Annotated in this window: 93 protein-coding genes, 2 tRNA genes, 1 other RNA gene and 1 riboswitch; of the genes, 61 read left to right on the top strand and 35 right to left on the bottom strand. The window is 66.3% G+C overall.

Annotated features, from left to right (window positions below; translation table 11 throughout):
- Window positions 1-478: 478 nt before the first annotated feature.
- From KBZ12_RS12210 to gmhB, 10 genes are all read left to right on the top strand, one after another.
- Window positions 479-1,534, top strand: a complete 1,056-nt coding sequence (locus KBZ12_RS12210; protein WP_254958244.1) for a radical SAM/SPASM domain-containing protein — start codon at window positions 479-481, stop codon at window positions 1,532-1,534.
- Window positions 1,535-1,539: 5 nt separating this feature from the next.
- The gene (locus KBZ12_RS12205; protein WP_254958243.1) at window positions 1,540-2,220 is read left to right on the top strand and encodes a methyltransferase domain-containing protein; all 681 of its coding nucleotides are present in this window, start codon (window positions 1,540-1,542) and stop codon (window positions 2,218-2,220) included.
- Window positions 2,221-2,234: 14 nt separating this feature from the next.
- The gene (locus KBZ12_RS12200; RefSeq protein WP_254958242.1) at window positions 2,235-3,545 is read left to right on the top strand and encodes a polysaccharide pyruvyl transferase family protein; all 1,311 of its coding nucleotides are present in this window, start codon (window positions 2,235-2,237) and stop codon (window positions 3,543-3,545) included.
- Window positions 3,542-4,264 carry a methyltransferase domain-containing protein gene (locus KBZ12_RS12195; protein WP_254958240.1) on the top strand — a complete coding sequence of 241 codons (723 nt, stop codon included), beginning with the start codon at window positions 3,542-3,544 and terminating at the stop codon, window positions 4,262-4,264. The genes KBZ12_RS12200 and KBZ12_RS12195 overlap by 4 nt, the downstream gene beginning before the upstream one ends.
- A 282-nt stretch (window positions 4,265-4,546) precedes the next feature.
- Window positions 4,547-5,089, top strand: coding sequence for a methyltransferase domain-containing protein (locus tag KBZ12_RS12190; protein ID WP_396101147.1), 543 nt, complete (start codon window positions 4,547-4,549; stop codon window positions 5,087-5,089).
- The gene (locus KBZ12_RS12185; protein WP_254958238.1) at window positions 5,089-6,096 is read left to right on the top strand and encodes a polysaccharide deacetylase family protein; all 1,008 of its coding nucleotides are present in this window, start codon (window positions 5,089-5,091) and stop codon (window positions 6,094-6,096) included. The genes KBZ12_RS12190 and KBZ12_RS12185 overlap by 1 nt, the downstream gene beginning before the upstream one ends.
- Window positions 6,097-6,260: 164 nt before the next feature.
- Entirely contained in the window at window positions 6,261-7,490 is a 1,230-nt protein-coding gene (locus tag KBZ12_RS12180) for a glycosyltransferase (protein ID WP_396101145.1), read from the top strand.
- On the top strand, window positions 7,490-8,365 hold the full coding sequence (locus tag KBZ12_RS12175; protein WP_254958235.1) for a glycosyltransferase family 2 protein: 876 nt from the start codon (window positions 7,490-7,492) through the stop codon (window positions 8,363-8,365). The genes KBZ12_RS12180 and KBZ12_RS12175 overlap by 1 nt, the downstream gene beginning before the upstream one ends.
- A 73-nt stretch (window positions 8,366-8,438) precedes the next feature.
- Window positions 8,439-9,233 carry a DUF268 domain-containing protein gene (locus KBZ12_RS12170; RefSeq protein WP_254958234.1) on the top strand — a complete coding sequence of 265 codons (795 nt, stop codon included), beginning with the start codon at window positions 8,439-8,441 and terminating at the stop codon, window positions 9,231-9,233.
- Window positions 9,234-9,600: 367 nt separating this feature from the next.
- Entirely contained in the window at window positions 9,601-10,170 is a 570-nt protein-coding gene (gene gmhB / locus KBZ12_RS12165; RefSeq protein ID WP_254958233.1) for a D-glycero-beta-D-manno-heptose 1,7-bisphosphate 7-phosphatase, read from the top strand.
- A gap of 414 nt (window positions 10,171-10,584) precedes the next feature.
- Here gmhB and KBZ12_RS12160 read toward each other — a convergent pair whose 3' ends face one another.
- Entirely contained in the window at window positions 10,585-10,716 is a 132-nt protein-coding gene (locus KBZ12_RS12160; RefSeq protein WP_254958232.1) for a hypothetical protein, read from the bottom strand.
- Window positions 10,717-11,271: 555 nt separating this feature from the next.
- Between KBZ12_RS12160 and KBZ12_RS12155 the strand changes: the two genes are divergently transcribed.
- The 7 genes from KBZ12_RS12155 to KBZ12_RS12125 are packed head-to-tail and all read left to right on the top strand — an operon-like array spanning window position 11,272 to window position 17,924.
- Window positions 11,272-12,162 (top strand): class I SAM-dependent methyltransferase, encoded by an 891-nt coding sequence (locus tag KBZ12_RS12155; protein ID WP_254958231.1) that lies wholly within the window; start codon window positions 11,272-11,274, stop codon window positions 12,160-12,162.
- Complete coding sequence (locus KBZ12_RS12150; RefSeq protein WP_254958230.1) at window positions 12,163-13,179, top strand: glycosyltransferase family 2 protein; 1,017 nt, start codon at window positions 12,163-12,165, stop codon at window positions 13,177-13,179.
- On the top strand, window positions 13,176-14,111 hold the full coding sequence (locus KBZ12_RS12145) for an NAD-dependent epimerase/dehydratase family protein (protein WP_254958229.1): 936 nt from the start codon (window positions 13,176-13,178) through the stop codon (window positions 14,109-14,111). Before KBZ12_RS12150 ends, KBZ12_RS12145 begins: the two co-directional genes overlap by 4 nt.
- 30 nt (window positions 14,112-14,141) lie before the next feature.
- Complete coding sequence (locus KBZ12_RS12140; protein ID WP_254958228.1) at window positions 14,142-14,888, top strand: CmcI family methyltransferase; 747 nt, start codon at window positions 14,142-14,144, stop codon at window positions 14,886-14,888.
- Window positions 14,889-14,911: 23 nt separating this feature from the next.
- Window positions 14,912-16,207: a glycosyltransferase family 4 protein gene (locus tag KBZ12_RS12135; RefSeq protein ID WP_254958227.1), complete on the top strand. Its 1,296-nt coding sequence runs from the start codon at window positions 14,912-14,914 to the stop codon at window positions 16,205-16,207.
- Window positions 16,207-17,109: a hypothetical protein gene (locus KBZ12_RS12130; RefSeq protein WP_254958226.1), complete on the top strand. Its 903-nt coding sequence runs from the start codon at window positions 16,207-16,209 to the stop codon at window positions 17,107-17,109. Before KBZ12_RS12135 ends, KBZ12_RS12130 begins: the two co-directional genes overlap by 1 nt.
- 26 nt (window positions 17,110-17,135) lie before the next feature.
- Window positions 17,136-17,924 (top strand): glycosyltransferase, encoded by a 789-nt coding sequence (locus tag KBZ12_RS12125; protein ID WP_254958225.1) that lies wholly within the window; start codon window positions 17,136-17,138, stop codon window positions 17,922-17,924.
- On the opposite strand, the gene galE is transcribed toward KBZ12_RS12125, so the two are convergent.
- Both galE and KBZ12_RS12115 read right to left on the bottom strand, forming a co-directional pair.
- Window positions 17,906-19,003: a UDP-glucose 4-epimerase GalE gene (galE, locus tag KBZ12_RS12120; protein ID WP_254958224.1), complete on the bottom strand. Its 1,098-nt coding sequence runs from the start codon at window positions 19,001-19,003 to the stop codon at window positions 17,906-17,908. The two genes, KBZ12_RS12125 and galE, sit on opposite strands and share 19 nt — an antisense overlap.
- 33 nt (window positions 19,004-19,036) lie before the next feature.
- On the bottom strand, window positions 19,037-20,434 hold the full coding sequence (locus KBZ12_RS12115) for an exopolysaccharide biosynthesis polyprenyl glycosylphosphotransferase (RefSeq protein WP_254958222.1): 1,398 nt from the start codon (window positions 20,432-20,434) through the stop codon (window positions 19,037-19,039).
- A gap of 187 nt (window positions 20,435-20,621) precedes the next feature.
- Between KBZ12_RS12115 and KBZ12_RS12110 the strand changes: the two genes are divergently transcribed.
- A tRNA-Gly gene (locus KBZ12_RS12110) sits at window positions 20,622-20,693 on the top strand.
- Here KBZ12_RS12110 and KBZ12_RS12105 read toward each other — a convergent pair.
- Window positions 20,685-21,149, bottom strand: a complete 465-nt coding sequence (locus KBZ12_RS12105) for a GNAT family N-acetyltransferase (protein WP_396101135.1) — start codon at window positions 21,147-21,149, stop codon at window positions 20,685-20,687. The two genes, KBZ12_RS12110 and KBZ12_RS12105, sit on opposite strands and share 9 nt — an antisense overlap.
- A gap of 176 nt (window positions 21,150-21,325) precedes the next feature.
- On the opposite strand from KBZ12_RS12105, the gene secA reads away from it, so the two are divergent.
- Window positions 21,326-24,160 carry a preprotein translocase subunit SecA gene (gene secA / locus KBZ12_RS12100; RefSeq protein WP_254958220.1) on the top strand — a complete coding sequence of 945 codons (2,835 nt, stop codon included), beginning with the start codon at window positions 21,326-21,328 and terminating at the stop codon, window positions 24,158-24,160.
- Here secA and cysE read toward each other — a convergent pair.
- From cysE to KBZ12_RS12080, 4 genes are all read right to left on the bottom strand, one after another.
- Window positions 24,150-24,914, bottom strand: a complete 765-nt coding sequence (gene cysE, locus KBZ12_RS12095; protein WP_254958219.1) for a serine O-acetyltransferase — start codon at window positions 24,912-24,914, stop codon at window positions 24,150-24,152. The two genes, secA and cysE, sit on opposite strands and share 11 nt — an antisense overlap.
- 11 nt (window positions 24,915-24,925) lie before the next feature.
- Complete coding sequence (locus KBZ12_RS12090; protein WP_254958218.1) at window positions 24,926-25,339, bottom strand: type II toxin-antitoxin system VapC family toxin; 414 nt, start codon at window positions 25,337-25,339, stop codon at window positions 24,926-24,928.
- Window positions 25,340-25,603, bottom strand: a complete 264-nt coding sequence (locus KBZ12_RS12085; RefSeq protein WP_254958217.1) for a type II toxin-antitoxin system VapB family antitoxin — start codon at window positions 25,601-25,603, stop codon at window positions 25,340-25,342.
- Between the two features lie 86 nt (window positions 25,604-25,689).
- Complete coding sequence (locus KBZ12_RS12080) at window positions 25,690-26,679, bottom strand: GntR family transcriptional regulator (RefSeq protein ID WP_254958216.1); 990 nt, start codon at window positions 26,677-26,679, stop codon at window positions 25,690-25,692.
- 102 nt (window positions 26,680-26,781) lie between these two features.
- Between KBZ12_RS12080 and KBZ12_RS12075 the strand changes: the two genes are divergently transcribed.
- Complete coding sequence (locus KBZ12_RS12075) at window positions 26,782-27,585, top strand: dienelactone hydrolase family protein (RefSeq protein ID WP_254958215.1); 804 nt, start codon at window positions 26,782-26,784, stop codon at window positions 27,583-27,585.
- Between the two features lie 8 nt (window positions 27,586-27,593).
- Here KBZ12_RS12075 and infC read toward each other — a convergent pair whose 3' ends face one another.
- Both infC and miaA read right to left on the bottom strand, forming a co-directional pair.
- On the bottom strand, window positions 27,594-28,175 hold the full coding sequence (gene infC, locus KBZ12_RS12070; RefSeq protein WP_159817654.1) for a translation initiation factor IF-3: 582 nt from the start codon (window positions 28,173-28,175) through the stop codon (window positions 27,594-27,596).
- Window positions 28,176-28,195: 20 nt separating this feature from the next.
- On the bottom strand, window positions 28,196-29,131 hold the full coding sequence (gene miaA / locus KBZ12_RS12065; RefSeq protein WP_254958214.1) for a tRNA (adenosine(37)-N6)-dimethylallyltransferase MiaA: 936 nt from the start codon (window positions 29,129-29,131) through the stop codon (window positions 28,196-28,198).
- Between the two features lie 249 nt (window positions 29,132-29,380).
- Between miaA and gyrB the strand changes: the two genes are divergently transcribed.
- Together gyrB and KBZ12_RS12055 are read left to right on the top strand one after the other, a co-directional pair.
- A complete protein-coding gene (gyrB, locus tag KBZ12_RS12060; protein WP_254958213.1) occupies window positions 29,381-31,339 on the top strand; it encodes a DNA topoisomerase (ATP-hydrolyzing) subunit B in 1,959 nt (652 codons plus the stop codon).
- Window positions 31,339-31,674 carry an SH3 domain-containing protein gene (locus KBZ12_RS12055; protein ID WP_254958212.1) on the top strand — a complete coding sequence of 112 codons (336 nt, stop codon included), beginning with the start codon at window positions 31,339-31,341 and terminating at the stop codon, window positions 31,672-31,674. Before gyrB ends, KBZ12_RS12055 begins: the two co-directional genes overlap by 1 nt.
- Window positions 31,675-31,710: 36 nt before the next feature.
- Here KBZ12_RS12055 and KBZ12_RS12050 read toward each other — a convergent pair whose 3' ends face one another.
- Window positions 31,711-32,190, bottom strand: coding sequence for a glutathione peroxidase (locus KBZ12_RS12050; RefSeq protein WP_254958211.1), 480 nt, complete (start codon window positions 32,188-32,190; stop codon window positions 31,711-31,713).
- A gap of 79 nt (window positions 32,191-32,269) precedes the next feature.
- Between KBZ12_RS12050 and mgtE the strand changes: the two genes are divergently transcribed.
- From mgtE to mutT, 4 genes are all read left to right on the top strand, one after another.
- A complete protein-coding gene (gene mgtE / locus KBZ12_RS12045) occupies window positions 32,270-33,646 on the top strand; it encodes a magnesium transporter (RefSeq protein WP_254944470.1) in 1,377 nt (458 codons plus the stop codon).
- Window positions 33,647-33,819: 173 nt separating this feature from the next.
- The gene (locus KBZ12_RS12040; RefSeq protein WP_254958255.1) at window positions 33,820-34,773 is read left to right on the top strand and encodes an RpoD/SigA family RNA polymerase sigma factor; all 954 of its coding nucleotides are present in this window, start codon (window positions 33,820-33,822) and stop codon (window positions 34,771-34,773) included.
- A 46-nt stretch (window positions 34,774-34,819) separates the two neighbouring features.
- Window positions 34,820-35,569 (top strand): putative 2OG-Fe(II) oxygenase, encoded by a 750-nt coding sequence (locus tag KBZ12_RS12035; protein ID WP_254958210.1) that lies wholly within the window; start codon window positions 34,820-34,822, stop codon window positions 35,567-35,569.
- Between the two features lie 8 nt (window positions 35,570-35,577).
- A complete protein-coding gene (gene mutT, locus KBZ12_RS12030; RefSeq protein WP_396101129.1) occupies window positions 35,578-36,699 on the top strand; it encodes an 8-oxo-dGTP diphosphatase MutT in 1,122 nt (373 codons plus the stop codon).
- Here mutT and tsaE read toward each other — a convergent pair.
- Window positions 36,662-37,180 carry a tRNA (adenosine(37)-N6)-threonylcarbamoyltransferase complex ATPase subunit type 1 TsaE gene (gene tsaE / locus KBZ12_RS12025; RefSeq protein ID WP_254958208.1) on the bottom strand — a complete coding sequence of 173 codons (519 nt, stop codon included), beginning with the start codon at window positions 37,178-37,180 and terminating at the stop codon, window positions 36,662-36,664. The two genes, mutT and tsaE, sit on opposite strands and share 38 nt — an antisense overlap.
- Before the next feature lie 91 nt (window positions 37,181-37,271).
- Between tsaE and ahcY the strand changes: the two genes are divergently transcribed.
- The gene (ahcY, locus tag KBZ12_RS12020; protein ID WP_254958207.1) at window positions 37,272-38,714 is read left to right on the top strand and encodes an adenosylhomocysteinase; all 1,443 of its coding nucleotides are present in this window, start codon (window positions 37,272-37,274) and stop codon (window positions 38,712-38,714) included.
- Window positions 38,715-38,788: 74 nt separating this feature from the next.
- Window positions 38,789-39,445, top strand: coding sequence for a DedA family protein (locus KBZ12_RS12015; RefSeq protein WP_254958206.1), 657 nt, complete (start codon window positions 38,789-38,791; stop codon window positions 39,443-39,445).
- A 105-nt stretch (window positions 39,446-39,550) separates the two neighbouring features.
- Here KBZ12_RS12015 and KBZ12_RS12010 read toward each other — a convergent pair whose 3' ends face one another.
- Window positions 39,551-39,946 (bottom strand): single-stranded DNA-binding protein, encoded by a 396-nt coding sequence (locus tag KBZ12_RS12010; protein WP_216920242.1) that lies wholly within the window; start codon window positions 39,944-39,946, stop codon window positions 39,551-39,553.
- Between the two features lie 159 nt (window positions 39,947-40,105).
- Here KBZ12_RS12010 and KBZ12_RS12005 point away from each other — a divergent pair, with 159 nt between their 5' ends.
- The 7 genes from KBZ12_RS12005 (at window position 40,106) to KBZ12_RS11975 (ending at window position 46,698) form a co-directional block, all read left to right on the top strand.
- Window positions 40,106-41,152 carry a rod shape-determining protein gene (locus KBZ12_RS12005; protein WP_254958251.1) on the top strand — a complete coding sequence of 349 codons (1,047 nt, stop codon included), beginning with the start codon at window positions 40,106-40,108 and terminating at the stop codon, window positions 41,150-41,152.
- A 5-nt stretch (window positions 41,153-41,157) separates the two neighbouring features.
- Window positions 41,158-41,898 carry a rod shape-determining protein MreC gene (gene mreC, locus KBZ12_RS12000; RefSeq protein ID WP_254958205.1) on the top strand — a complete coding sequence of 247 codons (741 nt, stop codon included), beginning with the start codon at window positions 41,158-41,160 and terminating at the stop codon, window positions 41,896-41,898.
- Window positions 41,898-42,509, top strand: coding sequence for a rod shape-determining protein MreD (locus KBZ12_RS11995; protein ID WP_254958203.1), 612 nt, complete (start codon window positions 41,898-41,900; stop codon window positions 42,507-42,509). The genes mreC and KBZ12_RS11995 overlap by 1 nt, the downstream gene beginning before the upstream one ends.
- 3 nt (window positions 42,510-42,512) lie before the next feature.
- Entirely contained in the window at window positions 42,513-43,826 is a 1,314-nt protein-coding gene (locus KBZ12_RS11990; protein ID WP_254958202.1) for a sugar ABC transporter substrate-binding protein, read from the top strand.
- A gap of 146 nt (window positions 43,827-43,972) precedes the next feature.
- Window positions 43,973-44,833, top strand: coding sequence for a response regulator transcription factor RpaB (gene rpaB, locus KBZ12_RS11985; protein ID WP_254958201.1), 861 nt, complete (start codon window positions 43,973-43,975; stop codon window positions 44,831-44,833).
- A 43-nt stretch (window positions 44,834-44,876) separates the two neighbouring features.
- Window positions 44,877-46,397, top strand: coding sequence for a lysine--tRNA ligase (lysS, locus tag KBZ12_RS11980; RefSeq protein ID WP_254958200.1), 1,521 nt, complete (start codon window positions 44,877-44,879; stop codon window positions 46,395-46,397).
- A 37-nt stretch (window positions 46,398-46,434) separates the two neighbouring features.
- Complete coding sequence (locus KBZ12_RS11975; RefSeq protein WP_015109772.1) at window positions 46,435-46,698, top strand: hypothetical protein; 264 nt, start codon at window positions 46,435-46,437, stop codon at window positions 46,696-46,698.
- A 28-nt stretch (window positions 46,699-46,726) separates the two neighbouring features.
- Here the strand turns inward: KBZ12_RS11975 and KBZ12_RS11970 are convergent, their stop codons facing one another.
- Genes KBZ12_RS11970 through egtB form a run of 5 tightly spaced genes read right to left on the bottom strand, consistent with a single transcriptional unit; the run spans window position 46,727 to window position 50,456 of the window.
- Entirely contained in the window at window positions 46,727-47,527 is an 801-nt protein-coding gene (locus tag KBZ12_RS11970) for a YdcF family protein (RefSeq protein WP_254958199.1), read from the bottom strand.
- Between the two features lie 13 nt (window positions 47,528-47,540).
- Window positions 47,541-48,023 carry a hercynine metabolism protein gene (locus KBZ12_RS11965; protein WP_254958198.1) on the bottom strand — a complete coding sequence of 161 codons (483 nt, stop codon included), beginning with the start codon at window positions 48,021-48,023 and terminating at the stop codon, window positions 47,541-47,543.
- Window positions 48,020-48,256: a hercynine metabolism small protein gene (locus tag KBZ12_RS11960; protein ID WP_254958197.1), complete on the bottom strand. Its 237-nt coding sequence runs from the start codon at window positions 48,254-48,256 to the stop codon at window positions 48,020-48,022. The genes KBZ12_RS11965 and KBZ12_RS11960 overlap by 4 nt, the downstream gene beginning before the upstream one ends.
- Complete coding sequence (gene egtD / locus KBZ12_RS11955) at window positions 48,253-49,224, bottom strand: L-histidine N(alpha)-methyltransferase (protein WP_254958196.1); 972 nt, start codon at window positions 49,222-49,224, stop codon at window positions 48,253-48,255. Before egtD ends, KBZ12_RS11960 begins: the two co-directional genes overlap by 4 nt.
- A complete protein-coding gene (egtB, locus tag KBZ12_RS11950) occupies window positions 49,218-50,456 on the bottom strand; it encodes an ergothioneine biosynthesis protein EgtB (protein WP_254958194.1) in 1,239 nt (412 codons plus the stop codon). Before egtB ends, egtD begins: the two co-directional genes overlap by 7 nt.
- A gap of 60 nt (window positions 50,457-50,516) precedes the next feature.
- Here egtB and KBZ12_RS11945 point away from each other — a divergent pair, with 60 nt between their 5' ends.
- Window positions 50,517-51,563 (top strand): cysteine synthase A, encoded by a 1,047-nt coding sequence (locus KBZ12_RS11945; RefSeq protein WP_396101122.1) that lies wholly within the window; start codon window positions 50,517-50,519, stop codon window positions 51,561-51,563.
- Complete coding sequence (locus KBZ12_RS11940) at window positions 51,560-53,641, top strand: protein kinase domain-containing protein (RefSeq protein ID WP_254958193.1); 2,082 nt, start codon at window positions 51,560-51,562, stop codon at window positions 53,639-53,641. Before KBZ12_RS11945 ends, KBZ12_RS11940 begins: the two co-directional genes overlap by 4 nt.
- A gap of 9 nt (window positions 53,642-53,650) precedes the next feature.
- Here the strand turns inward: KBZ12_RS11940 and smpB are convergent, their stop codons facing one another.
- Both smpB and KBZ12_RS11930 read right to left on the bottom strand, forming a co-directional pair.
- Window positions 53,651-54,151 carry an SsrA-binding protein SmpB gene (gene smpB, locus KBZ12_RS11935; protein WP_254958192.1) on the bottom strand — a complete coding sequence of 167 codons (501 nt, stop codon included), beginning with the start codon at window positions 54,149-54,151 and terminating at the stop codon, window positions 53,651-53,653.
- Between the two features lie 77 nt (window positions 54,152-54,228).
- Complete coding sequence (locus KBZ12_RS11930) at window positions 54,229-55,494, bottom strand: hypothetical protein (RefSeq protein ID WP_254958191.1); 1,266 nt, start codon at window positions 55,492-55,494, stop codon at window positions 54,229-54,231.
- A 178-nt stretch (window positions 55,495-55,672) separates the two neighbouring features.
- On the opposite strand from KBZ12_RS11930, the gene ruvB reads away from it, so the two are divergent.
- From ruvB to KBZ12_RS11895, 7 genes are all read left to right on the top strand, one after another.
- Entirely contained in the window at window positions 55,673-56,794 is a 1,122-nt protein-coding gene (gene ruvB / locus KBZ12_RS11925) for a Holliday junction branch migration DNA helicase RuvB (protein WP_254958190.1), read from the top strand.
- Window positions 56,795-56,865: 71 nt separating this feature from the next.
- On the top strand, window positions 56,866-57,603 hold the full coding sequence (locus tag KBZ12_RS11920; RefSeq protein ID WP_254958248.1) for a tetratricopeptide repeat protein: 738 nt from the start codon (window positions 56,866-56,868) through the stop codon (window positions 57,601-57,603).
- Window positions 57,604-57,640: 37 nt separating this feature from the next.
- Window positions 57,641-58,837, top strand: coding sequence for an amidohydrolase (locus tag KBZ12_RS11915; protein ID WP_254958189.1), 1,197 nt, complete (start codon window positions 57,641-57,643; stop codon window positions 58,835-58,837).
- The gene (locus KBZ12_RS11910; protein ID WP_254958188.1) at window positions 58,834-59,061 is read left to right on the top strand and encodes a DUF3188 domain-containing protein; all 228 of its coding nucleotides are present in this window, start codon (window positions 58,834-58,836) and stop codon (window positions 59,059-59,061) included. Before KBZ12_RS11915 ends, KBZ12_RS11910 begins: the two co-directional genes overlap by 4 nt.
- A gap of 41 nt (window positions 59,062-59,102) precedes the next feature.
- Window positions 59,103-59,702: a HEAT repeat domain-containing protein gene (locus tag KBZ12_RS11905; protein WP_396101118.1), complete on the top strand. Its 600-nt coding sequence runs from the start codon at window positions 59,103-59,105 to the stop codon at window positions 59,700-59,702.
- Between the two features lie 115 nt (window positions 59,703-59,817).
- A riboswitch (TPP riboswitch) is annotated at window positions 59,818-59,934 on the top strand.
- A 44-nt stretch (window positions 59,935-59,978) separates the two neighbouring features.
- On the top strand, window positions 59,979-61,367 hold the full coding sequence (gene thiC, locus KBZ12_RS11900) for a phosphomethylpyrimidine synthase ThiC (protein WP_254958187.1): 1,389 nt from the start codon (window positions 59,979-59,981) through the stop codon (window positions 61,365-61,367).
- Window positions 61,368-61,552: 185 nt separating this feature from the next.
- Window positions 61,553-62,668, top strand: a complete 1,116-nt coding sequence (locus tag KBZ12_RS11895; RefSeq protein ID WP_254958186.1) for a rhodanese-like domain-containing protein — start codon at window positions 61,553-61,555, stop codon at window positions 62,666-62,668.
- Window positions 62,669-63,431: 763 nt separating this feature from the next.
- On the opposite strand, the gene KBZ12_RS11890 is transcribed toward KBZ12_RS11895, so the two are convergent.
- The gene (locus tag KBZ12_RS11890) at window positions 63,432-63,848 is read right to left on the bottom strand and encodes a hypothetical protein (protein ID WP_254958185.1); all 417 of its coding nucleotides are present in this window, start codon (window positions 63,846-63,848) and stop codon (window positions 63,432-63,434) included.
- Between the two features lie 193 nt (window positions 63,849-64,041).
- Here KBZ12_RS11890 and rfbF point away from each other — a divergent pair, with 193 nt between their 5' ends.
- Genes rfbF through KBZ12_RS11860 form a run of 6 tightly spaced genes read left to right on the top strand, consistent with a single transcriptional unit; the run spans window position 64,042 to window position 70,811 of the window.
- Window positions 64,042-64,815: a glucose-1-phosphate cytidylyltransferase gene (gene rfbF, locus KBZ12_RS11885; RefSeq protein ID WP_254958184.1), complete on the top strand. Its 774-nt coding sequence runs from the start codon at window positions 64,042-64,044 to the stop codon at window positions 64,813-64,815.
- Between the two features lie 2 nt (window positions 64,816-64,817).
- Window positions 64,818-65,951, top strand: coding sequence for a CDP-glucose 4,6-dehydratase (rfbG, locus tag KBZ12_RS11880; RefSeq protein ID WP_254958183.1), 1,134 nt, complete (start codon window positions 64,818-64,820; stop codon window positions 65,949-65,951).
- Entirely contained in the window at window positions 65,948-67,438 is a 1,491-nt protein-coding gene (gene rfbH / locus KBZ12_RS11875; RefSeq protein ID WP_254958181.1) for a lipopolysaccharide biosynthesis protein RfbH, read from the top strand. The genes rfbG and rfbH overlap by 4 nt, the downstream gene beginning before the upstream one ends.
- Window positions 67,438-68,304 carry an NAD(P)-dependent oxidoreductase gene (locus tag KBZ12_RS11870; RefSeq protein WP_254958179.1) on the top strand — a complete coding sequence of 289 codons (867 nt, stop codon included), beginning with the start codon at window positions 67,438-67,440 and terminating at the stop codon, window positions 68,302-68,304. The genes rfbH and KBZ12_RS11870 overlap by 1 nt, the downstream gene beginning before the upstream one ends.
- Before the next feature lie 5 nt (window positions 68,305-68,309).
- A complete protein-coding gene (locus tag KBZ12_RS11865; RefSeq protein WP_254958178.1) occupies window positions 68,310-69,368 on the top strand; it encodes an SDR family NAD(P)-dependent oxidoreductase in 1,059 nt (352 codons plus the stop codon).
- A gap of 21 nt (window positions 69,369-69,389) precedes the next feature.
- A complete protein-coding gene (locus KBZ12_RS11860; RefSeq protein ID WP_254958177.1) occupies window positions 69,390-70,811 on the top strand; it encodes a hypothetical protein in 1,422 nt (473 codons plus the stop codon).
- Here the strand turns inward: KBZ12_RS11860 and KBZ12_RS11855 are convergent.
- On the bottom strand, window positions 70,808-71,074 hold the full coding sequence (locus tag KBZ12_RS11855; protein ID WP_254958176.1) for a hypothetical protein: 267 nt from the start codon (window positions 71,072-71,074) through the stop codon (window positions 70,808-70,810). The genes KBZ12_RS11860 and KBZ12_RS11855 overlap by 4 nt on opposite strands.
- 6 nt (window positions 71,075-71,080) lie before the next feature.
- On the opposite strand from KBZ12_RS11855, the gene KBZ12_RS11850 reads away from it, so the two are divergent.
- Window positions 71,081-72,124, top strand: a complete 1,044-nt coding sequence (locus KBZ12_RS11850) for a glycosyltransferase family 2 protein (protein WP_254958175.1) — start codon at window positions 71,081-71,083, stop codon at window positions 72,122-72,124.
- Between the two features lie 95 nt (window positions 72,125-72,219).
- On the opposite strand, the gene tkt is transcribed toward KBZ12_RS11850, so the two are convergent.
- The 3 genes from tkt to acpP form a co-directional block, all read right to left on the bottom strand.
- Window positions 72,220-74,238, bottom strand: a complete 2,019-nt coding sequence (gene tkt, locus KBZ12_RS11845; protein WP_254958174.1) for a transketolase — start codon at window positions 74,236-74,238, stop codon at window positions 72,220-72,222.
- Window positions 74,239-74,313: 75 nt separating this feature from the next.
- Complete coding sequence (gene fabF / locus KBZ12_RS11840; protein WP_254958173.1) at window positions 74,314-75,561, bottom strand: beta-ketoacyl-ACP synthase II; 1,248 nt, start codon at window positions 75,559-75,561, stop codon at window positions 74,314-74,316.
- A gap of 7 nt (window positions 75,562-75,568) precedes the next feature.
- Complete coding sequence (gene acpP, locus KBZ12_RS11835) at window positions 75,569-75,811, bottom strand: acyl carrier protein (RefSeq protein ID WP_035833476.1); 243 nt, start codon at window positions 75,809-75,811, stop codon at window positions 75,569-75,571.
- 149 nt (window positions 75,812-75,960) lie between these two features.
- Between acpP and psaC the strand changes: the two genes are divergently transcribed.
- Together psaC and glmS are read left to right on the top strand one after the other, a co-directional pair.
- A complete protein-coding gene (gene psaC, locus KBZ12_RS11830; protein WP_011377242.1) occupies window positions 75,961-76,206 on the top strand; it encodes a photosystem I iron-sulfur center protein PsaC in 246 nt (81 codons plus the stop codon).
- A gap of 133 nt (window positions 76,207-76,339) precedes the next feature.
- The gene (gene glmS, locus KBZ12_RS11825; protein ID WP_254958172.1) at window positions 76,340-78,241 is read left to right on the top strand and encodes a glutamine--fructose-6-phosphate transaminase (isomerizing); all 1,902 of its coding nucleotides are present in this window, start codon (window positions 76,340-76,342) and stop codon (window positions 78,239-78,241) included.
- Between the two features lie 224 nt (window positions 78,242-78,465).
- On the opposite strand, the gene KBZ12_RS11820 is transcribed toward glmS, so the two are convergent.
- Window positions 78,466-79,920, bottom strand: coding sequence for a mannose-1-phosphate guanylyltransferase/mannose-6-phosphate isomerase (locus tag KBZ12_RS11820; RefSeq protein WP_254958171.1), 1,455 nt, complete (start codon window positions 79,918-79,920; stop codon window positions 78,466-78,468).
- 91 nt (window positions 79,921-80,011) lie between these two features.
- The gene (gene rimM, locus KBZ12_RS11815) at window positions 80,012-80,527 is read right to left on the bottom strand and encodes a ribosome maturation factor RimM (RefSeq protein ID WP_254958245.1); all 516 of its coding nucleotides are present in this window, start codon (window positions 80,525-80,527) and stop codon (window positions 80,012-80,014) included.
- A gap of 173 nt (window positions 80,528-80,700) precedes the next feature.
- Here rimM and KBZ12_RS11810 point away from each other — a divergent pair, with 173 nt between their 5' ends.
- On the top strand, window positions 80,701-80,880 hold the full coding sequence (locus tag KBZ12_RS11810) for an NAD(P)H dehydrogenase subunit NdhS (RefSeq protein WP_254958170.1): 180 nt from the start codon (window positions 80,701-80,703) through the stop codon (window positions 80,878-80,880).
- Here the strand turns inward: KBZ12_RS11810 and rnc are convergent.
- A complete protein-coding gene (rnc, locus tag KBZ12_RS11805; protein ID WP_254958169.1) occupies window positions 80,858-81,613 on the bottom strand; it encodes a ribonuclease III in 756 nt (251 codons plus the stop codon). The genes KBZ12_RS11810 and rnc overlap by 23 nt on opposite strands.
- A gap of 11 nt (window positions 81,614-81,624) precedes the next feature.
- An RNA gene (gene rnpB / locus KBZ12_RS11800) (RNase P RNA component class A) lies at window positions 81,625-82,046 on the bottom strand.
- A 110-nt stretch (window positions 82,047-82,156) separates the two neighbouring features.
- Here rnpB and KBZ12_RS11795 point away from each other — a divergent pair.
- Window positions 82,157-82,230, top strand: a tRNA-Arg gene (locus KBZ12_RS11795).
- Window positions 82,231-82,256: 26 nt separating this feature from the next.
- Here the strand turns inward: KBZ12_RS11795 and KBZ12_RS11790 are convergent.
- From KBZ12_RS11790 to KBZ12_RS11775, 4 genes are all read right to left on the bottom strand, one after another.
- Window positions 82,257-82,844, bottom strand: coding sequence for a hypothetical protein (locus tag KBZ12_RS11790; RefSeq protein WP_254958168.1), 588 nt, complete (start codon window positions 82,842-82,844; stop codon window positions 82,257-82,259).
- Between the two features lie 350 nt (window positions 82,845-83,194).
- On the bottom strand, window positions 83,195-83,356 hold the full coding sequence (locus tag KBZ12_RS11785; RefSeq protein ID WP_254958167.1) for a hypothetical protein: 162 nt from the start codon (window positions 83,354-83,356) through the stop codon (window positions 83,195-83,197).
- Window positions 83,357-83,424: 68 nt separating this feature from the next.
- The gene (locus tag KBZ12_RS11780; protein WP_254958166.1) at window positions 83,425-83,622 is read right to left on the bottom strand and encodes a hypothetical protein; all 198 of its coding nucleotides are present in this window, start codon (window positions 83,620-83,622) and stop codon (window positions 83,425-83,427) included.
- Window positions 83,623-83,637: 15 nt separating this feature from the next.
- A complete protein-coding gene (locus KBZ12_RS11775) occupies window positions 83,638-83,886 on the bottom strand; it encodes a hypothetical protein (RefSeq protein WP_254958165.1) in 249 nt (82 codons plus the stop codon).
- 431 nt (window positions 83,887-84,317) lie between these two features.
- Between KBZ12_RS11775 and KBZ12_RS11770 the strand changes: the two genes are divergently transcribed.
- The 3 genes from KBZ12_RS11770 to KBZ12_RS11760 all read left to right on the top strand — a co-directional run bounded on the left by KBZ12_RS11770 (window position 84,318) and on the right by KBZ12_RS11760 (window position 85,492).
- Window positions 84,318-84,518: a hypothetical protein gene (locus tag KBZ12_RS11770; protein WP_254958164.1), complete on the top strand. Its 201-nt coding sequence runs from the start codon at window positions 84,318-84,320 to the stop codon at window positions 84,516-84,518.
- A gap of 138 nt (window positions 84,519-84,656) precedes the next feature.
- Window positions 84,657-84,974, top strand: coding sequence for a hypothetical protein (locus KBZ12_RS11765; protein WP_254958163.1), 318 nt, complete (start codon window positions 84,657-84,659; stop codon window positions 84,972-84,974).
- Window positions 84,975-85,012: 38 nt separating this feature from the next.
- Window positions 85,013-85,492, top strand: coding sequence for a hypothetical protein (locus tag KBZ12_RS11760; RefSeq protein ID WP_254958162.1), 480 nt, complete (start codon window positions 85,013-85,015; stop codon window positions 85,490-85,492).
- Window positions 85,493-85,521: 29 nt separating this feature from the next.
- Here the strand turns inward: KBZ12_RS11760 and KBZ12_RS11755 are convergent, their stop codons facing one another.
- Entirely contained in the window at window positions 85,522-88,083 is a 2,562-nt protein-coding gene (locus KBZ12_RS11755; RefSeq protein ID WP_254958161.1) for a glycogen/starch/alpha-glucan phosphorylase, read from the bottom strand.
- A gap of 161 nt (window positions 88,084-88,244) precedes the next feature.
- Here KBZ12_RS11755 and KBZ12_RS11750 point away from each other — a divergent pair, with 161 nt between their 5' ends.
- The gene (locus tag KBZ12_RS11750) at window positions 88,245-89,594 is read left to right on the top strand and encodes a cation:proton antiporter (RefSeq protein ID WP_254958160.1); all 1,350 of its coding nucleotides are present in this window, start codon (window positions 88,245-88,247) and stop codon (window positions 89,592-89,594) included.
- 30 nt (window positions 89,595-89,624) lie between these two features.
- On the opposite strand, the gene KBZ12_RS11745 is transcribed toward KBZ12_RS11750, so the two are convergent.
- Complete coding sequence (locus tag KBZ12_RS11745) at window positions 89,625-89,945, bottom strand: hypothetical protein (protein WP_254958159.1); 321 nt, start codon at window positions 89,943-89,945, stop codon at window positions 89,625-89,627.
- A 78-nt stretch (window positions 89,946-90,023) separates the two neighbouring features.
- On the opposite strand from KBZ12_RS11745, the gene KBZ12_RS11740 reads away from it, so the two are divergent.
- Both KBZ12_RS11740 and KBZ12_RS11735 read left to right on the top strand, forming a co-directional pair.
- Entirely contained in the window at window positions 90,024-90,929 is a 906-nt protein-coding gene (locus tag KBZ12_RS11740; protein WP_254958158.1) for an alpha/beta fold hydrolase, read from the top strand.
- Between the two features lie 52 nt (window positions 90,930-90,981).
- The coding region (locus tag KBZ12_RS11735) for an acyltransferase (RefSeq protein WP_254958157.1) at window positions 90,982-91,474 on the top strand (493 nt) is incomplete at its 3' end.

Below are 91,474 nucleotides of genomic sequence, written 5' to 3'. Positions count from 1 at the left end.
ATGGCAGAGGACCGGGCCAGGGTGGCTCACTTTTCGCTGTCGCCTCCCCCTGCCATGGCAGGGGGAGGCCCCGGGGTAACCCGCCTACGTAATTGACGCGACCCGCCTACGTAGTTGACACCGGGCACTGATCTGGTGGGTGAAAGCCAGGCCCATCGCTGGAGGGTGGTTTCGAGAAATTCCGTGAGCTGCGGCCAATCCGCTCTCACGGGCTGGCCAGCTCGTGAGGCAGGGCGGTGAGCTGGCCGTACTGCTGCGCGCTCTCCTGCTGCTGAGACAGCATGAAGGATCTGAGGCCAGGGGGAGTCTCCAGGCATTCCGCTACTGAAATCCCAGTCGGAGCGGAGTCCACCACAAGCAGTCCCTGCCTGAGATACAAATAGGATTCAGGCCGCCGTCAGGGGCTCAGCAGACATGAAGTTCGCGGCGGGCTGTCTTGCCCCCTGAACAGGTAAACTCATCAAGCTTGAGGATGTAGATGACTGCTTCCAATCTGCCGATTTCTGATCGGCTTCTCGATTTCTTCTCGTTTATTCCAGCAGCCAGTGAGAAGCGATTGCGTCGACGGATTCATCGCGAATACCAAAAATCGCAAGCGCACGGTGTTCTGCCCCGTCAATTGGCAATCGAGACGGTAAATCATTGCAATGCAGCTTGTGTCATGTGCCCTTACCCAACATTGGAGCGACACAAGGGATTCATGTCGCCGGAGGCCCACAAGGTGATCGTCGACAAGGTTGCCGAATGGGGTGCCCCCATCGAGCTGATCTCCCACGCTGGGATGGGAGAGCCGCTCTTGGACAAGACTCTCACCGATAAGATTGTCTATGAAAAGTCAGTCTTTCCTAAGGCTCGCGTAGCCGTTTATTCGAACGTCAGCGCCCTCGACGAGAAGCGCGCAAATCAATTGTTTGATTCTGGTCTGGATATTCTTTCGGTAAGCCTCAATGCTATGGACAAGGGTACCTATGAAACGGTGATGAAGTTGCCTTATGAGCGTACTCAAAAAAACCTTCACCGTTTCGTTGAAATGAACGCTGCGCGTGGCAAGCCCATAGAGATCCATGTCTCCTTAATACCAACAGAACACCATACTGCTGATGAGATTGAGCGCTTCCGGGCCTATTGGGGGCCTCTTGTCAACAACGTCATCGTGCCGCCGTTAATCGGCTGGGGTGGCCATTTCAAGGTTGGCACTACTAAAAAACAGTACTCATGTCGCTACATCTGGCAGGTTCTTCAAGTTGACTGGGACGGGACGGTGGCGATGTGTTGCGAGGATTATGAGACACATTACCCGCTAGGCAACCTGCTTAGCCAGTCTCCTGATGAGGTGTACAACTCACCTATGTTCCAGGCGCAGAGAATGCGTCAAATCGCAGGTGACTTTGCAATGCCGGAGGCATGCGTCAATTGTGTCGAAAGCCATGAAGTCGCGCGCGACTTCTGGCAGACCGCAGAGATCATTCCGGCACCGGCCAGCAACGGTAACCGTAGGGTGATCCCTATTCAACCTCTCGACAAGCCTACTTGAGTCCCATGCGTTCACTGAATAGTGGTTTTCACCCCGCTGCGACGTTGTATAGCTATGCCCTAGGGCGTCTTCTTGGCTGGGGGCGTTATGTCAATCGCTTCCAGTATCCATCCGGCCACTCGCCGGTGCCGACGCCAGCGCGCCATTACATCAATCTATTTCTAGATCGCTATGACCGCGAGGTACGCGGACGCTGCTTGGAGTTCGCGCCACCCTACTATCGCGAGCGCTACATCTCCCGTCCCGAGGTTGTCAGCTACGATGTCTGGGATGTGGTTGAAAGCCAGGGAACGACGCTGGTCGGGGATCTGCAGGACGCATCCGGAGTTGCATCCGAGAGTTTCGACTGCATCATCATGACCCACGTTCTTTGCAATGTCGAGCGACCTTGGCTGGCGGTCAACGAGGCCAAGCGCCTGCTTAGTCCAGGCGGCCTGATTCTATGCTCGGCGCCGATGGTGCTTCAGGGTTATGCACCCCATCCGCATGACTATTGGCGTTTCACGCCGGACGCTATGCGATCCTTGTTCGCGGACTTTTCACGTCTTGAAGTGCACTCTTACGGCAACGCGGCCACCGCCTCGGGGTCACCGCAATACCTTATGTGCGAGCATTTTTCCTCTGCAACCCTGAACTTTCATGATCCGGCCTGCCCGAGCATCGTGGCGTGCGCAGCATGGAAGTGAAGGCTACGCTCCCCATGCGTCGGGTGTTCGTCGATCATGGCGAGGCCTACGGCAACCTTGGTGACGAAGCGATGCTGCTCAACGCGCTGCGCCGACTGACGAGCAGCCTTGGGCCCTGCCACTTTGTCATTCCTCGCGAGAGTTCGCGGCCGCTGCCTCAGCTCGACGATTTCGTCGTCGAACATGTACCGTCGCCATTCTTGTTCTTTGAAAGGACGGCGGGCATCCTGGACCGCTACCGCGGTCTTCTTGCGCGGACACGCCTGCCGGTTCCGGACGGGGGTTTGCGTGCCAAAGTGGCGTTTGCCAGGCTCGCGTGGCGAGGTGTGCGGCTCGGCACATGGCGTGATGACTACGGGCTTCGAGAGGCAATGCGGGCGATTCGCCAATGCGATGTCTTTTATGGTGTGGGGGCGGCAGACTTTAATGACTTCAATGCTTTTGGCGCGGCGTACAAATGCTGGCTGTATCGGATGGTGCGCCCGTTCGTGCCAATCGTGGCCGTGTCGGCACAGGGGTTCGGACCGCTCCAAAATGCGGAATTGAAGGTGCTGATGGCCGGCGCCTTCGACGACGTCGATCTGCTGGGTTTTCGTGATCATGCGTTCAGTGAGCAGTTCACCCGTGGGCTTGGCCCCCTCCAGTGCCGAACACGGATTACGGGAGACGAGGCCTTTTCGCTTGACCCTGCTGGGCAGGTCGCTCGCGATGCCTATCTCGCAGAGACCGGATTAGCTCCGGGAGAGTCCTTCATCGCAGTTCATTGGCGATCGACCGACTACACTCAGGATACCGACCATCTGTTTCCCCGCGTTGCCAAGTTGTGGGACATGGCAGCTCAGCGCAGTGGCCTGCGGTTGGTATTCTTCCCAATGAGTTACGATATCCATTCTCGTCATGACGATGCTTGCTGCCAGGCAATAGGTAGCATAATGAAGTTGCCAGATCGGTTGTTGATGGCTCCCATTTCTCACGATGTGGGTCTGATCAAAGCGGCCATTGGCGCCAGTCGCTTCACCTTCGGTTTAAGTTATCACGTCCATGTATTCGGCTTGTCGCAGGGCATTCCGGCGTTGATTCTGTTCAGTGGCGACTATTATCGGTTCAAGTCGGATGGGTTGGTTGCGTTCTATGGAGGCGTCAACCGGGCCGTGAACATCGGGTCACCCGCAGGTGTTGAAGACGCCCGTGCCGCCATCGAGGCCATGCTTGCCCAAGAGTCGGGCGCACGCGCGGCCATTGGCACGACAAACAAGGAACTGGCGCAAGACAACGATTGGATTCTAGGTGAGATATCGGCGCGTCTCGGCGGAGTCAGGCGATGAAAGCTCTTCTTGGTCGTTTGCTTGGTCGTCGCTCCGGAACCTTCGATCTGGGAGATCTGCGCTCGCTACAGCCCGTTAGTGACAGTTTCGGACAGGATCGCGGCACGCCGATTCGTAGATACTATATCCAGCGTTTTTTTGAGCAACAACGATATCGGCTGAAGGGAAACGTTCTCGAGGTTGGCGACGCCCGTTACGCCACCATGTTTGCCGAGCGTGGTGCCATGATCGATGTCTTGGATCCCGATCCAGCCTGTCCCACAGCGACCATCACCGGCAATCTGCTGACTGGCGAAGGGGTTCCAAGGGGACGCTTCGACGCCATCATCCTGACACAGGTGTTGCATGTTCTCCCGGACATGCAAGCGGCACTATCGGTTGCCGAGGCTGCCTTGGCGCCTGGTGGGTGCATCCTGGCGACTCTGCCCTGTATCACCCAGGTCAGCCGTTTCGATATGGATCGATGGGGGGACTACTGGCGGGTTACTGATCGTGGCGCAAGAACGCTTTTTGAGGCGGCCTTCCCAGTATCTGCAATTGAAACTGCCGTTTATGGTAATGTCCTGACAGCAATCACATCGTTGACAGGCCTGGCGGCGGAGGAACTCAGTTCCAAGGACTTAGATTTCTATGATCCCAATTATCAGGTGCTCGTTGGCGTAGTGGCTACGAAACCAACAATATCACTTACATCTAAGGAGCTCCAGAACCATGCCTAGCCACTCTATTATTCATCGCCTATTGGGGCGTTCCAAGCGGACACCCCCAGCAGTTCCCCTTTTGTATGACAAGGCCGCAGCAAAATTCGAACCTTCTGAGCAGCAGTCCGTTTGGGACCATTCCGCATGGTTGGAGACATCTACTCGTTATGTTGAGCGGCTGCGCCGTGAGGCCACTGAGGATTGCCTAGCACCCGAGGCCTATCTGGCACCCATCGCGCTCTTGGCATCTCAAGTGGCCAAGAGGCAGGGCTGGATAAAAATCCTTGATTTGGGGGGGGTATAGGACCGTGTGTCGATGCAATTATACGGGGACTTCTTGGAGCGAAATACGTTGTGGTCGATGGTGCGGCCAGCTGCGCGCACGGCCGTTTAATCTTCGCAGATGATCATCGTATAAGCTTTGCTGAAACGTTGCCGAATGATGGCGAGACGTACGATATTGTGATGTTTAGCAGTGCGCTGCAGTACATCGATGGCTGGCGACAAGCACTTGCTGAGCTCGCAAACCGTGTTGCAGAGAACGGAACCTTGGTGATTAATCGCATTCCTGTTTCCTCCAATGAGACGATAGCGCTTAGGCAAAATCTCTCGCTCGGCCACCCGCAAGCTTTCATTGGATCTGTATGGCATTGGGTGTTTTCACGGGATGAGTTGATTCATGAAGCACATCAACTCGGATTCCATTTGGTGTATGACCAGTTCATTCGCGAGGTTGGGAGCGAAATGGCTACAGCTGAAGCACTTGGGCGCGTAGATTTGCGGCTATTGATGTTTTCAAAGGATTCTTTTCACTCAATCCCAGCTACTAAAACACCTGAATGATGTTTTCACGCCTCAAAGAATTGGTATGTTCCCTCAAGCCCTGCGGGCAGGTCTTGCTTTACCACCGTGTAGCACCGACTCTGTCGGATCCACAATTGCTGGCAGTATCGCCCCTCTGCTTTGCGGAGCAGATGGCTTATATCAGGCGGAACGCTGTACCAATGGCGTTGACAGACATGGTGAGGGCTGCAAACGAAGGTACGCTGCCTCGCCGTGCCGTCGCGGTTACCTTCGACGATGGTTACGCGGACAATTACCACTACGCGAAACCAGTTCTGGAGAGCGCGGGTGTTCCTGCGACCGTCTTTGCGGTCAGCAGTGCGGTCAGCGCACAGACAGAGTTTTGGTGGGATGCCATTGAGCGGGCGCTTCTTGGCCAGAATGGTTCCTTGACACTACGACTTGATCTTGCCGGAGAATCGAGAACTTGGGCGCTTAGCGGGGACCCCGGTGCTTTTCAGGACTGGACAGTTTTGGACCCTTTCGACCCGACGCCGCGGCACACGGCCTATCGGGAGATCATGCCGCTCGTCAAGCCATTGACCCCCAGCGAGCGTTCAACCGTGTTGACGAGCATACAGAATCAGACAGGCGTCGACACTGGCCCTACAGATGACCGGCGTCCCATGACAGAGCGCGAACTACGTAGTCTCGTGGAGAATGGGCTGATCGATGTTGGTGCCCATACTGTCTCCCATCCCCAGCTTTCGGGGCTCACGATGGAGGAGCAATCAGTACAGGTTTCGGCCAGCCGACGGGACCTGGAGACACTTCTCGGTCGGCAAGTCACGACATTCGCCTATCCTTATGGGACGAAGGTCGACTACACGGCGAAGTCCGTCGACTTAGTCAGGCATGCTGGGTTCACTCTGGCCTGCTCTAACTTTCCTGGACAAGTGTTGAATAGGCGGGTCGATGCGTTTGAGGTACCGCGTTATCTTGTTCGAGAGAGTCCTCTGTCTACTTTCCGTGCAAACTTTGAGGCGCGGATGCATGGTGCTAAGTGACTGAGATAACGCAGCCGTTGCGGGTATTGCTTGTCGACTCTGTCTTTGGGCGGGGAGGGGCTGCAGCCATCACTTCTAGTTTACGTCTTGGACTCAGCTTGCGCGGACACACAGTCGCGCATGCTGTCGGGCATTGCACCGATCCTGCGGCTCCTGTTTTGACGATGCCGCGCTACTCTGGGCCCCTTGCGCAAGCCCTTGGATACGGTTCCGCAAGGCTTCCGGGCCTTCTGGGTCATCTAACTTCTCGACTTGCGTCGCGCCTACAGTGCCAAAAGGCCACCTCTCCGGGACTGGAAAACTATAACTATCCAGGTTCGCGGGATTTGCTGCGTCTGATGTCACCAAGACCCGATGTCGTTCACTGCCACAATCTGCACGGCGATTATTTTGACCTCCGTTATCTTCCCAAGTTGAGTGCGCGCGTGCCAACGCTACTGACTCTGCACGACGCTTGGCTGCTTGGAGGACATTGCGCGCACTCGTTCGGTTGCGATCGCTGGACCACCGGCTGCGGAAGTTGCCCCGACTTGACAATCCCACCAGCCATTCCGGTGGATCGGACTGCAGAGAACTGGCGACGAAAGCGTGACATCTTCAGCCGTAGCCGACTTTTCATTACGACGCCTTCACGTTGGATGATGGAGAAGGTTGGCCGTTCAATCCTGTCGATGGGATTGGTTGACTCACACGTCATTCCAAATGGCGTTGATCTCGAGACTTACCACCCGGCCGAGGGGCGCCTGGCAGCCCGCCGTGAGCTGGGTCTCGGTTTGGACGACTTTGTCGTTGTATTTGCAGCCAATGGAGTTCGCGACAATGTCTGGAAGGATATGGCGACTCTGCGGCGTGCCCTGGATTTTGCGAGCCGTGCGCTGAGTGGTCAGGTTCGGGTTCGTTTCTTGGCCCTTGGTGAATCGGCGCCGGCCGAGCGAGTTGGCGAGGCAACCCTTGAGTTTGTCCCTTATGTCAGCGATTCAGCCCAAGTGGCGCGCTATTTTCGTGCTGCAAGCGTCTACGCTCACGCCGCGAAAGCCGATACGTTTCCAACCACGATTCTCGAAGCATTGGCTTGCGGCACACCGATCATAGCGACTGCTGTCGGCGGAATTCCGGAACAGGTCCGATCGCTTTCACTTCCAGCCATTTCGGTGGGAACACCCAGCTATCCGATAGATGATGCAACGGGCATCCTGACTGCGCCGGGAGATGCCGACGGCCTCGCTGCAGCGATGGCCTACTTGGCGCGCGACGTTGCCTTGGTCGAAAGGCTCGGGCATAATGCTCGGCTGGATGCAGAGCGCCGTTTCGACGTGAGGCGGCAAGTCGATACCTATGTTGAGTGGTATCGGCACATGCTTGAACGTTCGTCTCCCACTCCTAAGTTCGCTTGATGAAGCACCCCAGCGTCTCCGTTGTTCTTGGCTCCTTCAATCGCAGCGATTTCCTTAAGCTCACTCTTGGAAGCGTTCGGCAAGAGCTTGCAGGCCTTGACGGAGAGATCATCGTTGTTGACGGGGGGTCAACCGATGGCTCGCTCCAGTGGCTGATGCGTCAGAAGGATGTACTGACCATCCTTCAGCACAATCATGGCACCTGGAATGGTGTTCCGGTACCTCGGCGTTCCTGGGGATACTTCATGAACCTCGGATTTCGCACCGCCAGTGGTGACTATGTTTGTATGCTGAGCGACGACTGCCTTTTGGTACCCGGAGCAATCCGAAATGGTATGAAAGCGGCAGAGCGATCGATTGCCGCAGGTACTAAAGTGGGAGGGGTGGCGTTCTATTGGCGAAACTGGCCAGAGCAAAATGATTATCGGGTTGGCTTGACATTATTCGGGAGAATGTTCGTCAATCATGGGCTCTTTCGGAAATGCGCCGTGGATGAGGTTGGCTTCGCAGACGAGGAGACTTACTCTTTCTATCACGCCGACGGTGATCTGGGCTTGAAAATGTGGGAGGCTGGATACGTATGCATTGACTCTCCAGACTCCTTCGTCGAGCATTATTCACATGCCAATTTGCAGGTGCGCACGTCGAACTTAGTCCGACAGAAGGAGGACTGGGACAACTATCTCTCAAAGTGGCAGCAGATATCTGGGGTTGAAGATGTGCTCGCCGGCCAAGGCTGGGTGATGCGTTCTTACGACGATCCGGAGAACACAGCGAATCAGTTCCTGAAGGTCAAAGACGTCGCCAATGGCGTATTCATGGGCAGGGCGCTGGCGGCCCTTAAGGCTGTATCCCGCCGACTAAAGAGATATTAAATGTCCCGATCGACGACGCTAATCAATGATGAGCATCCAATGCCAGAGTCAGCACTAGTAGCAGGAGCAAGTTATGCTTGACGACATGACTCTTCGTACAAAAGCACTGGTCATTAGATGGTACACATCATGGTCTAGCGTATTCAACAGGCTGATTTCAGCCAACCAGTCTCGTTCGAAGTATGCAGAGCAGTTTTCTACTTTTTCAAAGCTTCATCATGCCGCAGGCCGAACTGAAGCCGTGGATTGGATTGACCGATATCCTTGTCTTGGCGATGCGACAGATTCAACGGGTTTTGACAGGCACTATATCTACCATCCTGCCTGGGCTGCACAGATCCTGTCTCGGACTCGTCCGATGGAGCATACTGACATTTCTTCCACCTTAACCTTTAGCACCCTTCTTTCTGCCTTTATCCCGACCCGATTCTTTGATTACCGGCCGGCGCCCATCGTTCTTGACGGTCTGCAGGTCGGCACCACCGACCTCGTGAAACTCCACTTTGAGGATGAGTCCATCGACTCATTGTCGTGCATGCATGTCATTGAGCACATTGGGCTCGGTCGATACGGGGATCCGCTCGATCCGATGGCTGATCGTAAAGCCGCAGGAGAACTGCAGCGCGTCCTGAAAAGAGGGGGCAACCTGCTTGTCGTTGTACCTGTAGGTCGCCCGCGAGTCCAGTTTAATGCTCATCGCATCTATGATTATCGGGACTTCAGGAATTGGTTCGGTGAACTCGAACTGGCCGAGTTCTCTCTTGTCCCTGACGGTGCCGCCCCTGATGGACTCATCGTTAATCCACCATCAAGTCTTGTTGATGAACAAGAGTATGGCTGTGGCTGCTATTGGCTTAGAAAGCCATAATCCCGAATAGCTCCAGATGCACACATACTCAACGAAACGATAGACACCCCGGCGTATCTGTGTTTACCCAGGCTCGCAGAGCACTTGCTTCTCCCATAGTGAAGGCCAATACGAGTACATCCTCTTGCATTTAGCTTTCGTCTAGCAAGGGATGGCTCATGCCACCTTCTCCAGCTGCACCAAGTGATTCTCCCCACGAGATGGCATTCAATGTCTGAAACGACTCTATAAAGGGGCAAGGACCTGTTGCATTTCGACAGCGTTAATGCCTTGGCCTTTAGACGGAAGTAACTACTATGATCATCGGCCATAGGGTCAACTCATGTAGTCGAACCATTCAGGAACTGAGGGCTTAATGTCTCAATTGATGAAAGCAGCTATCTTCCTTGATCGCGACGGCACTCTCAATGTTGAGAAGGGACACCTCTATCGGTATGAGGACTGGGAATGGATCCCGGGGGCTGTCGAGGCAATCACTAGAATCAACCGAATGGACTTCATTGTAATAGTGATAACAAACCAGGCTGGAGTTGCCAGGGGGTATTACGACGAAGCGGCTATACAAACCCTGCATAGCAAAGTCAACTGTTTGCTCGCGCAGCACGGCGCAAAGATCGATGCGTTTTATTACTGCCCTCATCATCCTCAGTATGGTGCCATGGTTAACTGCAGTTGTAGAAAGCCTGAACCCGGTCTGTTACTGCAGGCACAAGCAGATCATGGCATCGACATGAAGCGTTCTTGGTTCATTGGCGACAAGCTTTCTGACATAGAAGCAGGCTTCCGAGCAGGCACCAAGCCTATTCTGGTGCGAACTGGGTATGGAGAGATGCAGAATGCGCTTGGTGCTCCAGGCTTACATACTGAATCCGATGTTCTGTCGGCAGTCAACTTCATTGAGCGTTCAGAGCAACAACGACTTCAGCAACCATCTTGACTTCCATATTTCGAATGAGGGGCAAGCCCTGAGAGGGCACTGCGCCGTTCTTCAATGGCTACTGCACGCTCGCCCCTCACATCTGGTGCTTTCGGGCCATGGTTTTGATCATCGTCTGAGCTGAGCAGCCAACCGAGCTGTTTTCAGGGTGTGAGGCCCCCCTAGGGTCATGTGTCACCAGCGGCGGTAATGCATCCGCAGGTCGGTTGGTTTTCGAGCGTTCCAGGTGGCCGTGGTGACGTAGGGCATCACCTAGGCCCACTCCTTCATCAAAGTCTTCATGCTTCGCTCGGCGTTGCCGTTTGCTCCCGGGGTGTTTGGCTTTGTCTTCTTCATTTTCAGCCCCACGGCATGGCTGGCTTTCCGCCAGCCATGAGACTTGTCTTCAGACCGGTTGTCGCTGAGCACCTGACGTCACTCGATCCCCTGCACGTCGACCCAAACCACCGCAAGGCGTAGAAGGCCCATCGTGGTTGGCCCCTTCTCGTCGGCCTGAACCTCGACGCAGGACAAAGGGGCGGCGTCGTCGACCGTGACGTTGACCATTTCGAAGCCAACCCCAGGTGCCTTATTGTCCGGGCCAGGGTGCTGATTGCCCTCAGCAGCATCCGGGCAATCCCCCGGAGGGTGCAGCGCTGGTGCCTGAGCTCCTTGGCCTGCTGCAGATGCTTCGGATCGAGCCTGCGCCACTGGCCCACCTGAACACAATCATGCCAGCTTCTTACGGGCGGTTCGCGCACTGATGCCGTTCTCGGCAGCCAGCCCAGCCAGGCAACGACCTTGGTCGAGTTGCTGACGGATCAGGCGTACCCGGCCAATGGGTCCCAGGCGGGCGTTAGGGTATGTATGCATGAGAAGTGAGGTCTTGGGCTGGTGGGTCGCATCACAACCCTTTCGATCTCACACGCCTTTGTCAGCCGGAACAACCGGGTGGCACTACACAACTAAGCTCACATCACGCTCACGATGAGTCTTGCAGGTGTAACCTGGCTCGGCATAGCCAGCAGGCAAGTGGTAGTTCTCCCCTCGTGGTCTCAGTGTTCGATTGGAACTGGGCATCGCCCAATCCGTTACTCTTCGTCTTGACGCCTGCGCAGATACTTGAGTATTTCCATTCTTTTCCCTTACCCTGTGATGCGACTCTTGCGGCCGATAGTCCAAGCTAAAAGGGTTATTCATCGCCAGCTTTCTGCTTGTAATCAATCTAGAAGGAAGCTGCAGTCGTCGATTTGGGACTGCTTCTCAATCACTTCCCGTCTTCAGGACCCAGCCCTTATTGTCGGGACGACCAACTCAAGTCTGCGTGACCAGTGGGTTGAGTCAGTCCTGACGAAAATCCCCCCGAGCGCACGGTTGCTAGATGCCGGTTCTGGCGAGCAGAAGTATCGACGCTTCTGCTCGCATCTTCACTATGTGTCGCAAGACAACGCTGCTTACGATGGGAAGGGTGATGGACTAGGTGGTCATGTTGAGAACTGGATGTATGGTGCCACTGACTATGTCTGCGATATCGTCGACATTCCGGTCCCTAGTGATTCTTTCGATGTCGTCTTGTGTACTGAGGTCCTAGAACACCTGCCCGACCCTTTGGCGGCGATTGGAGAGCTTGCGCGGGTCTTGCGACCTGGAGGTCTGCTTCTGCTGACGGCTCCATTCTGCAGCTTCACACACTTCTCGCCTTATTTCTTTTCAACTGGTTTTTCTAGTAACTGGTATTCCAGGCATTTAGAGGATCTTGGTTTTGGCTCCGTGGAGATGGAGCCGAATGGAAACTACTTTGAGTATCTTGCCCAGGAAATCAGGAGGCTCCCGCAGATGTCCAGCGCCTACTCCCTTACTAAGGACTCGTGGCGGGTTCGATTGGCGATGCTTGTTATTCTGAGATTTTTGCAGATCTGTTCATCTCTTGATCGAGGTTCTTCCGACTACAGCTGTTTTGGCTGGCATGTCAAAGCGACCAAGGGCCTCCACTCCTCGGAACATGCTGGGTAGATGACTTTTCAATCTCCACGTGTTTCGGTTGTCTTGCCCGTATACAACGGTCTACCCTATCTGCATGCGGCCATCTCCAGCATTCTTTCTCAGTCGTTCGAGGACTTTGAGCTGATCGTTATTGACGATGGTTCTGTCGATGGGTCGGCTTCTGTCCTTGACGACTTTGACGATCAGCGCATCCGCTTTTTCCAGCAAGCCAACCAGGGTCTAGCCCGTACCCTCAACCATGGCATCTCCCTCGCCTGTGGAACCTATGTGGCTCGGCAGGATCAGGACGATCTTTCCCATCCCGATCGCCTCGCCTTGCAGGTGGCTTATATGGAAGCACACCAAGACTGTGTACTAGTGGGTTCATGGGCCCAGATCATGGAGGTTGATCGCCTCGTGGAACGGTTTCACCGCCATCCAGTCGATGAGCCAACCCTGCGCTATCAATTGTTGTTCAACAACCCGTTTGTCCACAGTTCTGTCCTACTTTTACGTGCCGCGCTTCAGCAGGTTGGCGGCTACACCACAGACCCTGAGCGCCAACCGCCGGAAGACTATGAATTGTGGTCGCGTCTCTCTCGTATCGGTTCCGTGGCGAACGTTGGCCAGGTTTTACTCGTTTATCGAGAGATCCCCGGCAGCATGTCCCGTGTCGGTCCGTCTCCATTCCGTAATCGCCTGATCACGATCAGCGCGGAAAACATCGCTGCTGCAGCCGGCTTGCCCAGTGATGATCCGTGTGTGCATGCCATCGCTGCGCTCACCCATGGTGACGCTTCCTCACTGCAGCCCCCACTCGACTTTGCCCGGATGCAGGAGGTCCTGCTCCAGGCCATCCAGAGCCTCGCTACGGGACATGCCCTGTCACCCCTAAGGCAAGACGCTCTGGCCCGCGTCCAGGCCATGAAGGGAGCATGGATGGTCCGTGCGTCCCCCGCCTACGACCTCCTGCATAACGCGGGTCCCTTCCGGAATCTCGCCAAGCGCATCTGGCGCGTGGCGCAACGGTTCAGGAGGCCGCAATGAAGACCATCGTCATCGGCGGAGCCGGTTTCATCGGCTCCCTGGTCAGCCAGGAGCTGGTCGCTTCCGGCCGTGAGGTGACTGTTGTGGGACGGCGTCCCCCCGGAGCCCACACTTCCACCCTGCCGTTCGCCTATCGCAGCGCCGATCTCGGCAATCGCGCCCAGATGCGGGAGATCCTCGAGCCGGGCTGCGAGGTGATCGACCTGGCCTACGCCACCGTCCCCAAGACCAGTTACGGCGACCCCGTCTTCGACCTGCTCGCCAATCTGCCCGGGAGCGTCGGATTGCTTGAGGAGGCGATGGCCGTCGGGGTTCGCCGTCTGCTGCTTGTTTCCTCCGGAGGCACGGTCTACGGCCCGCCCTGCACTCTGCCTATGGCCGAATCCCACCCGACAGCCCCCATCAGCCCCTACGGCATCACCAAGCTCACGATCGACAATTACGCCCTAATGTTTCATCACACCCGTGACTTGCCGGTGGTGGTGGTGCGGCCAGCCAACGCCTACGGCGTCCAGCAGCGTTCTCGGACCGGCCAGGGTTTCCTCGCCGCTGCCATCGACGCCACCCTTTCGGCCCGTGAGATCGAGGTCTATGGCGACGTGGGTACCATCCGCGATTACATCCATGTCAGTGATGTGGCCAGTGGCATCCTTGCGGCCTTGGACTTCGGCCGAGATGGTGAAATCTATAATCTTGGCACCGGAATCGGGGCCAGCAACCTCGATGTGATCGCCATGCTGCGTCCGTTGGCCGAGGCTACAGGGCACACCATTAAGGTGCGCCATCTTCCCTCACGGCGTTTCGATGTTGAGGCCAATGTGCTCGACGCCCAGAAGCTTCGTTCTGCCTGTGGATGGCGTCCGGATGTATCTCTCCAGCGTGGTCTCACAGAGATGTGGGATCATGCCCTAACGACGTCCTCCACCCCCTGAGGACGCCCTCTGCCCGCCCGATTCACAACCATGGGACTCCTTACTCGGCTGCTGGATCTTCGTGGGTCCTCCGCCGAACGTTCGAAATCCCTGAATCCTTTCCTCAGCACGGCCAACCCATCCCGCAATCCCGCCTGCGGGGAGTTTGAAGTGGACGGCTGGGTCACCTCAGCATTCGTGGCCCGCACCCTGGTTCCCGTGGTCGGCGTCCATCCCTTCCCCCTCCAGGAGCTGATGCTGATGACGGCGACGGTCTGTCGCTTCGAGCCATCGCTGATCTTCGAGTGGGGCACCAACATCGGCAAGTCGGCGAGGATCTTTCACGAAATTGCCCAGTACTTCCACATCCCCACCACCATCCATTCCTGCGATCTCCCCGACGATGTCGACCATGTGGAACATCCCCATGCCCAGCGGGGCGCGATGGTACGGGGCCTCGAGGGTGTGCAGCTGCACCAGGGCGACGGCCTGACCACCTCCCTCGTCCTCTGGGAGCGGGCGGGACGTCCCCCTTCCCCCCTGTTCTTCCTCGACGGTGACCACTCCCATGCCAGCGTCAGGCGTGAGATCGACGGGATCCTGGCTGCCGTCCCAGACCCGCTGCTGCTGCTACACGACACCTTCCTCCAGTCCTCGGAATCCGGTTACAACATCGGTCCCCGCCAGGCTGTCGAGGAGACCCTCGCGGCCTTTCCCGGACGCTTCCATGCCGTGCATTCGGGTCTCAGCCTCCCAGGCATGACCCTGGTTTATCCCGCCGCCCCGGCTGCGGCGTAGGTTCCCCCCAGCCCCCTCGACCCATGAAGATCCTCCATACGGTCGAGTCCTACCTACCAGCCCGTCACGGCATGTCTGAGGTGGTACGCCAGATCTCAGAACGCCTCGTGCAGCGAGGCCATCAAGTAACCGTCGCCACAAGCAACGACCCACGACGCCAAGTCAGTCAGATTGAAGGCGTTGATGTCCGGTCCTTTGATGTTCATGGCAAGAGCGCAATTGGCATCTGGGGCGATGTCTCTGGCTACCAAAACTTTCTGCTGGACTTTAATCCAGACATCATTGTGAACTTCGCAGCCCAGCAATGGGCTACCGACCTCACCCTACCGCTGCTCTCCCGGCTGAAAGCCCGTAAGGTGTTCGTGCCAACGGGTTTTTCTGCTCTCGAAGATCCTATTTTTCGCAACTATTTCTCCTCAATGGGGGAGTGGATGCGCAGCTACGATGCCTGTGTCTTTCTTTCCGACTCCTACCGAGATATCGACTTCGCGCGCAATGCCGGTGTTGAGTCAATCGCCATCATTCCCAATGGAGCAGCGGCCGATGAGTTTGATCGCTTCGAAGATGGTGACATACGTCAGCGTCTAGGAATTCCGACAGACCACCATCTGATCCTGCATGTAGCAGGCTATCTCTCAGTGGCCAAAGGTCAGGAAGAAGCGGTAGAGATCTTTTCCCACTCCAGCCTAAATAAAGCAACGTTGCTGCTCGTCTGCCCTGACTTCGACCGACCAGTCATAACATTAGTCAGGCCGATTCATATCCTCAAAGCTCTCTACTACATCGTTCGCCGCAAAAGTCTGCGTGGCGTTGGCTTTCCCATCTGGTTTCAACTCTTGCGCCGTCTGAGGCGGAAGCGCAACAGAGTACAAGAACGCCAGATCAAGTGTGTTTCGCTATCGCGTGAGGACACAATTAGTGCCTTTCTGGAGGCGGATCTTCTCCTGTTCCCCTCCTGGATCGAGTGTTCCCCCCTGGTGTTGTTCGAAGCCGCTGCTTCCCGCACCCCCTTCCTGGTCACGCCGGTGGGCAATGCGGCCGAGATCATCAGCTGGACAGGTGGGGGCGAGTTGTTGCCCGGTGTGCGCAGTGACGACCGGGAAGGCAGTGTGCGGGCCGATCTGGCCGCCGGGACCCAGCGGCTGGAGGCCCTGCTGGCCGACGCCCCCGCCCGCACCAGGATGGCCGCCTCCGCCCATCGGGCCTGGCGGGCCCACTTCACCTGGGAGGGCATCGCCGACCAGTACGAACGGCTGTATCGCTGCCTGCTGGAGGGGGAGGCGATCACCGACCAGTTCCCGGCCCCGCCCCAGCTCTGATGCGCACCCTCACCCTGATCTTTTCCAAGGATCGGCCCCTGCAGTTGCAGGCGACCCTGGCGTCGTTCGCCCTGCATTGCCTGGAGGCGGCGCAGTCTCCGATCACCGTGCTCTACCGGACCAGCTCAGAGGCGTTCGCCCAGGGTTATGCCCAGCTGCAGCAGGAGTTCCAGGGCCGGCTCCTGATTGACTGGGTGCAGGAGCGCTCCTTTCGCCACGATCTGCTGGCCTGTCTGCGCCAACCCCCCGCCGCCTCCCGCTGGCGCCGGATCCTGGATCGCCTGCGGCTGCGCTCCTGGCGCGCCAGCTGTGAGCAGCTGCTGTTTCTCGTTGACGACAACATCTTCGTGCGGCCCTTTTCGTTGCATGCCATCCATGGCGCCCTCGACCAGCAGCCCTCTGCCATCGGCTTCTCCCTGCGCGTCGGCCACAACACCACGCGCTGCTATTCGATGAACTGCGTGCAGCCGCTGCCGGATTTCCAGCCCGTGGACGGTGGGCTGCGGTTTCGTTGGGTGGGACAGACCGGCGACTTCGGCTATCCGATCGAGGTGTCCAGTTCCGTGTATCGCCTCGCCGATCTGCTCGGCCTGCTGCGGACGCTCCCCTACACCAACCCCAACCGTCTGGAGCAGGTGCTGTCCTCCTCCAGTTCCCTTTTCGCCTTGGTCAAGCCTGACCTGCTTTGCTTCGACCAGTCGGTGGCCTTCTGCGCACCGATCAACAAGGTGCAGACCATCCTCGACAACCGGGCCGGCGAAAGTGATGACTACTCCAGTGAGGCCCTGCTGGAGCGCTTCCTCGACGGCCAGCGGGTGGATGTTGAGGCCCTGCGGGATTTCGTTCCCCAGGCGGCCCATGTGGAAATCGATCTGCCGTTGCAAGCCACCCAGGCGCTGTGACAGCGCGCATCGCGACCCTGCTTTGCATGAAGGGGGACACACCAGCTCCCCTGGCCCTGCGGGCCATCCGCAGCACGGCCTCCAGTCTGGCCCCCGGCGACCTGCTGTACCTGCGGGTCGATGGTGGCCAGCTCACGGACCCCGACCGGTTCCGAGCCGCCGCCGCTCCCGCCACGCTGGTGCTGCGGGAGGTGGCGGAATCCCGAGGACTCGCCCACGGCCTCAACCAGCTTCTTGAGGAGGCGCTGCGGGATCCAGGTGTGGCCTTCCTGGCGCGAATGGATGCCGATGATGAATCCCTTCCCGGGCGCATGGAGCGCCAGCGCCAGTACATGATCGAGCATGCAGAGGTTGACATTCTTGGCACGGCTTGCCACGAAGTTGATGAGCACGGTGCCTATCTTCAGCTCAAGAGGATGCCCATCAGCCACGCGGCCATTGTGGCCACCTTGCCGCGCAGCAATCCCCTGAATCACCCCACGGTGATGCTGCGTCGCCGGGTTTTTGAGTCCGGTCTTCGTTACCGTGAAGATGTGAAACGCACCGAGGACTACCATCTCTGGATCTCGGCGGCGACGTCGGGCTATGTGTTCGCCAACCTGCCGGAACCGCTGCTGAACTTCCAGCGGGACGCCGCCTTCTTCCGACGCCGCGGCGGTTGGCAGCAGGCGTGGGCGGACCTCCACGTCCGGCTCAGGGCCATGCGGGAGCTTCAGCTGTCTTCACCGATGAATCTTCTCTGGGCTTTTGCCGCTTTTGGCCTTCGCATCATGCCGGCCAGCCTGCAGAGCTGGCTCTATCGCCGATTGCGGTAGCCGTTCCGGTTCCGCTGCCTCCAGGCCCAGCCATCCCGGCAGATGTCCTCAAGACTTCGCGTGGTGGACCAGCCCAGAAGATGCTTGGCGGCAGAGGGATCGGCCACACTCTCCGCCACATCGCCTGGCCTGCGCGGCGCAAACTCATAGGCCACAAGACAGCCGTTGATCCGCTCGAAGGCCTGGATCATTTCGAGCACGGAATGGCCCTGGCCACTGCCCAGGTTGAGGGTCAGGATCTGTTCGTCTGAGGCCAGGAGCACGTCCAGGGCCTGCCGATGGCCTTCGGCGAGATCCATCACATGGATGAAGTCACGGATGCCGGTGCCATCAGGTGTGGGCCAGTCGGAGCCGAAGATCTTCACATGGGGCCGGATCCCCATGGCCACCTGCGTGATCAGGGGAAACAGATTCGAGGGCACCCCATTGGGGTCTTCGCCGATGCATCCGCTGGGGTGGGCGCCGACGGGGTTGAAATAGCGCAATCGCGCCATGCGCCAGCCCGGTTCACTCTGGGCGACATCGGCCAGCAGCTGCTCGACAGCCGCTTTGGTCTGACCGTAGGGATTGGCCGGCTGAATGCAGGCACTTTCCGGGATCGGCAACGCCTCGGGGACGCCATAGAGCGCGGCGGTGCTGCTGAACACGATGGTGCGGCAGCCGTGCCGGCGCATGGCCTCCAGCAGGCAGCGCGTGCCTTCGACGTTGACGTGCCAGTAGCTGAGCGGTTGGTGGATCGAGTCCCCCACCGCTTTGAGGCCGGCGAAGTGAAGAACGGCCGTGATATCGGAGCTGTCCCCGGGGCCTCCGGATCGGAAGGCCAGATCCAGGTCAACGGGGCTTCTGATATCACCGTTGATGAAGATCAGTTGGCTTTCGCCCGAGGCCGACCTCCATTCCTGGTGGCCGCTGGCATGGTCCGGGCTGAGGCTGCAGAGCTCTGCGACACGGTGCAGTGCTTCAACGCTGCTGTTCTGCAGGTTGTCGACAACAACCACACGATGGCCCGCACCGATCAGGACGAGACAGGTGTGGCTGCCGATGAAGCCGGCTCCTCCAGTGATCAGGACAGTCGCCAAAGACCGTTGCCATTCACGGCTGATCCTACGGGGTCATGGGGCTCTACGCATGGCCTTGAAGTCGGCTCTGGATGGCAGTTGACAACTGACAGGCTGGGCCCCTCGGGCTCTTGCCAGCAGACGTATTGTCTTGATCAGAATGAGAGTGTCAAGCATCAGACTGGCATTGCGCAGATAATAAAGGTCGTAGCTGAGTTTCATCCTGCTGTCTTCAATGCTGGCGCCATAGGGGTAGCAGACCTGCGCCCACCCGCTCAGGCCTGGCCGCACCCAGTGGCGCACCCGATAATGCTGGATCTGTTGTTCGAGAGTGTCCTCAATCTCGGGCCGCTCCGGCCTTGGACCGATCAGACTCATCTCACCCTTGAGAACGGAAATCAGCTGGGGCAGTTCATCGATGCGCAGCCGTCTCAATGTGTTTCCCACCACGGTGACACGGGGGTCATTGCGGCTGGCCCAGCGGGCCCCGCGTGTCTCCGCTTCCTGGCACATGGTTCTCAGCTTCCACACTTCGATGGCCTCCCCGTAGAGGCCTGTGCGCCGCTGGCGGTAGAGGATGCCCCCCCCGTCTTCGAGGCGGATGGCGATGGCGGCGATCAGCAGGATCGGCGCCGTGACCACCAACAACAGGCTGGCGACGACCACGTCGCCAAGGCGTTTGAGCTGCCATCCCCAGCGGTTGGGTTGCAGTTCGAACCCATCCGCCTGCAGCAGCCAGCGACTGGAGAACAGCTCCGGGGGAACCCGCTGCAGGTGATGCTCGACCCAGATCACGAGGCTGCAGACGCTGGCGCCGCGTTCGCGCCGTGCCAGCAACTTCTGCAGCAGGGCATCGTTCAGTTCGGCGGCCTCACTCACTGCGATGCCATCCACCGACAGCAGGATCGTCTCGAAGTCAGGAGCGAGCGCCCGGCAGTCGCAGTAGTGGAGAGCGAGCAGTGGCTGACCTCCGTCACGCTCCAGTTCCCGTTGAACCACGTTCAGTTCCTCAGCCTCCCCCACCAGCAGCCAGGCCTGGCGCCGACTCAGCAGGCGGGTGACGACCAGCTGGGCCGTTCCGGAGGCCAGGGTGACGGCCGCTAGCAGGGGAAGGATGAAGTTGCGGAACGTTCGCGGATCTTCAACCTTCAGTCCCCAGTTGAGGACAACCACCACGACGGCCAGCACCAGCAGGGCGACCACGGCGGTGGCGCCCAGCCGCCGGCGCTGGGAATCACGCTGACCCTGGTCGGGCTTGGAATAGCGCCCCAGCAGGTAGGAGACCCCCACCCAGAGCCCGATCAGGCTTCCGATGCCCCCAGTGACGCCGGCCCAGCGGTCGAACCGTTGCAGGAACAGGCTGTTGTAAGTGCCCAACAACAGCAGGGTGTCGAACAGGGCCAGCCCCAGCAGCAGCCGCCGCTGTCTCAGCCAGGGAGTTCGCCACCACATGCCTAGCCGCCACCGCCACCTCAGGACTTTATGGGCGCTTTCGCCTGGCGCCCCCGATCCCCGGATTCGCCGTCACCGCGCCCATTTGACCAAGGGACCCCCCATGGGGCATGCTCAACTTGTCGGTGTGAGCCGGCAGGGCCGAGCCCAGCGCCGTTATCGGCACGCAAGCCTGGGTCCGATCAATGCGGATGTAGCTCAGTGGTAGAGCATCTCCTTGCCAAGGAGAGGGTCGAGAGTTCGAATCTCTTCATCCGCTTGTCTGTTTCAGCATCAGCCGCTGGCTGTCCACCCGGCTGAAGCCCAGCCGTTCGTAGAAGCCCTCGCCCGAGGTGGTCATCAGATACACCCGTTCTGCTGCGGCCACGGGAGGGCTGGCCAGCAGCTCTTCAACGACCCGCCGGCCCAGTCCCCGTCCCTGGTGGTCCGCCGCCACCACCACGTCCCAGAGCACGGCGCGGAACACCCCATCGCTGGTGGCGCGCCCGAATCCCACCAGGCGGCTCCCCTGCCAGGCGCTCACCACCACCTGGCTGCCCCTCAGCATCCGTCCCAGCTGGGAGCGCTGCCGGCCGGTGGCCCAGAAGCTGTGGCCGTCGAGCAGGGCGCCCAGGGCCGCCAACCGCCAGCGCAGGCGCAGGCACAGGCCGCCGTGGCGGATCAGCCGCACCGGGGCTGCGGCAGGGTCTCGGGGCCTGGGGATGGCGGTGCTCAACGGGCCGGCGTGAAGGGCATCAGCTGCGAATCCTGCTAGGCGGCCGGGGCCGGTGGGCACTGCAGGTGCGGATCCCCGGCGGAAGCGACGCCGAGAACCCTTGCAGCAGCACGATTCTTCGCTCTCGGCCACGGTTTTGCGATGGTAGGGTAATCAACTACGGACAGGCCATCTCCATGCTCAAGCTGCTGCTGGGTGATCCCAATGCCCGCAAGCTGAAGCGCTACCAGCCGCTGGTGTCCGACATCAACCTGCTGGAAGAGGAGATCGAGCCCCTCAGCGACGAGGAGCTGAGGGGCCTGACGGCCGAGTTCCGCCAGCAGCTGGAGAAGCCCGAGACGGCCGCAAGCCGCAAGGCCCTGCTCGACAAGCTGCTGCCCCAGGCCTTTGCGGTGGTGCGGGAGGCCGGCAAGCGGGTGCTGGGCATGCGCCACTTCGACGTGCAGCTGATCGGTGGCATGGTGCTGCACAACGCCCAGATCGCCGAGATGAAGACCGGCGAGGGCAAGACCCTGGTGGCCACCCTGCCGGCCTACCTCAACGCCCTCACCGGCCGCGGGGTCCACGTGGTCACGGTCAACGACTACCTGGCCCGCCGCGACGCCGAGTGGATGGGCCAGATCCACCGCTTCCTGGGGCTGAGCGTCGGCCTGATCCAGCAGGACATGAGCCCGCCGGAGCGGCGCCGCAACTACGCCTGCGACATCACCTACGCCACCAACTCCGAACTGGGCTTCGACTACCTGCGCGACAACATGGCGAGCGATATCGCCGAGGTGGTGCAGCGCGAATTCCAGTACTGCATCATTGACGAGGTGGATTCGATCCTCGTTGACGAGGCCCGCACCCCGCTGATCATCTCCGGGCAGATCGAGCGGCCCCAGGAGAAGTACATGCAGGCGGCCCGGATCGCCGGCGAGCTCGTGCGTGCCGCCGAGATGGGCAAGGACGGCATCGATCCCGAGGGCGACTACGAGGTCGATGAGAAGCAGCGCAACGTCACCCTCACCGACGAGGGCTACCAGAAGGCGGAGCAGCTGCTCGGCGTCCAGGACCTCTTCAACCCCCAGGACCCCTGGGCCCACTTCATCAACAACGCCCTCAAGGCCAAGGAGCTGTTCGTCAAGGACGTCAACTACATCGTGCGCGACTCCGACGCGGTGATCGTGGACGAGTTCACGGGTCGGGTGATGCCGGGGCGCCGCTGGAGCGACGGCCTGCACCAGGCGATCGAAGCGAAGGAGGTCCTGCCGATCCAGCCCGAGACCCAGACGCTGGCCAGCATCACCTACCAGAACTTCTTCCTGCTCTACCCCCGGCTGGCGGGCATGACCGGCACCGCCAAGACCGAGGAAGTGGAGTTCGAGAAGACCTACAAGCTGGAGGTGGCCGTGGTGCCCACCAACCGGACCCGCTCCCGCGCCGACTGGCCCGACCAGGTTTACAAGACCGAAACGGCGAAGTGGCAGGCCGTGGCCTCCGAGACCGCCCAGGTGCACAAGACCGGCCGTCCCGTGCTGGTGGGCACAACCAGCGTGGAGAAGTCGGAGCTGCTCTCCACCCTGCTGCAGGAGCAGTCGATCCCCCACAACCTGCTCAACGCCAAGCCGGAGAACGTGGAGCGGGAGGCCGAGATCGTCGCCCAGGCGGGCCGGGCCGGCGCCGTCACCATCGCCACCAACATGGCCGGCCGGGGTACCGACATCATCCTGGGCGGCAACAGCGACTACATGGCCCGCCTCAAGCTGCGGGAAGTGCTGCTGCCCCGGCTGGTGCGTCCTGAGGAGGGCCACCGTCCGCCGGTGCCCCTGCAGCGTTCCACCGAGGCGCCGGCCGGCTTCGGCGGCGCCGTGGCCCCCAGCTCCAGGCCCGCCACCGAGGCCCGGGCCATCGGCAACCTCTACCCCTGCAGCCTCTCCGAAGACACGGAGAAGGCGCTGTCCAGCTTCGCCCGTGAGCTGGTAGCGGCCTGGGGCGATCGCACCCTGACCGTGCTCGAACTCGAGGACCGCATCGCCCAGGCGGCGGAGAAGGCCCCCACCGACGATCCCCAGATCCAGCGCCTGCGCGAACTGATCGCCCAGGTGCGTGCCGAGTACGACGTCGTGGTCAAGCAGGAGGAGGGCCAGGTCCGCACCGCCGGGGGCCTGCACGTGATCGGCACCGAGCGCCACGAATCACGTCGCGTCGACAACCAGCTGCGCGGCCGGGCCGGCCGCCAGGGCGACCCGGGCAGCACCCGCTTCTTCCTCTCCCTTGAGGACAACCTGCTGCGCATCTTCGGCGGCGACCGGGTGGCGGGCCTGATGAACGCCTTCCGGGTGGAGGAGGACATGCCGATCGAATCGGGCATGCTCACCCGCTCCCTGGAGGGGGCCCAGAAGAAGGTGGAAACGTACTACTACGACATGCGCAAGCAGGTGTTCGAGTACGACGAGGTGATGAACAACCAACGCAAGGCGGTGTACACCGAGCGGCGTCGGGTGCTGGAGGGCAGGGAGCTCAAGCAGCAGGTGATCGGCTATGGGGAGCGCACCATCGACGACATCGTCGAGGCCTATGTGAACCCCGACCTGCCGCCCGAGGAGTGGGATCTCACCCGTCTGGTGGAGAAGGTCAAGGAGTTCATCTACCTGCTGGAGGATCTCACCCCTGATCAGGTGGGCGGCCTCTCGATGGAGGAACTCAAGGCCTTCCTGCAGGAGCAGATGCGCAATGCCTACGACATCAAGGAGGGGCAGATCGAGCAGATGCGGCCTGGCCTGATGCGGGAAGCGGAGCGTTTCTTCATCCTCCAGCAGATCGATACCCTCTGGCGTGAACACCTCCAGGCCATGGAGGCCCTGCGGGAATCGGTGGGTCTGCGGGGCTACGGCCAGAAGGATCCCCTGATCGAATACAAGAACGAGGGCTACGACATGTTCCTGGAGATGATGACCCAGATGCGGCGCAACGTGATCTACTCGATGTTCATGTTCCAGCCCCAGGTGCCCCAGGCGGTCACGGCCTGAGGGGGGTCTCCTCGCCGTTCGCGGTTTCGCCCAGGAACTCGAGGATCTCCCGATCGCGCAGGTTCTGGGCGTTGCCGCTGCAGGGCTCCTGCAACGGCCTGCCGGCGGCCACTTCCCGCAGGCAGGCCTGCAGCCGGTTGACGTCATTCTCCAGGCTGTCGATCCGCTCCATCAGGTTGCGGATCACCGAGGCCTCCGCGTCCGGCAGGGCGGAGTGGGCCAGGGGATCGATGCGGGCCCCCGCCTGGTGGATCACCCGGCCGGGAATGCCCACCACGGTGCTGTCAGCCCCCACGTTGCGCAGCAGCACCGAGCCGGCGCCGATGCGGGTGTTGGGGCCCACGGTGATCGCCCCCAGCACCTTGGCCCCCGCCCCCACCACCACGTTCTCCATCAGGGTGGGGTGGCGCTTGCCGTGCTCCTTGCCGGTGCCCCCCAGGGTCACGCCCTGGTAGAGGAGGCAGTTGTCGCCGATGACGCTGGTTTCGCCGATCACGACGCCCATGCCGTGGTCGATGAACACCCCGCGGCCGATCCGGGCGCCCGGGTGGATCTCCACGCCGGTGAGCAGGCGTCCCAGCTGGCTCAGCAGCCGGGGGATCAGGGGCAGGCCCAGCCTCCAGAGGCGGTGGCTGACGCGGTGCAGCTCGAGGGCGTGGAAGCCCGGGTAGCAGAGCAGGATCTCCAGGGTGCCCCTGGCCGCCGGATCCCGTTGCCGGATGATGGCCAGGTCGGCCCTGAGTGCATCGAGCATGGTGGGATCCTTCAGGTGCCCGGGTCGGGAGAACGCACGTCGGTGCGGTTGAAGTCATCCCCCTTGTAGAGCAGCGGCATGTTCATGGCCCTGGCCAGCCCGTAGCTGAAGCAGTCCCCCAGATTCAGGCCTGCCCGGTGGCGCCCCTTGCCGAACTCGCGCCAGCCCCTCAGCGCCCAGAGCAGATGGCTCTGATCAAACGGCACGACCTGAACGTCCAGGGCCTGGCAGAGGGCTTCGACGGCCTCGCTGGTGGCGCCGATGCGGCTTCCTTCGGCCACGAGCGAGGCCTCCAGCTTCGTCGCCGCTGACATCAGCAGCATCGGCGCCTCCGCCATCAGCACGGCAAGCGCTTCGGCCCCCTCTTCCCTGAGCAGCACCGCCAGAAAGGCGGAGGTGTCGATGACCATGGCTGGGGGAGGCATTCAGATCGGCAGGCCTTGGTGGTCGTAGAGGCTGTCCTGGAGGTCGCGAGAGGACCTCGGATCCCTGACGGGAAGCTCCGAGAAGCGCGCCTGGATCTGGCGGATGGCTTCCAGTCGGGTGGAGCGCACGTTCTCAGGCCCGGGCGCCGTTGTTCTGGTGAGCTCCGCCTCCAGGGCCTGGCGCACGGCATTCGTGACGCTGGTGCCGCGGCGCGCGGCCAGTTCCTTGGCCATGGCATGGACCTGGGGGTCCTTGATGTTCATGCCCATGGCCCAGCATGGTAGAAATCCCAGTTATTCTACCCGCCACGTCATTCTGCCTGCGTCCGGCCGCCGGCGTCAGCGAGCCGTCAGACCGCCAGGAGGCCGATCTCCTTGCGCAGTTGGTCGATCGTGGCGCTGCCGAGGTAGCTCTGGGCACAGTGCACCATGGGCAGGCGCATCAGCTGGGCGCGGTTCTGGCGCAGGGTCTGCTCCACCAGGGGCAGGCTGGGCTTGTCGCAGATCACGTGGCTCGAGGCCCGCAGCAGGGCCAGCAGGCGGCTGCTGGTGTCGGGATTGGCCGTCATCACCAGCAGTTCGTTGCCCCGCATGCTGTGCAGGATCACCTCGGCGGCCCGCAGGATCCCGGGGCTGATGCTGACCAGGCCCACGCAGCTGCCGGGGCGCAGCTCCTTGAGCATGCCCAGTTCGTGGCCGAAGTCGTTGAGGTCGACCGGCACGGCCCGCACCCCGTGCACCTTGGCGATCTGCTCCACCTCCTGGAGGAAGTAGCGGCTGGTGACCACCGTGCCCTTGCTGGAGGTTTCCAGCACCGATTCGAGCTCCTCGATCGGCACCACCTCCACCGGCACCTCCAGGCTGGGTTTGAGTTCCTCGGCGATCAGGATCGAGGCGCCGATGTCCTCGCGGGAGGTGCTCACCAGTACCCGGGCACCGCAGCGCAGCCGCCAGTCGATTTCCCGGGTGAGCAGTTCCCGCGCCTGCTGCAGGGTGCAGCCGGCATTCAGCAGCCCATCGACGCTCTGGCGCACCTCCCGGTCGATGTCCGGCAGGGCCTTGCTGCGCAGCCCCGGCGGCGGCTTGATCTCGCGCGGGTTCTGCTGGTCGCGCACATAGATCCCTGAGCCGGCCATGGCCTCCACCACGCCGTCGGTTTCGAGCTGGCGGTAGACCTTGCTGATCGTGTTGCGGTGCAGGCCGGTCTGCATGGCCAGCTGGCGCGTGCTCGGCAGCCGGTGGCCCGGTGGGTAGTGCCGGGCGGCGATGGCGAAGCAGATCTGGTTGTACAGCTGGGTCGACGCCGGGATGTCGCTCTCCTGCTGAATGTGAAAACGCACGCCAGTGTGGCCAGGGGTTCTGGCCGCCACCCTAAGGAGCTTTGGGCCCCGTGACAATTCCCTCGTTGTCATACGACCATGTGCCGGTTGCCCTGTGCCGGTTTGACCGTCCCCGATTCCGTCGCCTCCTGGCTGCAGCTCGACCCCCGGCGGCCGGACCAGGTTCCGCTGCGTTGCTGGTGGGCCCGACCGGCCGATGGAACGCTCCGGGGAGGGGTGCTGGTGCTGCCGGAGGTGTTCGGGATCAACGGCTGGATCCGCAGCGTCACGCAGCGGCTGGCCGAGGCGGGCTACGGGGCCCTGGCGGTGCCGCTCTACGCCCGCACCGCCCCTGAGCTGGAACTGGGTTACGGCCCGGAGGAGCTGGCCCTGGGCCGCAGTCACAAGGAGCGAACCCGCACCGACCAGCTGCTGAGCGATGTGGGCCTGGCCGCCGACTGGCTGCAGCAACAGTTGCCCTCCCCTGCCGCCGGCCTGGGTTGTGTGGGGTTCTGTTTCGGCGGCCATGTCGCCCTGCTGGCGGCCACCCTGCCCGCGGTGGCCGTCACGGTGGACTTCTACGGAGCCGGCGTGGCCTCAGGGCGCCCGGGCGGTGGACCCGCCAGCCTGGAGCTGGTGCCGTCGATCAGCGGCACACTGCTGTGCATCTGCGGTGATGGCGATCCCCTCATCCCCCCGGCGGATGTGGCGGAGATTGAAACGGCCCTTTCGGCCGCCAACGCCGCCCGGGTTCTGGCCGCGGTCCAGGCCCCGCCCCACCGGCTGGTGCTGCTGGAGGGGGGGCACGGCTTCATGTGTGCGGCCCGGCCCGACCATCGCCCCGAGGCGGCGGCGGCAGGCTGGTCGTTACTGCTCGACAGCTTCGAGCAGGTGCTTGGGGCGCAAGGGGGCCGGGGCTCGGCCTGAGGGCGGGCTCAGCCGGCGGCGGCGGCGGCGGTCTTGCCGGCCGCCTGCTTGCGCGGGCTCAGGAACATGATCATGTTGCGTCCTTCCCGCTTGGGGGGCTGCTGGATCTCGGCGTTTTCTTCGAGGTCCTTGGCCATGCGATACAGCAGCTGCTCGGCCAGGGCCGTGTGCTGGATCTCGCGGCCCCGAAAGATCACCGTGCATTTCACCTTGTCGCCGGATTTGAGGAAGCGCACCGCCTGACCGATGCGCACCTGGTAGTCGTGCGAGTCGATCTTGTAGCGCATCTTCACCTCCTTGACCTCGGTCTGGTGCGATTTCTTCTTGGCCTCCTTGGCCTTTTTCTCCTGCTCGAACTTGTACTTGCCGTAATCCATGATCCGGCAGACCGGCGGATCGGCCTTCTCGCTCACCAGAACCAGATCCAGTTCGCGGTCGCGGGCAACCTCGAGGGCCGCCTCTCGGGTGATGACTCCCAGTTGACTGCCGTCCGCATCCACCACACGAAGGTTGGGGTAGCTGATGCGGTCGTTGATGTTGGGCAGCTCCCGCACGGGAGCACGGCGATCAAAACGGGGACGGGGAGGCATTCACAGGGGCGGTTAGCTGTTCACCCTAAACCGCCCATGGCCGCCCCCATGGCCTGTTGAAGCACATCGGCCTCCGAAGCCCCGCCCGTGGCGGCATCCGTCAGCCAGAGGGGCTGGTGCTGGCGCCGGAACCAGGTGCGCTGCCGTTTGGCGTACTGCCGGGTCCGCCGGTCCGTCAGGGCGATGGCGGCGTCCCGCTCCAGTTCGCCCCGCAGCAGCTGCGCCGCTTCCCCATAGCCGATCGTGCTCAGCAACGGGCAGTCGGCGCCGAAGCGATCGATCAGCTGGGCCGTTTCCTCCACCAGTCCGCCGTTGTAGAGGGCGGCCGTGCGGCGCCCGATGCGCTGGTGCAGGTCGGCCGGATCCAGGCCCAGCTCCAGCACCCGCCAGGGGGGAGGGCACTGGCCCTGCTGGGCCGAGAGGGGCCGCCCGGTGGCATAGAGCACCTCCAGGGCCCGGATGGTGCGGACCGCATCCGCCGCGGCGATGCGACCGGCCGCCGCCGGATCCGCCTGGCGCAGCAGCTGGTGGCACACCGGCTGACCCAGGGCGGTGAACTGGGCCCGCAGGGCCGGCTGGGGCGGCACCGCCGGCGGCCGCAGACCCACCAGCAGTGCCTTGAGATAGAGCCCGCTGCCCCCCACCAGCAGGGCCACGCCCCGGCGCCGGTGTTCCGCCGCGATCGCGGCCCCCGCCAGGGCCGTGAACTCCTGCAGGGTGAGCGGCTGATCGGGGTCGCTCAGATCCAGCAGTTCGTGGCGCACCCGGGCCCGCTGCTCGGGGCTGGGCTTGGCCGTGCCCACATCCATATGGCGGTACATCTGGCGGGAGTCCACCGACAGCACGGCCAGATCGAGGGCCTCGGCCAGCTCGATCGCCAGGGCGGTCTTGCCGCTGGCCGTCGGGCCGAGCAGGGCGATCACCAGGGGGAGATCGGCGCCGGGGAGGGACACCACGGGGGTCGGGAGCGGCGGCCGCAGGCCGGGCGCGACAGGGGGATCGGGCCATCCTGCCGGAGGTGGGATCGTGGGGTGATTGCACCCCTGGCGCAAATCGATTCCCAGAGGCGTCTCTGGGGCTCTCCGGGGCGGCGGTGGTAGATTGACCCTTGCGCAGCGTCCTTTGGGAGCCGCTTCGCCCCATCGCCGCCCCACCGCCCCTGGGATTCGCCGCCCTTGTCAGCCCCCTGGGGAGATCTTTTCTGAATGAGCGACGCCATCAAAGTCGAAGCGGCCTACGGCGCCGAACAGATTCAGGTGCTGGAAGGCCTGGAGCCGGTGCGCAAGCGGCCGGGCATGTACATCGGCACCACCGGCCCCCGGGGTCTGCACCATCTCGTCTACGAGGTGGTCGACAACTCGGTGGACGAGGCCCTGGCCGGCCACTGCGACGCGATCGTGGTCACGCTGCACGCGGATGGCTCCGCCAGCGTCACCGATAACGGCCGCGGTATCCCCACCGACATCCACCCCCGCACCGGCCGCAGCGCCCTGGAGACGGTGCTGACCGTGCTCCACGCCGGCGGCAAGTTCGGCAGTGGCGGTTACAAGGTTTCCGGCGGTTTGCACGGCGTCGGCATCTCGGTGGTCAATGCCCTCAGCGAGTGGGTGGAGGTCACGGTTCACCGCCAGGGCCAGGTCCACCGCCAGCGGTTCGAGCGCGGCCTGCCGATCGGCACCCTCGCCTCCGAGGACGCCCCCGACGCCGGCACCGGCACCGCGGTGCGCTTCCTGCCCGACCTCGAGATCTTCAGTGGCGGGATCGCGTTCGATTACCACACCCTCTCGGCCCGTCTGCGGGAGCTGGCCTACCTGAACGGCGGGGTCCGCATCGTTTTCCGCGATGAGCGAGCCGCGGCCACCAACGCCGCCGGCGAAGCCCACGAGGAGGTCTATCACTACGAAGGCGGCATCAAGGAGTACGTCGCCTACATGAATGCGGAGAAGGACCCTCTGCATGCCGAGATCATCTATGTGAATGCCACCAAGGACGGCGTCCAGGTGGAGGCGGCCCTGCAGTGGTGCGTGGATGCCTATTCCGACAGCATCCTGGGCTTCGCCAACAACATCCGCACCGTGGATGGCGGCACCCACATCGAGGGCCTCAAGACAGTGCTCACCCGCACTCTGAACACCTTCGCCAAGAAGCGCGGCAAGCGAAAGGACGCCGACACCAACCTGGCCGGTGAGAACATCCGCGAGGGTCTCACGGCCGTGCTCTCGGTGAAAGTGCCGGAACCGGAATTCGAAGGCCAGACCAAGACCAAGCTGGGTAACACCGAGGTGCGCGGCATCGTCGACACGACGGTGGGTGAGGCCCTGGGGGAATACCTGGAATTCAACCCCCAGGTGATCGACCTGATCCTGGAGAAGGCGATCCAGGCCTTCAACGCCGCCGAAGCCGCCCGCCGGGCGAGGGAGCTGGTCAGGCGTAAGTCGGTGCTGGAGAGTTCCACCCTCCCCGGCAAGCTGGCCGACTGCAGCTCCCGCGACCCGAGCGAATCGGAGATCTACATCGTGGAGGGGGATTCGGCCGGCGGCTCCGCTAAACAGGGCCGCGACCGCCGCTTCCAGGCCATCCTGCCCCTGCGCGGCAAGATCCTCAACATCGAAAAGACCGATGACGCCAAGATCTACAAGAACACCGAGATCCAGGCCTTGATCACGGCCCTGGGCCTGGGCATCAAAGGAGAAGATTTCGAGGAGAAGAACCTTCGCTACCACCGCATCGTCATCATGACTGACGCGGACGTGGACGGCGCCCACATCCGCACCCTGCTGCTCACCTTCTTCTACCGCTATCAGAAGGCCCTGGTGGAAGGTGGCTACATCTACATCGCCTGCCCGCCGCTGTACAAGGTGGAGCGCGGCAAGAACCACAACTACTGCTACAACGAAAACGAGCTCAAGAAGGTTCTCCAAGGTTTCGGCGAGAAGGCCAACTACAACATCCAGCGCTTCAAGGGCCTGGGCGAAATGATGCCCAAGCAGCTCTGGGAAACCACCATGGACCCGGAGACCCGCATGATGAAGCGGGTGGAAATCGAGGATGCCCTCGAGGCCGACCGCATCTTCACGATCCTGATGGGCGACAAGGTGGCGCCGAGGCGGGAATTCATCGAGACCCACAGCGCCGAGCTGGATTTCGCCCAGCTCGACATTTGATGTCCCCACGCCATCCGATGCCGGTGCCGGCCTGGCGCTGGGCCGCCCTGCTCGGGTTCGCCCTGCTGGCCCCGGCGGCCCTGCCCGCCGGCGGCGGCGACCGGCGCTTGCCGGAAGTCCGTCGTCGCGAGCGCCAGGCCGAGCCCCTGCTCAGCAACGGCAGCCTCGGGCTCCACTGCGCCCCCCGCTGCCAGGCGCCCGTGCTGGCGCGTCCGGAAGCCGGGGCCCCGCTGCGGGTCCTGCGCGAGTGGATGGAGCCCGGCGGCCGCCGCTGGCTCCAGGTGGAGGCCTCCACGGCAGCCGGGCGGGCCAGCCGCGGCTGGCTGGCGGGCTGAGCTGCCGCCGGCGCTTCGGGGCCAGGCGCTGGACGCTTAGGCGGCCAGCGCTTTCTCGATCGCAGCCACCAGCTCGGCCCCGTCCGGTTCCACGGCGCTCTTGAAGCGGGCCACCACGGAGCCGTCCTTGCCGATCAGGAACTTCTCGAAGTTCCAGGCCACATCGCCGGCGGGTTCGGCCTGGGTGAGGGTGTCGTAGGGCGCTGTCTTGGAGCCGGTGGCATGCACCTTGTCGAACAGTTCGAAGCCCACGCCGTAGGTGGTGGAGCAGAACTGCTGGATCTCGTCGAGGGTCCCCGGCTCCTGGGCGCCAAAGTCGTTGCAGGGGAAGCCGAGCACGGCGAACCCCTGGGGGCCGAAGCGGTCCTGCACGGCCTGCAGGCCGGTGTACTGGCGGGTGAAGCCGCAGCGGCTGGCCACATTGACGATCAGCAGCACCTGGCCGGCCCAGGCGCCGAGCCGGCGCTCCTCGCCGGCGGCGGTGCGCACCACCACGTCGCTCACGTTCACGGCCATCGGTTCCTGGGGAGGGATGTTCGCCGCGGACCCTAGCGGCTCAGCCCATACACTCGTATCCACCGGCATGCGAGGAGCGATGGCTGAGGCCTCCGCCGTCGCCGAGGTGGTGGCCCGCCAGTTGGAGGGGCTGCTGCAGGCGGGCAATTACGACGGCGCCAAACTGCTGCTGCAGCCAGTGCAGGCGGTGGATTCCGCCGAGGCGATCGGCACCCTGCCGCGCACGCTGCAGGCTCTCGCCTTCCGGCTGCTGCCCAAGAACGAGGCGATTGAGGTCTACGAATACCTCGATGGTTCGGTGCAGCAGAGCCTGCTGGAGCGGCTGCGCTCCGGTGAGGTGCTGGAACTGGTGGAGGAGATGTCCCCGGACGACCGGGTGCGCCTCTTCGATGAACTGCCGGCCAAGGTGGTGCGGCGGCTGCTGGCGGAGCTCTCTCCGGCGGAACGTCGGGTCACGGCCCAGATGCTGGGCTACGAGGCCGAAACCGCCGGCCGCCTGATGACAACCGAGTTCATCGACCTCAAGGAATTCCACAGCGCCCAGCAGGCCCTCGACATCGTCCGCCGCCGCGCCCGCGACACGGAGACGATTTACAGCCTTTATGTGACCGACGCCTCGCGCCACCTCAGCGGCATGCTCTCGCTGCGGGATCTGGTGACGGCGGATCCGGAGGACCGGCTGGGGGATGTGATGACGCGCGAGGTGATGAGCGTCGCCACCGACACTGACCAGGAGGAGGTGGCCCGGGTGATCCAGCGCTACGACTTCCTGGCGGTGCCCGTGGTGGACCGGGAGCAGCGGCTGGTGGGGATCGTCACCGTCGACGACGTCATCGACGTCATCCAGCAGGAGGCCACCCGCGACCTCTACGCCGCCGGCGCCGTGCAGGCCGGCGACGAGGACGACTACTTCCGCAGCAACCTGTTCACCGTGGCCCGTCGCCGGGTGGTGTGGCTGCTGGTGCTGCTGGTGGCGAACACCGGGACCTCGGCCGTGATCGCCTCCGAGCAGCTGGTGCTGAAGCAGGTGGTGCTGCTGGCGGCCTTCATCCCACTGCTGATCGGCACCGGTGGCAACGTCGGGGCCCAGAGCTCCACCGTGGTCATCCGGGGCCTGAGCACCCAGCGGCTCCAATCCCTGGGGCCCTGGCGCACCATCGGCCGGGAGCTGGTCGCCGGGGCGCTGCTGGGCGGTCTGCTGGCGGTGGTGGTGGTGCCCTGGGCCTGGACCATGGGGGGCAGTGCCCTGGTGGCGACCTCGGCCGGCATCAGCCTGGTGGCGATCACCACCCTGGCCGCGACTGCGGGCGCGGCCCTGCCCCTGCTGTTCGACCGCCTCGGCCTGGATCCGGCCCTGATGTCGGCCCCGTTCATCACCACGGCCACGGATGTGGCCGGCGTTTTCATCTACCTCAAGACCGCCCAGCTGCTGCTGCCAAGGCTGGGAATGGGGTGATCCGGCGGATCGGTGCTTTCTGAGAGGAGTTCACACTTCGTGATGTTACGCTTTACAGATAGTTATGGATCGGTTCCATGGTCGTCGCCTTCGCCGCTGCCCAGCCCTCGACCTCCGACGTTGTCCGTCCCGTCACTGTCCAGTCGGCCGTCCGCGCCGTCCCGACCCGTTCCATGCCCCCGGTGGATGGCGATCTGGTCCGCTCCTACCTGCGGGACATCGGCCGGGTGCCGCTGCTGAGCCATGAGCAGGAGATCACCCTGGGCCGGCAGGTGCAGGAGCTGATGGCCCTCGAGGAGATGCGAGAAGAGCTGAAGATGCGCTCCGGCGGCAGCGATCCGAGCCAGCAGGAACTGGCGGTGGCGGTGGGCCTGCAGCCCGAGGTGCTGCGTAAGCGCCTGCACGCCGGCCGCCGCGCCAAGGAGCGGATGGTGGCGGCCAACCTGCGCCTGGTGGTGAGCGTGGCCAAGAAGTACACCAAGCGGAACATGGAGCTGCTCGACCTGATCCAGGAGGGCACGATCGGCCTGGTGCGGGGCGTCGAGAAGTTCGACCCCACCCGCGGTTACAAGTTCTCCACCTACGCCTACTGGTGGATTCGCCAGGGCATCACCCGGGCGATCGCCGAGAAGAGCCGCACGATCCGGCTGCCGATCCACATCACCGAAACGCTCAACAAGCTCAAGAAGGGCCAGCGGGAGCTGAGCCAGGAGCTGGGCCGCACCCCCACCCTGAGCGAGCTGGCGGTGGCGGTGGAACTGCCCGAAGAGGAAGTGAAGGATCTGCTCTGCCGCGCCCGCCAGCCGGTGAGCCTCGAAACAAAGGTGGGCGATGGCGAGGACACCGAACTGCTGGATCTGCTGGCCGGTGACGACTTGCTGCCGTCTGAGCTGGTGGATGGTGAGTGCCTCAAGGGGGACCTGCGGGCCCTGCTCGATCAACTGCCGGATCTGCAGGGCCGCGTGCTGAAGATGCGCTACGGCATCGACGGCGAGGAGCCGATGAGCCTCACCGGCATCGGCCGCATCCTGGGCATCAGCCGCGACCGGGTGCGCAACCTGGAGCGCGACGGCCTGGCCGGCCTGCGCCGCCTCAGCGACGCCGTCGAGGCCTACGTGGCAATCTGATCCCGCCGTTTGCGAGGCTTAGGGCCTGCACGCCCCCTCCGCTTCCATGGCCGGCCCGCCCCCGGAAGAGCTAACGATGGAGGTGGTCAGCCTCTTTCCCCGCTACCTGCTGCAGGGCCAGTTACCCCCGGCCCAGCTCGCCGATCTCCTGGCCATGGCCCGCGCCGTGCTGGCCCAGCCCGAACGCAGTCCGGATGCGTCGGTGAAGCTGGCTGGGCAGCTGGCCCAGCAGCGGGAGCTGGGGCCCGACCATCCCGCCGCTGCCGAGCTTTGCCGCTCGGTGATCCTGCCGGCCTGTGAGCGCTGGATCCGTCATGTGATCGACCAGCAGCCCCCCCAGGGCCGGGGTCCCTGGACGCCGGGCAGGTATGGCCTGCAGATGATCGACCTCTGGCTCAATGCCCAGCGCGCCGGCGACTACAACCCCACCCACACCCACGGTGGCAGTTTCTCCGGCGTGCTGTTCCTGCAGGTGCCCCCCCAGATCAATGCGGAGCGCTTCGACGGCCAGCTCTGTTTCCATGGCCCGGAGGAATGGCACATCCAGAGCTTCCGCACCGGCATGGCCCACTACGTGCTGCCGGTGCCCGGAGATTTCTACGTGTTCCCGGCCTGGCAGCCCCACTCGGTGCCCCCCTTCCGCGGTGAAGGGGAACGCTGGTCGATCGCCTTCAACGTGGTGGCCGTGCCCCAGCCGCCGCCCCGGCCGTCCCCGGCGCCTGTGTCCGTCCAGCGGGCCGTCCAGGGCAATGTGTCCCTGTCAAGCACCCGGCCCCGGCCGGGGGGATTCGTGTAGGGCGCGCCGTGCTGGCTCCGCGCCTCCTCGAGCCGCTTCGGGAGACCCTGCTCACGTGGTGGCAGAGCCACGGCCGCCACGACGTCCCCTGGAAGCGGCATCCGGATGGTTCCCGCCCCGGGCCCGGTGAGTCCCTCGACCCCTTTGGCGTGTGGGTCGCCGAGGTGATGCTGCAGCAGACCCAGCTGGCCGTGGTGCTGCCCTACTGGCACCGTTGGATGGCCGCCTTCCCCGACCTCAGAACCCTCGCCGCCGCCAGCGAGCACGACGTTCTGATGCTCTGGCAGGGCCTGGGTTACTACGCCCGCGCCCGCCGCCTGCACGGCGGGGCGCAGCGACTGGTCGCGGCGGGTGGCGATCCCTGGCCGCGCACCCTGGACGGCTGGATGGCCCTGCCCGGCATCGGCCGCAGCACCGCCGGCAGCATCCTCTCCACTGCCTTCGATCTGGCCCATCCGATCCTCGATGGCAACGTCCAGCGGGTGCTGGCCCGGCTGATCGCCCATCCGGGACCACCGAAGCGGCAGCTGGCCCACTTCTGGCGGCTGAGCGAAACCGTCCTCGACCCCCACCGGCCCCGCGCCTTCAACCAGGCCCTGATGGACCTGGGCGCCAGCCTCTGCACCCCCCGCCAGCCCTGTTGCGGCGTCTGCCCCTGGCGCGGCAGCTGCGCTGCCTACGCTGCCGGCGACCCCGGCCGCTTCCCCGTGAAGGACACCACCCCCCCCATCCCGTTCCAGGTGATCGGGGTGGGGGTGGTGCGGGACGGCGAGGGGAGGGTTCTGATCGATCAGCGGCTCCAGGAGGGCCTGCTGGGCGGCCTGTGGGAGTTTCCGGGGGGCAAGCAGGAGCCGGGCGAAGCGATCGAAGCGACGATTCAGCGGGAGCTGCGCGAGGAGCTGGCCATCGAGGTGACGGTGGGGGAGCAGCTGATCACCCTGGAGCACGCCTACAGCCACAAGCGGCTGCGCATTGTGGTCCATCTCTGCCGCTGGCTGGAGGGGGACCCGCAGCCGCTGGCCTCCCAGCAGGTGCGCTGGGTGGCGCCCCAGGAGCTCGCCAGCTACCCCTTTCCGGCCGCCAATGCCCGCATCATCGCGGCGCTGCAGGCCAGGATCGGGGCGGCGTGAAGCCCGGCGGCGTGATCCGGGCCAGACGGCCCTCGCCATCCTCCAGGTGGCTCAAAGCCACCTCCCAGGCCCCCTCCGGCTGGAAGCTGAGCCGCTCGGGCCACTCCACCGCCATCACGGCGCCGATGCGGCGGGCCTCCTCCTCCTCCTGGGCGAACAGTTCATCGGCCGCGGCAGCTTGCTCCAGCCGGTAGAGATCCAGGTGCACGAGGGCCGCGGCGCCCGCGTCGGGACCGGCGTCGGTGTCGTAGTGCTGGGCCAGGGCGAAGGTGGGGCTGCTGATCGGTTCGGCGATGCCCAGGGCGGCGGCCAGTCCCTGCACGAGCGACGTCTTGCCCGTGCCCAGGTCCCCCCGCAGCAGCAGCAGGGCGCCGTCACCGGCACCAGCGGCGATCAGCTGCGAGGCCAGCCGCCGCCCCAGGGCGTCGGTGGCGGAGGGGTCCGCCAGATGGCACACCTCGATCGCGTCATTCGTTTCCACCCTTGTAGATTGCCTGCCAGCGAGCCCGAAGCCTCGGCGTCTCTGCAGATATTTCCATTGTTTCGTCCTCCCGTCAGGGAGCTTTCCCTTCATGGTGGCAACACCTTCCAGCCCTGAGGCTGCGTTTGCTGGCGTTCAGGCCACAAGTTCCTATGTGATCGCCGATCTCGGCCTGGCCGACTGGGGCCGCAAGGAACTGGCGATCGCCGAAACCGAGATGCCCGGCCTGATGGCCCTGCGTCAGACCTACGGCACCGAGCAACCCCTCAAGGGGGCCCGGATCGCCGGCAGTCTCCACATGACGATCCAGACCGCCGTTCTGATCGAGACCCTGGTGGCCCTCGGCGCCGAAGTGCGTTGGGCGTCCTGCAACATCTTCTCCACCCAGGATCACGCCGCCGCCGCCATCGCCGCCGCCGGCATCCCGGTGTTTGCCTACAAGGGCGAAACCCTTGATGAGTACTGGGCCTTCACCCACCGCATCCTCGAGTGGGGCGATGGTGGCACCCCCAACATGATCCTCGATGACGGCGGCGATGCCACCGGCCTCGTGGTGCTCGGCAGCAAGGCCGAGAAGGATCTCTCGGTGCTCGACAGCCCTTCCAGCGAGGAGGAAGTGGCCCTGTTCAACTCCATCCGCCAGCGTCTGGCGGTGCAGCCCGGCTTCTACTCCCGCATCTACGCCAACATCCAGGGCGTGACCGAGGAGACCACCACCGGCGTGGCCCGTCTGTACCAGATGCAGAAGAGCGGTGAGCTGCCCTTCCCGGCCATCAACGTCAACGATTCGGTCACCAAGAGCAAGTTCGACAATCTCTACGGCTGCCGCGAATCGCTGGTCGACAGCATCAAGCGCGCCACCGATGTGATGGTGGCCGGCAAGGTGGCCCTGGTGCTGGGCTACGGCGACGTGGGCAAGGGTTCGGCCCAGTCCCTGCGTGGGCTCGGTGCCACGGTGATGATCGCCGAGATCGATCCGATCTGCGCCCTGCAGGCCGCCATGGAGGGCTACCGCGTCGTCCGTCTTGAGGACGTGGTGGCGGATGTGGACATCTTCGTGACCGCCACGGGGAACTACCAGGTGATCCGCCATGAGCACCTGCTCGCCATGAAGAACCAGGCGATCGTGTGCAACATCGGCCACTTCGACAACGAAATCGATGTGGCGTCCCTCAAGCAGTACGCCTGGGAGAACATCAAGCCCCAGGTGGATCACGTGATCCTGCCCAGCGGCAACCGGATCATCCTGCTGGCTGAGGGCCGGCTGGTGAACCTGGGCTGCGGCACCGGCCACCCCAGCTTCGTGATGAGCAACTCCTTCACCAACCAGGTGCTGGCCCAGATCGAGCTGTTCACCAAGGGCGATGCCTACGGCAAGGAGGTCTACGTGCTGCCCAAGCACCTCGATGAGATGGTGGCCCGCCTGCACCTCGAGCGGATCGGCGCCCGGCTCACCGAGCTCACGGCCGAGCAGGCCGCCTACATCGCTGTCCCCGTCGAAGGCCCCTACAAGCTCGACCACTACCGCTACTGAGCGGCGACGGCCCGGCACTGCTGGCAGTGTCCGGGCCGTCGTGGAAGACTGGCGCCTCTGATCCGGCTGGCCCGATGGCGATCGAACTGGTCCAGAAGCTGCCCGAGATGATCGGGTCGGCGGTGGAGGCCAACCCTGCAACGGGCTATGGCGCGATCTTCGCGGCCATGTTTCTGGAGAACCTGTTCCCCCCGATTCCCTCCGAGCTGATCATGCCGCTCGGGGGGTTTTATGTGCAGCAGGGCAAGCTCTCCCTGATTCCGGTGGTGCTGGCGGGCCTGCTGGGCACCGTTCTCGGCGCCCTTCCCTGGTACGGCATCGGCCGGTTGGTGAACGAGGAGCGCATCGAGCACTGGCTCGAGCGCCACGGACGCTGGATCGGCATCAGTCCCCAGGAACTGCACCGCAGCCGCCGCTGGTTCAGCCGCCACGGCACGGCCCTGGTGTTCTGGGGCCGGCTGGTGCCCGGCATTCGCACCCTCATCTCGGTGCCCGCCGGCATTGAAATGATGCCTCTGACGCCCTTTCTGCTCTGGACCACCGCCGGCAGCCTGATCTGGACCCTGCTGCTGACGCTGGCGGGCCTGGCCCTGGGGGAGAGCTACACCAAGGTCGAGCTCTGGATCGCGCCCGCCGCCAAGGTGGTGAAGGTTCTGCTCGTGCTGGCGGTGCTGGCCGGGGCCGTTTGGCTGGGGCTGCGCATCTGGAAGCAGAGCCGGAACCGCCCCTGACAGTAAAAAAGGCGCCCCGGGGGGCGCCTTCTCTGGCTTCGGACGCTTGATAACCCGGCTGAGTCACTGGCACAAGCCCCCAGGGCCAAATCCGTGCCCGCAGGCTCAGAACGGCACTTCCTCCTCGCTGGGTTCGCCGCCGCCGAAACCACCGCCGAAGCTGCCGCCACCGCCTCCTTCGGCGTCCCGCTTGCTGCCGAGCAGCTCCAGCCGATCGACCCGGATTACGGGCTTGCTGCGCTCCTCGCCACTGGCCCTGTCCGTCCAGCGGTCGAGCTTGAAGGAACCGATGATGCCGATCAGGGCACCCTTGCGGACGTAGTCGGCGGCCACCTGGGCCTGCTTGCCCCAGATTTCCAGGTTGAACCAGTCGGGCTCGTCGTCGCGGCTGCGGCGGTTCACCGCCAGGGTGAGGTTGGCGACCATGCTGCCGGATTCGAAGTAACGGACCTCCGGGTCGCGGCCGGCCCGGCCGACGAGGGTGATGGAATTGACGCCCATGGCGTGCTCCTGGAACGAGTGGATCAATGATGGGGCACCCCGATCGGGGGCCTCTCCCTTTCCGTTCCACCCTTCGTCCCGGTTGTCACACCCACAGCGGCTTGACCGGTCCGCCGGGATGGCCCCACCTATGATTCACCGCTGCCAGAGGCCTTGCCCGTGTTTTTCCGCCGTTTCCAGTTCTCCCGCGATATCGGCATCGATCTGGGGACGGCCAACACACTGATGTACGTCTCGGGCAAGGGGATCGTGCTGCAGGAGCCGTCCGTGGTGGCGATCGACCTGGAGCGCGGCACCCCCCTGGCGGTGGGGGAGGAGGCCAAGCTGATGCTGGGCCGCACCCCCGGCAACATCCGCGCGATCCGGCCCCTGCGCGACGGCGTCATCGCCGACTTCGATGCCGCTGAGCAGATGATCAAAAGCTTCATCCAGAAGGGCAACGAAGGCCGCGGCGTGATCGCCCCCCGCCTGGTGATCGGCATCCCCAGCGGTGTCACCGGCGTCGAGCGCCGGGCCGTGCACCAGGCTGGCCTCGCCGGGGCCCGGCAGGTGCACCTGATCGATGAGCCGGTGGCGGCCGCCATCGGCGCTGGCCTGCCGGTCACCGATCCGGTGGGCACCATGATCGTCGACATCGGCGGCGGCACCACCGAGGTGGCCGTGCTCAGCCTGGGCGGCACCGTGCTGAGCGAGTCGGTGCGGGTGGCGGGTGACGAGCTGAGCGACGCCATCAGCGTCTACCTCAAGAAGGTGCACAACCTGGTGGTGGGGGAGCGCACCGCCGAGGACATCAAGATCCGCATCGGCTCGGCGTTCCCCGACGACGGCCACGACGAGACCTCCATGGACGTGCGCGGTCTGCACCTGCTCTCCGGCCTGCCGCGCACGATCAACATCCGCGCCGGAGACATCCGTGAAGCCATGGCGGAGCCGCTCAATGTGATCGTCGAGGCGGTCAAGCGCACCCTGGAGCGCACCCCTCCCGAGCTGGCCGCCGACATCGTCGACCGGGGCATCATGCTGGCCGGCGGCGGTGCCCTGGTGCGGGGCATCTGCGACCTGATCAGCCACGAAACCGGCATCCTCACCCACGTGGCCGAAGACCCCCTGCTCTGCGTGGTCAACGGCTGCGGCATGGTCCTGGAGGACTACAGCCGGCTGGAGCGGGTGCTTGACACCCCCGAATTTCTCCGTCAGACGGCCTGATCCCCATGCCGGCATGGAGCTGGCTGCGTTTCGTCCAAGGCTCGTCCCTGCGACGGATCACCCCCTGGCTGCTGGTGCTGCTGGCCCTCGTGGCCGTGCGCCTCAGCAAGGGGGCGGTTCTCTCTGATGCCTATGCGCTCCTGAGCCGACCCTTCTGGCCCGGGACGGCCCAGGCCGAATGGCTGCAGTCAGCCCGGCGGGTGGAGGATGGGACCCGCCTGGCCCAGCTGGAGCAGGACAACCAACGGCTGCGAAGCCTCCTGGAGCTGCAGAAGCAGAATCCCAACCGGGTCACCGCTCCGGTGATCTCCCGTGATGGCTCGGGCTGGTGGCGCCAGTTGCTGCTCGGCCAGGGGGCCCTCAGCGGCATCCGCGCCGGACAGGCGGTGCTCGGTCCGGGTGGTCTGGTCGGCCTGGTGGGCAGCGTCACCCCCAGCACCGCCAGCGTCACCCTGCTCACCGACCCCCGCAGCCGGGTCGGGGTGTGGGTGGGGCGCACCCAGCACCACGGCCTGCTCACCGGCATCGGCTCCGCCCGGCCCCTGCTGCGTTTCCTGGAGAAGGATCCCCAGGCCCGCCCCGGTGATGTGGTGGTGACATCGCCCGCCAGCACCCTGGTGCCGCCGAACCTGCCGGTGGGGGTGATCCAGACCATGGATGCCAATGCCGACCCTGCACCGGAGGCGGTGGTTCAGCTGATTGCGCCGGTGTCGGCCCTCGACTGGGTGCAGGTGCAGGTGCGCTGATGGACCTGCTCATCCGGCAGCCCCTGCTCGCCGCCTCGGCCCTGCTGGTGCCGTTGCTCGTCCTGGCCTCGCCGGGCTGGCTCAGCCTCGACGGCGTCGGCCCCTGCTGGGCGGTGCTGTGGCTGTTGCCCTGGGCGCTGAGCGACGGCCCCTTCTCCGGGGCCTGCGCCGGCCTCGCCCTGGGGCTGCTGCTGGATGCGGTGTACCCCGGCGGTGTCACCCAGGCGCCCGCCCTGCTGCTGCTGGGCTGGTGGTGGGGGCGGATGGGACGCCGGGCACCGCCGATCCAGCGCAGTTTCAGCCTCGGTCTGCTGGCGTTGCTGGGCACGGCCCTGCTCGGCCTCACCCTGATCCTGCAGTGGGGGGTCCAGGACTGGGTGGGCACCCGGGAGGCGATCCAGCTGGCGGGACCGGAGCTGGGCCGCCGCCTGGAGGGTCAGGGGCTGAACCCCGCCCTGTTGGCCCTGCCGGGGTGGCGCTGGGATGATCTGGCAGGTCCCGGCCTGCGGGTCCTGCTCGCCCAGACCCTGATCACGGCCCTGCTCGCCCCGATGCTCTGTTCCCTGCAGCTGCTGCTCTGGCGCCAGGTGGGCTCCGGCTGGCGGCGCTGAGTGATGCCCAGATCCCTGCCACGACGCCAGGCCCTGCGGCTGCTGGCCGCCCCCGTCGCCCTCGCCCTGGGCGCCGGAGCCTGCGCCCGGGGGCCCAGACCCAGGGAGGGCAAGGTGCTGAACGTCTGGACCCTGGATCTGGCGCCCCGCTTCAACACCTACATGCGGCGGGTGATCGCGGCCTGGGAGCAGGTCCACCCCGGCGTGACCGTGCGCTGGACCGACGTGCCCTGGGGCTCGGTGGAACGCAAGCTGCTGGCGGCGGTGTTCGCCCGCACCGCCCCCGACCTGGTCAACCTCAACCCCAACTTCGCCGCCAACCTGGCCAGCAAGGGGGGGCTGCGGAATCTCACCCCCCTGCTCCCCCCCGACGCCGCCGATCGCTACCTGGCCGGCATCTGGACCTCGGGCCAGCAGCAGGGCGAGCAGTTCGGCATTCCCTGGTACCTGACGGCCCGGGTGACGATCGCCAACCGCCGCTTGCTGCAGCGGGCCGGCCTCACCGCCCCGCCCCGCCGCTGGGAGGAGGTGCCGGCCTACGCCGAAGCCGTCCGGCGCCGCACCGGTCGTTACGCCCTGTTCGTCACCGTCGTCCCCGACGACTCCGGTGAACTGATGGAGGCCCTGGTGCAGATGGGGGTGCAACTGCTCAACGACCGCCAGCGGGCGGCCTTCAAGAGTCCGGCCGGCCGGCGGGCCTTCGCCTTCTGGAGCGACCTCTACCGCCGCGGGCTGCTGCCGCGGGAGGTGGTCAGCCAGGGATACCGACGGGCCATTGAGCTGTTCCAGGCCGGGGATCTGGCCCAGGTGGCCAGTGGCCCCGATTTTCTGCGCAACCTCCAGACCAACGCCCCCGGCATCGCCGCCACCTCCGCCCCCTTCCCGCCCCTGACCGGAGCCAACGGGGAGGCCAACGTGGCGGTGATGAACTTGGTGGTGCCCCGCCAGAGCGCCATGGCCCCTGAGGCGGTGAGCTTCGCCCTGTTCCTGAGCGATGCGGCCAACCAGCTGGCCTTCGCTGAGGAGGCCCGGGTGCTGCCCTCCTCCAGGGGAGCGCTGGCGAGCCTGGAGCGGAAGCTGCGGGGGGCGGTTCCAGGTGATGGCCAGGAACGCCTGGTGCACAACGCCCGGCTGCTTTCGATCGAGACCCTGGCCCAAGCCAGGGTGCTGGTGCCGGCCACCCCGGGGGTGAAGCGGCTGCAGGCGATCCTTTACACCCAGCTGCAGCGCGCCATGTTGGGGCAGCTCGGCAGCGACGAAGCCCTGGCCGAAGCCGCGTTGCAGTGGAACCGCTATGCCGAGGCCCGCTGGCCCTGAGGGGAGCGGCCGGCGGCACAGGCATTCTGAAGAAATGTTGCCTTTGGCTCAGAACCCCAGTGCCGGAGCCGATTCCGTGCTCGCCGTCCCAGACGACGTCGCGTTATGGTTGCGATTCTTCATCCGAGCGGACCGGAGCGTTGCCCATGCCCACGGTTGCATCCTCCTTCACCGATGGTGCTGATCTGGAGGCATCCGGCGGCGGTGGGTCCCCCTCCCAGCAACCCTCGTCCACGCTCCCTTCCGACCAGCAGCCCTCCCAGCCAATTGCCACCCTGCTGGTCGTCGATGACGAAGCAGCAGTGCGCCGCGTGCTGCAGATGCGTCTCCAGCTGTCGGGCTACCGCGTGCTCTGTGCCGAGGACGGCGAGGAGGCCCTGGCGCTCTTCCACAAGGAGCAGCCCGACCTGGTCGTGCTCGATGTGATGCTGCCCAAGCTGGACGGCTTTGCTGTCTGCCGGCGCCTGCGGGCCGAATCCTGCGTGCCGATCATCTTTCTTTCCGCCCTCGATGCCATCGCCGAGCGGGTGGCGGGCCTGGATCTGGGGGCCGACGACTACCTGCCCAAGCCCTTCAGCCCCAAGGAACTCGAAGCTCGCATCTCCACGATCCTGCGGCGCATGGGCCGGGGGGCGGCCACCAGCGAACCGCGGGAGCTGCCCACCGGCTCCGGTGTGCTGCGGGTGGGCGATCTGGTGGTCGACACCAACCGCCGTCAGGTGACCCGGGGGGGGCAGCGCATCGCCCTCACCTATACCGAATTCAGCCTGCTGGAGCTGCTGTTCCGGGAGCCGGGCCGGGTGGTGCCGCGGGCTGAGATCCTCGAGCAGCTCTGGGGCTATCCCCCCCGCCGGGCCGCCGACCTGCGCGTGGTGGATGTCTACGTGGCCCGACTGCGCGGCAAGCTCGAGCCCGATCCCCGCAACCCCGAGCTGATCCTCACGGTGCGGGGCACGGGCTACGCCTCCCAGCGGATGGGCGAGGCCACCCTGGCTGCCGCAGGCTGATCCTGCAGGATGGCTGCGACCCTTCTCCATCGCCCTGCCTGCCTTGTCGGATCTGCGTGAGACCCGTCTGGAGAAAGCCCGCACCCTGGAGTCCCTCGGTCGGGCCCCCTATGCGCTCGGCTTCGCCCCCAGCCACCGCACCGCCGAGCTGCAGCAGGCCCATGCCGACCTGCCCAATGGCGAAGAGCGGGCGGAGGTGGTGGCGATTGCCGGCCGGGTGATGACCCGGCGGGTGATGGGCAAGCTGGCCTTCTTCACCATCGCCGACGAATCCGGCCCGATCCAGCTGTTCATCGAGAAGGCCACCCTGCTGGCGGCCCACCCGGAGGAGCCCGAAGGCTTCGCCCAGATCACTTCCCTGGTGGATGGCGGCGACTGGATCGGCGTGCACGGCAGCCTGCGCCGCACCGATCGGGGCGAACTCTCGGTCAAGGTGACCGACTGGGTGATGCTCACCAAGGCGCTCCAGCCCCTGCCCGACAAGTGGCACGGCCTGGCGGATGTGGAGAAGCGCTACCGCCAGCGCTACCTCGATCTGATCGTCTCGCCCCACACCCGTGAGACCTTCCGGCGGCGGGCGCGGCTGGTGAGCGCCATGCGCCGCTGGCTCGACGATCGCGGCTTCCTTGAGATTGAAACGCCCGTCCTGCAGACCGAAGCGGGTGGTGCCGACGCCCGCCCCTTCGCCACCCACCACAACGCCCTCGACCTGCCCCTCACCCTGCGCATCGCCACCGAGCTGCACCTCAAGCGGCTGGTGGTGGGGGGCTTCGAGCGGGTCTACGAGCTCGGCCGCATCTTCCGCAACGAGGGGATCAGCACCCGGCACAACCCCGAATTCACGTCGGTGGAGATCTACCAGGCCTTCGCCGACTACCACACGATGATGGACCTCACCGAGCAGCTGCTGGCCGCGGCCTGTCTGGAGGTCTGTGGGGACACCCGGGTCACTTACCAGGGCACGGCGATCGATCTCACCCCGCCCTGGCGCCGGGTCACCATGCACGAGCTGGTGGAGCAGGCGACTGGCCTGGATTTCCACAGCTTCAGCGAGCGCTCCCAGGCGGCCGCGGCCATGGAGGCCGCCGGCCTGGCGGTCCCCGAGGCGGCCGACAGTATGGGCCGGCTGCTGGTGGAGGCCTTCGAGCAGGCGGTGGAGACCACCCTGGTGCAGCCCACCTTCGTGATGGATTACCCGGTGGAGAACTCGCCCCTGGCCCGGGCCCATCGCAGCAAGCCGGGGCTGGTGGAGCGCTTCGAGCTGTTCATCGTCGGGCGGGAGACGGCCAACGCCTTCAGCGAGCTGATCGATCCGCTGGATCAGCGGGCCAGGCTGGAGCTGCAGCAGCTGCGCCGCCAGGCGGGCGATCCGGAAGCCCAGACGGTGGATGAGGACTTCCTGCACGCCCTGGAGGTGGGCATGCCCCCCACCGGCGGCCTCGGCATCGGCATCGACCGGCTGGCGATGCTGCTCACCGACAGCCCCTCGATCCGTGATGTGATCGCCTTCCCCCTGCTGCGCCCGGAGGCCCGCGACAAGGCCGGAACCGACGCAGTGGGATAATGGCCCCAGTAGGCCTTTTCCCCCTCGGGGCTCTGGTATGAGTGGTGAGCGCGTCGGTTTTCGCTTTCAACACGCCGATGCTGTGGTGAAGCGCAATCCCCAGGGGCGATCGCGTCGTGGCTGGGTCATGGAGCCCGTGGAGCAGACCACCAGCCGGGGGACCAAGATGCCCGCCTATCGCATCCGCTGGCGGGACAGTGAACGTCCGGAGATCGTGCTGCAGCACATGCTGATCGCCGATCCCGACCCCACTCCGCCGCCCGAAGGGGTGAGCCTGGTGCCCCCGGTGCCCAAGAAGTAGAGCTCCAACGGGCCGTGGCAGCGGCGGCTCAGATCCAGCCCCGCCAGCGGTAGGCGAGCAGGCCCAGATGCTCCCGCATGGCGGAGGTGGTCAGCACCAGTGCCTCGGCGCTGGGCAGCAGACCCATCAGGCTGCCGGCCAGGGTGGGGGTGCCGAAGGATCTTCGGTCGGCCAGCTGGAAGTCGCAGGCCACCGGGATGATCCGGAACTCGGGTGCTGCCCGGCGCAGGGTGGCCAGCGAGCGGGGCAGGTGGGTGGCGCTGGTGACCAGCAGCAGGGAGCTCCAGCCCCGCTGGCGGGCCACCCGCACCAGGGCGGCGGTCTCTTCCGCCGTGTTGCGCCCCTCTTCACTGGTGACGATCCGATCGGCCGCCACCCCCAGGCTGGTGGCCAGGGCCTTGGCCAGCCGGGCCTCGCCAGCGGCCGGATCGTTGGCCATGAAGGTGACCCTGCCGCCGGTCACCAGCAGCCAGGGGGCCTTGCCCTCGCGCATCAGGGCCACGGCGCGCAGCAGCCGGTCGCCGGCCTCGTTCACTTCCACCCCCTGGCGTGGCGGCAGGGCGGGCCGCAGCCCTCCCCCCAGCACCAGCACCGCGTCGGCCCGGGGGATCGGCGACGGCGTCAGCCGGGCGGCCCGTTCCTCCAGCCCCCACACCAGCTGGCGGCTCAGCAGGGGCGTGGCCGCCAGCCAGAGCAGCACGATCCCCACACTGGAGAGGACCGGACCGAAGCGGCGCTGGCGGTTGGCCAGGCCCGCGATCTGCAGCAGCAGGGCCAGGCCGAGGGGGTAGAGGCCGAGGGGCAGCAGTTTGGAGAGCAGAAATCCCATGGGGTGGGGTGGCTCAGCGCTGGCTGCGCCGCTTCAGCTCCTGCAGCTCCTGCTGGGCCTCGAACCGGGCCCAGTCGGCCTCCAGGTCGGGGGTGGCGGCGGGGCCGGAGCTGCGCTGGCTGGCGAGCTCGGCCAGCTCCTGCTCGACGCTGGTGAAGCGCTGGCCCAGGTCGGTGAGGGCCTGCCAGCGTTGGCGGCCCTGGTCCATCAGGCCCGCCACATGGGCTTCGGCGCGGCCGGCCAGCTCCCCGGCCCCGGCGCTCCGGGCCCGGCCGATCCGCCCCTGCCACTGGCGGATCTCCTCGGCCAGCTTCAGCAGCTGCTGCCGCTGCTCCTCGGCCTGCTGCCGCAGGCGGACCCGTTCGGCCAGCAACTGCCGCTGGCGGTCGCGGGCGGCCTGGCCCCGCAGCAGCTCTTCCTGCTGGGGATTGGTGCGCAGGAAGCTCTCCAGCTGCTGATCCAGCCGCGCCTCCAGTTCCTCCAGCCAGCTGCTCATGGCAGGGGTTCGCCGGGGGCGCGGGTGATCAGGGGCGCTTCGATCTCTTCCTGCAGGGGGGTGATGGCCGCCTCGCGGGAGCGCAGCAGCAGCTGGGTGAGCCGGGCGATGGCCCCTTCGCCCAGGTCCTGCTCGCCGATGCGGTCGAAGGCCTTGCGGTACAGGCCCTCGAGTTCCTCGATCAGCCCTTCACGCACCCCGCGCATGGACTGGCGCTGCTCCTCCCTGCTCATCGATCACTCCGGTGCTGTTCCGAGTCTGCCTGCACCAGCAGATGCAGGGCGAAATCGCCGGCCGGGTCGCTCCAGCGGCCTGCCCCCCGCCAGCCGGCCGAGGCCGCCAGGGCGAGGAAGGCCTCGGGGCTGTACTTGTAGCTGTACTCCGTGATCAGCGGCTCACCGGCCGCGAACGGCCAGCAGCGGTCCGCCAGCCGCACCTCCAGGTCCCGCTGGCTCACCAGGGCCATGGCGATGCGGCCCTGATCGGCGTCCCACCAGGCCCGGTACTGGAAGTCGGTCGCCTGGAAGTCGCCGTCCAGATCGCGGTTGAGCCGGGTGAGCAGGTTGCGGGCAAAGGCTTCCGACCAGCCGGCCGCATCGTTGTAGGCCGCCTCCAGCCGCTGCACCGCCTTGGGCTGGTCGATGCCGATCAGCACGCGGCTGCCGGCCCCCAGCAGCCGGCGGAACTGGCGCAGCAGTGCCTGGGCGCCGGCGGGATCGAAGTTACCGATCGAACTGCCCGGGTAGAAACCCAGCCGCCCATGGCCCTCCAGGGCGGGGTGACCCGGCAGCTGTTCCAGGAGGCTGTAGTCGCAGCAGATGCCCAGCACAGGCAGGTCGGGGTGGCGGCGCTGCAGGGCCCGGCAGGCGGGCGCCAGGTGGTCGGCGCTGATGTCGAGGGCCACGTAGGCCGCCGGCTGCAGGGCGCCCAGCAGCGGGCTCACCTTGCGGGCGCTGCCGGCCCCGAACTCCACCACCACCCCGGGCCCGAGGGCGGCGGCCAGCTCGGCCGCCCGTGCCTCCAGCAGGGCCGTTTCAGTGCGGGTGAGGCCGTACTCCGGCTGCTCGCAGATCGCCTCGAACAGGCGCGACCCCTCGGCGTCGTAGAGCAACCAGGCCGGTAACTGCTTCGGCTGGCGGCCCATGCCCTCGATCACCAGCCGGGCCATGTCGGCCGGCTCGGGATGGAGGTCGATCAGCATGACTCGTTGGCTCCGTCACGGGCCAGGCGCAGGCCGGCGGCCATCCAGCGGCAGTGGGGGGCAAAGAAGTTGCGGTAGGTGGCTCGGGCGTGGCCCGCCGGGGTGAGGAAGCTGCTGCCCCGGAGCACGAACTGGGAGGTCATGAACTTGCCGTTGTATTCCCCTACCGCACCGGCGGGGGGGTGGAAGCCGGGGTAGGGACGGTAGGGGCTGGCGGTCCACTGCCAGAGGGCCGCGAAGGCCTGGGGCAGGGGGCGGCCGCCGGGCTGGGCGGCCTGCGCCACCACCAGCTCCCATTCGGCCTCGCTGGGCAGCCGGCCGCCGCTCCAGCGGGCGTAGGCATCGGCCTCGAACCAGCTCAGGTGCCGCACCGGCGCCTGGGGGTGGCGTGGCCGGCGGCCCGCCAGGCCGAATTCCCACTCCCCGCGCCAGTAGCGCGGGGCGCACCAGCCACGCTCCTGCACCACCGCCCAGCCCTCGCTCATCCACAGCTCCGGCCGCCGGTAGCCCCCGTCGGTGATGAAGGCGGCGTAGTCGTGGTTGCTGACCAGCGTTTCGGCCACCAGGAACGGCTCCAGCCACTGCCGGTGGCGGGGGGCTTCGTTGTCGAAATGGAAACCGCCGCCTTCATGGCCGATCGCCACCAGGCCGCCGGGGTGGGAGCGCCAGCCGCCGGCGACCTCAGAAGCCTCTGCCCCAGGGGGCTCCTGGCCGTAGGCGGGCTCGAGCGGGTTGCGGCTGAAGCCGTCGAGCAGATCCATCAGCAGCAGCTCCTGGTGCTGCTGCTCGTGCTGCAGCCCCAGTTCCACCAGCTCCAGCAGGGGGGCGGCCGTCTCGGCGGGCTGGCGATCCAGCTCCAGCAGCAGCGTTTCCAGCCCGGCGTCGACGCGCCGGCGCCAGGCCAGCACCTCGCCGATGGCCGGGCGGGTGAGCAGACCCCGCTGGGGGCGGGGGTGGCGGCTGCCGATCGCCTCGTAATAGGAGTTGAACAGATGGCCCCAGCGGCGATCGGGCGTTTCATGGCCGCTCAGGTGGGGGTCCAGCAGGAAGGTCTCGAAGAACCAGGTGGTGTGGCCCAGGTGCCACTTGGCCGGGCTGGCATCGGCCATGCCCTGCAGGCAGAGGTCCTCTGGTTCCAGACCCTGGATCAGGCGTTCACTGTGTTGCCGGACCGCCTGGAGCCGTTGCAGGAGCCTGGTGCTGTCCGCCGGGGAGTGTGCCCTGGAGCCCATGGACCTGACCTTCTCTGGGGCCGACCTTAGGGATGTTCCCTACGATCCGCCCACGCAGCCATGGAGAAGGCCAGCCGCATGGGAGCCCACAGCGATGGCATGACGACGGGAATCAGCGAAGGTTTCAGTGGCGCGGTGGGCCGGACGCCGCTGATCCGGCTCCATGCCCTCAGCGCCCTCACCGGCTGCGAGATCCTCGGCAAGGCGGAGTTCATGAACCCCGGCGGGTCGGTGAAGGACCGGGCCGCCCTGGGCATCCTCCAGGAGGCGGAGGCCAGTGGCCAGCTGCAGCCTGGGGGCACGGTGGTGGAAGGCACCGCCGGCAACACCGGCATCGGCCTGACCCACCTCTGCAATGCCCGCGGCTACCGCTGCCTGATCGTCATCCCCGAAACCCAGTCGGCGGAGAAGATCGGCCTGCTGCGCAGCCTTGGCGCCGAGGTGCGCACGGTGCCGGCGGTGCCCTACAGCGACCCGGCCAACTACGTGCGCCTCTCCGGCCGCATTGCCGAGGAGACGCCCGGGGCCCTCTGGGCCAACCAGTTCGACAATCTCGCCAATCGGCGCGCCCACTACGGCAGCACCGGCCCGGAGATCTGGCAGCAGACCGGCGGTCGGCTGGATGCCTGGGTGGCCGCCACCGGCACCGGCGGCACCTATGCGGGGGTGGCCCTGTATCTCAAGGAGCAGGATCCGTCGATCCGCTGCGTCCTGGCCGACCCCTGCGGCAGCGCCCTCTACAGCTGGGCCACCGACGGCAGCTTGAAAAGCGAGGGGAATTCGATCACCGAAGGCATCGGCAACAGCCGCGTCACCGCCAACCTGGCGGGGGCTCCGATCGACGATGCCGTCAGGATCGATGACCCCATGGCCCTGCGCACGATCTACGGGCTGCTGTGGCAGGAGGGTCTGTTCATGGGGGGCTCAGTGGGCATCAACGTGGCGGCGGCGGTGGAAACGGCCCGGCGGCTGGGCCCCGGCCATCGCATCGTTACCGTGCTCTGCGACAGCGGTGATCGCTACCGCTCCCGCCTCTACGACCATGATTGGCTCGCGGGCCGCGGCCTGGAGCAACCCGAGCGCACCGGAGCAGCCCTGATTCCATGACATCGGCAGCTGCAGCCCAGGGTCAGGTGATCGGCGGCCGTTACCGGCTGGAGCGCTGTATCGGCACGGAGAACGCCGGGCCCCAGGGGGCGTTGTGGCTGGCCAGCGACCAGCTGGCCGCCGACGCGCCCGTGGCCCTGCGCCGCATCGGACCGGAGCAGGACCAGGCCCGGGCCCGGGACCTCTGGTCGCGGCTGCAGGGGGTGCTCCATCCCCAGGTGCCCCGCATCGGCGCCGTGATCGAGGCCGACGACCAGCTCTGGCTGGTGCGGGAGTGGCAGGCGGGCCGTACCTACCAGCAGTTGCTGGACCTGCGCTCGGAGCGTCAGCTGGTGTTCGGGGCGGGGGAGGTGCTGCTGCTGCTGCGCCAGCTGCTGCCGGTGCTCGCCGCCCTGCACAGCCAGGACCTGCTGCATGGAGATCTGAGTCCCGCCAACCTGCTGCGCCGCGACAGCGACGGCCTTCCGGTGCCCCTCGATTTCGGCCTGGTGCGGGGCAGCCCCGGCGGTAGCGCCGGGGAACGGCTGCTGGGCGCCACGCCCGGCTACGCCCCGCCGGAACTGGCCAGGGGCGAGCCCGCCCAGCCCTGGATGGATCTGCACGCCCTTGGGGTGGTGGCCCTGGTGCTGCTGAGCGGTGATGCCCCGGAGGGCCTGCTCGACCCGACCACGATGCAGTGGCGCTGGCCGGCGGCCCTGGAGGCCGAGCCGGAGCTGCGGCACCAGCTGCAGCGCCTGCTGAGCCGCCATCCCGACGAGCGTTTCGCTTCGGCCGGGCAGGCCCTGGTGGCGTTCCAGTCCCTGGCGATGCCCGACAGCACGGGCCCGGTGCCCCGGGCTGATCGCACCGTGATCCTGGTGCCCGCAGCGGCGCCGGCCCCGCCACCGCCGCCGGTCGCCGCCGCCGAGGCCCCACGCCCGCCCGAATCGCCCCGGGTGGAGCCCCAGCTGCCTCTCCGCATGGCGGTCCCACCGCCGCCGCCCACCGCCGTGGCCGCCACCGACAGCCTGCGGCGCCGCCACGAGGAACGGGAGGAGGCGGCTGAGGGGGGCTTCTGGCCGGTGCTGATCGCCCTGGTGCTGTCTGCCGTGGTCGGCACAGCGCTGGGCTGGTGGTGGCTGAGCCGCGGCAAGGTGGCCACACCGCCCCCCGGCGGGGTGCCCGAACTTCCCAGCAGCCTGCCCCCCTCGGAGGTGGATCAGCGCCAGCAGCTGCTCAACCGCCTGCGGGCCATGCAGGTCGACCGGGCCTGGTTCCTGAGCCTGGTGGATGCGGCCCTGCTGGCCCAGTACCCGGAACGCAACGGCCGGCTTCCCTCCGACACCCTCGAGGACGCCCCGCTGCGGCGGGTCTGGAACGAACTGGCCGAGGAATGGCTGGCCAGGGTGGAGCAGCTGCCCCTGCCCTTGCGCCGGCGCCTGGGCAACTTCAGCGCCAGCGACTGGGAGGCGCGCCAGGCCGGTTTCGTGCGCCAGGGCCTGAGTCCGGCGGTGCTGCGGGAGCTGGTGTCGGCGAGTGTGCAGAACCTGCTGCCGAGCCGCGCCTCCCAGGCGATGCCGCCGGAGCCCTTCCGCCAGATCTGGTACGCCGCCGCTGACCTGACCCTGGAGAACCTCAGGATCGAGCCGATCGAGGCCACCTCCGGCGCCACCCAGGTCCTGAGTGCCGAAGTGCCCGCCAGCGGCGCCCGGTTGTTCCCGATCCGGCTCCCCGCCGGCCATGGCCTGGCCCTTGGGGTCAACGGCTCCCCCCTGCTGCAGATGAGCGTCTTCTCCGCTGAGGGCACCCCGCTGGAGGCCAGGGGGCCGCTGCGGGTGGTGACCCTGGGCTCCCAGAAAGGCTCGCCGGTGCAGCTGCTGCTCACCAACGACGGCGTCGCCCCGGCCCTGATCCGGTTGTCGCTGCGGGCCGATCCGCCGGCCCCAACGCCCCCACCGGCCCCGGACGCCCCACCCGCCCCTGAGGAGAACCCCGAAACGCCGCCCGTGCCGGCACCGCCCACACCTGGCGCCGCCCAGACGCCTGCCAGCCCAGCGGCCCCCACACCGCCACCGCCGGTGGAACCCGCCAACCCCTGAGGCCGCTTCTCAGAGCCGGGCGACGGCGGCCCGTGTCTCCTTGGCGATCTGCTTGTTCTTTTCGTCCTGGCGCTTGTCGTGCAGCTTGCGGCCCTTGCCCAGGCCGATGGTGATCTTGATCCAGGAGCCCTTCAGGTGCAGGTTGAGCGGGATCAGGGTGAGGCCCTTCTGGTCGAGGGAGACGCGCAGCTTGTCGATCTCGCGCCGATGGGCCAGCAGCTTGCGCACCCGCAGCGGCTCGTGGTTGAAGAACTTGCCGGCGTGGCTGTGGGGAGAGATGTGGACGTTGTGGAGCTGCATCTCGCCGTTGCGGATCAGGCAGAAGCCGTCGCGCAGGTTCACCTGGCCGGCCCGGATCGACTTCACCTCGGTGCCGAGCAGTTCGATGCCGGTCTCGAGGCTTTCGAGAATCTCGTACTGGTGTCTGGCCAGACGGTTGTCAGCCAGCAGCCGGTTGGCCGGATCGGCGCTCTTGGCACCACCGCCCTTCCTGCCGGGCCCCTTCGCCATCGGATCCGTTCGCCCATCGAACCTTGGAGGCTACCGCTCGGGCGAGGACGGCAGTGGTGCGCTCGCGAGGGGTTCTCTCACCTGAAATGGGAGTACTGCCACATGTCCTGCAGGAACCACGCCTCCCAGAGCAAGGTGCCGAGGCCACAGGCCCAGAGGATCCGGGTGGCGAGCCTGTTGGTGGCGCTCAGCTCGATGCAGCCCCCCACGGCGATGGCCACGATGGCCGGAAACAGCTTGGCCACATAGCGGATCTTAACGAAGATGATCAGCCAGGCGGGGATGAGCGTGAAGGCGCTGGCGGCCAGAAGGATGAACAGATAGGGACGCAAGCTGGAGAGTCGCTGGTTCTGAACGATCACCAGCCCCAGCGGAATCAGCATCAGCTTTCCCGCGTGAATCAGGTTGGGCAGGCTGCGTGCCGTGGACATGCCGAGGAAGTCGGCATACAGACCGGGGTACCGGGTGATGATGTCCAACAGGTTTTTCGCTCCCGGGAACTGGGTTTCCCTCACGCTCTTCATCGTGGCGATGTCGATGGTGCCGTGGAAGCCTCCGAACTGGTGCCTACTGAAGAAATCCGTGTAGGCGGTGATGAACGCCAGCATGCTCCTGTCGGCCCCCGCTGGGCTGGCCCCCTGGAGCAGCAGGCCCGGGGCCAGAAACAGCAGCAGCCAGCCACAGGTGAACCAGGTCAGCTGGGCCGGGTGGCGGCGGCCCAGGTGATGCTCCCGGATCCCCCACAGCACCGCGATCACCACGGCCGCGGCGATCATCTCCACCTTGGTGAGGCCGAAGACGGCCAGCAGCAGGGCCGTCAGGACCGGCGGCCAGCCCCGCCGGAGCCCGATCAGGGCCAGGCTGAAGAAGGCGCCGGCGAAGAGATCACTGGAGGGCTGGAGGAACTGGAACCCGGAGATGCAGATCACCAGGTAGGCCAGAATCCGCCCCGATGCTGAGGCCACCAGGCTGCGCACCAGCCACCAGCTACTGCCCAGGTACATCACCATCGCCAGGATCCGGATGTGCCAGTTGAGGGTGGCCTTCGAGGTGGGAATGATCAGCTTGTAGACACCGGCTATCAGGGTGGAGGTGATGCCACCCGAGCTCTGCAGGGAGGGGTATTGAAAGGTCCAGTGGCCGCCTGTGTGGCGGATTGAAAGATCGGCGGCTGATGCGAAGCTCTGGTCCATCGGATGGCCGGGCACCACGCCGCTGTCGCGCAGCAGGAAGGCGGCCGAGATGATCAGCGAAGCCACCAGCAGGGCCACCAGGATCAGGGGGTAGCCATGCTCTTCCCTGGGCGCATCTCCCAGCGACGTCTCTCCCTTGTTGGAGGCCATGCCGGGATTCATGAACCTGGTCTGCGAAGGGGCTCACCTTACTGGTCTTGTCGTGGAGTGATTCTTCTCTTCGCGTCATCATTTTGATGGCCGTCGACAGGCGGCGTTGATCTTCTGGTTGATCTTCTGAAGGTCTCTCGCTTCACCATCCGGGGTCCAGGACCGGTACCCTCCACTCATGGCGATCATTTCTTCGGGAGGAGCGGATCCGTCCGGTCCCGCCGGCCGGCGCCGCCACGGTCGGCCAGATGCCGGCCCCGCCGATCCCGGCCCCGATCGCCGCTCCGATCCCAGCAATCGCCTCGTCGATCCCACGGCCAGGCCCGAGGAGGAACCGGTGGTGCGGGAGGACGGGCTGCGGCCCCGGCGCCTGGCGGATTACATCGGCCAGAGTGAGCTGAAGCAGGTGCTGGGCATCGCCGTGGAGGCCACCCGCCGCCGCCAGGAGGCCCTTGACCACGTACTGCTCTACGGCCCCCCCGGCCTCGGCAAGACCACCATGGCCCTGGTGCTGGCCGAGGAGCTGGGGGTGCGCTGCCGCATCACCAGCGCCCCGGCCCTGGAGCGTCCCCGCGACATCGTCGGTCTGCTGGTGAACCTGCAGCCCCGCGAGGTGCTGTTCATCGATGAGATTCACCGCCTCAACCGGGTGGCCGAGGAGATCCTCTACCCGGCCATGGAAGACTTCCGCCTCGATCTCACCGTGGGTAAGGGCACCACCGCCCGCACCCGCAGCCTGGACGTGGCCCCCTTCACCCTGGTGGGGGCCACCACCCGCGCCGGTTCGCTGAGTTCGCCGCTGCGGGATCGCTTCGGCCTGATCCAGCGGCTGGAGTTCTATGGCCAGGGCGACCTCGAGGCGATCGTGGTGCGGGCCGCGGGCCTGCTGCAGCTGCCCCTGCGGGCCTGCGCTGCCCAGGAGGTGGCCCGCCGTTGCCGGGGCACGCCCCGCATCGCCAACCGCTTGCTGCGACGGGTGCGGGACGTGGCGGCGGTGGGGGGGCACGGCCAGATCGATGCGGCACTGGTGGAGGAGGCCCTTTCCCTGCACCGGGTGGACGGCCGCGGCCTGGATGCCAGCGACCGTCGCCTGCTGCGCCTGATGCTGGAGGCCTACGGCGGTGGGCCGGTGGGGCTCGACACCCTGGCGGCGGGGCTGGGGGAGGATCCCGCCACCCTCGAAGCGGTGGTGGAGCCCTACCTCCTTCAACTGGGATTCCTGCAGCGCACGCCCCGGGGGCGGATCGTCACCGACGCCGGCCGTGCCCACCTCGATGGTCCTGAGGCGGTGGCGGCGTGAAGCACCGAACGGCCGCGGTTCTGTCTGTGCTGGCCTTGCTGCTGGCCGGGTTCCTGGCCTGGGCGCCGGCGGTGCGGGCCGATTCCGGCGGACAGGCCTCGTCATCGTCGTTGCCGGTGCTGTTCGATCGGGCCCTGGCCGCCAGCCGCGAGGGGCGGTTCGGCGAGGCCCTGCCCCTGTGGGACCAGGTGGTGGAACTGGCGCCCAACGATGCCTCGGCCTGGAGCAACCGGGGCAACGTGCAGCTCGCCCTGGGGGATCCGTTGGCGGCGATCGCCGACCAGGACCAAGCCATAGCGCTGGAGCCCGCCAGCGCCGACCCCCATCTCAACCGCGGCACCGCCGAGGAGGCCCTGGGCCTGTGGCCGGCGGCCGCCGCCGATTACCGCTGGATCCTGGAGCGGGATCCGGAGGATGCCTCCGCCCTCTACAACCTGGGCAATGTGGACGGCTCCCAGGACGACTGGCCGGCAGCCCGCCAATGCTTCGAGGCGGCGGCCGCCGCCCGGCCTGGCTTCGCCATGGCCCGCTCCAGCGCCGCCCTGGCCGCCTTCCAGCTGGGGGACACCACGGCGGCGGAGAAGCAGCTGCGCGGCCTGATCCGCCGCTATCCCCTGTTCGCCGATGCCCGCGCTGGCCTCACGGCGCTGCTCTGGCAACAGGGCGCCCGGGGGGAGGCGGAGAGCCACTGGGCCGCGGCCTCCGGCCTCGATCCCCGCTACCGGCAGAAAGAATGGCTGCTGCAGATACGGCGCTGGCCGCCCGTTCCCGTGCAGGCTCTGGCCCAGTTCCTGGCCCTGGCCCCCTGAAACGCACCCGCCCATGACCCCGTTGTCCTTTTCCCCCATGGCCCCGGCTGATGCCACCTGGGAGGCGCTGGGGATGGACGTGACCCTGCAGGCGGCGTTGCCGGAACTGATCCAGCTGCGGCGCCACATCCACCGCCATCCCGAGCTGAGCGGCCACGAGCAGCAGACCGCCGCCCTGGTGGCCGGTGAGCTGCGGCGCTGGGGCTGGGAGGTGCGCGAAGGGGTGGGGCGCACCGGCGTGGTGGCCGAACTGGGGCCGTTGGGGGCGCCCCTGGTGGCCCTGCGGGCCGACATGGACGCCTTGCCGATCGAGGAACGCACCCAGCTGGCCTATGCCTCCAGCCGCCAGGGCCTGATGCACGCCTGCGGCCACGACATCCACACCACCGTGGGCCTGGGGGTGGCGCGGCTGCTGGCCAGCGTGGCCGACCGGCTCACGGCCCGGGTGCGGTTGCTGTTCCAGCCGGCGGAGGAGACGGCCGAAGGGGCGGCCTGGATGCGCGCCGACGGGGCGATGGACGATGTCCAGGCCCTGTTCGGGGTGCACGTGTTCCCCAGCCTGGAGGTGGGAACCGTGGGGGTGCGCAGTGGCAGCCTCACGGCCGCGGCGGGGGAACTGGAGGTGGAGGTGCTGGGCGAAGGGGGCCATGGCGCCCGGCCGCACCAGAGCACCGATGCGATCTGGATCGCCGCCCGGGTGGTGAGCGGCCTGCAGGAGGCGATCAGCCGCCGGCTCGATCCGCTGCATCCGGTGGTGGTCAGCTTCGGGCTGATCGAAGGCGGCAAGGCCTTCAACGTCATCGCCGACCATGTGCGGCTGCTGGGCACGGTGCGCTGCCTGGATCTGGAGGTGCATGCCCAGCTGCCGGGCTGGATTGAGGACACCGTCCATGCCCTCTGCCGCGGCCATGGCGGCGAAGCGCGGGTGCACTACCGCTGCATCTCGCCGCCGGTGCACAACGATCCGGAGCTCACCCAGCTGGTGGCGGACACGGCCGTGGCCCTGCTGGGCCGCTCCCGGGTGCAGTGGCTGGAGCAGCCGTCCCTGGGGGCCGAGGACTTCGCAGAACTGCTGGCCAACACCCGCGGCACGATGTTTCGCCTGGGCGTGGCCGGGCCCGGTGGCTGCACTCCCTTGCACAGCAACAGCTTCGATCCGGACGAGGGCTGCCTGGAGGTGGGCATCAAGGTGCTGGCCCTCAGCCTGCTGCGTTGGATGGAGCAGCCGGTTTGAACGTCCGTCGGACCCCTCGCGTCCTGGCCGCCCTGCTGGCGCTCTCCGCGCCGCTGCTGATCCTGCTGGCCCTGCTGGTGCTGCTCACCCGCCAGGGGGCCGACCGGCTGCCGGCGATTCCCGCCCTGGTGATCGGCTGCGGGCTGCTGGGCACCAGCGCCCTGCGCCGCCGCCGCCGCCGGGCCGAGTTGCTGCGGGCGCTGCGCCAGGGGCCACAGGCCTGAAGCGCACTGCGCCAAGGTGAAGGATCCCCGCCCTGATCCCCGTGAGTGCATCCACCCCCGATCTGGAAGCGGCGCGGCAGGCGATCGCTTCGGGCGATCCCAGCCGGGCGATGCCCGCCTTGGCTGGGTTGCGGGCGGTGGAGGCGGAGGCGGCGATCCCGTTGCTGCTGCTGGGGCTGGAGCAGACCACCTTCGTGATCCGCTCGCTGGCCTGCGCCGGCCTGGGGGTGAAGCGCAGCGAGCTGGGCTGGGCGGCCCTGGAGCAGGCCGTGCGGCAGGACGAGGACGCCAATGTGCGCGCCGAGGCCGCCAACGCCCTGGCCAGCTTCGGCGTGGAGCGGGCCTGGCCCCAGTTGCGGGACGCCTTCGTGGCCGACGACCAGTGGCTGGTGCGCTGCAGCATCCTCTCGGCCCTGGCCGAGCAGGCGGAGATGCCGGCGGCCTGGCTGCTGGAGCTGGCGCGGCTGGCCATCGCTGATGGCGACGGCACGGTGCGGGCCGGTGGGGCCGAGATCCTGGGTCGCCTGGTGCGCGATGGTCGCGGGCCGGAGGCGGCCGAGGCCCGCGAGGCCCTGGCGGAGCTGCTGGGCGATGGCGACCACCGGGTGACGGCCGTGGCCCTCGATGGGCTGCAGGCCTGACGGTTCGTCTGCCCTGGGCAGGGTGTGGTGCGCTGAATCCTGGTTCTGTACAGGCTGTACAGAACCAGGATTCCCTGGTATGCAGCCCTACCCCCGTTCAGCCTTGCTAGCTTTCGAGCGTCACTAGGGGTGCCCGGCGCAGGATCCACCGATCGCTCCGCCCAGGGCTGAGATCACACCCTCCGAACCTGATCCGGGTCATGCCGGCGCAGGGAAGTGGAACAGGCCTGTGAAACCAGTCTCTGGCAGCGCCCCCGCCCTTTGCCGTAGCCCGTCATGCGCAGCGCCTGGATCCAGAAGCGTCGTGGTCAAGCCAACGTCACCCAGTTGCATTACGCCCGCCAGGGGGTGATTACCGAGGAGATGGCCTACGTGGCCAAGCGGGAAAACCTGCCCGAGAGCCTGGTGATGGAGGAGGTGGCCCGGGGCCGCATGATCATCCCCGCCAACATCGAGCACCCTGGCCTTGAGCCGATGGCGATCGGCATTGCCAGCAAGTGCAAGGTGAACGCCAACATCGGCGCCTCGCCCAATGCCTCCGACCTCGATGAAGAGGTGGCCAAGCTGAAGCTGGCGGTGAAGTACGGCGCCGACACCGTGATGGACCTCTCCACCGGCGGCGTGAACCTCGATGAGGTGCGCACGGCGATCATCAACGCCTCCACGGTGCCGATCGGCACCGTGCCCGTTTACCAGGCGCTGGAGAGCGTGCACGGGATGATCGAGAAGCTCGATGAGGACGACTTCCTGCATGTGATCGAGAAGCACTGCCAACAGGGCGTCGACTACCAGACGATCCATGCGGGTCTGCTGATCGAGCACCTGCCCAAGGTGAAGGGCCGCCTCACCGGGATCGTGAGCCGCGGCGGCGGCATCCTGGCCCAGTGGATGCTGTACCACCACCGCCAGAACCCGCTGTTCACCCGCTTCGACGACATCTGCGAGATCTTCAAGCGCTACGACTGCAGTTTTTCGTTGGGGGATTCGCTGCGGCCGGGCTGCCAGCACGACGCCTCCGATGCGGCCCAGCTGGCGGAACTGAAGACCCTGGGTGAGCTCACCCGCCGCGCCTGGAAGCACGACATTCAGGTGATGGTGGAGGGTCCGGGCCATGTGCCGATGGATCAGATCGAGTTCAACGTCAAGAAGCAGATGGAGGAGTGCAGCGAGGCGCCCTTCTACGTGCTCGGGCCCCTCGTTACCGACATCGCCCCCGGCTACGACCACATCACCAGCGCCATCGGCGCCGCCCTGGCCGGCTGGCACGGAACGGCGATGCTCTGCTATGTGACGCCGAAGGAACACCTGGGCTTGCCTAACGCCGAAGACGTGCGCGAGGGACTGATCGCCTACAAGATCGCCGCCCACGCCGCCGACATCGCCCGCCACCGCCCCGGCGCCCGCGACCGCGACGATGAGCTCAGCCGCGCCCGCTATGCCTTCGACTGGAACAAGCAGTTCGACCTCAGCCTGGATCCGGAGCGGGCCCGCGAGTACCACGACGAAACCCTGCCGGCCGACATCTACAAGCAGGCCGAGTTCTGCTCGATGTGCGGCCCCAAGCACTGCCCGATGCAGACCAAGATCACCGACGAAGACATCGAGGGTCTCGAGCAGGTGCTGGCCGAGCAGAAGAAGGCCCAGGGGGAACCGCTGGGGGTGTGAGTTGCCCGTCCACACCGATGTGTTGATGGTCCAACTCTCGTCGGTGACCGAATCGATTGGCTTGGCCTGATCCCATGAGGTGAAGCCGATGCTGATCGGCCTGGCCGAGATGTTCGTGGGCGCCTACCTGCAGGGCGTGCTGGCGGAAGGCCGCCCCAAGCTGAAGGGCTGACGCCCCAGACGCGATGGCTTCCAACGCTCCCTTCGCCCTGGCTGCCGCCGCCGGCGGTGCTCCGCTGCTGCTGCGGCAGCTGTTCGACGCCGAGACCAGCACCTTCACCTACCTGCTGGCGGATGTGGCCTCCCGGCAGGGGGTGCTGATCGATTCGGTGTACGAGCAGCACCCCCGTGATCTCTCCCTGATCCGGGAGCTGGGCATCCAGCTGGTCGCCAGCCTCGACACTCACGTGCATGCCGACCACGTGACCGGCAGCTGGCGACTGCACCGGGCCACCGGCTGCACCATCGCCCTGGCCGCCGTCGCCGGGGCCGAGAACGTAACCCTGCCCCTGCGCCACGGTGATCGCGTGAGTTTCGGCGGCCGCCATCTGGAGGTGCGTGCCACACCCGGCCACACCGACGGTTGCCTCAGCGTGGTGCTCGATGACCACAGCGTGGCCTTCACGGGTGATGCCCTGCTGGTGCGGGGCTGCGGCCGCTGCGACTTTCAGCAGGGGGATGTCGCCACCCTCTACCACTCGATCACCGAGCAGCTCCTCTCCCTGCCCGACCACTGCCTGCTCTACCCGGCCCACGACTACAGCGGCCGCGCGGTGAGTTCGGTGGCCGAGGAGAAGGCCTACAACGCCCGGCTCGGAGGCGAGGCCGACGAGCGCGACTTCGTGGGCTCCATGGAGAACCTGCATCTCCCCCACCCCAACCGGATCGCCGTCGCCCTGCCGGCCAACCTGCGCTCCGGCCGGCCCGCTGACAATGGCCTGGAGGAAGCGGACGACTGGGCACCGATCGAGCGCAGCTATGCCGGTCTGCCGGAACTGACGGCCGACTGGGTGGCCGACCACCGCGAGGCCCTGACGCTGGTGGACGTGCGCTCCGAAGCGGAGGTGCAGGGTCCGGACGGTCGCATCCTGGGCAGCCTGTTGATTCCCCTGCCCGAGTTGCCGACACGAGCCGACGAGATCCCCACGGATCGGCCCACGGTGGTGCTTTGCCACTCCGGCAGCCGCTCCGCCCTGGCCACCCAACAGCTGCAGAAGAAAGGGCTGACCCGGGTGGCCAACCTGCGCGGCGGCCTGCGGGCCTGGAAGGCGCAGGGGCTGCCGCTGGAGCATCCCGCTTGAATCACAGCATTGCGCTCTGTTGTAGTTGAGGGCACAAGTGGTTCACGGACCCGTTAACCACGGCTGGAGTTGGGGTTCCTTGATGGAGTGTCGTCCAGAGTTGCCGGCTTGTTCAACTTCGGATAGAGCGTGGCTGCGCACGATCTATCCATCATCGTTGGCTGAATCTCTGGGAAGGGCGCCGAACTGAGCGGAGGAACAAGATGCGTTCTGGTATGGAATATTGCTAAGGTGACATCAATAGGGAGCTCAGCATGAATTTCACTTTGGAGTGCGAACAAGAAGTCGACGGTCGATGGATCGCGGAGGTGCCGGAGCTGCCTGGAGTCCTTGCCTACGGGAGCTGCTCTGCTGATGCAATGGCAAAGGCTGAAGTCCTAGCCCTTCGTGTTATCGCTGATCGGCTTGAAAATGGTGAATCCGAGCCAGTCAACATCCGGTTTTCGCTTCCACTCTCTGCATGGGTAATTGGCCGTCAGCCAGGGCCAGGAAAGTATTGGCAGCATTGCATTCCATGATGGCGAGGAGCTTGGCCCCAGGATGCTGTCTCGAATCGCTAAGCACACAGGCCTCGAACCAGGTGATCTGTGATGCAGGCTGGAAATCGGCTAACAATGCCATACACCTGAGCCGCAACCTGATGGCAAGCGTTAAATGGCTACAGATGACTGCCATGCAGACAGAAGGGGCCATGAATAGAGTGCGGTGACTGAATGAACCTCAAACCCACCAATCAGATGCAGGTCGGGGTGATGTACCTGGATCAGCCTTCGGAACGCCTCGCGCACCTCATTGGCTGTGGCGGTCTTCGGGTCGAGGCCGAACACCACCCAGGGCCGGAAGTGCTGCACACGTCGCTGCCGTTGATCACGGTGGGTCCGTCCTCCCGGTTCCGCTCGTTGGCCGGAATGCCGATGAAGCGCCGGTAGAGCACCAGCCAGTCGTCCTTGGTCTTCAGCGCCACCTCTTCGCCCGTCATCGAGAGCTGGAAGTTCTTGTCCTTGCGCAGCTGGGTGACGGACTTGCAGGGGAAGTGGGCCAGCACCTTGTTCTTGACCTCGGTGGCTGTGGGGGGCTTCGGCGGGGGCGGATCCTTGAACGCTCCCCCATTCACCGTGCGCGCGAAGGCCAGCAGATCGGCCTCCGTCAGTGCCGGCTGTCCCAGGAGCGCCTGGGCCAACCCCCTCCGTCAGTGTCAGCTTCTTGCTTCGGGCGGCCACAGGCCAGTGGTGGAAAGGGGTTTCATGCTCGCCAGTGGCTTCCGGCGTTGCCTGGGGGCTTTGGACACTGTCGTGTTTTGTTGGCCTGGGCGGGCCGGTGCTCTGCGGCGCCTTTGCTAAGTTGCCGCCGCCTGCCTGGCCCTTTGCTTGCTGATGAAAGCCGTCATCCTGGCCGGTGGACTGGGCACCCGACTGGCGGAGGAGACCCACCTGCGGCCCAAGCCGATGGTGGAGATCGGCGGCAAGCCGATCCTGTGGCACATCCTCAAGATCTACAGCCACCACGGCATCAACGATTTCATCATCTGCTGTGGCTATAAGGGCTATGTGATCAAGGAGTACTTCGCCAACTATTTCCTGCACACCAGTGATGTCACCTTCCATATGGATCTCAACCACATGGAAGTGCACCGCCAGAAGGCGGAACCCTGGAAGATCACCCTGGTCGACACCGGCGACACCACCCTCACCGGCGGCCGTCTGGCCCGGGTGCGCAGCTACCTCCCCGACGACGAGTCCTTCTGCTTCACCTACGGCGATGGCGTCGCTGACGTGGACATCACCGCCCTGATCGCCCACCACCGCCGCGAGGGCCTGCAGGCCACCCTCACCGCCGTCCAGCCCCCCGGCCGCTACGGCGCCCTGCACCTGGACGGGGATGTGGTGACCGATTTCGAGGAGAAGCCCGACGGCGACAACGCCTGGATCAACGGTGGCTTCTTCGTGCTCGAGCCCCCCGTGATCGACCTGGTCGACGGCGACGACTGCATCTGGGAGCAGGCGCCCCTCAAGGCCCTCGCCACCCAGGGCCAACTGAACTCCTTCAAGCACCGCGGCTTCTGGCAGCCGATAGACACCCTGCGCGACCGCCAGCGGCTCGAAGACCTCTGGCAGCAGGGGCGCGCCCCCTGGAAGATCTGGAGCTGACCATGGCCAGCACCTCCCCCAGGCGGGCCTGGCAGCAGCCCGATCCCGCCTTCTGGCAGGGCAAGCGGGTGCTGCTCACCGGCCACACCGGCTTCAAGGGCAGCTGGCTGGCCCTCTGGCTCTGCGAGCTGGGGGCCAGGGTGTCCGGCTTTGCCCTGGCGCCCGACACCGAGCCTTCCCTGTTCGATCAGCTCGGCCTGGCCAGCCGCCTCGATCACCACGTGGGCGATCTGCGCGATCCGGCCGCCCTCACCGAACTGGTGGCCGCCGTGCAGCCGGAGGTGGTGCTGCACCTGGCGGCCCAGCCCCTGGTGCGGCGCAGCTACGCCGAGCCGGTGCTCACCTGGGACACCAATGTGCTGGGCACCATCCATCTCATGGAGGCCCTGCGCCCCCTGGCCCATCCCTGCGCCGCGGTGCTGATCACCACCGACAAGGTGTACCGCAACAACGAATGGCTCTACGGCTACCGGGAGAACGACCCCCTCGGCGGCCACGACCCCTACAGCAGCAGCAAGGCCGCCGCCGAGCTGGCCATCAGCTCCTGGCGCGCCAGCTACTGCGGCACCCTGCCCCACCAGTCGCCCCACCTGCGCCTGGCCAGCGCCCGGGCCGGCAACGTCATCGGCGGTGGCGACTGGGCCGCCGACCGCATCATTCCCGACACCGTCCGCTGCCTGCGCGCCGGGGAGCCCATCACCCTGCGCAACCCCGCCGCCACCCGCCCCTGGCAGCACGTGCTCGAACCCCTCGGCGGCTACCTGGCCCTGGCCGAAGCCCTCGCTGAGCCGTCCGATGGGCGCTCGATGGCCGAAGCCTTCAACTTCGGGCCCCAGCTGGAGGCCAACCGCCCCGTGCAGGAGCTGGTGGAGCAGGCCCTGCATCATTGGCCCGGTACCTGGATCGACGCCTCTGACCCCACCGCCCCCCACGAGGCGGGTCTGTTGAACTTGGTGGTGGACAAGGCCCACCACCGCCTCGGCTGGTCGCCCCGCTGGGATTTCGCCACCACCACCGCCCGCACGCTTCAGTGGTACCGCCGCGTGATCGAAGCCGGCGACGACCCCGTGTCCTGCTGCCTCGACGACCTCACCGACTATCTCGCTTCTCTCCCGCCGGGCCGATCCACCCCATGACCGCCGACCTCGACCAGCTCAAGCAGGAGATCCTCCGGCTCACCCGCGACTACGCCCGCCGGGCCCACGCCGCCTACCGCCCAGGCGACGACCCGGATCGCACCCCCCATGCCGACGGCCAGACCATCCCCTATGCCGGCCGCGTCTTTACCGAAGACGAAGTCGAGGCGGCCGTGGGCACCACCCTCGACTTCTGGCTCACCCTCGGCAGCGAGGGGGCGGCGATGGAGAGCGAGCTGGCGGCCTTCCTGGGGGTGCGCCACAGCCTGCTGGTGAATTCGGGCTCCTCCGCGAATCTGGTGGCGATCTCGGCCCTCACCTCCCACCGACTGCCCGCCGAGCGACGCCTGCGCCCCGGCGACGAGGTGATCACCGTGGCGGCCGGCTTCCCCACCACCGTGGCGCCGATCCTGCAGGTGGGTGCGGTGCCGGTGTTCATCGACGCCGATCCGGTCACCGGCAACGCCCGCTGCGACCAGTTGGAAGCCGCCTTCACACCCGGCGTCACCAAGGCCGTGATGATGGCCCACGCCCTGGGCAACCCCTTCGACCTGGCGGCCGTGCTGCGCTTCTGCCGCGCCCACGACCTCTACCTGGTGGAGGACAACTGCGACGCATTGGGGTGCTCCTATTCCATGCCCCGGGAGCTGGCCGAATCCCTCGGCTTCAGCACCAACAGCCCCGGACTCGATGAGGGCCTCGACCGCGTCATCCGCTGGACCGGCACCTGGGGCGACCTCAGCACCCAGAGCTTCTACCCGCCCCACCACCTCACCATGGGCGAGGGCGGCGCGGTGAACATCGTGCGCGACCAGAAGCTGAAGGTGGTGGCCGAGAGCTTCCGCGACTGGGGCCGCGACTGCTGGTGCCCCTCCGGCAAGGACGACACCTGCGGCAAGCGCTTCGACTGGCAGCTGGGCGAACTGCCCGCCGGCTACGACCACAAGTACATCTACAGCCACCTCGGCTTCAACCTCAAACCCCTCGATCCCCAGGCCGCCATCGGCCGGGTGCAGCTGCGCCGCCTGCCGGAGTTCATCGAGGCCCGCAAGCGCAACTGGCAGACCCTGCGCGAAGGCCTGGTGGCCACCGAGCACGTGCTGGAGTTCTCCCTGCCCACCCATGCCACCGGCTGGGATCCGGCGTCCGGCTTCTCCTGGGATGCCAGCGGCTGCCGCACCGACTGCTCCTGGTTCGGCTTCAAGGTTTCGGTCAAGCCCGACGCCCCCTTCCGGCGCACCGACCTGGCCCGGAAGCTCGATGCCCACGGCATCGGCAACCGCATGCTGTTCGGCGGCAACCTGATGCGCCAGCCGGCCTTCGTGCAGCTGCGCGCCGATCGCCCCGACGCCCTGCGGGTGGTGGGCGATCTGGCCGGCGCCGACGCGATCATGGTCGACACCCTGTTTCTGGGCACTTACCCGGGCCTCACGGGCCCGATGCTGGCCAAGGAGATCGATGTGATCCGGAAGTTCTGCAAGGCCTGATGCGGCTGTTCCTCACCGGCGGCACCGGTTTCATCGGCTCCCACGTGCTGGCGGCGGCCCTGGCAGCGGGCCACCAGGTGATGGCCCTGCGGCGCAGCCCCTCCTCGGCCCCGGTGATCCCCCTGTCGCGCCAGCCCCAGTGGTGCGAGGGCGACCTCGCCAGCCTCACTGCTGGGGATCTGGCAGGCGTCGAGGTCGTGCTGCACCTGGCCTCGGCCGGGGTGAGCCCCAAGCCCGCCAGCTGGAGCGAGCTGGTGCAGGCCAACGTGGCCTGCAGTCTGCGGCTGCTGGAACTGGCGGCGGCGGCGGGGGTGGGCCGTTGTGTCGTGGCCGGCAGCAGCCACGAGTACGGCAACGCCGCCCGCCGCTACGAGGCGATCCCTCCGGACGCCCCCCTGGAGCCCCTGAGCCCCTACGGCGCCAGCAAGGCGGCGGCCTTCCAGCTGCTGCGGGCCTTCGCCATCGCCCAGGGCCTGGAGCTCTTCTACGGCCGCATCTTCTCGGCCTATGGGGAGGGCCAGTTCGAAGGCAACTTCTGGCCGTCTCTGCGCCGGGCGGCTCTTGCCGGAGAGGATTTCCCCATGACCTCCGGCCGCCAGGTCAGCGATTTCATCCCCGTGGCCGAGTTGGCCACCCACCTGCTGGAGGCCTGTGAGCGCCCTGATGTGGCCCCGGGTCGCCCCCTGGTGGTCAACATCGGCTCGGGGACCGCCACCAGCCTGCTGGCCTTCGCGGAGGCGGAATGGGGACGCCTGGGTGCGACCGGTAGATTGCTGCCCGCCAGCCTTCCGGACCGCCCCGATCAGATCGAACGGTATGTGCCCGACCTGAGCGGGCTGCGGATTCCGGCCCCACCCCTTACCTGAATCCGATGAAGGTCCTGATCACCGGCGGTTGCGGCTTTCTCGGCTCCAACCTGGCCGCCTCCTACCTGCAGGAGGGCGCTGAGGTGATCGTGGTCGATGCCCTGTTCCGGCGTGGTTCGGCGGCCAACCTGGCCTGGCTGGAGTCCCAGGCCGCCCCCGGGCGCTTCCACTTCATCCAGGCCGATCTGGCCGAGGCCGAGGCCGTGCTGGCCGTGTTCCGCCGCCACGCCCCCTTCGATTACATCTGCCATGTGGGCGGCCAGGTGGCGATGACCACCTCCCTGACCGATCCCGCCCGCGACCTGCAGACCAACGTGCTCGGCACCTTCGCCGTGCTCGAGGCCGCCCGGGCCCTCTCCCCGGAGGCCCTGATCGCCTACAGCAGCACCAACAAGGTCTACGGCGATCTGGAGGGGCTCCGCTACGAGGAGACCGCCACCCGCTATCGCCTGAGCGACCACCCCGAAGGGCTCGACGAAGCCCTCGGCCTCGATTTCTCCACCCCCTACGGCTGCTCCAAGGGCGCCGCCGACCAGTACGTGCGCGACTGGGCCCGGGTGTACGGCCTCAAAACGGTGGTGTTCCGCCACTCTTCGATCTTCGGCGGCCGCCAGTTCGCCTCCTTCGACCAGGGCTGGGTGGGCTGGTTCTGCCAGAAGGCGATCGAGCAGAAGCGTGCCCATCTGGCGGGCGTGCCCCCCGAGCCCTTCACCATCGCCGGCACCGGCAAGCAGGTGCGAGACGTGCTCCACGCCGACGACCTGATCCGCCTCTACCGGGCCGCCTACAACCACCGCCAGCAGATGACCGGCGAGATCTTCAACATCGGTGGCGGCGCCGCCAACTCCCTCAGCCTCTTGGAGCTGTTCGCCCTGCTCGCCGAGCTACTGGCCATTCCACCACTGGTGTATGACCCCACCCCCCGCCGCGCCAGCGACCAGGACTGCTTCATCGCCGACATTGCCAAGGCCCAGCGCCTGCTGGGCTGGTCGCCGGCCATCTCCTGCCGCGACGGCGTCAGCCGCATGCTCGCTTGGACCGACACCCAGCTGATGGCGGGCTGAGCGACGCCGTTGCGCGCACCCATGACCACCCTCCTCCAGCATATCCAGCAGTTCCGCCAGGCAGCCGAGCAGCGGCTACCTCCCCGGGTCCACGGTTTTCTCGTTTCCGCCGCCCTGATCGGCCTCTGCGCCCTCGGCTATCACCTGCGGCGCCCATCCATCTCCCTGATGCCCACCCTCTATGCGGAGGATGGCTCGATCTTCCTGCAGCAGGCCATCGACCAGGGCGCCGGATCGCTGCTGCAGCTGTATGCCGGCTACAGCCATCTATTGCAGCGGATCACGGCGCTCACGGCCGTGAACCTGCTCTCGCCGTTGGACTATCCGCGCTTCTTTTTGCTGCTGGCCTGGGTCTCTTACCTGCTGCCCCTGGTCAGCGTCGAGGCCCTGATCGGTGCGGGCGTATTCGGCCGGCTGATGCGGGTGGCCTACATCCCCTACGTCTATTACCCCTACGCCGGTGAGACCTATCTGAATCTCCCCAACGCCTACATCTTCTTTCCGCTCGGCTTCATCCTGATCGCCTTTGGCGTGGTGGCGCAGCAGGGGAGCGGGCGACCGGAGGTCTTCAGAGCTCCACTTCTCAAGGCTTTGCTGCTGCTCTATGGACTGGTGGCGGCTTTCACCGGCCCCTTTCTGGCCATTTACACGATTCCGCTGCTGATCTTCTATGGCCTGCGTCGCCGCCGTCTGCCGATCCGGCCCCTGTGGCTGAGCCTGCCGGTGCTGCTGTCGTTCCTGCAGATCTACTTTTCCCAGCTGCAGACCGCCTATCCCCTGTCGACGGCCGCGGCGCTGAAGGAGTTGCTCTCCCGCCCGGCCCTGCTGCTCGACTGGTTTACGGTTCACCAGATCAGCCCTCTGCTGGGTGGGTACAAGCCGTGGTGGTTTTTCCGGAATCTGCCCGATCCCGTGCAGCTGCTGGCCGTATTGGTGGCCTTGGCCCTGGTGCTGCTGGCGCTGCGGGTGGTGGCTCGGCGCATGGGGCAGCCGGGCCTGCTCTATCTGGCGATCTTTTCCACCCTGGTGCTCTCCTTCTCCAGCCTGCTGGTGGCCACCCGCCGCGGCGTTGACCTGAAACTGGTGGTGATCGAGGATGCCGGCGGGCGTTTCTTTTACTGGAACACCGTCCTGTTCCTGTCAGTGCTGCTGATCGCGTTCGTGCTGCTGATGCAGGATCCCCGCAGCCGTCGCAGTCTTCCGGGCCGGGCCCTGGCCACCTGGCTGGTGCTCACGGTGGTCCTCTATCACAACAACGTTGTACCCAGGCCCGTCCTTGAGCTGACGCCCGATCGCCAGATCCGCCTCCTGGACTATGGGCAACAGCTCAGCGAGCAATGCAGGCGGCAGGATCCGATGCCGATCCAGATCTATGGCGGACCAACCTGGAACTTTGAGCTGAAACAGCAACAGATCGACCGCCTCTGCGCTGAACGTTCCTAACGCCCGAACATGCCCACGGCAACGATCGCATAGCCCAAGGTGATCGCCATCACGCTTGCCGGCTGCAGGACGGCCGCATCCTTCAGAGAGAAGAACACATACAGCAGCGGATATTGCAGGCTTAGCACCAGCACGGCCAGTTTCCGGTCGACCCCGGGCAACACCAGGGCCGTGATGCCGAAGGAAGCGCCATAGCAAACAAGCGAGGCTGCCAGGTAGAGCGCACCGGTGCGGACGCCTTCGGCCGGAGGACGGATCCGCAAGATGAATTGGCCCAGGCATGCCGCAAGAACGGCAGCCGAAAGATACACTGCCTGCAGCATGCTTTTTGTCAACATTGTCTTATGGGCCCTATGACGACATTGACACATCATATCGCCATTTGCATCCCATGTTACAACGAGTCGTCCAACATTGAAGCGCTCTATGTTAGGCTTGCCAAGGCTCTAGAGCAGTTTCCGGACGACGTCTTCTCGATTGTTTTTGCCGATAACTGCTCCACCGACCACACGGTCGCACTGATCGAGGCATTGGCAGCAAGTGATTCACGGGTTGGCCTGATTCGCAATGTCTCGAACTTCGGCTTTGTGCGCTCCTCCGCCAATGCCCTGCTGGTCCCTGACGCCGATGCCAATGTGTTTCTGATGTCGGACCTGCAGGATCCCCCCGAGTTGGTGGCCGATCTGATCACGGCCTGGAAGAAGGGCGACAACCAGGTGATTTTTGCTGTGCGGCGCTCGAGCCATGAAAGCCCGATCCTGTTTCTCTGCAAGAAGATCTACTACGCCACCCTGTCCTGGCTGTCTGATTATCCGATGGTGCGCGATACCACCGGCTTCGGCATCTACGACCGCTCCGTGATTCTGGCGCTGCGGCAGTCGATCGATTCCTATCCCTTCATCAAGGGTTTGGTGTGCGCCATCGGCTTCAAGTGGTCAACGATTCCCTATGTGAGCGCCGATCGCAAGGGGGGCAGCAGTTCGGCCTCCCTTTCCTTCCTGGTTGATTTCGGCGTGCTTGGCATCGTCACCTCTTCCCGCAAGCCGATGCGGCTGATCACCACCGCCGGCCTGTCACTTGGGGCCCTCTCGATCCTGCTGTCGTTCGTGGTGATGGTCAGCAAGCTGATCTTCTGGCAAAGCTTCCAGTTCGGTGTGGCCATGCTGTCGGTCACGGCGCTGTTCTTCGCCGGCGCCATGATGTTTGCCCTCGGCATCCTGGGCGAATACATCGGCTTCATCAACCAGCGCACCCTGCGTCTGCCCCTGGTGGTGGAGCGCAGTCGCCTCAACGTGCCCACCCGTCAGAGCTGAACCGCCGGCGAAGTCACGATGCTCCATGAAAAAGCCGGACCCTGACGGCCCGGCTTCGGAAGGGATCACCCCAGCTCCTGGCTGGAGAGATCGGATCAGCCCAGCGCTTTCGCGGTGGCCACCACGTTGTCTACGGTGAAGCCGAACTTCTCCAGGCAGACGTTGCCGGGGGCTGAGGCACCGAAGCTATCGATCGAGACGGTGGCGCCGTCGAAGCCGGTGTACTTGTGCCAGCCGAAGGAGCTGGAGGCTTCCACCACCACCCGCTTGCGAACGGCCGCGGGAAGCACCGACTCGCGGTAGGCGGCGTCCTGTTCCTCGAACAGCTCGACACAGGGCATTGACACCACCCGCACGGCTTTGGCTTCAGCGCTGAGCTGGGTGGCGGCCTTGACGCAGAGGTCGAGTTCGGTGCCGCTGCCGATCAGGATCAGATCCGGGGTGCCGTCGCAGTCGTTGAGGATGTAGCCGCCCTTGGCCACCTTGTCGGCGGCGGAGTTGGCCTGGTTGACCATGGCCTGGCGGCTGAGGGCCAGCACTGTGGGGCGTTTGCGGTTGGTGACGGCGACCTTGTAGGCCCCCACCGTCTCGTTGCCGTCGCCGGGGCGCATCACCAGCAGGTTGGGGATGGCGCGCAGGTTGGCGAGGGTTTCCACGGGCTGGTGGGTAGGGCCGTCTTCGCCTAGGCCGATCGAATCGTGGGTGAGCACGTAGATCACGCCCAGCTCGGAAAGGGCCGACAGCCGCATGGCGCCGATCATGTAGCCGGCGAACACCAGGAAGGTGCCGCCGTAGGGGATCAGGCCGCTGTTGTGGTACGCGATGCCGTTGAGGATCGCCGCCATGGCGTGCTCACGCACACCGAAGTGCAGGTAGCGGTTGGCTTCGTGGCCCTTCTGGAAGCTGGCCTCGCCCTTGATGTCGGTGAGGTTGGAGTGGGTGAGGTCGGCGGAGCCGCCGATCAGTTCGGGCAGGCTGGGGCCGAAGGCGTTGAGGGCGTTGTAGGAGTGCTGGCGGGTGGCCAGGCCCTTGTCCTCGGGGGTGAACACCGGCAGCGAGGCATCCCAGCCCTCGGGCAGCTCACCGCGCAGCAGCCGCTCGAACTCGGCGGCCTCAGCGGGGTAGCGGCTGCGGTAGGCGGCCAGGCTCTCGTTCCAGGAGGCTTCGGTGGCGGCACCGCGCTGAATCGCTTCGCGCCAGTGCTCGTAGGCGGGTTCGGGCACCTCGAAGGCCCCGAAGCTCCACTCCAGCTGCTGGCGGGTGAGCTCGGCCTCCTCGGCACCCAGGGCGGCGCCGTGCACGCCGGCGGTGTTGGCCTTATTGGGGGAGCCGTAGCCGATCGTGGTGGTGACCTTGATCAGGCTGGGACGGTCGGTGACCGCCTTGGCCGCCTCGATCGCCCGGGTGATGGCGGCCACGTCGGTGTTGCCATCCTCGACGTGCTGCACATGCCAGCCGTAGGCCTCGTAGCGCTTCATCACGTCCTCGGTGAAGGACACGGCGGTGTTGCCGTCGATGGTGATGTGGTTGTCGTCGTAGAGGGCGATCAGCTTGCCCAGACCCAGGTGGCCGGCCAGGGAGGCGGCTTCGCCGGAGACGCCCTCCTGGTTGCAGCCGTCACCCATCAGGACATAGGTGTAATGGTCGACGATCTTGGCGTCGGGCCTGTTGAACTTCGCCGCCAGGTGGGCTTCGGCGATCGCCAGGCCCACGGCGTTGGAGATGCCCTGGCCTAGGGGGCCGGTGGTGACCTCCACGCCGGGGGTTTCAAAGGTTTCGGGGTGGCCGGGGGTGCGGGAGCCCCACTGGCGGAACTGCTTGAGGTCCTCCAGGGTGACGCTGTCGTAGCCGGTGAGGTGCAGCAGCGCGTAGAGCAGCATGCAGCCGTGGCCGGCCGAGAGTACGAAGCGGTCGCGGTTGAACCACTGCGGATTTTTCGGGTTGTGGCGCAGCACCTTGTCCCAGAGGGAGAAGGCCATCGGGGCGCAGCCCATCGGCAGGCCGGGGTGGCCCGAGTTGGACTTGTTGATCGCATCGACCGCCAGGAAGCGGATGCTGTTGATGCAGAGCGTCTCTACGTGGCTATCGACCTGGGTGGAGGGGGCGGCGACCATGGCTTGACGGGGGAGTGCAGGGAGGAGGGAGGTGTTCCTGGGATGGGAGGCCCGATGCGCTGGCGCGTCGGGTGATCAGGGCATCCGGCGGAAGGCGAGGCAGACGTTGTGGCCGCCGAATCCGAAGGAGTTGGAGAGCACAACGTTGACGTTGTGTTCCCGGGCCTGGTTGGGCACCACATCCAGATCGCAGGCAGGATCGGGCGTGCTGTAGTTGATCGTAGGCGGTACCAGGTTGTGGGCCACCGCCAGCACCGAGGCGATCGCCTCGATGCCGCCGCTGCCGCCCAGCAGGTGGCCGGTCATCGACTTGGTGGAACTGACCGGGATGGTCATGGCGTGGGCCCCGAGGGCCGACTTGATGGCGGCGGTCTCGTTGCTGTCGTTGGCCTGGGTGCTGGTGCCGTGGGCGTTGACATAATCCACCGCCTCCGGCTCCAGTCGGGCATCGGCCAGGGCCAGCCGGATGGCCTCCGCCGCCCCTACCCCTCCGGGGGAGGGAAGCGTGTAGTGGTAGGCGTCGCAGGTCATGCCGTAGCCGACGATCTCGCCCAGCACCCGCGCGCCCCTGGCCGTGGCGTGCTCGAGGCTCTCTAGCACCAGCACCCCTGCCCCCTCGCCGATCACGAAGCCGTTGCGCTCGGCGTCGAAGGGTCGGCTGGCCGTGGCGGGGTCATCGTTGCGGAAGGAGAGGGCCCGGGCACTGGCGAAGCCGGCCACCCCCAGGGGGGTGATCGCGGATTCGGCCCCGCCGCAGACCATGGCGTCCGCCAGGCCCATCTGGATCAGCCGGAAGGCGTCGCCGATGGCGTTGGAGCCGGCGGCGCAGGCGGTGGCCACGGCGCTGCTGGGCCCCCTGGCACCGATGGCGATGGCCGCCAGCCCGGTGGCCATGTTGGGAATCATCATCGGCACGCAGAACGGGCTGACCCGGTCGGGACCCCGGTCGGCCAGCACGTGGGCCTGGGTTTCCATCATCAGCAGCCCGCCCACGCCGGAGCCGATCGCCACGCCGACTCGCGGGGCATTGCTGTCGTCGATGCTGAGGCCGGCATCGGCCACCGCCTGCTTGGCCGCGACCACGCCGAACTGGCAGAAGCGATCCCAGCGCTTCGCTTCCTTTGGCTCCAGCCAGCCCGCTGTGTCGAAGTCCTTGACTTCGGCGGCGAAGCGGCAGGCATGACGGGAGGCATCGAAGAGGGTGATCGGTGCCACCCCATTTCGGCCGCTGATCAGCCCCTCCCAGTAATCCGCGACGTTGTTGCCGATCGGTGTGACCGCGCCCAGGCCGGTGACGACGACGCGGCGGAGACCATCCACCATGGACGCCTCAGGCCTGCTTTTCTTGGATGTATTTGACGGCGTCGCCCACCGTGGTGATCCCTTCGGCCGACTCGTCGGGGATCTCGATGTCGAAGGCTTCCTCCAGGGCCATCACCAGCTCAACGGTGTCGAGGGAATCAGCACCCAGGTCGTTCTGGAAGTTGGATTCCGGCTTGACCTCGTCAGCCTCCACGCTGAGCTGTTCGGCAACGATCGACCGGACTTTCTCGAAGATCGCTTCCTGGGACATGGCTGCTGTGAGGGAGGCAGCATCCTACGTGTCGCCCCGGTCGGGGCCTTTCGCCGTATGAACAAGGGTGACGGCCAGCCCCGGGTGTCGCCCTGCGCCGGAACGGTGTGGGTACTTTGGGCACCTCGCCGTTCGTTCCCGGCCCTGGCATGTCCCACGCCGTCAAGATCTACGACACCTGCATCGGCTGCACCCAGTGCGTCCGTGCCTGCCCCCTCGACGTTCTCGAGATGGTGCCCTGGGATGGCTGCAAGGCCGCCCAGATCGCTTCCTCGCCCCGCACCGAAGACTGCGTCGGCTGCAAGCGCTGCGAAACCGCCTGCCCCACCGACTTCCTGAGCATCCGCGTCTACCTCGGCGACGAGACCAGCCGCTCCATGGGCCTGGCCTACTGACCCCGGCCGTTCCGCTGCCCTCCCATAAGCTCTTGCCCGGCGCCAGCGCCGGGCTTTTTTTTGGTCTCGGCCCGTGGCCCTGGCCCCCGGTCCCTGGTCCCCGTCCCCCGTTTCCCGCCGGATTACTTCTTCTATGTGCGGCATCGTTGCCCTGATCGGCTCGCGGGAGGCGGCCCCCCAGCTGCTGGAGGGTCTGCGCCAGCTGGAGTACCGCGGCTACGACTCGGCCGGCATCGCCACCGTTGATGGGGCAGGTTTGCACTGCCTCAAGGCCGAGGGCAAGCTGGTCAACCTGACGGCCCGCTACGAGGAGCGGGGGGCCCCGGGCCAGTGCGGTATCGGCCACACCCGCTGGGCCACCCACGGCAAGCCGGAGGAGCGCAACGCTCACCCGCATCTCGATGGCAGCGGCCAGCTGGCCGTGGTGCAGAACGGCATCATCGAGAACCACCGCAGCCTCCGGGAGCAGCTGCAGGCGGAAGGGGTGGAGTTCCGCTCGGACACCGATACGGAGGTGATCCCCCATCTGCTGTCCCGCCAGCTGCGGCAGCGGCAGGCCGAGGGGGCCAGTGCCTCACCGGCGCTGCTGCTGGAGGCGCTGCAGCAGGTGCTGCCCCTCCTGCACGGGGCCTACGCCTTGGCGGTGGTGTGGGCGGCGGTGCCTGGAGCGGTGGTGGTGGCCCGGCGGCAGGCGCCCCTGCTGATCGGCCTGGGGGAGGGGGAATTCCTCTGCGCCAGCGACACCCCGGCCCTGGCGGGCTTCACCCGCACGATCCTGCCCCTGGAGGACGGGGAGGTGGCCCTGCTGACACCCCTGGGCATCGAGCTCTACGACGCTGCCGGGTCGCGGGTGCAGCGCACCCCCACCCTGCTGGTCGGCACCGAGCACGTGGCGGACAAGCGCAGCTTCCGCCACTTCATGCACAAGGAGATTCACGAGCAACCCGAAACGATGGCCCTGTGGGTGGCCCGCCACCTGCCGGAGGGGGCCCTGGTGGCGCTCCCCCTCGACGAGTCCGTCTACGCGGGGGTGGAGCGGATCCAGATCCTCGCCTGCGGCACCAGCCGCCATGCGGCCCAGGTGGGGGCCCATCTGCTGGAGCAGCTGGCAGGGCTGCCCACGTCGGTGTTCTATGCCAGTGAGTTCCGCTATGCCCCGCCGCCGCTGGAGCCCCACACGCTCACCATCGGCGTCACCCAGTCAGGCGAGACGGCCGACACCCTCGCCGCCCTGGCGATGGAGCAGGACCGGCGCTTCCTGGTGGCCGATCCGGCCTACGCCCCCAGGCTGCTGGGCATCACCAACCGCCCCGAGAGTTCCCTCGGCCGCCTGGTGCCCCACCTGCTCGACATCGGCGCCGGCATCGAAGTGGGGGTGGCCGCCACCAAGACCTTTCTCGGCCAGCTGCTGGCCTTCTACGGCCTGGCCCTGGCCTTCGCCGAGCGTCGGGGCGGCACGGCCCACCCCCTCGGTGGCGGCGGCCGCACCCCCGTCGAGCTGCGGGAGCTGGTGGAGCAGCTGCGGGCGCTGCCGGCGGTGCTGCAGCGGCTGGTCGACGACCATGACCGCTGCTGCGCCGAGCTAGCCCATCTGTTCGCCGACACCCAGGACGTCATCTTCCTGGGGCGGGGCATCAACTACCCGATCGCCATGGAGGGGGCCCTCAAGCTCAAGGAGATCAGCTACATCCACGCCGAGGGCTACCCGGCCGGGGAGATGAAGCACGGCCCGATCGCTTTGCTGGATGCCCGGGTGCCGGTGGTGTCGATCGCCGTGCCGGGAACCGTGTTCGAGAAGGTGCTCTCCAATGCCCAGGAGGCCAAGGCCCGCGATGCCCAGCTGATCGGCGTGGCGCCCGCCTGCCCGGACACCGAACTGTTCGACGTGCTGCTGCCCCTGCCGGAGGTGGACGAGCTGCTCAGCCCCCTGCTCACGGTGATCCCGATGCAGCTGCTCAGCTATCACATCGCCGCCCACCGGGGCCTGGATGTCGATCAGCCGCGGAACCTGGCCAAGAGCGTCACCGTCGAGTGAGGGTGTCGGGCCTGTGACGCCCTGCGGTGGCCGCGCCCGCTGACGCGGGCAACGCCCACCTTCGGGGGTCACAGGCCCGACACCCTCACCGTGGGGGAGTGGCTCCGAGAGCCGGCGGTGGCCTCTACTCCCTTTGCCCTGCTTCGCCCAGCTCCTGCCGGGCTGAGGGCGTCGGCCGTAGGCGGCGTTGCCCGCGGAGCGGGCTCGCCGCCGCAGCGACGCCCTCAGCCCGGGACAGGGGCTGGGGCGTCGCTGCGGCCGTAACGGTCGTCGAAGCGGACGATGTCGTCCTCGCCCAGGTAGGGGCCGCTCTGCACCTCGATCAGCTCCATGGGGATCTTGCCGGGGTTGGTGAGGCGGTGGCGGGCGCCGAGGGGGATGTAGGTGCTTTGGTTCTCGCCCACCAGCTCCTCGACGCCGTCCTTCTCCACCACGGCCGTGCCCCGCACCACCACCCAGTGCTCGGCCCGGTGGTGGTGCATCTGCAGGGAGAGGCTGGCGCCGGGTTTCACCGAGATCTTCTTGACCTGCCAGCGCTCCCCTTCCACCACGCCGTCGTAGTGGCCCCAGGGGCGGTAGATGCGTCGGTGGGCGCGGCTCTCGGGGGCGCCATCCCGCTCCAGCCGGCCGACGATGCCCTTCACCTCCTGGGCCCGGTCGCGGTGGGCGACGAGCACCACGTCGTCGGTTTCGACCACCACCAGATCCTCCAAGCCCAGCCCCACCACCAGGCGGTGTTCGCTGCGCAGATAGCAGTTGTGGCTGCCCTCGCTGATCACCCGGCCCCGCAGCACGTTGCCCTCATGGTCCTGCTGGGAGGTTTCCCAGAGGGCCGCCCAGCTGCCCACGTCGCTCCAGTCGGCATCAAGCGGCAGCACCACGCCCCGCTCGGTCTTCTCCATCACCGCCACGTCGATGGCGATGCTGGGGCCGTTGGCGAAGGCCTCCCGCTCCAGCCGCAGGAACTCCAGGTCGGCGCTGTCCTGCTCCAGGGCGATGCGGCAGGCGCTCACCACCTCGGGGGCGAAGCGCTCCAGCTCCGCCAGGATCGTGCTGGCCCGGAACAGGAACATGCCGCTGTTCCAGGTGAAGCGGCCGGTGGCGAGGAAGGCCTCGGCGGTGGCTTTGTCCGGCTTCTCCACGAAGCGGGCGATCGGCACGGGCGTGGCGGCGGCCATGGGTCCGGCGGCTTCGATGTAGCCGTAGCCCGTTTCGGCGCTGGTGGGCACGATGCCGAAGCTGACCAGCCGGCCGTCGGCCGCTGCCGCCATGCCGGCGGCCACGGTGGCGCGGAAGTCGTCGGCGCGGCGGATCACGTGATCGGCGGCCAGGATCAACAGCAGCGGGTCGTCACCGCGGGCCGTGGCCTGCAGGGCCGCCACCGCCACCGCCGGGGCGGTGTTGCGCCCCACCGGCTCCAGCAGGATCGCCGCCGGCTCCACGCCGATCTGGCGCATCTGTTCGGCCACGATGAAGCGATGGTCCTCGTTGCAGATCAGCAACGGCGGTGCCAGGTCGGGCAGGCCCTGCAGCCGCTGGTGGGTCTGCTGCAGGAGGGTTTCCTCCGTGGTGCCGGCCAGGGGCCAGTACTGCTTGGGGTAGCTGGCCCGGGACAGGGGCCAGAGGCGGGTGCCGGTGCCGCCGCAGAGGATCACCGGAACCAGGGAGGGGGAGGCCATGGATGCCGCGTTGTCCCGCAGGACCATCGATCGGGCCCATTCAACCTGAGGTGGTCCCGGCCGTCAGCGTTCCTGTGCAGCCGCGGCCGATTCAGAGGTCGAGCAGGCCGGGGGGCGGCGTGAGGCCGATCCAGCCCTCCGCCAGGTTCACCTCCGGCACGATCGCCTCCACGAAGGGAATCAGCAACCGCCGGCCCCCCGCCGCGAGCTCCACCTCCAGCAGATCGTTGCCGGCATGGATCAGGTCGGTCACGGTGCCGAGGGACGCCTGCGGCTCCTCCAGCAGCCGCACCTGGAGCCCCACCAGATCGAGCAGGTGGAATTCCCCCGGCTCCAGGCTGGGACGGTCGTTGGCGGGCACCAGCAGGTGCTGGTCCACCAGGGCTTCGGCGGCGGTGCGGTCGCTGACGCCTTCCAGGCGCAGCACGAACAGGTTCTTGCCCGGCAGGGGCCGGCCGGCCAGCAGCCGCACCGGCCGCGGTGCGCCCTTGGGGGCCTGCAGCCAGCGCAAGCCTGGCCTGGTGAAACGTTCGGGGAAGTCGCTGAGGGGCAGCAGGCGCGCCTCACCGCCCATGCCCTGGGCCGCCACGAACCGGCCCACGGCCATCAGCTCCCCCGGATCGGCCCCGGGCGCCTCGTTGCTGGTGTCGGCCACGGCCAGAGCGCTTGCTTCGCGGCGCATCATCGCGTCATGGGCCTTCGCGGTGCCCGCCGCCACCGCAACAGGGCCTCCCGGCACCGATAATGGCCCCACTTGATGCTCCTCCCGGGGCCTCCGCCATGGCCAGCAGCCCGATCCTGCCCGGTTCCACCGTGGTGGTGCGCGATCCCCGCTCCATTTACAACGGCTACCAGGGCTTCGTGCAGCGCATCAGCGGGGCGATGGCGGCGGTGCTGTTCGAAGGCGGTAACTGGGACAAGCTGGTGACCGTGCCCCTCAGCACCCTGGAGTCGGCCTGAGGTCGAAGGTCTCCAGGGCTGCCCTGGCGGCCTGCTGCTCCGCCTCCCGGCGCGATCCGCCCCGGCCCTCGCCGCTGAGGCCAGCCACCTCCACGCGGCATTCGAAGCGCTCAGGATCGCCGTGCACCCGGCTGCGCTCCTGGCAGTGGTAGGAGGGCAGGCCCTGCCCCTGGCCCTGGCTCCATTCCTGCAGCGCCGACTTCCAGTTGTGGCGCAAAGGATCGGCCAGCAGCTCGGCGGCGCTGGCCTGCCAGTGGGGGGCCAGCCAGTGCTGCACAGCCACCAGCCCGCCCTGGGGCCCGCCGCCCACGCTGTAAATGGCGCCCACCAACGCTTCACAGCATTCGGCCAGCACGGTGGCGCGGCCGGCCCGATCGCCGGTGGCCATCGCCCCCAGCAGCAGCACTGGCTCGAGGGCGATGGCGCGGGCCAGATCGCTCAGCCAGCGGTCGGACACCAGCTGGGCCCGCAGGGCTGAGCTGTCGCCCACGCTCAGGGACGGGTGGGCCGAGCGCAGGAACTCGGCGGCCGCCAGGCGCAGCACCGCATCGCCGAGGAACTCCAGGCGGTCGTGATGGCGGGGCAGCCCCGTGGAGCTGTGGGTGAGGGCCTCATCGATGCTGGCCAGGGCGGCGTCGGCGGCGGCGGCATCCAGGGGCAGCAGGCCGTTGCCGCTGCTGAAGCCGAGACTCACCAGAAAGGCCAGGAGCTGCTGGCGGCGCTGGGGCGTCATCGCGGGGCAAGGGGGGAAAGCAGGACGTAAGCCGGGTTCTGTTCTCCCCTGGCGCCAGAGACGCCAGGGGGGGTGATCATCTGTCTGGGACCGCCGTCACCGGCGGCCTCGAGCGGCGCATGGGAATCGGGACGGGGAAGATGGCCAACCGCTGTCCCTGGGCCTTGCTCCCAGCCGGGGTTTACCAAGCCGGCACCTCTCGATGCCGCTGGTGCGCTCTTACCGCACCTTTGCACCCTTGCCTGTGCACCCGGCGAGGCGAACCTCCCACGGGGCCATCGGCGGTGTGTTTCTGTGGCACTGTCCTCACGGTCACCCGCACTGGGCGTTACCCAGCAGGCCTGGCCATTGGGGAGCCCGGACTTTCCTCAACCGGCCGCGGCGGAGACCCGAAGGCCGCACCACACCGATTGCGATCACCTCGCCTGCTTTCTGTCATTCAGATTACCGGCCCGGGGGACGTCAGCCGAACGGTCAGTGACCCAGCCCGCAGGCCTATGATCCATCGCACTGGGAGAGAGGTTCCGCGGCCGATCTCCACGGGGGGCTGTAGCTCAGCCGGATAGAGCGACGGTTTCCTAAACCGTAGGTCGTGGGTTCGAGTCCCGCCAGCCCCGTGCTCCGCAGCATCGGCTCGGAACGGCTAATCCCTGTAGCGAAACATGCCGAGGCGCCGGAAGAATCCGAAGAAAGGGCCGAACTGCTCTGCGATACCCGTGAAAGCGATGGCCATCAGCAAGGCCTGAACGGAATTCCTGGAGGCTTTGGCGATGAACTTCTCCAGTCGTTGGGTACGCAGCACGCCTGCCTGGTAGTTGGCGGCGTTCAGGCGACTGTTGAAGTTGGTGAGCAGCCGCTGCTTGATCCCGGAGAAAGGAGAGTCAAAGCGGGCCGGCACCCGGGGTGGTGATGGCAGGCTGGCGAGGAAACTGCGAAGTTCGGCTTCGTCATTGGCGGCCGTGACACCCAAGATGATCCTGTTGACCAACTGGATGCTCTCTTTTTCCGTGGCCTGAACAGCACCAATGGCACGGTGTCCGGCATAAACTGAAAGGGAATGATCAGGAGCAGCAGAACCGCAAATCAGCCGGATACCCGCTTCAGAAAGTCCGATCGCTGTTGAAGTTTTGCATTGCGGGGATTCAGCAGGAGCGCCCCGCAGACGAGCAGGCTGCCAAGCAGCAGGGAGGTCGTTCCGGCGAGGATGGCGCTGATCACCTGCAACTGCCATTCCGGCCAGATCAGCCTGACGGGCAGGGAGGTGAACACCACACCGCTCAGGGTCGTACCGATGAGGATCCAGCCGATGAGTGCAAACCAGCGGGAGGCTGTGATGGCTGGCTTGGGGGAGGTCTGGCCTCTGATGCTGGCAGATTCCGTCTTTGTCACTGTTTCTGCAGACGACGGGCCATCTGGCTCGTAGTGCTGATCATCCAGGACGGCCCCACAACCTTACCCCTTGCCAAGCTTGCTGTCTCGCCTGCGGCGCTGGCCGCTGTGAATGGGCAAAAAAAGCCTCTCCCGGAAGGGAGAGGCGAATGGAACGAGGGTTTTCCCTTGCGGGAGAACTCCTGGTGAGAATCAGGCGGCCTGGCGGACGCGCTGGCGGAGCTTGCGGGAGAGGCCGAAGGCCACACCGGCACCCAGGATGGGCAGAGGGCCGGGGACTTCGTTGCCGGAGCGCCGCTGGGTCAGCGAGAGGCCAACCGAGTTGACCAGGGCGGCGTTCGGGCCACCAGCCACGTCGAAGGACTGTGTGAAGACCGCGGAGGTGATGCCAGGGCCGAAGAAGCTTTCCAGGCTCGGGTTGCTCAGGGGGGGCTGCCGTAAGTCGCCGGGGCGATGGCAGGGTTGGAGGTCACCGTGGTGGAGATGGAGCCGTTGGTGAAGGTGCTGCCCGTGATGTTGGACTGGGCCTTCCAGAACTCATTCCCTTGGGCAAGGCCGATGGGGTTGACACTCACCGTGTAGCTGAAGAAGCCGGACGAGTTGGTGCGTTGGACGGGCAAGAAGTTGTACTGGAACTAATATTCGAAATCAGTGACTTGGGTGAAGAGCATCCGATCGGACGCATCAACGACCATCCCACTGAAGTCGAAGTTGGTGAGGGTCTTGTCGCCGACGGTGATGTCGCCGCCGTAGCAGGTGCCGGCGATGATCTCGCTGACAGCGCAGTCGATGAAGTCGCCGGGAGCCGGCTCGGCAGCCGTCGACTCACCGGATTGGATGGCCAGAGCAGCCGTCACCGCCAAGAGGCCGGCCTTGGCCGCCATCCAGGGTCTGAAACGGGGATGGGTCGGGAACATGGTTTGTGGTGGGTGGTACGGAGAGGCTTGGGGGAAAGTTGGCCCAAGCCTCGGTGAGGCGAACTTGGCCAAGGCTTTCACCATGCCACAAGAATGAGCCTTCTTTCAGCGGCCTGTCATCGAGCCTTCACTTTGATCTGCCGCGGCCCCGGCCAGGTGAGCGTCTGCGGGCCTGATCCGGCCAGGGACTCCAGGCTCCCACTGGAGTCTCCTGGGCTGGCAGCGTGCGCCCTGCCGGGCCAGGAGGGCAAGGGGGGGCTGGATCTCAGCCGGTCAGGGCGACGATTTCCTGGGCCGGAGCCCGTGGGTAGACCTCCCGCCAGCCCCGCAGCCCCGGCAGGGACGGCTTGCGGCGGGCCAGGGCCAGCCTAGATTTTTCTTGAGAATTTCTTAAGGCCATGGCTCCCCGTCCCCTGCCTTCCCCCTGGCGGGCCGTCCCTGCCGCCTTCCTCGCCGGTGCGGTCGTCGCCTCGGGTGTCGCCGTCGCCCAGCAGCCCAACATGCAGAACGCCCTGAATGCGCTGTTCAGCGCCCGGTCGTCCCTGCAGATGGCCGCCCCAATAAAGGTGGCCACCGTGACCGGGCGATCACCCTGGTGAATCAGGCGATCGCAGAGGTGGAGGCCGGCATCGCCTACGCCGGCAACTGAACCCTGGCCTGGCCGTAACGAGCGCTACCACTGGTGGGCTTCCCAAAGCGGACGCTCCCGCTAGCGTGGCCCCAGTCGTCAGCAGTGGATGACCCAGCTTCACGACCTGCGCCTGCGCCTGCTGGTGCAACAGGAGAGCGAGGCCATCGCCCATGCCCATCCCGATGAACTGGATCTCTCGGTGGTGCAGGCCCGCTGCCTTTGCTGGCTGGCCCTGCTGGCCGACGCCCATGAGGAGCAGGCCAGCGATGCCGAACGCCGCTGCGACGTCGAACAGGCCATGGGCTGGTTTGCCGATTCCATGCGCCTGCGCGATGTGATTCAGGTGGTCAGCTCGATTGAAATTCCCCTGCCGCTGCTCAGTGAGGCGGGCGATCGGCCCGATCAGGACCCCCTGGCGGCCTGACGGTGCCATGATGGTCGTTGAATGAAAGAAGGGACGCGGTGCCAGAAGAGCCCTGCCAATGTCCTGATTGCCAGCGGTTCTATCGGGAACACGACCGGCTGATCCGCGAAAACCCCAGTCTCCGTCAGCAGCAGGAGCTCAACTGGGCCGCCCTGCAGTCGTTCCGAACCCTGGCCGGCCGTGTGCTGGAGGAGCTCCAGAAGCAGCACGGCGACGGCGACGCCCCCCCCAACCCTGTGGCCCCCGAACCCGGACTCCAGGAGGCCAGTGGCGAGGCCCCGCCCGAAAGCGACGCCATCCAGCAGGCCATGGCCGATCTGGAGAACATCAACGCCCACCTGTTCTCGATCGAGGCCCTGATGGAGCGCATCTTCGATGTGAGGGTGCCCGAGCCCGTGGAGCAGACCTTCCGGGAGGTGGCCGGTGAACTGGCGCCCGACCCCCTCAACGCCGACCGCCTGCGTCTCAACCGCCTGCTGCACCAGACCCCTGACCTGCCCGATCACCGGGGCGCTTGAGCCGCCCCCCCTCCTGTTTCAGGCCACCCTCACTGGGCCGCCGGCAGCTTGCGCCCCTTGGCCGGAAACTCGTCGATCTCGCAGGTGATGGTCACGGGAAATTCCTCCGTCTGCCAGATCCGTTCGCTGTACTCCCGGATTGAGCGATCCGAGGAGAACAGGCCACTGCGGGCGGTGTTCAGCAGGGACATCCGGTTCCAGCGCGGTCGGTCGCTCCAGGCGTCGCTGACGGCCTGCTGGGCCTGCAGGTAGGCCTCGAAGTCGGCCAGCACGAAGAACGGGTCATGCCCCGTGAGATTGTCCAACAGCGGCCGGAACAGCTCTTTGTCGCCATTGCTGAAGTGGCCGCTTTCGATCAGGTGCAGCACCTCCGGCAGCTCCGGGGTGGAGGCGATCAACTCCCAGGGCCGGTAGCCCTCGTGTCTGAGGGCGGCGATGCCTTCGGTGGTGCGGCCGAAGAGGAAGAAGTTGTCGGCCCCCACCTGCTCGCGGATTTCCACGTTCGCCCCATCGAGGGTGCCGATGGTGAGGGCTCCGTTCATCATGAATTTCATGTTGCCGGTGCCGGAGGCTTCCAGGCCGGCAGTGGAGATCTGCTCGGAGAGGTCGGCGGCGGGGTAGACGCGCTCACCGAGCTTGACGTTGTAATCGGCCAGGAAGATGACGCGCAGGCGTCCGTCCATGTCGGGGTCGGCGTTCACCACATCGGCGATGCCGTTGATGAAGCGGATGATCAGCTTGGCCATGGCATAGCCCGGGGCGGCCTTGCCGCCGAAGATCACGGTGCGGGGGGCGAGGCCATCGGCGCGTCCGTTCTTGATGCGCAGGTACTGGGCGATCACCTGGAGGGCGTTGAGGTGCTGGCGCTTGTACTCGTGGATGCGCTTCACCTGCACGTCGAACATCGAGGCCGGATCCACCAGCACGCCCGTGTGGCGATGGATGTAGTTGGTGAGGTGGCGCTTCACCGACAGCTTGGTGGCCCCCCAGTTCTCGAGGAAGCCGCTGTCGTCGGCGTAGCGCTCCAGCTGGCGCAGCTCATCGAGGTTGCGCACCCAGCCGTTGCCGATCGAGGCATCGAGCAGGGCCGAAAGCTGGGGGTTGGCCAGGGCCACCCAGCGGCGTGGTGTCACGCCATTGGTGACGTTCGTGAACTTCTCGGGCCAGAGGGCGGCGAACTCGGGGAACAGGTCCTGCTTGACCAGGGCGCTGTGCAGGGCGGCGACGCCGTTGACGTGGTGGGAGCCGACGGTGGCGAGGTGGGCCATGCGCACGGCCTTGTCTCCGGCTTCATCGATGATCGACAGGCGGCGCAGCACGGCGTCGTTGCCGGGGTACCTGAGTCGCACTTGCTGGAGGAAGCGGCGGTTGATCTCGAAGATCAGCTCCAGGTGGCGGGGCAACAGGGAGCCGAACAGATCGAGGCCCCACTTCTCGAGGGCCTCGGGCAGCAGGGTGTGGTTGGTGTAGGAGAGGCAGGCGGTGGTGATGGCCCAGGCGGCGTCCCACTCCAGGTGCTTGTCGTCGAGCAGCAGCCGCATCAGCTCGGCGACGGCGATCGAGGGGTGGGTGTCGTTGAGCTGGACGGCCCAGTGCTGGGGGAAGTCCTGGATGGGAATGCCGCGGGCATCGAGGCTGCGGATCATGTCCTGCAGCGAGCAGCTGACGAAGAAGTGCTGCTGCTTGAGGCGCAGCTGGCGGCCCTTGGCGGTGCCGTCGTTGGGATACAACACCTTGCAGAGGGTCTCTGAGCCCACCTTCTCCTCCACGGCGCCGTAGTAGTCGCCGCTGTTGAAGGCATAGAAGTCGAAGGACTCGGTGGCATCGGCCCGCCAGAGGCGCAGCCGGTCGCAGGTGTTGACCCGGTAGCCCAGCACCGGCACGTCGTGGGGGACGCCGATGGCGTGCTCGGCGGGAATCCAGCGCACCCGGTAGGCGCCGTTCTGGTCGCGGTAGCTCTCCGTGTGGCCGCCGAAGCCCACGAAACAGGCCTGGTCGGGGTGGGGGATTTCCCAGGGCCAGCCGGCCTTGAGCCACTTGTCGGTGATCTCCACCTGCCAGCCGTCGCGGATGAGCTGGTCGAAGATGCCGAATTCGTAGCGGATGCCGTAGCCGGTGGCGGGGATCTCGAGGGAGGCAAGGGATTCGAGGAAGCAGGCGGCCAGGCGGCCCAGTCCGCCATTGCCCAGGCCCGGCTCCTCCTCCACGTCGAGGATCTCCTCGATGTCGTTGATGCCGAACTGCTTGAGGGCTTCGGCGGCTTCCTCCTGGATGCCGAGCATCAGCAGGTTGTTGCCGAGCTGGGGGCCGATCAGAAATTCGGCCGAGAGGTAGGCCACGATCCGCTTGGGATTGGCGGAGATCGCTTCGATGCCCGCCAGGTAGCGGGTCATCAGCCGGTCACGCACGGCGTAACTGAGCGCCATGTAGAGGTCGTGGCGGCTGGCGCTGGGGGCGAGCTTGCCGAGTGTGTAGAAGAGGTGTTCGGTCATGCCGTCGAACACATCCGTCGCCGTCAGGCCGCTGCGATCGGGGTCCGCGAAGCACCCGGGTGTGGGCAGGCTCAGGTTGCGGGGTTGTAGGTCGGTCATGGCGGTCGGCGCGCGGTGGTCCCTCAGGCACAGGTCTTGCCGTGCGTTTCCAGACCGTAGCGGTGGTTGCCATTCCTCCCGCCCGGCCTGTTGGGAGATCAGCAACGGAACACGTGACCGACGCTGACGCCCTTAGCGTCTTTTCGCCACTGATTTCGTTCATGGTCGCGCCCAGCCTGCTGCTCGAGGTCGGCAGCACCCAGATCGAGACGGTGGAAACCCTGCTGCAGGTGGGGCTCTACCTGGTGATCTTCCTGACGGCCAGGGCCCTGGCCGAGCTGATGGTGCGCCTCAAGCTGCCCACGATCCTCGGGGAACTGGTGGCGGGTGTGGTGATCGGCGTCACCGGTCTGCACCTGATCCTGCCGCCGGCCGTTCACGCCGAGATCAACCAGGTCATGCTCGATCTTGTCGGCTCCTGCGCCGGCGTCAGCCCCGAGACGGTGGCTGAGATCTACACCGAGAGCTTCCCCTCCCTGGAGGCCACCTCCAAGCTCGGCCTCTATGCCCTGCTGTTTCTCACGGGCCTGGAAAGCGAACTCGACGAGCTGATGGCCGTGGGCCAGCAGGCCACCACCGTGGCCCTCACCGGCGTGGTGCTGCCCTTCGCCCTGGGCACGGCCGGTCTGGTCCTCCTCTTCCATGTGCCGCTGTTCCCGGCGGTGTTCGCCGGCGCCTCGATGACCGCCACCAGCATCGGCATCACCGCCAGCGTCTTCGGCGAACTGAAGTTCCTCAAGACCCGGGAAGGCCAGACCGTGATCGGCGCCGCCGTGCTCGACGACATCTTCGGCATCGTGATCCTGGCGGTGGTGGTGGCCCTGGCCGGTGACGGGGTGATCGCCGCCGGTCCGATCCTGCAGCTGGTGCTGGCGGCGGCGGTGTTCGTGGCCGTGGCCCTGTTCCTGAGCCGCACCGGTGCGCCGGTCTTCGACTGGGTCCTCGATCGCCTCAAGGCGCCGGGGGAAGTGGTGGTGGCCGGTTTCGTGGTGCTGGGCCTGTGCTGCTTCGTCGCCGAGGCCATCGGCCTCGAGGCGGCCCTGGGGGCCTTTGCCGCCGGCCTGATCCTCAGTGCCTCCAAGCACACCAAGGCGATCCAGCAGTCGGTGAAGCCCCTGGTGGCCCTGTTCGCCACGGTGTTCTTCGTGTTGATCGGCAGCGCCCTCGACCTGTCGGTGATGAATCCCCTCAACCCTGCCAACCGCGAAGGGCTGGTGGTGGCCCTGTTCCTGCTGGCCGTCGCCATCGCCGGCAAGGTGGCCGCCGGTTGGAGCTACCTCAGCAAGGAGAAGACCAACCGGCTGGTGGTGGGCCTGGGGATGATGCCCCGCGGCGAGGTCGGTCTGATCTTCCTGGGTCTGGGCAGCCAGGCTGGCATCCTCTCGGCGCCCCTGGAGGCGGCCATCCTGCTGATGGTGATCGGCACCACCTTCCTGGCGCCGTTGTTGCTGCGCCTGGCGCTCAGCGGCGTCGAGGTCCCCGCCGAGGGCTCCACCGAACAGGCCGCCTGATCCCCTGGCCGCCGGCAGGGACGACCGGCTTCAGCGCTGCCGGTCGTCCCTGCCGGCGGCCAGGCTGAGCGAGAGGCCCCCCAGCACGGCGATCAGGCCCAGGCTTCCGGCCCAGCCGGGGCCGAGGGCCCAGCTCAGCACCAGCTCCGCCACCAGTCCCACCGCCAGGGCCAGCAGCAGGCTGCTGCCCACCAGCACCAGTTGCTGCAGCCCTTCCTCCAGGGAACCCTCAGCCAGGGCCTGCTCCAGCCGGCCCAGCGGCACGCTCAGGGGCAGGTAAAGGGCCAGGGCCCACAGGGCCACCCCCGGCAGCAACGGGCTCAGGTCGGCGAAGGTGAAGGCGTCGGACATCTCGGCAGGCGCAGGGGGCGGGGCCGCACGCTGGCCGGGCTTCCTAGCATCGTCCTTCACCGCTACGCCCCTGCGTCCATGGCTTCGTCACCCGAAACCCCCTGGCAGTTCCTGGGCCATCGGGTGCACGCCGTGCGCGCGGCTCCGCAGCAGCCCACCGGGCCGGCCGTCCTCTTAGTGCACGGCTTCGGCGCCTCCACCGATCACTGGCGCTTCAATATCCCCGTACTGGCCCTCACCCATGAGGTCCATGCCATCGATCTGCTGGGCTTCGGCCGCAGCGCCAAACCCGCTGGCCTCACCTACGGCGGCGCCCTCTGGCGCGACCAGCTCTGCGCCTATGTGGAGGAGCGGATCGGCCGGCCCACGGTGCTGGTGGGGAACTCCCTCGGCGGCTTTGCCGCCCTGGCTGCCGGCGCCGCCCTGGGCGAGCGGGCCGCGGGCGTGGCGCTGCTGAACGCCGCCGGCCCCTTCAGCGACGAGCAGCAGCCACCCCAGGGGTGGGGGGCCATCGCCCGCCAGACGATCGGGTCGGCCCTGCTGCGCAGCCCTGTGCTGCAGCGCCTCCTGTTCGAGAACATGCGCCGCCCCGCCACGGTGCGCCGCACCCTGAATCAGGTCTATCTCGACCGCACCAATGTCGATGACGAGCTGGTGGAGGCGATCCTGCGGCCTTCGCGGGATCCGGGGGCCTTCGGCGTGTTCCGCACCGTCTTCGACATCCCTCGCGGCCAGCCCCTCGACGAACTCTTCGCCGGACTGACGGCGCCGTTGCTGCTCCTCTGGGGCATCCGCGACCCCTGGATCAACGCGGCCGGCCGCCGGGCCAGCTTCCAGCGGCACGCGCCGGCCCGCACGACCGAAGTGGTGCTCGAGGCCGGCCACTGCCCCCACGACGAGGTGCCCGACCAGGTGAACAGGGCCCTGCTGGAGTGGCTGGCGGGTCTGGTGGAAAGCCCGGTTGCCGCGCTGACCGCCAGCTGAACCCGGCGGCGGCGGCTGGTCTGTACATTTCCCTCCACACAGGGGGGCAGGATTGGTCGCCGCCGTCACGAGCACCGGAGCCGCCCTGGCGGCGAGCGGCAAGGCGGCCGGGGTTGGTGGCAAGGTGGGCGGCTTTGCCTACCGGCCGGATATCGATGCGCTGCGTGGTGCGGCGATGCTGGCGGTGCTGGTGTTCCACCTGAACAAGGGTTGGCTGCCTGGTGGGTTCACGGGCGTGGACATCTTCTTCGTGATTTCGGGCTACGTGGTGATGGGCTCGTTGCTGGGCCAGGCCAGCAAGCCGTTCTGGCCGCGGTTGGGGACGTTCTACCTGCGGCGGCTGCGGCGGCTGCTGCCGAACCTGCTGGCGTGCCTGGCTGTGACGAGCCTGGCTGTGGCGGCGTTGATCCCGCCCTTCGAGAGCGGGCCCTACTTCAACGCGGCCCTGAAGGCGCTGTTCGGATGGTCGAACAATTTCCTGATGGGGCAGATCGATTACTTCAATCCGGATGCGGATCTGAACCCGTTTCTGCACACCTGGTCGC

Origin of the sequence: Cyanobium sp. Cruz CV13-4-11, from assembly GCF_024346055.1 — a bacterium.
In the GTDB taxonomy this organism is placed as follows: domain Bacteria; phylum Cyanobacteriota; class Cyanobacteriia; order PCC-6307; family Cyanobiaceae; genus Cyanobium.
The sequence above is the reverse complement of the archived record's forward strand: the minus strand, read 5'-3'. Positions and strand labels throughout refer to the sequence as shown.

Bases quoted from the DNA above. Each gene is read 5' to 3' on its own strand.
- KBZ12_RS11755 (WP_254958161.1), bottom strand. From the start codon at position 88,083: ATGACCGACCTACAACCCCGCAACCTGAGCCTGCCCACACCCGGGTGC.
- rfbH (WP_254958181.1), top strand. From the start codon at position 65,948: ATGACCGCCGACCTCGACCAGCTCAAGCAGGAGATCCTCCGGCTCACC.
- KBZ12_RS12205 (WP_254958243.1), top strand. From the start codon at position 1,540: ATGCGTTCACTGAATAGTGGTTTTCACCCCGCTGCGACGTTGTATAGC.
- KBZ12_RS12015 (WP_254958206.1), top strand. From the start codon at position 38,789: ATGGCGATCGAACTGGTCCAGAAGCTGCCCGAGATGATCGGGTCGGCG.
- KBZ12_RS12180 (WP_396101145.1), top strand. From the start codon at position 6,261: ATGCCGCGCTACTCTGGGCCCCTTGCGCAAGCCCTTGGATACGGTTCC.
- KBZ12_RS11810 (WP_254958170.1), top strand. From the start codon at position 80,701: ATGGCCAGCAGCCCGATCCTGCCCGGTTCCACCGTGGTGGTGCGCGAT.
- KBZ12_RS12115 (WP_254958222.1), bottom strand. From the start codon at position 20,434: ATGTGGTGGCGAACTCCCTGGCTGAGACAGCGGCGGCTGCTGCTGGGG.
- KBZ12_RS12125 (WP_254958225.1), top strand. From the start codon at position 17,136: ATGAAGGGGGACACACCAGCTCCCCTGGCCCTGCGGGCCATCCGCAGC.
- KBZ12_RS11870 (WP_254958179.1), top strand. From the start codon at position 67,438: ATGCGGCTGTTCCTCACCGGCGGCACCGGTTTCATCGGCTCCCACGTG.
- KBZ12_RS11970 (WP_254958199.1), bottom strand. From the start codon at position 47,527: ATGGGATTTCTGCTCTCCAAACTGCTGCCCCTCGGCCTCTACCCCCTC.
- mreC (WP_254958205.1), top strand. From the start codon at position 41,158: ATGCCGGCATGGAGCTGGCTGCGTTTCGTCCAAGGCTCGTCCCTGCGA.
- KBZ12_RS12090 (WP_254958218.1), bottom strand. From the start codon at position 25,339: ATGCCTCCCCCAGCCATGGTCATCGACACCTCCGCCTTTCTGGCGGTG.
- cysE (WP_254958219.1), bottom strand. From the start codon at position 24,914: ATGCTCGATGCACTCAGGGCCGACCTGGCCATCATCCGGCAACGGGAT.
- KBZ12_RS12150 (WP_254958230.1), top strand. From the start codon at position 12,163: ATGACTTTTCAATCTCCACGTGTTTCGGTTGTCTTGCCCGTATACAAC.
- thiC (WP_254958187.1), top strand. From the start codon at position 59,979: ATGCGCAGCGCCTGGATCCAGAAGCGTCGTGGTCAAGCCAACGTCACC.
- KBZ12_RS12135 (WP_254958227.1), top strand. From the start codon at position 14,912: ATGAAGATCCTCCATACGGTCGAGTCCTACCTACCAGCCCGTCACGGC.
- KBZ12_RS12040 (WP_254958255.1), top strand. From the start codon at position 33,820: ATGCCCCCGGTGGATGGCGATCTGGTCCGCTCCTACCTGCGGGACATC.
- KBZ12_RS11995 (WP_254958203.1), top strand. From the start codon at position 41,898: ATGGACCTGCTCATCCGGCAGCCCCTGCTCGCCGCCTCGGCCCTGCTG.
- mgtE (WP_254944470.1), top strand. From the start codon at position 32,270: ATGGCTGAGGCCTCCGCCGTCGCCGAGGTGGTGGCCCGCCAGTTGGAG.
- egtD (WP_254958196.1), bottom strand. From the start codon at position 49,224: ATGCTGATCGACCTCCATCCCGAGCCGGCCGACATGGCCCGGCTGGTG.
- KBZ12_RS12170 (WP_254958234.1), top strand. From the start codon at position 8,439: ATGCTTGACGACATGACTCTTCGTACAAAAGCACTGGTCATTAGATGG.
- KBZ12_RS12055 (WP_254958212.1), top strand. From the start codon at position 31,339: ATGTCCCCACGCCATCCGATGCCGGTGCCGGCCTGGCGCTGGGCCGCC.
- KBZ12_RS11775 (WP_254958165.1), bottom strand. From the start codon at position 83,886: ATGGCGGCCAAGGCCGGCCTCTTGGCGGTGACGGCTGCTCTGGCCATC.
- smpB (WP_254958192.1), bottom strand. From the start codon at position 54,151: ATGGCGAAGGGGCCCGGCAGGAAGGGCGGTGGTGCCAAGAGCGCCGAT.
- gmhB (WP_254958233.1), top strand. From the start codon at position 9,601: ATGAAAGCAGCTATCTTCCTTGATCGCGACGGCACTCTCAATGTTGAG.
- rimM (WP_254958245.1), bottom strand. From the start codon at position 80,527: ATGGCCGTGGGCCGGTTCGTGGCGGCCCAGGGCATGGGCGGTGAGGCG.
- KBZ12_RS11860 (WP_254958177.1), top strand. From the start codon at position 69,390: ATGACCACCCTCCTCCAGCATATCCAGCAGTTCCGCCAGGCAGCCGAG.
- KBZ12_RS11745 (WP_254958159.1), bottom strand. From the start codon at position 89,945: ATGTCCGACGCCTTCACCTTCGCCGACCTGAGCCCGTTGCTGCCGGGG.
- egtB (WP_254958194.1), bottom strand. From the start codon at position 50,456: ATGGGCTCCAGGGCACACTCCCCGGCGGACAGCACCAGGCTCCTGCAA.
- KBZ12_RS11960 (WP_254958197.1), bottom strand. From the start codon at position 48,256: ATGAGCAGGGAGGAGCAGCGCCAGTCCATGCGCGGGGTGCGTGAAGGG.
- KBZ12_RS12010 (WP_216920242.1), bottom strand. From the start codon at position 39,946: ATGGGCGTCAATTCCATCACCCTCGTCGGCCGGGCCGGCCGCGACCCG.
- KBZ12_RS11990 (WP_254958202.1), top strand. From the start codon at position 42,513: ATGCCCAGATCCCTGCCACGACGCCAGGCCCTGCGGCTGCTGGCCGCC.
- KBZ12_RS11765 (WP_254958163.1), top strand. From the start codon at position 84,657: ATGACCCAGCTTCACGACCTGCGCCTGCGCCTGCTGGTGCAACAGGAG.
- KBZ12_RS11930 (WP_254958191.1), bottom strand. From the start codon at position 55,494: ATGGCCTCCAACAAGGGAGAGACGTCGCTGGGAGATGCGCCCAGGGAA.
- KBZ12_RS12140 (WP_254958228.1), top strand. From the start codon at position 14,142: ATGGGACTCCTTACTCGGCTGCTGGATCTTCGTGGGTCCTCCGCCGAA.
- psaC (WP_011377242.1), top strand. From the start codon at position 75,961: ATGTCCCACGCCGTCAAGATCTACGACACCTGCATCGGCTGCACCCAG.
- rnc (WP_254958169.1), bottom strand. From the start codon at position 81,613: ATGACGCCCCAGCGCCGCCAGCAGCTCCTGGCCTTTCTGGTGAGTCTC.
- fabF (WP_254958173.1), bottom strand. From the start codon at position 75,561: ATGGTGGATGGTCTCCGCCGCGTCGTCGTCACCGGCCTGGGCGCGGTC.
- acpP (WP_035833476.1), bottom strand. From the start codon at position 75,811: ATGTCCCAGGAAGCGATCTTCGAGAAAGTCCGGTCGATCGTTGCCGAA.
- KBZ12_RS12130 (WP_254958226.1), top strand. From the start codon at position 16,207: ATGCGCACCCTCACCCTGATCTTTTCCAAGGATCGGCCCCTGCAGTTG.
- KBZ12_RS12175 (WP_254958235.1), top strand. From the start codon at position 7,490: ATGAAGCACCCCAGCGTCTCCGTTGTTCTTGGCTCCTTCAATCGCAGC.
- KBZ12_RS11790 (WP_254958168.1), bottom strand. From the start codon at position 82,844: ATGGCAGTTGCAGGTGATCAGCGCCATCCTCGCCGGAACGACCTCCCT.
- gyrB (WP_254958213.1), top strand. From the start codon at position 29,381: ATGAGCGACGCCATCAAAGTCGAAGCGGCCTACGGCGCCGAACAGATT.
- KBZ12_RS12085 (WP_254958217.1), bottom strand. From the start codon at position 25,603: ATGAACATCAAGGACCCCCAGGTCCATGCCATGGCCAAGGAACTGGCC.
- glmS (WP_254958172.1), top strand. From the start codon at position 76,340: ATGTGCGGCATCGTTGCCCTGATCGGCTCGCGGGAGGCGGCCCCCCAG.
- KBZ12_RS11865 (WP_254958178.1), top strand. From the start codon at position 68,310: ATGAAGGTCCTGATCACCGGCGGTTGCGGCTTTCTCGGCTCCAACCTG.
- KBZ12_RS12050 (WP_254958211.1), bottom strand. From the start codon at position 32,190: ATGGCCGTGAACGTGAGCGACGTGGTGGTGCGCACCGCCGCCGGCGAG.
- KBZ12_RS11940 (WP_254958193.1), top strand. From the start codon at position 51,560: ATGACATCGGCAGCTGCAGCCCAGGGTCAGGTGATCGGCGGCCGTTAC.
- KBZ12_RS11915 (WP_254958189.1), top strand. From the start codon at position 57,641: ATGGCCCCGGCTGATGCCACCTGGGAGGCGCTGGGGATGGACGTGACC.
- KBZ12_RS11740 (WP_254958158.1), top strand. From the start codon at position 90,024: ATGGCTTCGTCACCCGAAACCCCCTGGCAGTTCCTGGGCCATCGGGTG.
- KBZ12_RS11965 (WP_254958198.1), bottom strand. From the start codon at position 48,023: ATGAGCAGCTGGCTGGAGGAACTGGAGGCGCGGCTGGATCAGCAGCTG.
- KBZ12_RS12035 (WP_254958210.1), top strand. From the start codon at position 34,820: ATGGCCGGCCCGCCCCCGGAAGAGCTAACGATGGAGGTGGTCAGCCTC.
- KBZ12_RS11750 (WP_254958160.1), top strand. From the start codon at position 88,245: ATGGTCGCGCCCAGCCTGCTGCTCGAGGTCGGCAGCACCCAGATCGAG.
- KBZ12_RS12145 (WP_254958229.1), top strand. From the start codon at position 13,176: ATGAAGACCATCGTCATCGGCGGAGCCGGTTTCATCGGCTCCCTGGTC.
- rpaB (WP_254958201.1), top strand. From the start codon at position 43,973: ATGCCCACGGTTGCATCCTCCTTCACCGATGGTGCTGATCTGGAGGCA.
- KBZ12_RS12210 (WP_254958244.1), top strand. From the start codon at position 479: ATGACTGCTTCCAATCTGCCGATTTCTGATCGGCTTCTCGATTTCTTC.
- KBZ12_RS12160 (WP_254958232.1), bottom strand. From the start codon at position 10,716: ATGGTCAACGTCACGGTCGACGACGCCGCCCCTTTGTCCTGCGTCGAG.
- rfbF (WP_254958184.1), top strand. From the start codon at position 64,042: ATGAAAGCCGTCATCCTGGCCGGTGGACTGGGCACCCGACTGGCGGAG.
- secA (WP_254958220.1), top strand. From the start codon at position 21,326: ATGCTCAAGCTGCTGCTGGGTGATCCCAATGCCCGCAAGCTGAAGCGC.
- KBZ12_RS11945 (WP_396101122.1), top strand. From the start codon at position 50,517: ATGGAGAAGGCCAGCCGCATGGGAGCCCACAGCGATGGCATGACGACG.
- KBZ12_RS12200 (WP_254958242.1), top strand. From the start codon at position 2,235: ATGCGTCGGGTGTTCGTCGATCATGGCGAGGCCTACGGCAACCTTGGT.
- KBZ12_RS11895 (WP_254958186.1), top strand. From the start codon at position 61,553: ATGGCTTCCAACGCTCCCTTCGCCCTGGCTGCCGCCGCCGGCGGTGCT.
- ruvB (WP_254958190.1), top strand. From the start codon at position 55,673: ATGGCGATCATTTCTTCGGGAGGAGCGGATCCGTCCGGTCCCGCCGGC.
- KBZ12_RS11820 (WP_254958171.1), bottom strand. From the start codon at position 79,920: ATGGCCTCCCCCTCCCTGGTTCCGGTGATCCTCTGCGGCGGCACCGGC.
- KBZ12_RS12195 (WP_254958240.1), top strand. From the start codon at position 3,542: ATGAAAGCTCTTCTTGGTCGTTTGCTTGGTCGTCGCTCCGGAACCTTC.
- KBZ12_RS11770 (WP_254958164.1), top strand. From the start codon at position 84,318: ATGGCTCCCCGTCCCCTGCCTTCCCCCTGGCGGGCCGTCCCTGCCGCC.
- ahcY (WP_254958207.1), top strand. From the start codon at position 37,272: ATGGTGGCAACACCTTCCAGCCCTGAGGCTGCGTTTGCTGGCGTTCAG.
- KBZ12_RS12185 (WP_254958238.1), top strand. From the start codon at position 5,089: ATGTTTTCACGCCTCAAAGAATTGGTATGTTCCCTCAAGCCCTGCGGG.
- KBZ12_RS11975 (WP_015109772.1), top strand. From the start codon at position 46,435: ATGAGTGGTGAGCGCGTCGGTTTTCGCTTTCAACACGCCGATGCTGTG.
- infC (WP_159817654.1), bottom strand. From the start codon at position 28,175: ATGCCTCCCCGTCCCCGTTTTGATCGCCGTGCTCCCGTGCGGGAGCTG.
- rfbG (WP_254958183.1), top strand. From the start codon at position 64,818: ATGGCCAGCACCTCCCCCAGGCGGGCCTGGCAGCAGCCCGATCCCGCC.
- tkt (WP_254958174.1), bottom strand. From the start codon at position 74,238: ATGGTCGCCGCCCCCTCCACCCAGGTCGATAGCCACGTAGAGACGCTC.